This is a genomic window from Reinekea marinisedimentorum (assembly GCF_004341165.1).
In the GTDB taxonomy this organism is placed as follows: Bacteria; Pseudomonadota; Gammaproteobacteria; order Pseudomonadales; family Natronospirillaceae; genus Reinekea; species Reinekea marinisedimentorum.
Map to the genome: position 1 here is coordinate 173,014 of NZ_SLZR01000003.1, position 115,343 is coordinate 288,356.

The window sequence follows — 115,343 nt, forward strand, 5'->3', positions numbered from 1 at the left end:
GGCCGTTTATTTCCTTAAACAACAAAACATTTCGCGAATCGATGTTGTTAATTTCATGGCGCATGGCATTTCAAAAGCCCAGGACGAACATGAAGGCGATGACTTCGGGCCGGGAGCGCCTAATGAAGAAGCCAGCCCGGAAGCCAATGGCTCCAACCCATTGGAAAGCTTTGCAACCAATCTGAACGAATCTGCAAAAGAAGGCCGAATTGACCCGTTGGTGGGTCGTGACTTCGAAGTTGACCGAGTTGTCCAGATTCTTTCACGTCGCCGAAAAAACAACCCCTTACTGGTTGGTGAATCCGGTGTTGGTAAAACTGCAATTGCAGAAGGCTTAGCCAAGCGAATTGTAGATGGCGATGTGCCAGACATTATTCTCGATGCACAGGTTTATTCATTGGATTTGGGCGCGCTGTTGGCGGGCACCAAATACCGTGGTGACTTCGAGAAGCGCCTCAAGGCATTGCTCGCTGAATTGAAAAAGCGTGACAAATCCATTTTGTTTATTGACGAAATTCATACCATTATCGGTGCAGGTGCAGCTTCCGGCGGCGTCATGGATGCGTCTAACCTGTTAAAGCCGATGCTGAGTTCTGGTGAACTTCGTTGCATTGGTTCGACAACCTACCAGGAGTTCCGCGGCATCTTTGAAAAAGATTCGGCGTTGACGCGCCGCTTCCAGAAGATTGATGTAAACGAACCTTCGGTTGAAGAAACCTATAAAATTTTGCGTGGCCTGAAAACCAGGTTTGAAGATCACCATCACCTGAAATATACCGACAAGGCATTGCGCGCCGCTGCCGAATTGGCCGACCGCTACATCACTGACCGTCATCTGCCAGATAAGGCGATTGATGTCATCGATGAAGCCGGTGCTGCTGAGCGCCTTAAGACGGAAAGTAAGCGTAAGAAGTCTATTGGTGTGATTGATGTTGAGCGTGTGGTTGCCTCCATTGCGCGAGTACCAACCAAAACCGTCAACAAAGACGATAAAGAATTGCTCTCTAACCTGGAGCGAAATCTGAAGATGACCGTATTCGGGCAGAACGATGCTATCGAAAGTATTTCATCGGCTATCAAGCTGGCGCGAGCCGGTCTGAAATCCGCTGATAAGCCGATCGGCTCATTTCTGTTCACCGGCCCAACAGGTGTTGGTAAAACAGAGGTGACCAAGCAGCTGTCTGAGTCACTGGGCGTTGAGTTGCTTCGTTTCGATATGTCTGAGTATATGGAGCGTCACACGGCTTCCAGGCTGATCGGTGCGCCTCCTGGCTATGTTGGCTTTGATCAGGGTGGCCTGCTTACCGATGGTGTAAACCGTCATCCGCACTGTGTGTTGCTGCTCGATGAAATTGAAAAAGCGCACCCGGATGTTTTCAACCTGCTGTTGCAGGTGATGGATCACGGCACGCTGACAGACAACAACGGCCGTAAAACCGACTTCAGAAACGTCATACTGATTATGACCAGTAACGCCGGTGCTCAGGAAATGAGCCGTCGCTCGGTTGGCTTTACAACACAGGATAATTCAACCGATGGCATGGAGGCTATTAAGCGCGCCTTCACACCGGAATTCCGCAACCGTTTGGATGGCATCGTGCAGTTTGCTCCGCTTGAAAAAGAAGTGGTGCTCAATGTGGTTGATAAGTTCCTGGTTGAGCTGCAGGCTCAGCTTGATTCCAAGCGTGTGAATCTGGAAGTGAATACCAGTGCGCGTGAGTGGCTGGCCGAAGAAGGCTATGACCGCAACATGGGTGCTCGCCCAATGGCTCGCCTGATTCAGGAGAAAATTAAGCGTCCGTTGGCCGATATGATTCTGTTTGGCGAGTTAGCGCAGGGCGGAACCGTTACAGTTGAACTGAAAGACGGCGAGCTGGCTCTGACCGTAGCGGGGGAAATGGCAGAAGCCTGAAGCCGATAACAGGCAAGAACAAAAAAAGCACCTTAAGGGTGCTTTTTTAATGACTTTCAAATGTGATTAGCGAGCGCGGTAAACGATGCGGCCTTTAGTTAAATCGTACGGAGTCAATTCAACCTTCACCTTATCACCCGTCAAAATTCGAATGTAGTTTTTGCGCATTTTACCTGAAATATGGGCTGTAATTACGTGGCCATTTTCAAGCTTTACCCGGAACATTGTATTTGGAAGGGTATCAAGGATTTCTCCTTCCATTTCAATCACATCTTCTTTCGCCATAGAATCCTAAAAACCTTTGAATTTACAATCGGCGCGCATTCTGCCTGAAAAACCAGCAATTAGCAAAGTTATGCGGCGTTTTTTATGATTCTTCTGAAGTGGATCAGTTTATTGGCCCGATTGCCGGGAAATTGATGGTTATTCAATCTCTATCTGGTGCCAGCGCCCGTCGATAAGTAATTCAACCGGTTGGTAGGCGGTTTTGTAATTCATCTTTTTACAGCCGGGAATCCAATAACCTAAATAGAGGTAGGGGAGTTCAAGCTGTTGGCACAGCTCTATCTGTTTCAAAATTGAAAACACACCTAAAGAGCGCTGATCCTGTTCCGGCTCGAAGAAGGTATATATCGCAGAAAGCCCGGTTTTAAGATGGTCTGTAACGGCAATGCCGATCGTCCTGCCGGCGACGCTGTAGCGAACCTGAAAACTGAATTCGTTATCTACTGCCAGAAAGTCACCATAGCTGTCTTTGCTGGGTGGATACATGTCACCATCGGAGTGGCGCTGGGTTATGTATCGCTCGAACAGTTCGTAATCTGCATCTCTGTATGTGCAGCGTTGCAGTTCAATGCTCACATCCTTGTTCAGGTTAGTCACGCGGCGAAATCTGCGCTTCATTTGAAAATCAGCAACAGGAATGCGTGCGGGTATGCATGAGTGGCAGTTTTGACAGTCCGGCCGGTAGAGGTGCTTTCCGCTCCTGCGGAACCCCGAATGCGTGAGCTCTTCGTATAAATTTAATGAGTACTTAAGCTCAGGGTCTAAAAACAGCGTCCGGGATTGCTGGTCGGGTAAATAGCTGCAATCGTGCTCGCCGGTCCGAAAGAATTTTATGACTTGCTCACGAGAATTGTTCGATTTCATGTCACCGCTTAGCGCTCAACCTGTTCACCAGAAGCTGATTAATCTGATCAGTCTGCGATAAGTTTAGCCTGCTTTGCCGGGTGGGCAGAAGGCTTTTAAATTTCGGCCGGTCAATCAGGTATGCACCTAACGAATCCAGATAGTCGTTGTACAGCTGGCAATCAATCATTGCCAAGTTTTCAGTATAAGCCCATTCACTCAGGGCAATAAAAGCATACTTGGATGCGCCCGGTGCCAGCGAAAACATGCTCTCACCAAAAAAACACCTATCCATGCCGATACCGTACAAGCCACCCACAAGCGCACCTTCCTGCCAGACCTCAAACGAATGAGCCCAGCCCTGTTCATGCAACCGGCAATAGGCATCGACCATCTGCTGCGTTATCCAGGTGCCATCACGGCGAAGTGGGTTACGGGCGCAAAGCTCAATGACCGATGTAAATTCTGTATTTACCTTTATCTCAACCGGTGTCTTGCGGAACTGTTTTCGGAGCGACCTGGCAACATGCACCTGGCCCGGCTGAAGGATCATTCGTGGCGACGGAGACCACCACATAATGGGCTCTCCGTCGCTATACCAGGGGAAAATCCCGCGCTGATAGGCGGATAGCAGCCATTCTGTCGAAAGCCGCCCACCGATGGCTAACAGGCCCTCCGGGTCATTCAGGGCCTGCTCAATAGGTGGAAAAACAGGCTGTTGTTCAGCTTTCAGTAAGCTTAGCTGAGGCATAAAAAGTGACACTATTTCAATAAGTTGGCAGTTTGATTGTGGTATCTTATAGCGCCTTGAATATTGTTCCTACTCATATAGGTGGCCAATTGGCAGAACGTTTAAAATCCTATCAATCTGATGACAGGCTTACCGAAATCCGTAAGCGCTTTCGGCATGATGCCAAATGGATTGTCTCCATGGCTATCGGCCTGTTTCTGTCATTGGCATTACTGAGCTACAGCGCCCAAGACCCTGGCTTCGATTTTTCAGGCAGTACCGGCTCGGTTAAGAACATGGCTGGCTATGCCGGCGCATGGGTATCTTCCTTGTCGTTCTTCCTTATCGGTATATTCAGCTATTTGCTGCCGTTAATCTGTTTTTATCAGGCTTGGGTGGTCTTTCGCGAACGCTCAAACCCTCACCCCTGGAACCCGCTGATTGTTTTGCTGCGGCTGCTGGGCTGGGTGGTATTTCTAATTGCCGGTTGTACGCTGGCGACTGTTCATATCGCCAGCAAATCCTCAAGTACCTCGGGCGGTTACCTGGGGGTGTCTGTTTCTGAAGAGCTGTTCCCTCTGTTTGGCCTGACCGGCGGAACGCTGATTTTCACCTTCATCTGGTTATTGTCACTGACGCTGGCAGCCCATATTTCCTGGCTGGGTGTTGTCGATAAAATTGGCGAGCTGGCGTTCAATTTAATTGAGCGCTCAAAGCAAAAGGCTGAAAAGGCCCGTAAAAAGGCTCAGGAAGAAGCGCAAATCAAACAGGTTGTGGAAGACAGAAAACGCAATCTCGAAATTCAAATGGAAAAGCAATCCAAGCGTAAGCCTCCGCAGATTAAGCCACTGAAGCCGGTAGAAAAGCAGGAGAGCAAGCGGGTCGTGAAAGAAAAGCAGAAGTCACTGTTCGATGACCCTGAATTGCGAGGCAGCCTGCCGGAGATCAATCTGCTTACCTCATCGGTAGGGGACGACACCGGTGGTTTCAGCGAAGAAGCGCTGGAGGCCATGTCGCGTCTGCTGGAAATTAAACTCAAAGACTTTGGCGTGACGGCCGAAGTCACAGAAGTGGCACCAGGGCCGGTCATTACCCGCTTTGAGATTCAGCCGGCTGCCGGCATTAAGGTGTCCAAAATCACCAACCTTGCCAAAGACCTGGCGCGTTCCATGGCGCTGGTGAGTGTGCGGGTTGTAGAGATTATTCCCGGTAAAACCACCGTTGGTATTGAGATACCCAACGAAAAACGCGCCATTGTGCGCCTGCACGATGTGCTCGGGTCGCCCATTTATGATCAGTCCAAGAGCGTGCTTACCATGGGCTTGGGGCACGATATTGGTGGTACGCCTGTTGTTGCAGATCTGGCGAAAATGCCTCACCTGCTGGTTGCGGGTACTACAGGCTCCGGTAAATCGGTGGGTGTGAACTCGATGCTCTGCAGCCTGCTGTTCAAAGCAACGCCAGAGCAGGTGCGGCTGATTCTGGTAGACCCAAAAATGCTGGAGCTGAACGTTTATGAGGGTATTCCACACCTATTGACGCCGGTAATCACCGATATGAAGGAGGCGGCTGGCGGCCTGCGCTGGTGTGTGGCCGAAATGGAGCGCCGTTACAAACTGCTGGCTTCCGTGGGTGTTCGTAATATCGGCGGTTTCAACAAGAAAGTCACCGAAGCCGCCAAAAATGGCGAACCCATTCTGGACCCATTGTACGACCCATCTACCGCGCTTGACCCCAGCGAGCCGGCACCGGTTCTCGAACCGTTACCGTTCATTGTGGTGGTGATCGATGAATTTGCCGACATGATGATGATTGTCGGTAAAAAGGTGGAAGAGCTGATTGCTCGTATAGCGCAAAAAGCCCGGGCTGCCGGTATTCACCTGATTCTGGCAACACAGCGGCCTTCGGTTGATGTCATCACGGGCTTAATTAAGGCCAACATACCGACGCGCATTGCCTTTCAGGTTTCTTCGAGAATCGACTCCCGGACCATTCTGGATCAGGGTGGGGCAGAGCAGTTGCTTGGTCATGGTGACATGCTCTATATGCCACCGGGCACCAGCTTACCGATTCGTGTGCACGGAGCCTTTGTTGATGATGACGAAGTTCATGCCATTGTCGCCGATTGGAAAAAGCGCGGTGAACCCAATTATCTGGAAGAGATCGTGCAGGGTGGTGATACCGATGTACCTGGCGTGCCTTCGTTCGATGAAGACGGTGACGATCCGGAATCCGATGCATTATTTGATCAGGCAGTGGAGTTTGTTACCCAAACCCGCAAGGTGTCGATTTCTTCGGTTCAGCGAAAACTGCGCATTGGCTATAACCGTGCTGCAAGGCTGGTCGAAGCGATGGAAGCTGCCGGCGTGGTCAGTTCTGCTGGGCATAATGGCTCCCGGGAAGTTCTGGCACCACCGCCTCCGCCCATGTAATTCACTTATAACTATTCAGAGATATTTATGAAACAGCTATTGGTATCGCTCTTGTTTGTATGCACCGCATTGCCGGCATTCGCTGACGAGGCCGCAAAACAGCAGCTCATTGAAAGCCTTGAGAAGTTCACTACCGTCAAAGCACGGTTTGAGCAAAAAACATACAGTGAGTCGTCTGCCTCACCCGATGTGGTTGAAGGCACCCTGAAGATTGAAAAGCCTTTGAAGTTTGCCTGGGTAGTGACTGCGCCGTACGAGCAGCAGGTTATTTCCGATGGTGAAACCCTTTGGGTTTACGATCCGGATCTGGAGCAGGCGACCTACCAGCCGGTAAACGAACAGGTTCAGCATTCTCCGGCAATGATACTGTCGCAACCACGCCTGACCTTGGGGAGTGAGTATCAGGTGATCAGCGCCAGTGTTGAGAACTCTGAAGTCTATCGTCTGTTCCCGCTAAACGATCAGTCGGTATTTTCAGATATGGAAATGACGCTTTCAAATGGCACCATAGAAAACATCGTCGTCAATGATTCGCTGGGGCAGCGAACGGTCATTTCCTTCGAGGGCTTTATAGCCAACGAAAGCATCGATGCCAGTGTCTTCGAGTTTAATCCTCCACCGGGTACAGACCTGTTCGAGCAAATGTAACCGATGGCCGATCTTTTCCAGAAAAACGATGCTTATCAGCCTTTGGCCGATAAGCTGAGGCCCAATAGCCTTAGCGATTATGTCGGTCAGAGCCATATTCTTGGCAAAGATAAGCCGCTGCGCAAAGCGCTGGAACAAAAGAATATCCATTCCATGATTTTCTGGGGCCCGCCGGGCGTTGGCAAAACAACTCTGGCTCAGGTTATCTCGCACACTGTCGATGCCCGGTTTCAGACCATTTCAGCCGTACAGGCCGGGGTTAAAGACATTAAGCTGGCGGCCGAGCAGGCCAAACAAGCTAAGCATATTGGTGAGAAGACCATTCTGTTTGTCGACGAGGTTCATCGCTTTAACAAAGCTCAGCAGGATGCCTTCTTACCCTATGTAGAGAACGGCACCTTTATTTTTATTGGCGCCACGACTGAAAACCCCAGTTTTGAACTCAATTCGGCATTGCTGTCGCGTGCCCGTGTTTATGTGCTCAACAGCTTCACCGAGCAGGATTTCGAGGTTTTATGGCAGCGCGCGGTTCATCTGGAGCCCCGAATTGCGGCACTGAACCTTGATGAACCCTGCCGCACTATGCTGTTTCAGTATGCCGATGGCGATGCCCGGCGCTTTCTGAACATGCTGGAGATCGCCGCCGACTATTTTGAGCCCGGCCACCCAATTACAAAACAGGAAATCAGCGGATTACTGCAGGCGCAGCCGCGACGGTTCGATAAAGGCGGCGAAAATTTCTACGATCAGATCTCTGCATTTCATAAAAGCGTTCGCGGATCTTCACCCGATGGCGCCCTGTACTGGTTGTGCCGAATGCTGGATGGCGGCATAGACCCGTTATACCTTGCCCGCAGAATGGTGCGGATTGCCTCAGAAGATATCGGCAATGCCGACCCGCGCGCTTTAACACTGGCACTTAACGCCTGGGAAGCGCAGCAGCGACTGGGAAGCCCGGAAGGCGAGCTTTCATTGGCGCAGTCGGCGGTTTATCTGGCCAGTGCGCCTAAATCGAATGCGGTTTATAAGGCGTTCAATGAGGTGATGGCCCTGGTGCGAAATGAATCCAGTGCCGAAGTGCCGCTGCATTTGCGCAATGCACCGACGCAACTAATGAAAGACCTGGATTACGGCACTGAGTACCGTTATGCGCATGATGAGCCTAATGCCTATGCCGCGGGTGAGGTCTACTTGCCACCGGAGTATGCAGGCAAACAATTCTATAAGCCGGTTGAACGCGGCCTGGAAAAGAAGATTGCCGACAAACTTAATTATTTAAACGAACTGGATCGAGCATCCGAAAACAAAAGGGGAGGCTAATGGGCGCATTATCCATTTGGCATTGGGCCGTAATTGGCTTAGGGGGAAGTATAGGTGCAATGGGGCGATTCGCAGTCGTTACCTGGATTAATCGTCTACATGGTAGTCAATTCCCGTTTGGGACCTTTACGGTTAACGTTATTGGCAGCCTGATAATGGGCTTGGCGTTTGTGTTCTTCACCCTTAAATACCCGCAACTGCCTGGCGGTATGCGCAGCTTCGTTATGGTTGGTTTATTGGGCGCTTTTACCACCTTTTCCAGCTTTGCTTTAGAAACCCTATCGCTAATACATCAACATTATTTTACTATCGCTCTGCTGTACATGGTCGCCTCGGTAATGACCTGTGTGATTGCTGCCTCAGCCGGCTATGTACTCGGTAAATTCATTTTTTAACGTAAGGACTTAAGTAAGATGCTTGACATTAAGCAGCTCAGAAACGACATCGACTCATTAGCAGATAAACTGATTGTAAAAGGCTATTCGTTGCCTAAATCCGAATTTCAATCACTTGAGTCCAGTCGTAAGTCCTTGCAGGTCGAGACCGAAAACCTGTTGGCTGAGCGTAAAAAAGCGTCTAAGGCTATTGGTGAGTTTGTGCGCCAGGGCATGACGCCGGATGAAGCGAAAACCAAGGTGCAGGAAGTTCTGGATCGAATCGCTGAATCTCTGTCTGAAAAAGAAAGCGAACTGAAAGCCGTGCAGGCCAAGCTGGACGACATTCTCTTTTCTGTGCCGAATATTCCGCATGAATCGGTGCCTCCGGGCAAAGACGAAAACGACAACGTTGAAGTGGCCAAATGGGGCGAACTGCCCAGCTTTGACCATGAAGTTAAAGATCACGTTGATGTGGGTGCGCAGCTGGCAGGTTTGGATTTTGAAACCGCTGCTAAATTAACAGGCTCGCGTTTTGCGGTTATGACAGGCGCAGTTGCTAAGCTGCACCGTGCACTGGCGCAGTTCATGTTGAATGTTCAGACCAATGAGCACGGTTATGAAGAAATGATTGTGCCATTTATGGTCAATCAGGATTCATTATTCGGAACCGGTCAGCTGCCTAAGTTTGGTGAAGACCTGTTTAAGCTCGATTTCGAACAGGAATACTACCTGATCCCGACGGCAGAAGTGCCGCTGGCAAACGTTGTGCGTGGCGATATTCTCGATGCAGCCCAGCTACCGCTGAAGATGACCGCCCATACCCCTTGCTTCCGCTCAGAAGCAGGCTCTTATGGTCGTGATGTTCGTGGCATGATCCGTCAGCACCAGTTTGAGAAGGTTGAGCTGGTACAGATTGTTCACCCGGATGAGTCTTACGCTGCGTTGGAAGAAATTACCACGCACGCAGAAACCATTCTGCAGAAGTTGGGCTTGCCATACCGTAAAGTAGTGCTGTGTGGTGGCGATATGAGCATCGGCTCTGCCAAAACCTACGATCTGGAAGTGTGGTTGCCGGCGCAGAACACGTACCGTGAAATCTCTTCGTGCTCCAACATGACGGATTATCAGTCCCGCCGGATGCAGGCTCGCTTCCGCAACCCAGAAACCAATAAGCCTGAACTGGTTCATACGCTGAACGGCTCAGGCCTGGCGGTCGGCCGTACCCTGGTTGCTGTTCTGGAGAACTACCAGACAGCCGAAGGCCTGAAGATTCCGGAGGCATTGCAAAGCTATATGGGTGCAGATTTCCTGCCCTATAAGAAGTAAGCGACACGATCTAAAGAAAGCCCCGAAAGGGGCTTTTTTAAACTATGTATTAACCGTTTAACTTGCTTAGAAGGTGGTAGTTTGGATTATTTTCCGCTTTTTCATCGCTTCAATGGCCAAAAGGTTCTGGTAGTAGGTGGTGGCACAATAGCCTTAAGAAAAATCACCTTGCTGGAAAAGAGTGGCGCCAGTATTCATGTTGTTGCCAAAGAGGTTCACGCTGAAATTCAGGCAAAAGCCAGTTGCACTTGCGAACAGCGTGAATACAAACCAGAAGATTTGAACGACTGTGCGCTGGTTGTGGTTGCCACCGATAACAGTGCACTGAACAAAGAGGTTAGCGACCAGGCTAAGGCAAAAGGCCTGCTGGTGAATGTCGTTGACTCGCCAGACTTATGTAACTGCATCTTCCCCTCAATTGTTGACCGCAACCCGTTAATTGTTGCCATTACTTCCAGTGGCCAAGCGCCGGTATTGGCCCGAAGTATCCGTGCCAAGCTGGAAAGTACCATTCCTGCCAGCTATGGCCAGCTGGCACAGCTGGCATCTAAATTCCGCAGCCGGGTTAAAGCAAAATTCAGCCGGATGGATGATCGCCTGTCATTCTGGGAAAAGGTACTAAATGGCGTCATTGCGGAGCATGTTTATGCCGGCAGGCTGAAGCAGGCCGAGGCCTCGCTGGAAGCAGAGCTGAATAACCCAAAGCTTCGCAGTCGTGGCGAGGTTTATCTTGTTGGTGCCGGTCCGGGCGATCCGGATTTACTGACATTTAAAGCACTGAGGCTGATGCAGCAGGCTGATGTTGTGCTTTACGATGCGCTGGTATCACCGCAAATTATGGAGCTGGTGCGCCGCGACGCCGAACGAGTTTACGTCGGTAAGCGCCGTGCCAACCATGCACTGCCGCAGGAGCAGATCAATCAGCAGTTGCTCGATTTAGCATTGGAAGGTAAACGCGTACTGCGATTGAAGGGCGGTGATCCTTTCATTTTCGGCCGTGGAGGTGAAGAGATCGACCTGCTGGCCGAGCACAACGTGCCGTTTCAGGTGGTGCCGGGAATTACCGCAGCATCCGGCTGTGCATCCTATTCCGGCATTCCGCTGACTCACCGCGATTATGCCCAGTCGGTGCGCTTTGTGACCGGCCATTTAAAAGACGGCACCATGAATCTGCCCTGGAAAGAGCTGGTCGTACCCGCTCAGACTCTGGTGTTTTATATGGGCCTGGCAGGTATCAACACCATCTGCGAAGAAATGATTAAGCACGGTCGTCATGCTGATACGCCGATGGCGCTGATTCAGAAGGGTACGACACCGGAACAGCGGGTCATAATCGGCACGCTGGGAACCATGCCGGAAATCGTACTGCGTGAGAAACCCCAGGCACCCACATTGACCATTGTCGGTGAGGTGGTTTCGTTACACTCTCACCTCAACTGGTTTCAGGCTTAGGCCTGTAGTGGTTTACGGTTGGTCCACCACTGTAAAGCCAGTGTGTGGGCAGCTTCCGGTGAAGTGTGCTGGTGTACAGCCAGCACCAACGCAGCTGTTTGAATCACCGCCTGCTCACCATATTCATTGGCTGTTTTCCCGTTCCAAAGATCCATCAGTGGTTCCAGGCTGACGGTTTCCGGGCGGATGGCTCTTGCTGCAAGGACAGGGGGCACAACGCTCATTTCAGAAAGATTTTCGGCATTAATGGATACGGCCGTTTCACTGTCTGGACGTACCTCAAATTCGCCGCCATCACCCTTCAAAACAATGTTGTTGTTCTGGTTTAGCTGAACGGCGGTATCGTGATGCAGAGGCATATAGGCCGGGTGAAACATTCCCTGGAGTGTGGTTTTAGCCTTAAAGGGGTTTAAATGGCGCACCAGCGTATTCACTGGTGAACGCAGCCCAAGCTCCGCTTTCATGTCGATCAGGCCGGATAACACCGGTGAGAAGCTGTTTAACGGGATATAAGCGATAGAATGCTTGCCAATGGCCTCGGCAGCTTCGCTAAGTGTTGAAACCGAAGGGATGTTCAATGCCGAGCAGATATTTGCAGCATACTGGCGACCTTCTGTGTGTTCGCCTCCGCCGTGCATCAGAATTTTTATGCCGTTTTCCGCCAGCAGCTTGGCTGCCAGCATGTACCAGGACGGCTGTTTTTTCTTACCGGCATACGCCGGCCAGTTTACGTCTACGGAGCACTCCGGCGCCTGAATATGTTGCTCAGCCGCGCTCACCATGCCGCTGAGCTCTTCCGCAGTTTCTTCTTTAACCCGCATGAGCATTAAAAAGGCACCCAGCTGCGCAGGGGTTATGGAGCCATCCAGAATGGCGCTCATAACAAAGCCAGCTTCAGCTTCCGTCAGGTTTCTGGTGCCTTTTTTACCGCGGCCAAGGGCTCGGATGATCAGGGGCATAGAGAACGTATCTGTCATATCGTTAACCTTCATAAGCAATTTTTCGGTTTGGGCAAACCCGCAAGCTGAGCTAATACCCGGGCCGGGCTTTCGCCGTAACGTTTCATTAACCATATGCTGTTGCCAATATCTGCACCAAACGTCGTTTTGATGTGCTTAACCAGGGGCCGCATAGGTGGTGATAGATCGAATTCAAAATAGAAAGCGCGTAAGGATTCAACAATTTCCAGATCCAGAGGCTCCAGGTTCAGGGATAGGTTTTTTGCCACGGTTTCGGTCCAGCCCTTATCCCAGCTTTGCGCATTTAATAAAAAACCAAGGTGATCTGTTTCGTAAGACATCGGTTACCAACTCACTGTTTTATGGGTTTCCGTCAGCGTTAACCATTCGTCATCCGAGATTAACTGCCAGGAGCTGTGTATGGTGCCGCCGAGTTTATTGGCATCGGCTGCTCTGACCACACACTCAGCGTTGAAGGGCTTCTGCCGGAATATCAAGGGCAGTGCGCTGCCGGTCACCATACACACAGCGGGAGCGCCGGAAGTGAATACCCGGTTTAAAAACTCGAGCTCTGTGCCGGTTGGTAATCCAGTTAAATTTATCAACATCAGCCAAATACCTCTATATGGTCGGCGCCGTGCATCCAGCTGACAAGGGTATCTTCAGTAACGGCAGCGGTATTTTCATTGAGTTGTTGGCCCGGAAACAGTTGACCGGCATGTTCCTCAACAAAATACAGGTTTTCAGTGCCATACATTGGCAGGGCATTCAGTTGCTTCTCGATGGACTTTTCCTGCTCAGGCTGCTGACCGGTCAGCAGCCAGCTGATGCCGGACTCAAAGAAGACTACCCGGTGCTCAATCTCAAAAAGTCCCAGACTCATCAGGGCCTCAATCGATTCAAGGTGTGAACGTCCGAGATAACTGGGGCTCTTAACAATAATCAGGTTAAAACTCATCAGTCTCAGCTACTTGAAGGTTATGATTCTATCGGCATCGACAAAGCCAGATGCCCATTGGCCCAGCCCAGTCAGTTCAAAACAGCGATCGGCGGTCGCCATTGGCTGTTCATAGCGTTGGGCTTCGGTTTCATCCATTACACCGCGGTTGGTTGCCGCGGCAATGCATAAAAACAGCGGGATGTTATTTGCAGCCAGGCCTTGCCAGCCGGCGAGCAGATCCAATTCATCGCTGGAGGGGCTTTGCGCAGACAAGCCGGTATAGACCGCATCAAAATAAAAAAAACAGCGCACCACGATGTGGTTTCTGTTTAGGCAGAGCTGTGCAAATTGCAGTGCCTCTCTGGCGGCGTTGCTGCCCAGCGGTGAACCGTAGACATTGAGCTGATATTTCATAAGGCCTAAAAGGTTAAAGTGAATAGTGCAAGTAGATCATACAGTTGAAAAAAAAGCCGCATAAAGCGGCTTCTTCATAACCCGTTAGCTGATCAGTCGTTGCCGGTTAAAGCAGCAACCAGGCTCAACAGATGGATAAACAGGTTGTAGATATCCATATACAGGTTGGTTGTAGCGCGAATATAGTTGGTCTCGCCACCATTTACGATACGGCTGGTATCGAACAGAATCATCAGCGACATGATCAGTACGACGGCTGCTGAAATTGCAATGCTCAGAGCAGGAATGCTCAGGAAAATGTTTGCAATAATCGCCGCCACAATCACGACCATACCCACCATCAGGAAGCCCATCAGGAAACTGAAGTCTTTCTTAGTGGCCAGTGCGTAAAAAGACAGCGCAAAGGTCACAATGGCGGTACCACCCAGTGCCTGAGCAACAATAGCGGGGCCGGAAGGCATCGCCAGGTAGTAAGTAAGCATTGGGCCAAGGCTGGCACCCAGCAAGCCGGTGAACACGAATGTCCAGACAATCCCCATGCTGGATTCATAAGTGCGTGGTAACACGAACCAAATAATACCTATGGCAGAAAACATCATGATCATGGAGACCATAGGCGAAATGCCAACGGCCATAGCAACAAGAGCTGTTACGGCACTGAATACCAATGTCATGGATAGCAACATGTAAGTATTCTTAAGAACTTTATTCGTTGCTAATGTCGATTGACGACCGACACTCGCAATCTGATCGTACTGGGCCATTTAAGCCACCTCCGGTTGATGTGTACGTTGTAATGCCTTAATTATGTGGGTAATCACCGTCAAATCAAGGTTTAGCAACTTAGTTTTACGATAAGAACGTTTTATTACAAGCCCCCGCTCTCATTAAAAAGTAGTAACTCGGGGTTTGACTATTCATACGTTTGAAAATTCGGTACGGATCCATCCTGTGCAATCTAACTCTTTGATCTTGTTAATTAATTGCTGCAATTAGATTTAATTACAATTATCCTCAAATTTAAAACGATCGTTTGGATTATCAGGAGTCACCATGAGCCAGCCCGATACAGTGACAAGAATTCTTGACGCAGCGGAAGAGTTGTTTGCCGAAAAAGGCTTTTCGGAAACTTCGCTGCGCATGATCACGACTAAAGCAAAGGTGAATTTAGCCGCTGTTAATTACCACTTTGGCTCCAAGAAAGAGCTGGTTCAGGCGGTTTTTGGCCGCTTTTTAACGCCGTTCACACACAAACTGGATAAAGAACTGGATAAACTTTCGGAGCTGAAGGCCGAGCCGAATTTCAATGATGTGTTGGGTGTACTGGTTAAAACCATGCTGGTTGGCGTAGAACCCGGTGTTCGCGATAAAAAGCTTTCCGTCTTTATGCGCTTGCTGGGCCTGGCTTATACGCAGGCTCAGGCGCACCTGCGCCGGTTTCTGTTTGCAAACTATGCCGTCACTTACCGGCGTTTTATTAACTACCTGAAGCAGGCGCACCCGGATTTATCTTCCAGGGAAATTTTCTGGCGCATTCATTTCGCCATTGGCTCGGTTGTATTTACCATGTCGAGCTTCGAAGTACTCAGAAATATGGCCATTGAAGATACCGGAGTTGACTCCAGCATTGAGGACGTAATGGGTCTGCTTATGCCATTTTTGAGCGCCGCGCTGGAGCAGGAATCGCCGGCTTAGTATTAATTTCCATAAGAAATGTGACTTTCAGCGCTCTAATTTATAGCGGACAAACGTTTACACTAGCGTGCTGTTTCACTTAATAATCATTGGTATCTTAACGACATGATGAGGTTTAAAAACCTTACTTCTCAATTAATCCCTGTTTATCTGATGCTGGTACTCTCCAGCTGTAGTGTGCTCCCAATAAATGAGGAGCCGCTGAAGCTTGCTGCATCAGATCAGAAAACAGAGACAACATTAAGCCGTGCGCTTGCTGGTGTGGTCGAGGAAAACCAAGGCAACTCCGGCCATCATTTGCTGCTGAATGCGCCCAATTCACTTTCCGAACGACTGTGGCTGGCCGATTTGGCCGAGAATACCCTGGATGTTCAGTACTTCCTCTGGAACAGCGATACATCCGGCAAGCTTTTCCTGCAAAGCCTGCTGGCAGCGGCTGAGCGCGGGGTTAAAGTACGCATTCTGATCGATGGCTTCAGCATTGCCGACAGAAACGACGAGTTAGCCTTAATTCAGACGGTGCCTAACGTTGAGGTGCGCGTTTATAACCCCTTTGTTGCTAAGACTGGCTTCGGCAGATTGGTGAGCTTTGCCATTTACTTTGAGCGGCTCAATCAACGTATGCACAATAAATCACTGATTGCAGACGGCACCTTGGCTATTGTCGGTGGCAGAAATATTGGTGATCACTACTTCGGTTACAGCGATGAAATGAATTTTTACGATGCCGATATTCTCAGTGTTGGACCTGTTGTCGAGGAGGTAACCGCAAGCTTTGAAGACTACTGGAACAGCCCGTGGGCTATATCGGTCAGTCAGCTCAACCCGGGTAAACAGTTGGCGGAGAACTCGTTCCCGCTTAAAGAGTTTTTATCGGAGGGCTTCAGTACCGAGCTGAACCAGCCGTACCAGTTTACTCAGCTTGAAAAAGACGCCCATCTGCAAATGCTGAAAGACGCCTTTATCTGGGCACCTTCTGAGTTTATAGCAGATACGCCTGCCGGTTATCAGCGTTTCGGCAATAACGATGAGCTAAAGCAGGTCGCCCGAAAGCTGGGAAGCATGATTCGGGAGGCGGAAGAAGAAATTATTATTGAGTCAGCCTATTTCGTCATGGATGAGCAGGATCTACAAGACCTCAAAGAAATCATCAGTAATGGGGTTGAAGTCAGTGTCCTGACCAACTCACTGGCTTCAAACAACCTGATTATCAATCATGCAAGCTATGCGCTGTTCCGTGATCAGATGCTGGATACCGGGATGAATCTGTTTGAGATGCGGCCTGAATTCTCTGTTTGCACTGAGCTTGGCTGCACCACCAATGATAAAAACGCACTGCACGCTAAGACGGCCATTTTTGACAATGAAACGGTTTATGTCGGCTCCATGAACTTTAACCTGCGCTCGGCTTTCATTAATACCGAATCGGGAATGATCATTCACAGCCCTGAACTGGCTTTTCAGCTCAGGCAGGATGTTGGCCGCAAGATGAACCTGAACCACTGTTGGCAGGTAGCCAAGCTGGATGACGAAATCTTCTGGGTGGGTATGAAAGACGGGAATCTTGAAGTCACGAAAGAAGAGCCGCAGAGCAACTGGCTGAAACGTTTTGAAGTAGACCTGATTACCAAGCTTCCGGGTACGGCTTACTATTAAAACCTCCGGTTCTATAAGCGAACATCTGAGCTGGTAAGCAATCAGCCAGCTGAAACAATAACTGAGGGCAGGCGAGCAGAATGCTCAGCCTGTCTCCCGCAGCTTCATACCTTCCATTTGCGAAACCCTGATGTCGGTTGAGCAGTCGATCAGCGTATCTATCAGTGACTCGTCATAAGCCTCGGTGGCACTGAGGTTAATCATCGATTTAGTCTGTCGCAAAGACAGATTGCTGTGTCGCAGAATTCGCTGAATGTTCAGTTCAGTAACCAGCTCCAGCTCCTCTTTAGGCACCAGCTTATGAATTAAACCGAGCTGAAGCGCAGTATGACTGGTGATTTTTTCACCGCTCAGCGCATAGTACCGGGCTGCGCGCTCACCGATAGCCTTAACTAGATAAGGGCTTTGCAGCGCGGGTACCTGGCCGTACTCCATTTCCATAATGGTAAAGCTGCTGGATTCACATGCCAGCACAATGTCACAACAGCAGATAAGACCCACCGCGGCGGCATTGGCTTCACCGCGCACCGTCGCCAGAGTAGGGATAGGCATCTGATAAAGGGTATGAAACAGCCTTGAGAGCTGTTCGGAATCGTTCTGATGCTCAGCCCTGCCGGCATCAAGTCGTTGCTGGTGCCAGCTGGAATCCAGGCCGCGGCAAAAGTCGTCGCCTTCAGCGGTTATGCAGATGAGCTTTAAGTCTTCGTCCTGTTTGAATTCATCGAAAGCGGTTATCAGTGCACAAACCATTTCATCGTCGTATGCATTGCCGGTTTCAGGTCGATTCAGCGTGACACGCACCATACTGGCGTGGGGGTAATCTATAAGGATTGTTTCCTTCATATTATTTTTCTTCTAGTTTTTGTTTTATTTGAAGGTCGTTCTCAGTGCCTGACCCGCAATGGAAGCCCAATGCGGAATCATGCCTGAGAACAAGGTAAACCAGTTTTTAAGCCATTGCCAGTAAAAAACCGGTCCTGATTTTATAAAGACTCTGTTAGATAGAGCCTGGAGGCGCACAAAGGATTAAACGGGCGCTGCTGGTTGCAAACTCACATTGAGCCATGGCCTCCGCTTCATCTTTAATTTGATCGCTCAGCGCAGCGACGTCTTCTTCCGTTACCAGTTTGTTAACCGTGGCCAGGTACTTCATACGTTCCAGACGGGCAACATTGTGTGCTGTCAGGGCATCCGCTGCCTCGGCAGCAACAGCGCTGAAGCGATCTTTGGCAAACTGCTGGCTTAATTCATACAGCGGTGAAATACGATCTTTGGCCTGACGGATCATCTTGCGGGCAATCTTCACAGGCATAGATTTTACCTGCTGCTGCAGAGATTCTTCTTTCAGAATGTCGTTCAAATCCTTATTGCCGCCTTCGAGCACCAGTGTACGGAATACCGACTCAGTGATGTGTGGCTTAATAGCATGAACATACAGCTGAGGAATGGTGACCGACCACTGAACCTCCATCAGCAGGCTGCCGGCAGGTACCTGCTCGGTTTCCAGCACAGCAATACTGGCCTGGCCCAGGTCGGTGCCTTCCAAAATGTCCAGCAAACCCTGAATAAACGGATGCTCCCATGAAAGGAACAGCGTGTCTTCGCGCGAGCTGGCAATTTTCCGGTCAAAGGTAACCACAGCGCCACCATCCGGAATACCGGGCAGGGTAGGGATCATCATGTTGCTGGAAGGAATCAGCTCAAAAACGCCCTCTGAAATCGATTCAAAATGCAGGTTCAGCAGGTTAGCCGCCATTTCAACAACCGGTAGGGGGTGGTTTTCCTCCAGGCTTTCAATCGCGCTTTTAATTTCGTTTGCCTCAGGCTGACGACAGGAGTTGAGCTCCAGCAGCACGTCACGGCCACTTTCAAGCTGCACAGTCAATTCAGCCATTTCTGCTTTGATTTCGTCAGCCAGTTGCGTGCTGGCATCCTGGAACCACTGCTCGGCGTACTTTTCATGAATAGCGCCGGCGGCCGGTTGAATCTGGTTGATGCAATCCAGTGTATTGTTGTACCAGTTGAAGCGAGCCAGGTCGTCGGAGTTTTCGAGCAGGAACGCATGAATCTGAATGGTTTGAGTTTGGCCAATACGGTCCAAACGGCCGATGCGTTGCTCGAGCATATCCGGGTGACTCGGCAGGTCCCATAAGATCAGGTGATGGCAGAACTGGAAGTTACGACCTTCGCCGCCAATTTCCGAGCAGACCAGAATTTGAGCGCCGTCCTCATCATCAGCGAAGTGGGCAGCGGCGCGGTCTCGCTCAATCAGGTCGAGATCTTCATGGAAAATGCTGGCATCGATCGCATACTGGTGGCGAAGTTGAAAACCGAGGTCTTTAGCATCTTCTTTGGTGTGAGTAATCAGCAGAATCTTTTCACTGCTGTGTGCCTTCAACCAGCTGGCCAAAGCCTTGATACGGCTTTCGTCTTCGGCAAAAACTTCAACATCGGTTTTGCGCTCGTGGAAGCCATCAACGCCTTTACGCGTATTACGGTAAACCACACGACCGGTGCCATGGCGATCAAGCAGTGCGGCCAATGCGGCATTGTGTTCCTGCGGCCAGGAAATGCCCAGAGTTTCGAGCTGCTTAGCCTGTTCGGCACTGACCGTGTTGGCATTAAGCGCAGTAGCCAGCTCGGTCAGTTCCGAGAAGGATTCTTCATCTTTTTTGTATTGTTCAAAATCCGAGAAGCGTCCGGCATCCAGCAGCTGTAAGCGGCCAAAGTGAGCTTCCAGGCCTAATTGCTCGGGCGTTGCGGTGAGCAGCAACAGGTGGTCGGTGCGGGCAGCAATAGTAGACCAGTGAGGCACTCCAGGGTTGTTGGCCGTTGGAAGGTGGTGCGCTTCATCCACAACCAGCATGTCCCAGTCGTGAGAATCAATTTCAAGCAGGGTATCCAGGCTTCTCAGCTGTTTGTGCGTTACCAGGTGTACCTGGCCGATGGCGAAGTCGTGTTCGGCGTTTTGGTACATTTCACAGAACAGAGAGAAACGACGGATTAATTCAACCAGCCATTGAGCCTGCAAAGCCTCAGGTACGGCAATCAGAATGCGCTTAGCACGACCCTGCTGGGCCAGGCGGTTGATGATCAAACCGGCCTCAATGGTTTTACCGAGGCCAACCTCATCGGCAAGCAGGGCGCGAACATGGGTATGCTCGGTTGCTTTAATGGCAACGTAAAGCTGATGGGGCAGCAGCGTAGAGCGGGTACCCAGCAGGCCGTTCATCTGCGCGTTCCAGATAGCCTGTGTGCCTTTGTTCAGTGCAGAGCGGAAAGAGAACCAATTAGGGTGGTCGGTCTGGCCGGTCAGCAAGCGCATTACCGGGTTATTGCGCTTAACGGTATCTGAAAGCTCGGTTTCAGGCACCATCTGGTCATCGGTAGTCTGATAAATCAACAGCCCGTTGATTTCATGAACCTCCTGAACCTCCAGAGAACCCTGATCGCGATGCTCCAGCGTATCGCCCACTTCTAATACCAGGCGTGTCAGCGGCGCGTCACGCAGGGCGTACTGGCGCTCTGTATCGCATTCAGGGAAATACAGAGTAACCGCTCTGGCATCGGTGCTCTGAACCATGCCCAATCCCAGTTCCGGTTCACTATCGACCAACCAGCGTTGACCCTGAATAAACTCCGCCATAACAACCTCTAATTCATTTTTGGGGCGCGTATTCTACGTATTTCGAAACAGGATGAAAGCAATCAGGGTCAGTTAACAAAGCTTGCATTGACGCCCCCAGCCGACCTAAGCTTGAAGATTCCTGTTTCCGGGCGAATTTGGCGGCGACTAAAGTACCGCTGCCATCGCCCTTTAAAACGATTAAAACTGCCTCACTATAATAATGCAATTTTAGTCGGTAATTTAGGATTGACGCTTAATGAATTTGAATACTCCTTGCCCAGCGCCTCATAAAGCTTTCGCTCTGGTTGAATCCCGATACGTCGAATCACTCAATGTTCGCCTGGAGCATTACCGGCATACCAATACCGGCGCTGAACACTTTCATTTGGCCAGCGACAGTAAAGAAAATGTGTTCATGGTTTCGTTACGGACCATGCCTGAAGATTCAACCGGTGTTGCGCACATACTGGAACATACCGCCCTGTGCGGTTCTGAAAAGTACCCGGTTCGCGATCCATTCTTCATGATGACCCGGCGTTCGCTGAACACCTTCATGAACGCCATGACCAGCAGCGACTGGACGGCATACCCGTTTGCCAGCGAAAACGCCAAGGATTATGAAAACCTGCTCTCTGTTTACCTCGATGCGGTGTTTTTCTCCCGTCTCGATGAGCTGGACTTCCTGCAGGAAGGCCATCGTCTGGAATTTGAAAAACCCGATGATGCCAATACCAAGCTGCAGTTTAAGGGCGTTGTCTTTAATGAGATGAAGGGCGCAATGAGCTCTCCGGTATCGCAGCTGTATCAGTCGATGAAGAGCTATCTGTACCCGACCAACACCTACCACTACAACAGCGGTGGTGATCCCGAACACATTCCGGATTTGACCTACGCGCAGCTGAAGTCCTTTTATAAAACGCATTACCACCCGTCTAACGCCACTATTTTCACCTTTGGTGACAGACCTGCTGCCGACATCCAGGAAAGAGTGGAAGCCCAGTCTTTCAGCCGCTTCCAGCCGCTGGATCACAAGCTTTCAGTGCCCCTTGAAAAGCGCTTCAACCGTGTGCTTAGGGTTGAAGACGCCTATCCTCTGGAAGGCGACGTTGAAAACAAGAGCTACCTGACAATGGGATGGCTGTTGGGTGAAAGCGCTAATTTAGTCGAGCAGCTTGAAGCGCATCTGTTGAGCGACCTACTGTTGGATAACAGCGCATCACCGTTGCGTCATGTACTGGAAACCTGCGGTATCGGGACCAGCCCGTCACCACTGTGTGGTCTGGATGACTCCAATCGTGAAATGATTTTCATGTGTGGTGTTGAGGGCACATCGGCAGATAAGGCCGGTGAATTTGAACAACTGATTCTGGATTCTTTGGCTAAAATCGCCGAAGAAGGCTTTGATGAAGATGAAATTGAAGCCATGTTGCACCAGCTGGAGCTTTCCCAGCGTGAAGTAACGGGCGATAGCTACCCCTACGGTCTGCAACTGATTTTCTCCGTCACTGGCGCAGCAACCCATGGCGGCTCAGTCATTGATGCGTTGGATATAGACCAGGCACTGGATCAACTGCGTAAAAATGCCAAGCAGTCGGGCTACATCGGGCAGTTAATTCAGCGCCAGTTGCTGAACAACGCTCACCGCGTGCGCATGACGTTTAATCCGGACCCGGAATACAAAGAATGCCAACAGCAGCATGAGCTCGACCGGCTGGCCTATATTCAGAGCAGGCTGACTGAAGACGAAACGAAAACCATCATCGAAAACGCACAGAAGCTCAAGCTTCGCCAGGAGCAGCACGATGACGGCGAAGTTTTGCCCAAGGTGACACTGGCGGATGTAAACCCCGACGTTAAAACGCTTAAAGCAGACAAACAGTCGCCTATTATTCAGTACTCCGCCGGCACTAATGGTTTGGCTTACCTGCAATGGTACTGGGCTATTCCGCAATTAACGCCTGAAGAGCAACAAATAATGCCGCTGTATACGGCGATGCTGCCGGAGCTTGGCGCTGGTGAGTTTGATTACCTGGAAATGCAGCAACAGCAGGCGGCGAAAACCGGCGCTGTGAACATGTACAGCATTTACAAATCCAACATTGCCGACACCTCCAACCTAAATGGCTATCTGGTACTCAGCGGTAAGGCATTGCAGCGCAACGTGGCCGATTTAACCGCGATTATGCAGAAGCACTGGCAGGAAGCGCGCTTCGATGAAACCGACCGTATCTACGATTACCTAAACCTGATGAGCTCACGACGGGTTCAGGGTATTACTGGCAGCGGCCATACATTGGCGATGCAGGCGTGCTCTGCGGCCCATTCAGTTGGCAGCGCGCTAACCTACAACAAGGCAGGCTTGCCAGCGATTGCGCGGCTGAGAGGCTGGATTGACGGTTGGGCCGATAACCGCTCAGAAATGAATGACTGGCTGGAAAAACTGGTTGCACTGCATAATAAATTCAAAGCGATTACACCGCATGCGCTGGTAGTGGGTGAAAAGCATGATTTGGCCGGTTTCGAAAAAATTCAGCTGGACAGTGGTATGACCTTTGGGGCCGAGCAAAACTCTCCGGCACAAAACATTGCGCTCACCGAGAAGAAAAATGTGGCCTGGAGTGTCGATACACAGGTGAACTTCTGTGCGGCAGCCTATAAAACAGTCGCCCCAAGCCATGAAGATTCAGCTGCGCTCACGGTGCTGGCGGGAGTATTGCGCAACAACTACCTGCACCGGTCTATTCGTGAGCAGGGCGGTGCGTATGGCGGTGGCGCTGGCCATGACAACAGTAACGGCGTGTTCCGCTTCTATTCCTATCGCGACCCAAGGTTAGAAGAAACCTTAACTGATTTCTCTAACTCATTGAATTGGCTACAGGAAACGCCTATTGCTGAGGAGTTGGTTGAGCAGGCCGTGCTGGGTGTTATCGGCTCTCTGGATAAGCCCGGGTCACCTGCCGGTGAAGCCAAAGGTGCTTATCAGAATCAGCTGTTTAACCGCAGCGATGAGTTCCGCAAGCAGTACCGTGAGAAGATTCTGTCTGTTACCAGTCAGCAGCTGGTTGATGTTGCCGGTAAGTATCTGGTCGACAGCAACAAGACTGAGGCGGTCATTACCGATTCTGCCAATGCTGAGCGTCTGGCCGATAAGGGCTTTATCTGGAAGAAATTGAAGTAGCCTGAAACGGCGACCCCCCGGCACTGCGGGCGAGATATTCGTGTGCAGTGCCGGGGGCGGTTTACCACTTACATTAAGTCTAAATTCAAAGTCAGCCAGGCGGGCGCATGGTCGCTTGGTTTTTCCATTCCGCGCACTTCGTAGTCGATACCAACATCCTGTATTAAATCCACCAGTGGCTGACTGATCATAATGTGATCAATGCGCAGTCCGCGCTTAGGGTCATCCGCAAAGCCTTTGGAGCGGTAGTCAAACCAGCTGAACCGATCGTTAGTTTCAGGGTTAACGGCACGGAAGCTATCCACGAGGCCCCAATGACGAACCCGCTCAAACCATTCCCGTTCTTCCGGAAGAAAGGCAGATTTACCTTCACGCAGCCAGCGCTTGGCGTTTTTCTCGCCAATGCCGATATCTTCATCAACAGGGGCAATGTTGAAGTCGCCCAATACGATCACCAGATCATTCGGCGTCACTTCGCTGTTCAGCCAGGTGAGGAGATCTGCATAAAACTTGCGCTTGGCCGGCCATTTTGTTTCGTGCTTGTTGCTTTCACCCTGAGGGAAATAGCCATTGACCACCCAGAGCATACGGCCATCTTTGGTTGGGTGCCGGGTAACTATCAGTCGGCGCTGGTCGTCTTCGCTGTCATTTGGAAAACCACAAGTGGAATCGACCTTGGTTCTGGCGAGGGTAGCTACGCCGTGGTGTGATTTCTGCCCCCAAACATGCGAAACCAGCCCGCTGTGCTCAAGAACATCGTCATGCGGGTACATGTCGGAATGCACTTTAATTTCCTGCAGCGCTAAAATATCGGGGTTATGAATTTCCCGAATGGCTGAAAGTTGGTGAAAACGTGCGCGAATACCATTGATATTAAAAGAAATTATTTTCATTAACTGTTTTTCCGTTGAGCCTAGAGCAAGTAGCCCAGTATTATTGTCGACCTTAAAAATTAATGAAACTCGAGATACGCCCAACTTATGGCCCAGCTTTATTTCTATTACTCTGCAATGAATGCCGGTAAATCCACGGCATTGCTTCAGTCTGACTACAACTACCACGAACGCGGCATGAAAACCCGCCTGCTGACCGCGCGCCTGGATAATCGCTTTGGCGACGGTCGCATTGCTTCGCGCATTGGGCTGGAAAAGCCAGCAGACACCTTCGTTGAAAGCACAGACCTGATTGAGTGGTACCAGCAACTGCCCGAGGTTGATTGCATTTTGATCGATGAAGCTCAGTTTCTAACCCGTAAGCAGGTTGACGACCTGGCTATGATTGTCGACCGTTTCGATACGCCAGTGTTGTGCTATGGCATTCGCACCGATTTCCAGGGAGAGCTGTTCCCGGGCTCTGAGCGGCTGCTGGCCATTTCAGACAAACTGACGGAGCTAAAAACCATCTGTCACTGCGGCCGCAAGGCAATCATGGTTGTTCGCATGGACGAGCACGGTAATGCCCTGGCCGAAGGGGCTCAGGTTCAGATCGGTGGTAACGAGCGCTATGTTTCTATGTGCCGAAAGCACTACTACGAGGCGCTGGGGCTGATCACGCGCGAAAACTGATGACGAAAGTAATGGCTTAAATCCGTTTATTTTTGCGTTAGATCAGCCAAAACGCACTACAATATGGCAATCTAACGCACTTGTTGTAAATGAGCTTTGGTAATGGCAATAGATTATTTTTTGCATGGATCACCACTGGAAATTGTTCAAAAACTCGAAAGAGGTGTAGGAAACTGCACGTACCTGGTAAAAGACGACAACAATCATTACATCTGCAAGCACCTTATCGACCTTCCCGACGAGTCACCTACGGCTAAAGACGCCCGCTTCCAAACTGAAATAGACTCTTACGAGCGTTTGCGTGAAACCAAGATCAGCATCCCGGAGCTGCTCGAAGCCAACTCAGAAAATCATTATCTAATAAAGGAACATATTGAAGGCGAGTTGGTTTCAGACCTGGTTAGCTGTGGCGCCATGACGACTGAAATATTCATGAAGGCCTTTGAATTCTCTGAAGATTTAAAAGCCCACGACATCAACCTGGATTACTTTCCATCCAACTTTGTTGTGCGCAAGGGTGAAATCTATTACATCGACTATGAAATGAACGCCTACATCGACGAGTGGGATTTCACGCATTGGGGAATCTACTACTGGCTGAACCAGGAAGGCATGAAGCTGTTCAACGACACCAACAGATTGGATTTACTCCACCCAGATCAGGAAACGCCAAAACCGCGAACGCTGGGTTTTGAGCATACGGTGGCAGAACTTAAAGCGCTTTATCAGCATTCTGCCGCTCGTAAATAGTAGACGCCTTTAAGCAGACAGGTGTTTTCTGGTGCGGATCAGCCACTGCGTAACAATGCCATTGTTCAAACCAAACAGAACAGACACGAAATACGCAGCCCCCAGGCTTGTAATAATGGTTGGGCTGGTCGGCACACTGACATAGTACGAAAACAGCAAACCTGAAACGCAGGCTATAAATGCCAGTAGCACCGATAATAGTATCAGTGGCTCCAGCTGTTTAACCCAAAACCGCGCCACGGTTGCCGGTAAAATCATTAAACCTACCGACATCAAAGTGCCCATGGCATGAAAGCCACTGACCAGGTTCAGAACCACAAGAATCAAAAAGCCGTAGTGAGCAGCAGCGCCATAGCGACTGATCGATTTCAGGAAGTCTGCATCGATGCATTCCATAACCAATGGCCGGTAAAACACAGCAAGGGTAAGCAGGGTAATAGCGCAGATAATGAAAAGCAGAATAAGTGCGGTGTTATCCAGCGCCAGTGTGGAGCCGAACAGGACGTTCATTAAATCAACGTTGCTGCCAGACATGGAAATAATCATCACGCCAATAGCCAGCGACGTTAAGTAGAATGCTGCCAGGCTGCTGTCTTCGGCTGTGTCTGTCTGGCGTGCTGCAACACCTGAAAGCAGAACCACGAGACTGCCGGCAATTAAGCCGCCAATGGTCATGGCGGTAACCGACAGCCCGGCAAACAAAAAGCCAATGGCGGCCCCCGGCAGAATTGCGTGCGACATGGCATCACCGGTCAGGCTCATGCGCCGGAGCATCAAAAACACGCCAATAGGCGCCGTGCTGATGGATAGCATTAAGGTGCCCAGCAACGCCCGCTTCATAAACAGAAATTCTGCAAACGGCCCGGTCAGTATCTCAAGCATGATGCGATACCTCGCAGATATCGGCCTTCACATCGCCGAAGCCAATGCTGCTGGCACGGGCCAGATTTTCGGTGGTAATTACCTCAGCGGTTAGGCCAAAGCCGATCAGCTCGCGGGAAAGAATCATTGTTTTCGGGAAGTATTTGCGCACCAGTTCAAGGTTATGGACAACCGCGACAATGGTTGCGCCGCTGTTGTGGAGTTCGATCAGCACCTTCATTAAATCTTCAATGGTCTGCTCATCCACCGCGGCAAATGGCTCATCGAGCAATAGCAGCCGGGCGTTTTGGATCAGCTTTCTGGCGAATAAAACGCGCTGAAACTGCCCGCCAGAGAGCGCATTGATGGGCCGCTTTTCAAAACCATGCATTCCAACCCGGCGCAGCGCATGGTGGATCTTCTCGCGTTGCTCTTTAGTAATGCGTTGGAATGGCCCGCTTTCATGCCACAGCCCGGTGGCCACAAATTGCTCGGCAGAAATAGGGAATTTCCGGTCAACCGCGCTCGATTGAGGCAGGTAGCTGATTTCGGTTTTGGATATGTTATTGAAAAGCACTTTACCTTCCAGAGGCAAGACATGGCCCAGAATGGTTTTCAGCAAGGTGGATTTGCCAGCACCGTTTGGCCCGATCAGAGCAATGAAATCGCCTTCACTGATGGTAGCGTTAAGGTGGTGAACAGCAGGGTGCCGGTTGTAGCCGATGGTGAGGTTTTCAAACTTCAGCATTAGAGTACGCCCGCCAATAATAGGGCTACTAAAGCCAGAAAAACAACCACGGCAGAAATACGAACAGCTATATGTAAATAAAAGAAATACATTGAAACAGGGTACCGGGAAGAAAGTGAGCGGAATGATACCTTATATCATAAGCATTTAAAGGGTCTTTCGTGTCGTCATTACGCCTCTGAAAAGGCTGGGCATTAAAAAGGGAGCATAGCCCCCTTAATTTTCTTTCTGACAGCCGGCTATCTATTTAGCATCCGGAAATACCCTGATATTGCCGCCCAATTTTTCAAGCTCAATTCTGAGCCCTTCAATGCTCAGCGCTTCAGGCAATTCCAGTGTTAAATGGGCTTCAAATACGCCGGTATTCAGGCCGATTACCGGGTACCGGTTGCTGTCCAGATGATCAATGACGACATCCAGATCATAGAGCAGGTGAGTAATATCGCTGGTCAGGCCGCTGCGGTCTTCCGCTTCAAGGGTAAGGCGGACAAGTGTTTTCTTGACGGGTTCTGAATCAGACACCTCATGAAAGCCAACGCTGATCCCTTCATAACTGCTCATCATTTCTTTGAAGGCTGGCAGTTTATCTTCGTCAATCTTCAGTTTTAACAGACCGGCAATCTGGCCATCCAGGTGGGTTACCTTGTTTGCAATCCAGGTGCCTCCCATTTCAGCCGTCTTAACAGTGAGCTGTTTGATAAGGCCCATTTTTTCGGGGCCTACAACGGATACGATTAGCTGAACAGTCATAAGCGAACCTCTTTTTATTATGCCTATTATTAGTATAGGCACAGATAGACCATTACCTGATAACTGTGTAACTTTTTTTATGTAAGAGCGCCTTCGGTTTGATTTTTCTCAATTTTTTTAAGAAGTAAGCGCCACTAGTGGTGACTGCACCGCTAGCTAGCCCCGGAGCGAACCGGCCATACATAACGTTCCGTTACCGTCACAGAAGAGTGACCCATATGTTGCTTGGCTAACAGTAGGTCCATCTGTTGAATATTCACCGCATGGGTACACCAGGTATGGCGCAGCGTATGCGGGTGCAGTGCCAGCAACTGTCGGCTGTCGTGTGGTGTCCATTGGTTCAGGATTGTACCGGGAACGCCGATGCCTTCCGCGACCCACTGCTCGGTTTGCCTGCCAAGCGTGCGGAGCATCGCCCAAACAGAGCTGGCAGATACCGGTGCAGGCTGAGGCAGTGATTTAATACCGGCCCAAAGCAGCAGTGCCTGAGCCTTCGCATCAAAGCCATACGCCATGCAATAGGCCTCAAACGCCTGGTTCAGCTCTGCCGACCAGGGCTGATCGACCCGGCTGTTGTGCTTGGCGCGGAAACGCAAGCGTAGCTTTCCGGGTTGAGCTTCATCCGGGAACAGGTTGTCCGTTGTGAGTGTAACCAGCGTTTCTACACGGACGGCGGTTTGGCTGAATAACATCAGCAGCCATTGCTTGGCTGTACGGCTTTGCTCGCTACCGCGAAATTGATCCGATGCCAAATAGGCAAACAATGCATCCAGCGCCTGAGCACTGAGTGCTTTGGTATAGAGGTGTAAATCATCATCAACATCCGTGATTTTCCGCTTGGCTTGTTCAACCCCTTTGGCTACACGCCGGAACGGATTGCCCTGAACCGGGCAGTGTGGGTCATCCTGAAGAAAAGCCAAGCAGCCGGAAATTAATCGCAACGCCGTTTTTATAGCATTACCGGCCAGAGGAGCGGTTGAACGAAACGGCCGCCATTGCGCATTGAATTCACCGTTAACCAACCTTCGGACTGGCCTTACCGATACTTCAATCGGCTCTTTCGTGGCCGCCAGCCAATCTCGATAGCCGGCGGCATCATCGCTATTCAGCTCCGCCAGCGCCGGAATGTTGTGCTTGCGCATGTAATAGGCAAGGCGCAGTAATTCACCCTGAACTGCTTTACGGGTTGCAGGCGAACCACAGCCATTGCACAGGTAACGATATACCCAGGCCGCATCAGATTCAGACCAGGCCCCCGTCGGCCTGTTAAAGCTTGCCAGGGTTTCAATAGGGGCCAGCCAGGCGAGCGTTGGGCCGACCGGCAGCAGTGGGGCGGTTGCCATGAACACTCCAGCGACAGTTTAAAGGGCTATTTTCGCACACCATCGTTATTTCTATAAGATAATTTTAGTTATCTTAAAGAATCAACACTCATTGGAATATTAATTTTAAAATCTAGAATAAAAAGTATATTCTATTAAAAACGCAGCAACTGCAGCTTAAAATCTGCCCGGGAGCCTAAAAATGACCGTACAAAAACAACCTGTTACCGCCAGCACTGTTGGTGAAGCCATCTTCCAGTGCTGGCGGAATGGCCAAAACGCCACGGTAGAGGTCGTCATGAAAGCACTGGGCAGTACACACCGGCAAAAAGTGAATAATCTTATGGCTGAAGGGCGCTCGTGCGCCGCAGAAATGATCCAAACACGCGAAGCTGAAGCACAGCTGAAGGAAGACTTTCCTTCGGAAGCATTTGAAGCCATTCGTAGTTGGGCCAAACAGGTGGCTGAAATTCGCCTGACTGACTGGGAAAATGCGCTAAAAGCGCGTGAGTTGGCACTGCACGATGAACAGCAGGCCATGCAGACCCGGTTGCAAAGTACTCAGCAGCAGCTTGCCGGCCTGGAAGTTCAAAACGCCACCTTACAAAATCAGCTCACTGAAGCGGAGAAACAGGCAGACAAAAATCAGGCTGCCTTGCAGGCTAAATGCGATGGCTTGGAGCATGCCTTAGCTGATGCGCGGGAGCGCGCCGGGCAGGCAGAAGCCCGACTGGATGTGACCAGCCAAGCCCTGAAAACCACTCAGGCTGACCTTGCGGAACAGAAACAAACCACTCGCAAACTGGCGGAACAGTGCGATGAGCTGAATCAAACCAATAAACAGCAGAGCACTCAACTGATTCAGCTGACGCAACAACTGGAAAGCCACAAAGTACAAGCGGCAGAGCGTGACCGGAACTACCAAACACGCGAAGCCGCCTGGCTGACTGAGCGAGATGAACGAATTCGCAGTGAAACCGAAAGCACCCAATTACGGCAACAACTGCAAACCAGATTGGAAACTTTGCAAGCCGAATTCAGCGCATTACAGCAACAACAAAACAGCGCTGAGCAGGCTCAGGCCAGCCTAAAAGCAGATATCCGGAATCTGGAGCAGGCGCAAGCCATCACATTGGCTCAGTTGGAAAGTGAACGTAGCGGGCAAGAGAAAAAGGATCGGCGTTTAATTGAGCTAGAAAGGCAGAATGCAGCCTTGCAAGCCGAGTTGGCGCGGGCAGGCGAGGGGGCGGAGAAGGGGCTGCTGACCTCTGCAAATAAAACCGATTAAAACACTCACGATACCGTTTTGAGCCTAAGCCGCTATATGTAGACCGGGAGTGGGCTTTTTTCAATGACCTGCCTGACCGAGAGATGGGTTTGAATGTCTTTTAAACTGGTGATGTTGTGCAATTTGCGGGTGAAGGCTTCATAGCTTTCCAGATCTTGGCTGACCACCTCCAACAGATAGTCATAACCGCCAGAAACGACATGAGCGTTGACGACTTCCTCGAAGTGGGAGAGGGCGCTTTCAAACTTCGCAATCGATTCAGCCTGATGGTCATTAAGATTCACCTCAACGAAGAACGTCAGGGTAATGCCGGCCTTCTTCTTATTCAGGTTGACCTGAAAATTCTCAATCAGACCCTCATCTTCCATACGCTTCAGCCGGCGGGCGCAGGGTGACGGTGAAAGACCAACGCGCTCAGAAAGATCCGCGGTAGAAAGCCGGCCTTCCTTTTGCAAAATCATAAGCATGTGCCGGTCAATTCTGTCGAGATTTATCATTAGTGGAATCCATCAATAATTTAGTCTTTGGCGAGATTATTCCCTAATTTTAGTTGTAATTACCAGTTAATAGCTGAAAGAAAGCGCCCGGTGTGATGAATAATTTGCCAGTCTAATTCGTCAGGATAATGAATATGCAACAGGTATTAGCACCTGATTCCGATGTCGCGCGTCCGATTCGGCTATCGCCACAGCTAAAGGGATACGCTGCCATTGCGATGGTGGTGTTCATCTGGTCCGGGTTTGCCCTGACAATGCGGGCAATTTCCAGCTCAGGCCTGACAACCGCAGATGTCGCGCTGATCCGGTTTGCACTACCGGTGTTTGTGTTTGCGCCATTTTCCCGTAGGCAATGGCATGAAATTCGGCGTATTCGCTGGCTGGATGCGATGTTAATTCTGACGGCGGGAGTTCCGTTTTTCTATCTGGCGGCGCTTGGTGCGAAAACAGCGCCAGCGGCTTTTGTTGGAACCGTTCTGGCCGGAACTTCACCGCTTTTCGTTGCCATTCTGGCTGCCTGTTTCTCCCGGCAAAAAATTACGAAGAATCGGGGCTTTGCTCTGCTGCTGATTTTAGCCGGCGTTTTCAGCATGCTTTTTGGGCAATCCGGTCCGCTTACACAGCAGATGTTTAACGGGCTAATATTCCTGTTATTGGGCGGCTTGGTTTGGGCGGCCTTTACGATGAGTGTTAAACGTAGTCGGCTAAGCCCCATCAGCGTTGCCATCGTGATGTCTGGCGGTTCACTGGCAATTACCCTTTTATTGATTATGACGGGTATGGTTAAAAGCAATATTGGGGTCTTTTCACTGCACGATGCTATGCCATTTATCCTGGTTCAGGGGCTTTGTGTTGGAGTACTGGCGACGACGGGTTATTCCTACGCGGTCAGCCAACTGGGTTCGGCGAAATCATCAACATTTGGCTCGCTTTCTCCCGCACTGACGGCATTGCTTGCTGTGCCGGTATTTCATGAATCGCTAACCCTATTCGTGGTTATCGGTGTCAGCCTGGCTGTTTTGGGTGTCGTTTTGTCGAACCGAAGCTAAGCCCAGTTGCTTTGAATTTATAAAGTTATGCTCTGCTGTTAGGCAGTATGCTGTAAACGCTCGTCTTGCTCACCGAAGTCTTAATATTCTGTAAAATGCCTGAATACGAGCAAAAACACAGAGAGTCAATGAAGCTAACCACCGAACAACAAAGCGCAATATACCAAGCAGCCAAGTGCCGGACGATAATCGATGTAACGCCAATGCAGTCGCTGTGGGCCGGTCAGGGAGAGCTGGTCCGGATGTTACTTTCAACCGCAGAACGTGGTTCTGCAGCAGAAAAGACAAAGTCACTCGTTGTAAAGCAGATTATTGATAAGCCTTCAGGCGGCCACCCCAGAGGCTGGAATACCACACTATCGCAACAACGCAAGCGCCGTTCTTATCAGGTTGAACTGCATTGGTACCGTCAGTTTGCTTCTTCGTTAAATTCGGCAGCACGTATGCCAGGGCTCGTTTACTCTGAAGCATCCAACCACGGCTTGCTATTAGTGTTGGAAGACCTGGCCGTCGATTACCCGGTAAGATTTACTGCCGGTCAGGATGACCGGCCAACGGATAGCCAAATTCAAAGCTGCATTCATTGGCTGGCGCAGTTTCACGCCCGCACGCTCCAGCACAACTCTGAAGGCTTGTGGCCGGTTGGCGGTTATTGGCATTTAGATACCCGACCTGACGAGTGGCAAGCCATGCCAGAAGGCGAACTTAAACGTTTGGCCGGTGCCCTGGATGAGCAGCTCCGTGCCTGCCCGTATCAATCAATAATCCATGGCGATGCAAAACTGGCCAACTTCTGTTTTGACGCCAGTGGTAAGAAGGTGGCCGCTGTAGATTTCCAGTATGTAGGGAATGGGCCGGGTGTAAAAGACCTCATGCTTTTATTAAGCAGTGTGATGCCGGATGAACGGCTGGTCACCGAAGCACACGGCTGGGTGGAATATTATTTTGAGCAACTGTCACTGGGATTAAAGAAATGGCAAAAGGGCGTCGATGCAGACGAAGTTATTGCAGCATGGCGTCCACTTTACCCGGTGGCCTGGGCAGATTTTCATCGCTTTCTGAAGGGGTGGAGCCCGGGGCATTGGAAAATTGGTAGATATTGTTGGCAGGAAAGCAATAAATGCCTTTTGGAGCAACAAGGAATTGAAAGGCGACTAGTTTAATGAGTTAGCAGTCCCAATCATTTAAACCATGCAAAGTAGGCTTTTATCTAAAGTGTATTAATAGCTTAATCAAATCTATATTGATAAATCGAATTCAAAGGTGTAAGTGTCAAAATAGTACAGAAAAGGTATCGACTTTTTGAGTGAAATAAAAATATTGTAGGTGATCAATAAAATGGCTAAGTCTGTTCTTGGTAAGTGTAACCTTTGTAATAGAGAGAATGTTGAGCTTAAAAGTTCTCATTACCTTCCAAATTGGGGTTATAAGGCTATTCAGAAGAGCCCAGAAGGGGGGAGGCAAAAGCGATTAATTCGAGTAGATAGAAATAAAATTTACTACCCAAAACAACAAATCCGAAGTTACTTGTTGTGTGAGAAATGTGAAATAGCATTTTCGAGTAGAGAGAAATGGGCACGTCAATACTCTCACGCTGGTGACTTACCAATTATCGATAATCATGAAGAAGTTACAAGAATCTCTGGAGCTACGCTTTGTCTATTCCCACAAAATGTAGACATTGAGGCTTTAAAGTACTTCGCATTAAGCGTCTATTGGAGGTTTTCAGTAACAGGAGACAATAAAACCCTACAACTAGGACCTTATGAAGAGCGTCTAAGAAAATACTTACTCAATGGAAGGGGAGAGCTAAACAGTATTTATTTGTTTATGTATTTAATCGACGATACAGGATCAATTCCTTCTGACAAAATGATGCTTATTCCTAAGGCTATAAAAAGAAACAACCCATCTCATTGGGTGCATGTGTTTCAAATTATCGGTTTGAGGTTTCATATGCTGATTGGAAAAAAACTTCCTGAAAACTTAAAGAACACTATTCCTTCCTTCGATTTAATTAGAAATGGTAATAGTTTTTTAAAAGTCAGCTCTAGAGAGGATGCACTATTAGAAACTTTAGTAAATGAATCTATGAATGTTCCACTGACTAAAAACGTTCTAAGGGATTTCCCTGAGAATTAATAATACCTACTTGTGCGCATGCAGCAGGCACAAACGGATGATAGCCTGCTATTGATAAAACCCTATGTCCAATACCAAATCGTACTTGCTGCGGGTTTGAATGCTATTTATAGTAACCGTCAATTACCTTAGAACCCAGTAGCCATGCCGACTCCAAAGCCGTACCCGTTATTCCCTAAGCTCTCTGAATTCAAAGAGTTCCACAGCGCCGACTATAGCAGCTTGCCTGAAATACTGGATGAACCATGGAAAAAACAAGACTGGGAACAGGGTTTTGATTTCCTGACATTTATTGCGCGTAATAAGTCGGAAAACACCTTTATCCGGTTTCGCAGCGAGGTTGAAAAGCTGCTGTTGTGGCTGTTCCTGATTAAGCAGCAAAAGCTGGAGTCGTTACGCCGTAACGATATTCTGGAGTTTATCGACTTTTTCTGGTCGCCACCGAAACCCTGGATCACCTTTAATAACCATGAACGTTTTGAGCTGATCAACGGTGAATTCAAGCCTAACGCAAAATGGAAGCCATTTAAGGTGTCGGTGCCAAAAGGCTCCAATCAGAAACCGGATAAAGCCAAGTATCGGCCTTCACAGCAGAGCCTGGCATCGTTATTCACGGCGCTGAACGCCTTTTTTAAGCACATGACCGAAGAAGAATATTTACTCGGCAACCCTGTGCCATTGGCTAAAAAGAATTGCCGGTACTTTATAAAGGATGCTCAGGTTAAGAATATTAAGCGCCTTACTGAAGACCAGTGGGCCTATATGATTGAAACCTGCCATCAATTGGCTGAAACCGATGCTTACTACGAGCGTAATCTGTTTTTGATTGTCAGCCTGAAAAGCCTGTTTTTACGCATCTCTGAGTTTTCAGATCGTACGGAATGGCAGCCGACGATGAGTGATTTCTGGCAGGATCACGACGGCAACTGGTGGCTTAAGGTTTATGGCAAGGGCCGTAAATTGCGTGACGTTACGGTGCCGGATAGCTTCATTGAATACTTGAGGCGTTATCGTGTGCAGCAGAATTTACCGCCGTTGCCATCGCCAGGCGAAGCAAACCCGATTATCTATAAATTGCGTGGCGCCGGCAGCCCAACGGGCCGGCAGCTTAGCCGGCTGGTACAGGAAGCTTTCGATAAAGCCTATGAACGTATGGCTCGCGAACAAGGCCCGGAGCCAGCACAGCAGTTAAAAGAAGCCTCAACACATTGGCTGCGGCATACCGGCGCCAGTATGGAGGTTGAACGCGGGCGTGCCATGAAAGATTTATCGGAAGATTTAGGCCATGCCAGTATGGCAACGACCGATACGGTATATGTTCAGTCCGAAAACAAGAAACGCGCAGAAAGCGGTAAAAACAGGAAGATTTAACTAATAATTTAACTACAGCGGTTTTATGCCGCTTCTCGCCGCCTTATGTGCTATTGCAAGTACTGCCAAGTATTGGACATAAGAGCGTATAACCCGAACTCTTTTATACTGAAACTTAAGCACGGCCGTTTTATTGCTATTGCTGCAATCTATCCAGTCGTTCCCGCAGTTCTTCCAATTCATCCAGCAGATCGAGCGCCAGCGCTACCCCGGCGGCATTTACACCCAAATCTCTCTGCAAACGATGCGCACGGCGAACGCGCTTAATGCAAACGCTACTGAAGCGCCAACTGTCCGGTTCAGGGCCGTAAGGCTCAATGACACCCAGTTCGACCAGTTCAATGAGTTTTTCGGCGCTCAGCGCGCTAACCCGACTTAACTCCCCCAGGCTGAGTGAAGGTCGTTCATCCAGAATTTGCCCGGAGATTAAGGTCATTAAGGTTTTAGCCATAATTAAAGCCTCAGCCCTGCTCGTGGATTGAAGTTACAGGCCTGCCTGAAGTTTTCATAGGCCTTTTTGGCGGCTTCTGTATCTGCTTTGGGCAATGCAACCTTGATGACGACGTACAAATCGCCCGCTTCTTTTGCCGGAATACCGCGTCCTTTTAAGCGTAGCTTCTTACCGGTGCCGGAACCTGCAGGTATTTTAAGGTCAACGGTGCCGTCTGGCGTTGGTGTTTTAACTGTTGCACCCAGCGCGGCTTCCCACGGCGCAACCGGAAGATCAATAAAGACGTCTTTGCCTTCCACTTTATAGTAAGAGTGCGGTTTAAAGCTCACTTCCAGGTACAGATCTCCCGGCTTACCATCACCGACACCCGGCTCACCCTGCCCGGCAAGGCGAATGTGTTGCCCCTGGCGCACACCTTTAGGAATACGCACATTCAGCACGCGTTCTTTAATGTGTGGCCGGCCATCGTTACCGAGCACCGTATGCTTAAGCGTGAAGGCTTTTGGCCCGCCACGATAGGCATCCTCTAAATCGATAACCACTTTGGTATGGGTGTCGCCACCACGGGCATGAAAACCCCGTTGCGTATGTCCGCCAAAACCCTGTGAAAATCGTTGCCCAAACAGGCTTTCAAAAAAGTCACTGAACTCGGCCGAATCGGCGTTGGTGTAGCCGCCACCCTGAAATTCAAAACCCTGATCCCAATCCGGTGGTGGTCGGAAATCCTGCCCTGACTGCCAATTTTTACCCAGCTGATCATAAGCAGAACGTTTTTCAGGGTCTTTGAGCACTTCATAGGCTTCATTGACCTCTTTAAAACGTGCCTCGGCATCCGGTTCTTTACTGACATCCGGGTGATACTTTCGGGCTAACCGCCGGTAAGCACGCTTGATCTCGTCCTGACCGGCGTCGCGTTTTACCCCAATCACGTCGTAGTAATCTTTAAATTCCATACTCACACTTCTGTATATTGGCGAGTTAATAATGACCGTGGTGAAGATAGCCTCTGCCCTTCCAAAAGGAAGGGCAGTAAAGCACTAGTCCTCTTCAACGACTTCTGCATTGGCAACGACACTGAACACAATGTTTTTGTCATCGCGACTGGCGACCACTGTATCGCCCGGTTTAAATTTTCCACCGAGAATCTGTTTCGCCAGCTCTTTTTCGATTCGCGCTTTAATGACACGCTTGAGCGGACGCGCACCGAACAATGGGTCGAACCCAGCTTCGGCGATTAAGTCGATTACGGAGTCGTCAACCTCCAGTGCTAGTTCGTTTTCAGCCATTCGGGTTTGCAGATAAGCCAGTTGAATGCGCGAAATGTCGCGAATTTCATTCTGACGTAATGGGTGGAAGACCACCGTTTCATCCAGACGATTAATAAACTCCGGCCGGAAATGCTGACCCACCACTTCCATGACACTTTCTTTCATCTGTTCATAGTGCTCGTCACCGGCCAGCTCCTGAATCAGCTGACTTCCCAGGTTAGAGGTCATTACTATGACGGTATTTCGGAAATCAACCGTGCGGCCCTGGCCATCGGTCAGGCGACCATCATCCATAACCTGCAACAGAATGTTGAATACATCCGGGTGAGCCTTTTCAACTTCATCGAGCAGAATGACGGCGTACGGGCGTCTGCGTACCGCTTCCGTTAAGTAACCACCCTCTTCGTAGCCGACATAACCGGGAGGCGCACCAATTAAACGCGCAACCGAATGCTTTTCCATAAACTCGGACATATCAATCCGCACCATGGAATCTTCAGTATCGAACAGAAACTCTGCCAAGGCTTTGGTAAGTTCGGTTTTACCGACACCCGTTGGGCCAAGGAACAGGAAGCAACCGTTCGGGCGTTTAGGGTCGGAAAGACCGGCGCGCGAGCTGCGAATAGCATCGGAAACAGCTTCAATAGCTTCTTCCTGGCCAATCACCCGCTTACCTAACGCCTCTTCCATATGCAGTAGTTTTTCGCGTTCGCCTTCCAGCATTTTAGATACTGGGATGCCGGTCCAGCGGGAAACGACTTCGGCAATTTCCTCTTCGGTAACATTGTTACGCAGCAGTGTCATTTCATTTGATTCAGCGGCCTGTGCGCCTGCCAGCTGTTTTTCCAGCTCGGGAATACGGCCATACTGCAGCTCCGACATGCGGGCTAAATCGCCGGCACGGTGTGCCGCTTCCAAGTCTATTCGGGCACGATCCAGCTCTTCCTTAACATGGGTAGCTCCCTGCAAAGAGGCTTTCTCTGCCTTCCATATCTCTTCCAGATCTGAGAATTCTTTTTCTAAACCGCCGATATCGTCTTCCAGCAGTTCCAAACGTTTTTGTGAGGCCTGATCCTTCTCTTTTTTCAGCGCTTCACGCTCCATTTTCAACTGAATTAATCGGCGATCCAGTTTATCCATCTCTTCGGGCATGGAATCAATTTCCATGCGAATACGGGAACCGGCTTCATCGATCAGGTCAATTGCTTTATCTGGCAACTGACGATCGGTAATGTAGCGGGTTGAAAGTGTTACCGCAGAAACAATCGCCGAGTCGGTAATATCGACACCATGATGAAGTTCGTACTTTTCTTTTAAACCACGCAGAATAGCAATGGTGTCTTCCTGAGTGGGTTCATCAACCAACACCTTCTGGAAGCGTCGCTCAAGCGCAGCATCTTTTTCAATGTACTGGCGGTACTCATCCAGCGTGGTTGCGCCTACGCAATGCAGTTCGCCGCGCGCCAGTGCCGGTTTCAGCATGTTGCCGGCATCCATTGCGCCATCGGCCTTGCCCGCACCAACCATGGTATGAATTTCATCGATGAACAGAATTATGGCGCCTTCCTGTTTGGAGACATCATTCAATACCGCTTTCAGGCGCTCTTCAAATTCGCCACGGAATTTTGCACCGGCAATCAGCGCTGCCATATCGAGCGATAACAGGCGTCTATTCTTCAGGCCTTCAGGTACTTCGCCGTTAACTATGCGTTGCGCCAAGCCTTCAACGATGGCGGTTTTACCGACACCGGGTTCACCAATCAGCACCGGGTTGTTTTTTGTGCGGCGCTGCAAAACCTGAATGACACGGCGAATTTCATCATCGCGGCCAATCACCGGGTCTAGCTTGCCCTGCTCGGCTCGCTCGGTCAGGTCGATGGTGTACTTTTCCAGTGCCTGACGCTGTTCTTCGGCGTTGGGGTCATTCACAGTTTGGCCGCCACGCACTTCATCAATGGCTTTTTCCACGGCGGCTTTCGTCGCGCCGGCGGATTTAAGCAACTCACCCAGGGTGCCTTTTTCTTCAATGGCGGCAAGCAGGAAAAGTTCGCTGGAAATATATTGGTCGTTGCGCTTTTGCGCGAGCTTTTCCACCTGGTTAAACAGCCGGTTTAAATCATTGGAGATGTGAACATCACCGGCATCACCGGTAACGCTGGGTAATCGTTCAATGGCCTCGCTCAACTCTGAACGAAGCTGGTTTGTATTTGCGCCAACTTTTGCCAGTAAAGGACGAATTGAACCACCATCCTGGTTCAACAAAGCAGACATAACATGGACTGGCTCGATGTATTGGTTATCGTGCCCTAGTGCCAGGCTTTGGGCATCAGCCAGAGCCAATTGGAACTTGCTGGTTAATTTATCGATTCGCATATTGAGGGCTCCAAGAGCATATTTAACACTATAGAAGTTGCGTTAACTGTTCGCAATTCAACCCTCAGACCTGTTAGAAAACTATTTTTTACAAGCTCTTTTAATATTATTTTTGTACTTAATAAGACTGTGTTTTTTTATTTTGTAATAAGAAAACAGAGGCTGGAACCCAATGACCATTGTTTGATTTTTAGCAACTTCTGCTGTTCAAAAAATTATCATCTGTTGAGCCAGAGGGTCATGGTTGTGCTGCTATCGCTGCCGTATTCAAAGCGAAAAACCTTACCCTTCTGCAGAATTAGAACATTGGCCCGCTGCTTGGACGGGACCAGTTGCAACATACCGACTTCGTAGTCTGAAAGACGAAAAACCTTTGAACCTTTGACTGCCCAGATAGGTTTGTTAAGCAGGTAAGCCGTGTTACGTAAACCACTCTCCGTTTGATCGCCGCAATCCAGGCTTTCAGGTTCTACGTTAAAGCTCTGATAGGTCAGCCACTCCGGTGTGACCGGTTGTTCAAAAAGGTGCTGTGGCAAGGGTTCATAGCCTAACAATTCAGAGCGAACATCAGTAAAGGCTTCTGCTTCGTAGCTATAAGCCAACAGTGAGTTACCCTGATATTGCAGCTCTACCGTTTCTTCCAGATCATCCAGGGTAATAACCTCTTCACCCACATAGGGGATGGTGATTTCGCCGTCTTCAAGCTGAATAGAGGTGGTGCGGTTTAATGAAGAGCCCAAATCAATTAACGAGCCGCTGAAGCGCAACCCGTAATCGACAGGCATCAGTTGTTGTTGCCGGCTCAGCTCCCTTTTGAACTGAAGACAATCCGCTGAAAAATCCTCAGCCAGACAGGCAAAAGCGGTCGTTAAAACTGAAAGAAAAATTACTCGCTGCATCGCTAACACTCCGTTAAATCAGAAAGCTGTGCCAGCTAAAAGAGTTGCCTCTGCTGTAAAAGTAGCCGCTTAAAGCTAAAACGGCTATGTCATGTTTGCGGGTAAAAGGCACTCAGGATACCGAGCGCCAGATCAGCTTTTCAACTTCGACAATAAAGAGGATGGGCACGGCCGCCGTAAAAATCATCGCCCAGCTGCCAAGCCCGATTGGCGCTGTACCAAACACCGCCTGGAACAGGCCAAAGTATGTCAACAACAGCTGGAACACAGCAATAGCCAACAGCGCTATCACCGTTGGCAGTATGCCGTTCAGGAATGAGCGATGGAAAATATGCGAATGCAGGAAACGGCAATTCAGCAGATAAAAGGCTTCAATGGTTACCAGCGCATTAACGGCTATGGTTCGCGCCTGATCAATATCGACTCCGGCGTTTCTGGCATGCGAAAACAACCAGTACACGGTGAGTGCGCTGTAAACGCCGACCAATAACATTCTGCCAAGCAATGGCAAGGTAATCAGGCTTTGCATGCGTTTTCTGGGCTTTCGTTCCATCACGCCCTGTTCCGGAGGTTCAAAGGCCAGCGCCAATGCCAGAGTAATGGCGGTCACCATGTTCACCCATAGAATCTGCGCAGGTGTAATGGGCAACAGGCGGCCGGCAAAAATGGCGATGATAATCACCAGTGCCTGCGCCATGTTAGTCGGCAACACAAACACGATGGATTTCACAATGTTGTCATACACCGTTCTGCCTTCTGCCACGGCCAGCCGAATGGTGCTGAACAGATCATCGGTCAGCACTATATCGCTGGCTTCTTTAGCGGCTTCGGTTCCCTTCTTACCCATGGCGACGCCGATATCTGCCTGACGCAGAGCCGGCGCATCGTTCACACCATCGCCAGTCATTGAAACCACATGTTGCCGAGCACGCAGCGCCTGCACCAGCTGCAGCTTATTGGCCGGACTGGTGCGGGCGAAGATATCGACCTGCTCAGCGGTTTCGGCAAAGGTATCTGCATCCATTGCATCCAGCTCACTGCCGGTTACAACACGCTCCGCGCGCAAGCCTAACTCTCTGCCGATGGCACCGGCGGTAATTGGGCTGTCGCCGGTAATCATCTTCACCCGAATACCTGCAGACTGGCAATCAACGATGCTGGCAATAGCCTCCGGACGTGGCGGGTCACTGATGCCCACCAGGCCAATCAGGGTTACGTCGCGCTCGATCATTGCCTGGCTCAACTCGCCGCTGTCTTCAACAGACCGGTAAGCCAATGCCATGACCCTCATACCCCGTTCAGCCATGTGGGTAATGGCCGCGTGCCAGTAATCATGGTCCAGCGGTTCAGGCCCATTTTCCCCCTGCTGAAAATGACTGAATGACATCAGCCTGTCGGGAGCGCCCTTAATGGCGAGAAACTTCGAGCCCTCAGGGTTGTGATGCAGAGTTGCCATATACCGGCGGTCGGAATCGAATGGCAATTCATCTGTTTTACCCCAGTCATGCCGGACTGACGCCGGCACCAGGCCATGCTTCATTGCCAGAGCCAGTAACGCGCCTTCAGTCGGGTCACCATGCAACTCCCACTCACCTTCATGCTCGCGTATGTTGGCATCGTTGCAGAGCAATGCGACATGACAGGCCAGGTTAATAGAGTTTTGAGCTAATGGCGGAATATTGCTTTCGTTCGCTTCATCAACGATCGTGCCGGATGGGCTATAGCCTTCCCCGGTCACTTTAAAGGCATGACCGGCGACAATAAGTTCCCGCGCGGTCATGGCATTCATGGTCAGTGTTCCGGTTTTATCCGAACAGATAATATCGACAGCACCCAGCACTTCTACGCTGGCCAGCCTGCGTACCAGTGCATTTTGTTTGGCCATGCGCATCACACCAATAGCCAGTGCAATGGTGACGATGGCCGGTAACCCTTCCGGGATCGACGCCACCAGAATACCGATCGCCGCCTGAAACATATCCTGCAACGGGTAGCCTTTCACAAAGAATCCGAACAGCAGTACAAACACCGAAACGATGCCGATACCCATGCTGAGCTGCTTGGCAAACTGCTCCAGCTGTATCTGCAGGGGTGTTTTGGGTAGCTCGGTATGCTGTACCATTTCAGAAATTTGACCAATCTGTGTATCCACACCGGTCGCGCAAACCACGCCACGGGCCATACCGCTGGTAACCATCGTCCCCATAAAGGCCATGTTGGTGCGCTCTGCGAGCGGTGCAGCCTGTTCAATCGCGTCAGCTTGTTTGCTCACTGCGTGAGATTCGCCGGTTAAAGGCGATTCATCACAGCGGAAGTCTTTGCAGTAAAACAGCCGCACATCTGCCGGCACTCTGTCGCCAGCCTGAATGACAACAACGTCACCCGGAAAGATCATCGAGCTTTCCACGCTCAGCATAGAACCATCGCGCACAACCAGGGTATGCGTTTTCGACATGGATTTAATCGCCTGAAGCGCCTGTTCGGCTTTGCCTTCCTGAACAAAACCCACGATCGCATTAATGACCACAACCAGAGCAATAACACCGGCATCGATATAGTGCTGCAGCAACAGGCTGATAAACGCACTGCCCAGAAGAATGTAAATCAGTACATTTTTAATCTGTAACAGGAACCGTTTCCACGCCGGTGTGGGGCTGGGCAGCGGCAACGCGTTCAGCCCATAGGTTTGCTGCCTGTCGGCAAGCTCCTTCGAGCTTATGCCAGCATCGGTCGTGTTGTACGCTTTGAAAACATCCTCGATAGAAGACGCATGCGCCTGACTAACATAATTGGATGATTGATTCACACCGCTACTCCTTTCGCTGTTGTAGCTTATTTAGGTTCGTTGTTTAGTACGTCAGTTTGGCTTGGCGAGGCCGGTAATTCGTTCTTCTTTTCATTTTTTGGCATCATCTGGAAACTTGGAGCGCCAACCAGCATCCAGTAACCAACGCTTAAAGAAAGAATGACCAGAGCCAAGCCGATAATTTCAAGATCGGTGACTTTATCCAGATCCAGTATGATAATTTTTCGTGAAACGGCCATCAGTGCCGTCGCCAGAACGATCTTTACGTGAATAACTTCATCGCGAAGATAAATCGTGATGTTGACGAAAATCTCTATGGCAATCAGAACCGCCATAAAGGCGCCAAAGGTTGAGAGCAGGTCCTTCACGGTAATAATCATTATTGGCTTGGTGGTCAGCTTCTGAACGATAGTCCAGGCAACATCAATGACGCCCATCGCAATGACCAAAGTCATCAACACCGCGAGGATTTTGACCATAACTTTGATAAAAACCTGAAGCCTGTTTATCAGTTCACTTTCTTCTGTTTGCATGTTTCGCCCTTTGATCAGGAGTGATGGTTAAGTGCTTGAATTGCGAAGAGGGTTATCAGATGGCTTACGGAACCGGTCAGCCTTTCACTCAGTATTTTGAACGAAATTACGGCCTTGTCCAACAAATTCAGCACTTGCCTGACTGCTCTAAACTGAGCCCTGTAACAGTAAACATAGCACCTGAATCTACTTATGGTTTTTCTTGGTGATAACGCAACAACAATGCATTATATATGCCGCTTTAACAGTCCGACTGTTTGGCGCTCAGGAACTCAGCCGGAATATGGCTTGCGACCTACACGATAACGACGAACCAAACTATATTTCTTAGACCAACCAAGATTTCACAGATTAACCCTGCTAATGGTGAACCCACTATGACCACTCAATTTAAAAATATCCTTTGCTACATTGATCCTGTGCAAAGTGCAGATGCGACACTGGCAACCGCCGTAAAATTAGCAAGTGAAAACAATGCCCAGTTAACACTGGCCAGTGTCGTACGCCCTATTCCGCATGTCAGTTCTTTGCAGCCAGCCTATGCCGAAATCCAGAAAGACCAGCTAAATACACTGGCTGAAAAAATCTCCAGCAAAGCGCTATCGGTTAAGACCGAGCTTATTGTCAGCGACCTGGGCGCTATCGATGTCGTTAAACTTGTGCATGAGAAAGCCTACGATTTGGTCATTAAGCCGGCGGATCATGGCGTCATTGGTAAGGTAATGAAGTTTGGCAGTCAGGATTATCATCTGTTGCGCAAGTGCCCTTCACCGGTGTGGGTTAACAAGCAGGATCAGGATCCTAAGTCATTTAAGATTCTGGCCGCGGTAGATGTTGACCCGCTGCAGGAAGAAAACAAAGAACTGAATCAGGCAATCATTGCGCATGCAAAGTCTTTAGTCAGTGCCTTTGATGGTGAATTGCATATTGTGCACGCCTGGGGCTTGCCGACAGAAACCAAGAATGCCCTATTCCATTTCAATAAAACCAAAGCCGCCTATGAAGAAGCCTTGCAGACACTGAAAGGCAAACACAGCGAATGGTGGGACACATTCCTCAAAGAAAGTGGTCTGAGCGAAGGTTCATACCATGCCCACTTCCTCAATGGCAGCGCGGAAGAAGTTATTCCTGAGCTGGCGGATTCGATCTGTGCCGATGTTACCGTGATGGGGACCGTCGCCCGTACCGGTATTCCGGGCTTCTTTATTGGCAACACGGCTGAAAAGATTCTTTCCGATCTTAACAGCTCGGTACTGGCCATTAAGCCGGTTAATTTTGTTTCACCGATTCTGGAATAAACTGCCGGTTTTGCGGTTATGTATTTAAGGCTGACAGGGTAATGTTATGACCAAGCTTAAAAATTTTCTGATTACAGTCACTATCGGCGGCCTGGCGGTTATTTTGCCAATCGCCATTCTGCTGAAGATTTTTCTGTGGCTCTATAACTGGGCCATTAGCCTAATACAACCCATTACCAGTCTGCTTGTTGAAACCACTCAGGCCAGCCAAACGCTGGCCCAATGGCTCTCGTTTTTCAGTGTTATCAGTAGTTGCTTTCTGGTAGGTCTGTTGGTCAGAACGGGCTGGGGCAAGTGGCTTCACGATGGACTGGAGCGGCTGCTGCTTACGCGCATACCCGGCTATAAAATGCTGAAAGAACTGATGGCAAAGCTGCAGCCGGAACAGGGGCAAAAATTCACCCAGCCGGTGCTGGTTCGATTAGGTGAAAATACCGGTGAGTTTCTAGGTTTTATCACTGAAGAATACGGCGACGATCGCTTTGCGGTGTTCATACCGACAAGCCCCAGCCCAATGAATGGTTTTGTTATTCAAACAGACATCAGCCGCCTGCGCTATGTGAACGTTTCTGCTGAAACGATGATGAAATCGGTGATTGCCTGCGGGGTTGGCTCCACCGAAATCATTAACAATGCCGATGCTTCCTCGCAGTCGAAGGCCTAACCGTCAGTTAAGGTCGCGCTTCTGCTCTGCAGAAGCCTCAGGCGTTCGCGGTTCTACCATGGTCACTGGTATCGCATCCGTTTCTGACCCGGCGTAGAGGCTCAGGTGCGGGAACGGAATTTCAATACCATGCTCATCGAATGCCAGCTTAACTTCCTCAAAGATGCTGTTTTTAAGCTTTAAAAAGTTTTCCCGTTGCGCCCAAACCGAGAGCTGAATATCCATAGAAGAGTCACCGAAGCCCTGAAAGATAAAGAGTGGGTCTGGTTCTTTCAGGCACAGCGGGTTTCTATCGGCCACCTCTAACAACACTTCTTTCACTTTGCTGATGTTCTCCCGGTAAGCCACACCCAGCAGCAGATCGAAGCGACGAATCGGGAATTTAGTCAGGGTGGTTACTTCCGATTTAATCATGGTTTCATTGGGAATGCGTACAAACAGGTTATCGAAGGTTCTCAGCTTTACCGAGAGCAGATCAATAGAGATCACCTCCCCTGTCGTGCCACCGACACGAATAACATCCGCGATGGAAAAAGGCCGCTCGACCATTAGAAACAGTCCACTGATCAGGTTAGAAGCCGAAGTCTGGGAAGCAAAACCAACCGCCACCGTTAAGATACCGGCGGCCCCTAACAACAGGGAAAGATCAAAGCCCAATTGGCGCAATGCAGAAACGACGAACAGGCCCCAGATGACGTAAAAAACACTCCGTTTTAGCGCCAGTTGGCTGTGTGCTGTTAGCGCTTTCGGGAAAAACTTTATCGCCGCAGCACTGGCTAAGCGGGCAATAAAGAAACCACCGATAATCAATAGCAGCGATCTGCTGAAAACAAACAGCCGAGTCACTTCCAGAAATTCAATCAGGCTCTTTAACTCTTCCATAGATTACTACCTTTGGGCTCTCAAGTTATAAAAACAGGCTGCTGATGCGCCTGATAAAGGTGCGTTTTTCAGACAGGACCCGAGGTTCGCTCACCCGAATAGATTTACCGGCTTCAATGGGAGCCTCTTTGCTGATTTCCAGCTCGGCGTCATCGTCTTCACCCCGAATAATGTTCACGACCTCTGTCCACAAATGGTGGCTTTCATCACTGAACAGCCCCAACAACGGCACGGGTACATTGAAGCGGTCTATGACCAGAACTTCACTGTGTTGGTTGGATACGCAAATCGGGGTAATAGCACGGTACGGCGCTCGTTCCAGTGCATTCAGCTGTAAACGCGCGTCGGTATACTTGGCATAGCAGATTTCGCCGCTGATCGTGGAAGACCCGAACCAGGAGTCTGAGGGGCGCCAGAACGGCACATCGAGTATCAGGCTATCGTTCTTTAACGTGCGCGCCTGAAACCACAATGGCGTACTCACATACAGCCTCGCTCTTTCGCCAGGCAATATTTTCAGTGGCGTTGCCGGGCGCGTAACAAAGGAGCGGTCTGCCAGCGCGGGCAGCACGGAAAGGTGCTCTGTTGTGCCGTGTTGCAGGTTGCGGCTTTGCTTCCTGATATCCAGCAGTTCCGGATCATGCCAGTCACCCATCACAACAGGCGAGCGGTTTTCCTGCTCGGCTTCAAGGTTCCACGTTACCCACTCGCCTTCAAGGCGACTGATGACAATGGCCCGGGCACCAATTTGCCAGCTGAGCTTTTGTTCTAAAGATACTGAAACCTCACCCCACCAATGCACGTTAGCGCCTCCCGGTGTAATAGTTGTGCTGAATATACGGCGCTGCCGCCGGCTGCGAATGTTGTGGCTGCCAGGTGGCAATGCCGCGCCTCGTTACCCGCCAGTATAATCCAGGTTTGCTTGGTTAAGGCAAATGAACAACGTCTTTGCATGCAGCAATGCACGGAAATAAAGGAATGGGCAGGCTCGGCCCCACTGCAAAGGCCAACAGAAATGAGCAGTGCCTGAAGCAGGGTTATAGGTTTCGTATGCGGTTGGTTTTATCGAGCAGAAACATAGGGATAAAAGCGCCGGTTTCGGAATCGAGTTCATGGATAAATGCGTATTCCAGTTCGTCATACCGGAACATAAACTCCTGATAGCCCTGAACATCTATGCTGAACACAAAATACTTACCTACCTGATACCGAAAGTAACCCTCCCATAAGTGAGACATGGTTTCGATTCGGTACTTTTGCATTTCAGTAAAAGGGTTATTAATTCGCCCTCTGGAATTTTGCTTTACCAGAACATTCACATTCAATTGCCCTATTCGCTGTATAAGTAAGTTTGAGTCAGAAACTCAGAAAAAGCGAACTGGAACCCGGTCTTTTAATAATGTTTACGGATAAAAAAAACGGAGCGATGAATGCTCCGTCGGGTAGGTTTTAGCCAGTTTTACGGGTTTTCAGACTCTGCCTGGCGAGCCTTCTTATGCCGCCTCATTGTAGAGTAAACAGAGAACACTGCTAACAGAATAAAGGCCAGCGCGATTGGGCGCTCATACAGGAACGACCAGCTGCCTTCAAACATCAGTAAAGATTTACGTAGGTTCTGCTCGGCCATGGGGCCCAAAATAATAGCCAGAAGGATCGGCGAAGATGGTACATCCATTTTTGATAACAGGAAGCCCAGCACCCCGAAACCAATGGCAATGCCGACATCGAACATTGAGTTGTTTATGGCATACGCACCAACAATCGACAGGAAAATAATGATGGGAATCATCAGTATCTTCGGTACTTCGGTGATTTTGCAGAAGAAGCGAATACCCAGTAAGCCAACCAACAGCATGATGATGTTACCAACCAGCATAGAGCTGAAAATGCCGTAAACAATCTCTGGATTTTGCGAGAACAACAGCGGCCCCGGTGTTAGGCCCTGAATAATAAGCGCACCCAGCAGCACCGCTGCAACGGCATCACCCGGCACACCCAGGGTTAACAGGGGTACCAGCGAACCACCGGTTACACCATTATTACCCGCCTCAGCGGCAGCCAGACCCTGAACAGAACCCTGACCGAATTCGTCCGGGTTTTTCGCGACACGCTTGGCTTCGTTGTAGCAGACAAAGGCCGAAATATCGGCACCCGCGCCCGGTACAGAACCAATAGAGGTGCCCATGAGCGCACTCTTAAAGGCCGTTGGCAGCATGGTTTTTAAATCTTTGAGGCTGAGTAGCTTGTAATTGAATTCACTGTTCGCCTTGGCCTTCAGGAACAGATGCTCTAGCTGGGTCAGCGCTTCCGAAATAGCAAACAGGCCGATCAGTACCGGAATAACATTAATACCACTGTAGAGATCCATAATACCAAAGGTAAAACGCGGAACACTGGTCACCGGGTCTAAACCGACGGTAGAAACCAGCAGGCCGATGGTGCCGGCCAGCAGACCTTTAAGGATGTTTTTCGATGCAACACTGGCAATAATGGTTAAGCCAAAGAGGGCCAGTGCAAAATATTCCGGCGCATTAAAGCGCAGAGCAAACTTCGCCAGCATTGGCGCAATGGCAATTAAAACGATTGTACTGGTTAAGCCACCAATAAAGGAGGCAACTGCTGAAATGCTCAGCGCTCTTGCTGCCTGGCCCTTCAGGGTCATTGAATAGCCATCGAGCACCGACGCCGCAGAAGCGGGCGTACCTGGGGTTTTCAGCAGGATGGCAGCAATTGAACCGCCGTAAATTCCGCCAATATACACACCAATCAGCATAACCAGTGCCGCGGTAGGTTCCATACCAAAGGTAAACGGCAGCAGAATAGCCACACCCATGGTTGCGGTTAAGCCCGGCAAAGCACCAAGCACAACACCACCGACAACACCGAACAACAGAACCGGTAATACGGTTGGACTGAATGCGGTAGCAAGACCGCCAATTAAATACTCAAACATAGCGGCCTCTAGTAAAACATTCCTTCAGGTAATGAGATAAAAAATACTTTGGCGAACAGGTAGTAAATCGCAAATACGAACACCCAGGCGACAATGTAATACAGCGGCTTCTTTACTTTCAGGAAGACCAGATAGCCGGTAAAGCTGATTAGGCTTGCGATCAAATAACCAACGACAGAGATCAGTACCGCATACAACACCAGGAACACCAGGCCCAACAGAGACATTTTTGACACGATGGCCTTTGCTTCTGTCGTTTCAACCTTTTTCACGAAGTGCTGAACGATCAGGGCAATACAGATAGCGATTTGCCCCAGAATAATCACCGTTGGGAAAAATTTGGCACCTACACTGGCATCCTGCGAGTACAGCGGCATTTGAAACTGAGGGATCAATGCCAATACAACGGCACTGAATGCGATCAGAATGACAGGAAATATGACTTCTCTATTAAGCATGGGAAATACCTTGAAAACATTTCTCGTACCTAAGCCGGCAGCATTGCGCAGCCGGCTTTCAATTCAGTACGAATTACTTAACCAGTGCACCCAGTGCAGCGGTATCTTCTTTCACAAATGCAGTGAACTCTTCAGCGTTCATGTTGTGAATGGTCATAGCGCCTTTGGCCATGAAGTCTTTGAATTCCTGAGAAGCCATTGCTTCGTCGAAGGCTTTGCCCAGAATTTCAATGATTTCAGCCGGAGTGCCCTTAGGAGCACCAATACCACGCCAGGTACCGGAAGTTACGTTAACGCCCTGTTCAACCAGTGTTGGAACGTCTGGAATTAAGGCAGTGCGCTCTTTAGACATAACACCCAGAGCCTTCAGCTGACCGGAACGCAGCTGAGAAATAGCCTCACCCGGAGTCACCATAGTTACAGCCGTGTGACCACCCAGTACCGCAGGGATAGCTTCAGAAGCGCCGTTGTAAGGAATCGCATTCAGTTTGATGCCCTGATCTTTTTCCAGAGTCATCAGGTAGAAGTTAGGTGCCGCAGTTGAAGCGAACTTAACTTTGCCCGGATTCGCTTTTGCATCAGCGATCAGATCATTGATGTTTTTGTATGGGCTGTCAGCAGAAACCAAAACGACAGCAGGGTCGAGGTTAACCAGACGGATCAGCTCAAAGTCATCAGCATCGTGCTGCATTAAGCCCATTTGTGGCAGAGATGCAATCTCACGAGTCACAACAGTCAGGGTGTAGCCATCCGGACGGGACTGAGCGCCGAAGCTCATACCTACTGCACCGGAACCACCCGTACGGTTCATTACTGTGATGTTCTTACCCAGAATATCTTTCGCACTGTTAGCAATGGTACGGCCAACAGCATCTGTACCGCCGCCGGCACCAAATGGCACGATCAACTTAATGTTTTTAGCAGGATAGTCAGCAGCAAAGGCGGATGCAGTTGCCAGAATACCTGCAGCTGCGATAACGGTTTTAAGTAGTTTTTTCATTTATATAACCCTTTTTTTTACTTATTTAGGTTTCTAAGATTTGCAACTCTATTGTTTTCTGTATCGTTGAGTAGGATTGTCTATTTTTTGAGTTTGATAGCTGTGCATTGTCAGCTGCTCAAATGCCAGAGCAATCCAACTACTGATCAGCATATCGAACCATTGTTCTACGCCACTGCAGGCGACAACAACATTCCCATAGACGAAGGAACCGTAAAACAACACATCGTCATCCCGTAGCGAGGTTGGATGCAGTGTTTGATGATTAATGTTAGCTGAAGAATCACGCCATGCCTGAAAAGCTTTCTTTCTGGCCAGTTCATCAAAGGGCGCAGGCCACTCTTCATTTTTGATTGAGGTTTCATAGAGGATGGCATCTTCAAAGCTGGACTCCCAGGGCTTCAGGCGTGGGTCCATGATGACAATGTGCAGCTCTTTTCGATTGGTTTGTTCAAACAGTTTTTCGATTGCAGGTTTCACAACCTCCACTGCTTCCATTGCCAATTGTTTTGAATCTTTCATACGTATCCTCTGTTATTTTGATGCCTGCACCGGTGATGCATACAGCCCTCATCGACGGCAAATAGCACATTTCTGGAATTAACGACAAAGCGATAAATACGACCTGAAAACCATTTTTTGTTATTAAGCCGAACCGGCCTGTTTTAATTGGATAGTTTTCCTGTCTGTTTGGTTGACCAAACACCTGCCTTTCATTTGTGGAAAACTATAGCAGATGAAAATTGGTCGACCAATAGCTGAGAGGAAATAAATAGCGGCTTAACGTTTCTGCTGCCGCTTGTAAGGAGTCTGTAAGAGAGGCTTTAGCTTGCATGTTTCAGAGCATTGGCCTGGCGGCTACGGTACGCCAGCCGTGGCTTTAGAATATTCCTAAAGACTCTGCAGTGACCTGTAAATACAGCTCGTTCCAGACCAGGTCTTCGACCAATCGATCAACCAATAAATTTGCGCTGGATTGACATTGATCATCTAAAAACATCTGCAGAGCAACCTTGCAGTTGTCTGAAAGGCTCTTACGAGTTTCCGCTATTTTCAGGTAATTTCGTGCACAACCTTCCAGTTCAGGCCAGCTGAGGCTGGCCAACCGGTGATTCAACTGCTTCAACCGCTCCATTTCTTTTCTGGCTTTTAAGCCCTGAAGTGCAGCTTCCAGCCCTGTTTCTATGGCTTCACTGAGGGTTTCGATACTGGAAAGCTCTTTAAATTCAACCAGTGTGGCGTGTGCCTGAGGTGTTAGGGTTACATTGACCGGCTTGGTCAGCATACGTTTATCGCGACGCCGACGCTTTTTAGCCGACAGCGACTTTCTCATGCGGCTACGATCCTGTTCGGTCAGCGAGTGATCAAGTATAAGCTGCACCTTACGGAAGTCTTCTTTAGCGGGACGTTCAAGAGCGCGCCACTTGGCGATGCGCTCCTGCAAGCCATGAATACCGATTTCATGGACCGGATGATCCGGCATTGCTATCCATTCAGTCCGCTGAGACTGGTAGTCCAGCCAGTCGAGGCAATCGTGCCAGTCTTTCGCATTTATTTGGTATCGTGGGCGCGCCATATAGAGTCCTTGTTAGCATAAGGCCTAATATAACGCACAATATCGGCTACCGTGTAGTCGTTATGTCAAATTATGCCGTTTTCCAGAGCCTTTAAAACTGCACGGGTTCGGTCTCGGACACCCAGTTTGGAAAGGATATTAGAAACATGGTTTTTAATGGTGCCTTCAGATTTGAAGATCGCTCGGGATATCTCTTTGTTCGAATAACCGCCAGCCATTAAACGCAGAATTTCGACCTCTCTGGCGGACAGTGGCTCCTGAACCGGGTCCTGCTCTACCTTGCTGATGCCCTGCTTTTGCAGTTCGGTAAAGCCCTTGATCACCCGCTCTGTAACCGCCGGCTGTATCATGGTTTCACCGCTGAACACCTTGTCGATTGATTCAACCAGAACGTCGAGCGATACGTCTTTCAGCAGAAAGCCTCTCGCACCGGAGCGAATGCCCTTCAGCACCAGTTCATGATCGTCGAAGGTGGTCAGAATAATGACCGGAATTTGCAGACCCATGCGGGTCATCTGTTCAATTGCCGATATGCCGTCCATTTTCGGCATACGAATATCCATCAGAATTAAATCTGGCTTCAGCTCGGGAATCAGCTGCAGAGCCTCTTCACCATCGCCAGCCTCACCGATAATGCGAATGTGGTCGGTCAGGTTGAGAAGCGACTTAATGCCCTCTCTGACCAGATTTTGATCATCAACCAGCATAATATTGATGCTTTGCTTGCTTGTCATTAAGCGATAACCCCTGTTGCAGGTACAAATAGATTCATATTGAACCCGTTATTAATAAAGAACTCCACGCTTCCACCCAGGCTTTCTATCCGTTCGCGCATGCCTTTCAGGCCGTTACCTTCGGCTATTTCAGTTTTGATCCGGCCATTATCAAAGACCTCAACGGTTATGCCATCGGAATTCTGATAGACACGGATGTCCATCTTAGTTGCATTGCTGTGCTTCAGCGTATTGGTGATGGCTTCCTGAACGCAACGAAACAGCGTTTCTGCGGCCTTGCTGTTGCCAATCAACACATCATCACTGTATTGAAGTGAGATATTCAATGACGGCACCTGGGTGATCAATGCATCGAGAGCATCCTTCAGGTGCAGCGCAGCACTTTCACGCATTTGACTGACAGACTCGCGAACATCCTGCAGCAGGTGTTTGGCCAGCATATGGGCTTCAACGGCGCTTTCTTTGCAATCATCTTCTTTGCAGATGTAGGTTAAATACTGCAGCTTCAGAATAAGCGCCGTTAAATTGTGACCCAGGCCATCGTGTAAATCGCGGGAAATACGCAGCCGCTCACTCTGTTTGGTGGATTGTTCCAGCAGCTCCTGGGTTGCGACTAACTCCCTGTTAAGGGTCGAGATATGTTCCCGGGCGATAATCTCCTGAATGACCCGTTGCGCCATACGGAAGGCAACCAGCTGAAAAGCTCCGCTCACGGCGGCTATCAGCATTGCATCTTCATAACCGCTTAACAGGTTCAGGCAGGTATCGAGCAAAATAAGGCCGAGTACGATAAAAATTGACGTAAGCCGGCTGAAACAAATGGGCGTTTGCGCAGCGATCGCAATAGTCAGCAGCGTATTGGCCGCAACACCGGGGTCGTTCAGGGTGCGCAGGAACAGCATGGTGATCAACTGACCAAAGTAACCCAGCTTGCGAATACGGTTGTCATACTGGTTAAAAATATGAACCCTTGTTTTATTGTAGGGATTGTCCCGTGTGGTGAGGTAGAAGCAAACAATAAACAGCAGCAGGCCGACCACAATTGAGATCAGCCTCAGGATGCCTTCCTGAGTATCGGTTGGATGGGCGCTCAAGGTTAAATAACACACAACTGACCAGGCGATATAACCCAGCATGCCCTCCAGTTTTTGAGCGAGGGAATTTTGATACATCTCGATAGAGTTACATTTCACGAATAAACACCAATTTTATTTGTCATGCCTGCCCCTTTACAGTGGCTAAGGTCATGCCTGTATATGGAATGTCAGGGCAATGTTATGAAATTTCGGCGGGCTGGTCTTTGGTAAAGTGCAATTTATATCGATTTAGGCTGTTTGGATTGATAATGGCGGGCAGTGCTGGGTTTGCGGCATGCAACAGCAACAGCTTTATGGATCAACTAGAAGTGAACAGGCGGGCCCAATAGTAAGCTAGAGCCCGCCTTGATTCTTTAGGTTACGCCTTACGGCCAACAATACGGGAGACAGTACTCATGGTGACGAACTCTTCCGCAGCGGTTGGGTGAATGGCCACAGTATTGTCGAAATCTTCCTTAGTGGCGCCGGCCTGCATGGCTACGCCGATCCCCTGAATAATCTCACCGGCATCATTACCGGCCATATGGCAGCCAATAACCTTGCGTGTTTCGGCATCAACCAGCATCTTCATTAACACCTTATGCGGGCTGCCCGAGAGTGTGTTTTTCATTGGACGGAATTTAGCCTCATAAACCTCTACCGCATCGTATTGTGCGGCGGCCTGCTCTTCAGTTAAGCCGACGGTACCGATGTTGGGCTGACAAAATACGGCCGTTGGGATCATTGAGTAATTAACCGGTTTCGGGTTCTCACCAAACAGATTTTGAGCGACAAACATGCCTTCTTTAATGGCAACCGGCGTAAGCTGAGCACGGCCAATGACATCACCCACGGCATAGATATTCGGAATATTGGTCTGGTACTGGTCGTTAACATCGATGTTACCGTGATGGCTTAATTGCACACCTGCAGCGTCCAGGTTTAATGGGTCGACCAAGGCTTTGCGCCCTGTGGCACAAATGATCTCGCCCACCGTCAGCGTTTCACCGTTGTTCAGTGTCGCCAGCAGGGAGCCGTCGTCCTGTTTATCGACCTGTTCAATTGTTGAGTGGTAATGGATGCGTACGCCGCTGGTTTGCAGCTCATCGGATACAAACGCCCGAACGCCGTTATCAAAACCACGCAGAATGGTTTCGCCGCGATAAACAATGTGGGTTTCGACACCCAGCCCGTTAAGGATGCCGGCAAACTCGACAGCGATATAACCGCCACCAACAACAATCATGCGCTCCGGCAGCTTATCCATGTAGAAGAATTCATTGGAAGTCAGGATATGTTCGTTGCCCGGAATCGCCGGCTTGAACGGCCAGCTGCCGGTAGCAATAAGAATATTGCGCGCGCTGATGGTTTGATCACCCACCTGAACCTCATGCGCAGATTTAAAGCAGGCATGCCCGTTAATGATTCTTACATGGTTGTTTTCCAGAATATTCCGGTAAATACCGTTCAGGCGCTCAATTTCTGTGGTTTTATTATCGCGCAGAACAGCCCAGTCAAACCGAGGTTTTTCATCTACCGTGTAGCCATAACCTGCGGAATCTTTAAAACTTTGCGAGTATTCAGAGGCATAAACGAACAGCTTTTTAGGAACACAGCCAACATTAACACAGGTGCCCCCCAAGTAACGTGATTCGACAACCGCAACTTTCGCACCGAGTTGAGCGGAGACTCTGGCAGCACGCACACCGCCAGACCCGGCACCAATAACCAAAAGGTCGTAATCAAAGTTCATTTACTGTCCTTTTCAATTTAATTTTTTGAACTGTTAATAGTTAACAGTGAGTTAGACAGCGCAACGGCAGGATGGTTGCGCAAAAGATTATGGACATATTGGGGTCAGCTGGCTGAAGTATCAATATAATTTGGGTTTGGCCTGAACAGCACAAATTCCTGTAGCTGATCGAGTTGCAACTCAGTGAATACCCGGTAATCCAGGCTCTGATAAAATTCCAGATAACGGTTGTTACCTGTATCGATAAACAGACCGATGGAGTTTTGATCCTGATCGGCGACCTGATGGATGGCCTCAAGCAGCATCTTACCGATCCCCTGCTTTTGAAAATCCGGATGAACGCCAATTAAACTGACCATTCGGTGGTTCTTGGCAGGCAAGCTACGCTGAACCTCCGCAAAGTACCTTAAAAAGCGCTTGGTACCCTCCAGGCCGGCGGTCAGTATCATTTTCAGGCGCCACAGTAATTGGCCGGAGATATCGGTTTTAAGCTCAAGATCACTGCAAAATGCCACGCCGAGCAGCCGTTCTTCAGATTTGTGAATTGCGCCGAACATCAGCTCGCCGCGGTCCATATGAAGGCGGATAAGCTCTCGCAGGGTAGCCCGGATGCGTTGTTTATAGCCGGGCTGGTCAGCATCAAACAGGTAACGATAGGTGGGTTCCTCGATATAGGAGTGAAACAGCAACGACCGGGCCTGACGGCTGTATCGTTCATCGATGCGGACAATCTCTACTTCTTCTAATTTCAGTTGCGGCATCCTACTACCCTTTATATCGGTTTAGCCTATTATATCGGTTTAGCCTATTGAGTCGCCTTCTCAGGCGCACTCAAGCAGACGACAAGCACTACTGTTGTGCATACAGGGTGACCCGAACAGAAACAAAACCGGCATTTGCGCGATCTTCCATCGTCAGCTCTGAATGGAAGACGCCCGATTGCTGCAATGCCCCCAGCCAGAGCACGACTGAACGGTAACGTACATCTTCCAGCCAGACTTTCAGCGAATCGCCGGAAGGCTCAAACCGCTGAATCTCAAAACCATTGCGTGCAGCCTGACGGCGGACAATGGAGTTCAGGTCATTCACCGAAGCTGCCGGTGCTGAGCTGCTGTTGGCAAGCGCCAGAGGAGCCAGCTCCACCAGTTGCTGATAGGTTTCTTTCGCCGAAGCCAGTTCAGCAATTTTTTGCTGCTTCCCGTTCAGCGTAGGCACAATTAGGCCAAAAATAAAAAAAGCCAGTAGCAATGAAGTTATAAGAATCTTCAATGCCGCCTGATCACGGTGCGCCAGGCTGTTCCACTTTTCTGTTAAAGGAGACATTAGGGATTCAAACATTAGACTGTCTCCTCCAGTACGGCCTTAAAACGGGCTCTAAAACGATCGTTATCCTGGTTGGCTGAATATTCAACCTCATAACCCTTGCTCTTTAGCCGGGTATTCAACTGTTCAAACAGGCTGTAGGCATCTGCACTGCCCTGCGCACTGATCACCAGTGTGAACAGTGCCTCTTTGCGCTGCAGATTAAAGCGGAAATCTTCCATTTCAATCTCAGATGCGGCATCCGTTAAATCATTCAAAAACTGCAAAGAAGACAGAACAGCGCCATCCGCGCTGATGTTTCCGGCAGCCGCTGCCCGCATTTCACGAACCATCAGCGGCCGTTGAATGCGCTTGTTTTGACCAAACACCTGGAGAAAAACGGATTCATTCGCCTGCCAGGTTTGCTCTATTTGGGAATTTAACTGCATGTTGACGGCAACGTTATAACTTAACCAAACAACCGTAGCGGCCGCCGCTGCGATCGCCAGTGGCAACCAGGCTTTGCGTTCAGTTTTCCGCACAGTCGGGCTAAAGGCCCCTTGCAGGATATTGACCGGATGGTGTTGAAAGGCATCTGCATCGAGTGCTTCAGACTTTTCATCCTCAACCAGCCATTGCACCTGGTAGCCGGTAACCTGCAGCTCGTTGGCCAGCATCTTCGCCGGGCCTTCGGAATCGTCACTGGTAATCAGAACCGTAGCGTCTTCAGGCAGTGCCTGTTGCTCAGACCACAGATCAAACCACTGGGAAAACCCACTGACATGCACCTGCAGCTGCTTACCACCGTGCTTAACCGTCACTGTTTGCTGCTGAACTTCCAGGTGCACATCGGTAATCTGACTGCCTGCTTCGCCGGGAATACGAGAATAAGCCTGAAGCACCGCAATGCCCTGTGCTTTTAAGGTATTGAGAATCTCCCTGAGCTGTTCTGCATTGGTTGCCAGAACCGAGGCCTTGCCGTTGGCAGGCTTGCCTGTCAGCACAAGATGAACATTATCAATGTCATCCGCCAGGTAGTCTTCACAGGCGAACTTAAGCGTTTCGCCCGTTAAACGGCGAGCCTTTGCCGGGACATCGATATCGATGTGTGAAAACCAAACCTCAGGCAAAAGCAAACGGCAGGTTAGCGCGCTGAGGTTTTTCCGTTTCTGCTCAGATATCAGCTGTTCAAGTGGCCCCTTCCCGGTTTCACTGTCTGACGTCCAGAGCCACTCCAGCTCAGAAGCACTTTTCCAGCTGAGGATTAATTGAATACTCATTATTGCTCCAATTCTTCATCTGACTGCGCATCAGTTGAAGTATCTATTTTAACCGGATCCCCCGGAATATGGTTAGCCTCGGATACCGACCGGTTTCGTCCGTACAGCGTTACATCACTTCCGTTGCGGTACAAAAGGCTGGTAGTTCGGTGCACCCTGTTTTCAAAACTGACTTCGGTATAGAGCTCAAACCACTCTGAATTCACCGAAAGGCTGCTGATGTAACGATCTTCGTCTTCGTTACTCTCAAAAATTTCGTGATCAAGAAAATCGGAGGTGCTGTCGTAGCCCTCCTCTTCACGGTTGGCAACCAACTCTTCAGCTGAACTGTCATCAATATAGGAGGCGATCGACTGGATCACCGCCACCGGTGCAGTATTCACATTCAGGGCACTTCCGGCAGGTAATGCACTGAGATAAGGTGCAAGTTCACTGTATGCATCATAACTGACCGACTTCAACAACAGCAGCTCGCTCACGTCTGCCATTAAATGATACGACGGCGCATACGGCGGTTGCTGGTCGTTATAATCCTGATCAATGCTGCTTTCCGAGTCGAACCAGTTCAGCAGTTCATCGGCTATGTCTTCATCCTGCTCTAAAAGTGTTAAAAGCCGTTTAAAGCCCTTGGCGGCATTGGCGCGGTTACTTCCGTCAGTAGATAACCAGTTGAGGTTAAAACGCCCCTGCAGATCATTTAATTCGGCACCCAACAGCCAGCCATCAGCTGGCGGGTATACGCTGGTCGTGGTGCTCCAGGCTTCGTAGAAGTTATCGTTATCGGTGTATTCAGCATCCAGATACAAACCGACCGTGGCGACACCCTCTGCACTTTCGGTGTAGGCCTGAGCCTGACTGATAAACAGCATCTGGCGAGTGCGCTCAATCTGCAGCCGTTGTTCATACTGCATCTTTGCCGCCACGATAATTAAGATTGCAAAGACCAGCATGACCTGAATAAGCGCAAATCCGCGCTGATTTTTAATCATCAGGAGTCACCCTCATCCGAGCTGTAGGCCTCTGTTGGAATGGCAAACAAACGCAGATGCTGATTCTGAATTTCGCCGGCTGTTATGTTCAATTCTACGGCTCGAGCGATCGAGTCAAACTCTTCGGTTTCTATATTTCGGGCAGGAGGCTCAGTCTCATAGTCATTGCTTTTTGCGGTCTTGTTATAAACGTAGAAGCGCCACTCCAGTGCGGAGACCGGTCGCAGCAAAATTTGGCTGTGCCAGACAGAGTCACCGTTATCATCCAGGTGCGCACGGTAACTGCGTACTAAACAGTCATTTGGGTTTTCATCCCCATCGATTTCAAGCCAGGGGCAAAGATCACTGCCGTTCTCTTCCAGGCTGTACCGGACACGCTGCAAAGATGAGCGTTCATAACTCATGATCCGGCTTGTAGACCAGCCGTTTCGGGTTAGGTACAAACCGTCGAAATCCATGGCGAGGGCCTCCTGGTAATCACCATAGGCATCTTTTACTGGTCGGTTAGGTACAAACTGCGAAAAATCCTGCTCGATCACCTTAAATGCCCGGCTCAGCCGGGTGAGTTCTTCGGTCTGCAACGCCAGAGTATCGCGTGTAGTGACGCTGGTATGGAACAGACGGAAGGTACCAATGGCAATAATCGCGCCCAAAGCCAGCGCGACCAGCAGCTCAATCAGGGTTAAACCCAGCTGGCGGTTCATGAGCCATTCACCTTGCCAAGGGTGGCGCGCAGGGTGTCGACATAGTTTTCTTCATCTTTCAGGCGCGCATTTAACTGAACATGGCGTAAATACGAGCCCAGAATTTCAGAGTCTTCTACCTGAACTTCGATATCCACGACCCAGGTTTGGCCGTTGTATTCGTATTCCCGGTCGCTGCTGCCCGAGCGCGGAAAACTGCTGTCGAGCTGCATTTCAGTCAGCACGTTCTGGTTTATCCAGCGGCCCTGCAGTTGTTCATCCAGTTGACGGGCATTACGCAGAGACTGGATGTTGGTCAACGCAATGGCCGATGCCAACAGCGCAAAGACTGTCAGCGCAATCATCACCTCGATTAACGTAAAGCCACGCTCAGAGCGATACACGATTGGCCTCCAAACGGTTAAAGCCATCCGCCTTTATCTGAATCAGCTCATCGTGGTAACGGGTGCTTCCTATGCGGAAAAGAAACGAGGGTTCATACTCTTCAGAGCTGAACAGAATGACATGCGGGCTAAGGGTTTCGTGATCGGAAATACCGGATTCAAAGGCGACCCATTCATTAGATTCGATGTCGAGCAGTAGCTCGAACGTCAGGTTCTCAGAGTCGTTACTGTAGTTAACCTGGTCCAGAACCTCCCAGACAATATCGGCTTCTCCGGCGGCACGGTCGCCTTCTCTCCAGGTGAGCGTAGCGATACTCGATTCCATGAAATAGAGGCCAATATCCGTGTGGCTCATCAGCACATAATCCTGTTGCTGTGAATACCAGTAGATGAAGGTTTCAGCCGTAGATTGTGCCTGATCAAGCGGGTCGGAATTAGAAACCGCCAGGCGAACCGTAGCAGCGGCGACACCGATGATCAGTACGACCATCATGAGTTCTAGTAGGGAGAAACCCCGTTGTGCTGCCCGGATTGCCATAAACTAACGATTAAAGATTCGCTGAGGAAATATCGGCGTTTATGCCTTCGCCACCTTCGCTGCCGTCTGCTCCGTAAGAGATAACCTCAGGCGTGCCGCTTTCATTGATGTAGCCGTATTCTGATTGCCATGGGTCCATCGGAGCCTGGCTCAAATAAGGACCGCGCCAGTTTTTAGGTTCCGGATCACCGCTTGGTTTGGCAACCAATGCTTCCAGACCCTGATCAGTTGATGGGTAATGCGAGTTGTGTAACCGGTACATCTCAAGAGCCTGAGAAATGGTTTTAATGTCGGTTTGAGCCGCAGTAACCCGTGCTTCATCACCTCGCCCAACAACATTGGGAACAACGAGGCCCATGATGATTCCGAGAATCACCAGAACAACCATCAGCTCAATTAATGTAAAACCTTTATTTTTGTTCATCACTAACATCCGTTTGCCTTTAGTACTGTTACCCGGCCATTGTGTTCATTTGCATAATTGGCAACACAATCGCCAGGACGATTAATAATACAATACCGCCCATAATGAGAATCATGAGTGGTTCAAATAAACCCAATATGGTTGAAATCAAATCCTGAACGGAGCGGCTTTCTGCATCCGATGTTTTCTGCAGCATGGCATCCAGCTCGCCACTGGCTTCACCGCTGCCGATCATATGCAGCATCATCGGCCGGAAGTAACCCGCCTCATTTAATGCCCGGTGCAGCGAAGTACCCTCACTGACCAGTACGGCAGCCTGCTCAACCTTTTTCTGAATTTCCAGATTAGATACCACCTGAGCCGCAATCTTCATGGAATCAACCAATGGCACGCCACTGCTGGAAAGCATTGCGACCGTCCCGATAAACCGGGAGGTATTAAAGCCAAGGCTGATACGGCGGATGAGCGGTAATTTCAGGTAGACCCGGTGGGTTTTAATGCGTCTTTCGGGTTTATGGTTAAACCGGTTAAAGCCAAGCCAGAGCAGTACACAGCCAGCGAGAAAATAGGGCCAATAAGATTGGATAAGCTGACTGGCCGCCAGCAGGAATTTGGTGGGGCCGGGCAGGTTTTGGCCGGTCGCCACAAAAACACCCACAATGTCGGGCACCACGGAATTCAGCAGGAACGCCACAATACCCAGAGCGACGAGCGTGAGGATAACCGGGTAGATACTGGCCATTTGAATCTGCTTGCCAATACGTTGCTGCTCTTCCATGTAGTCTGCCAGGCGGTTCATGACCTGATCGAGGTGACCACTGTGCTCACCGGCATTAACGGTCGCCTGATACAGCACCGGGAATGCCCGTGGGAAGTCTTTCAAGGCCGTAGCCAGGCTGTGCCCTTCCAGAACCTTGCCCCGAACACTCAAAATTAACGACCGAATGCGTGGTTTTTCAGATTGCTCCGCTGCGGCTTTCAAGCACTCTTCCAGTGGCATGCCGGAACCGATCAGTGTCGCCAGTTGACGGGTCACCAGTGCCAGGTCGGCAACCGTTAATCGCGGTGTAAACAGATTGAAGGAGTCACCCTTTGCTCGCTTCTGGCTGGCATTAACAGACTGAACGAACATGCCTTTGTCGCGCAGCTGCTGGCGAACCTGGCGCGAGCTGTCGGCTTCAATGATGCCCTTTTTCTTTTTACCGGCACTGTCTAAGGCAATGTATTCAAAAGCAGCCATCAGTAACTCCGGTTCACCCGTAACACTTCTTCAATGGTGGTAATGCCCTGAAGCACCTTAACCTTGCCATCATCGAGAATAGAATGGGCATCTTTGCGGGCGTAGGTTTCCAGTTCAAGATCACCGGCTTCACTGTGAATAAGGCCACGCAGCTGTTCATCTACGCGAATCAGCTCGTAGACCCCCACACGACCGCGGAAACCGGTGCCTTTGCAGGCGGAGCAGCCATTGGCCTGATAGATCTCCTGGGTGCTGTCTTCGCTGAGCGATAAGAAAGCCCGTTCACTGGCATCGGGTGAATGCGCGGTTTTGCAATCCGGGCACAGCGTACGCACCAGGCGCTGAGAAACCAGGCCAATTAAGCTGGACGCTAACAAGAAGGGTTCAATGCCCATGTCCTGCAAACGGGTAACGGCACCCACCGCCGAGTTGGTATGCAGCGTACTTAAAACCAGGTGGCCCGTTAAACTCGCCTGCACGGCAATTTCTGCGGTTTCCAGGTCACGGATTTCCCCGATCATGACGACATCCGGATCCTGACGGAGGATGGCGCGTAAACCACGGGCAAAGGTCATATCCACCTTGGTGTTTACCTGCGTCTGACCAATCCCCTGCAGCCCGTATTCAATCGGGTCTTCAACGGTCATGATATTGCGGACCTGACTGTTTAGAGACTGCAGCGCTGCATACAGACTGGTGGTTTTACCGGAACCGGTTGGGCCGGTTACCAGAATAATGCCGTGAGGCCGGGAGATGAGGTCTTCAAATTTAGCCAGATCTGATTGAGACAGGCCGAGATGACCGAGGTCTAATCGCCCTGCTTTTTTATCCAGCAAACGCAAAACAACACGCTCGCCATGGTTGGCCGGTATAGTCGATACACGAAGGTCAACCTCCCGCCCGGCTACGCGCAGCGAGATGCGCCCGTCCTGCGGTAACCGCTTTTCGGCGATATCGAGCCGCGCCATAACCTTGATACGCGAAACCAGCAGTGGTGCCAGCGCCCGCTTGGGCTGTACCACCTCTCGCAGAACGCCATCGACCCTGAAACGGATAGACAGGCGTTTTTCGAAGGTTTCGATGTGGATATCGGACGCACCTTCGCGCACGGCTTCGGTGAGAATGGCATTGATCAGGCGGATAATGGGAGCGTCATCAACCTGATCCAGCAGGTCAGTCGTTTCCGGTACTGAATCCGCCAGGCTGCTCAGGTCCATCGCATCACCCAGGCCCTCGACCATTTGCATGGTCTCATCAGAATCTGTCTGGTAAGCGCGGTTCAAAGCTTCAGAAAAATCGGCTTCGTTAACAGCGGCCAGTGGTAACACAGCCTCGACGATGCGCTGTGCTTCCTGAATGGCCGTGAGATTGACATCTGGGCGATAGAGAATTCGAACACCATCCGAATAATGGTAGTCAACGATGACACCGTGACGCTTGGCGAACGAAAAAGGAAGCTGTCTTTCCATGAATTAGACCGGTTATTTAATGTTCAAATTAGGTTAGCACTATATTCTAAGTTGTTGATATTGGGTTAAATCTTGTAACACTTTACAACAACCTGAAGCATTAGTTTACCCTAGCCAGCGCTGCATAACCTGAACCAAATCCTCATATTGCAACGGCGTTATCAAAAAATCATCAACACCTGCGGTCAGACATTCTCTTTCGATCTCTGCCGATTGCTCGGACGTCATTACAACGATAGGTACATGCTGGTCGGCTTCTTTTTCCAGTAAACGAATGGCTTTAGTGGCTTCAAGGCCGCTCATGCGTGGCATCTGGTAATCCATCAGCACGAAGCTGTACTGCCCTTTCTCAAACAATTCGACGGCTTCTTCGCCATTTACACAGGTATCAACCTGAACGCCAACCTGCTCCAGCAGTTTGAGTACGACCTTTTGATTCAAAAGGTTGTCTTCGGCAACCAGTACCTTAGAGTTTTCACAGCGGTATTGGGCTATTTCCGGCACTTCAACAGGAACTTCGTCTACTTCACGCAGGGCCTCAAGAAGCTGATCACGCGCCACCGGTTTTTCAACGAATATAAAGTTGGTGGTCAGCTGATCCAGCAATTTGCGCTGCAATTCAGAGGCATACAGCACATAGTGCGATTTACCGCCGAAGCGGGCGACAAGAATATTGATACGCTCAATCTGTGAAATGGCTTTTTTATCATCGACCGGTACGTTGATGAAAACATAGTCAGTTTCAATATCGGTATCGATCTGCATTAACTCATCCAGCGTCCACACTGCGACTTCCATATTCCAGCTGGTAAATTCCGCCAGCAGAGAGCGCTCGTTCTGAGGGCTTAAATCGATCAGTAAGATAGATTTACCCGCCATGTATTTGGCTGGCTTAAAGGAGCTGGCCTGCTGGCTGGTTGAGGTAATCGGAAGCTCAACGGAGATTTTGTGCAGATCGTCTTTTGAGCTGGTGCTCAGCTGAGCGCCAAGGGCTTTGAACTGGGCCGTTGCCACCATCAAGGTCAGCTGGTCAGCTACATCTTCATCTTCAGGCAAAACGTCCAGTTGCCGTTCTATTGCCGCTAACAGGTCGTGCTGATCGAAATCGCTGTTTAAAAAGTAGAAGTTTAAAATCAGCAGCTCATTCTGGTGGCTGCTCTGGGCACCGATCTTAACGGTAATTTCGCCCTGATCCGCCATATCAATGGTGAAATCGAGCATTCGGCGGAACGCATTGGAAATCCACTGCGGGTCGGCTTCAATGCGCTCAGGCACATCCGGCTGATACAGATAAGACAGCTCGCGGCCCTTTTCATGGGCCTTTACACCCATTTCGGCAAGTGCATTTTCAAGCGTTTTACGCAGGTTAAATACCGTGGATTCAGGCACCGAGGACTGGTCGCGCTGCTCAATGAAGGCTTCCAGATCGGTAATCAGGTCGAGCATGGAATATCCGGAACGCTTGGCAATGTTGAGCATGCCCTGGTTTTCAACATCGTTGTCATCGACTGAGATCATACCGATAACACCGAGCAGACCATTCAATGGGTTCTTGACCCGGTGCAGTAACTGGCGGATAAAACGCCGGTTGGTTTTATTCTGAACCGTGCTGGCTTCTTGCGCCTGTTCGAAGGCTGAAAGCCTCAGCTTGTATTCGTGGTTGCTGGACAGGAACGACCACACCAGCTCGGCCATTCGCGCACCGGTGCCAACCAGATAAAAATAGGTAACGATTACACCGATACCGACCGCCAGATTCACCGGCCCGCTCTGGAAGGCCAAATAAAATATCGCCAATGGCCCGAGCAGCACAGCCAGGTATATACGCACCGTTTTATCGTACAGTGAATACACAAAGGTGCCGCCGGCCGCAATCGCAGAAGTATAGAGAATGCCCAGTAACATCATGGGCTCCTCTGGCATGGTGATAAGCCGGTAAACAATATAAACGGACCAGATTGCCGCATGCATCAGCCCGGAAAAAATAAAGATTTCCCGCCATCTGGCTGGGCCTCTGGCGTACCAGCTTTCAAACTGGGCGATCATAATGAATCGCCAGGCGGTCATCACAAAGAGTGCTAATCCAAACAGGTAGACAAGTTTTGGGGCATCATCACTCTGCAACAGGTGCCATTCAATAATGATAAACATTACAAAATGCAGTAGCGCGCTGGGGAGACCCTGACGACTCAGGGTTTGGTCGATTTTCTTAAGTATGGACCGGTCTTTTTGTGCTTTATATATCGGCTGAAAAAAGAAACTCATACTGCTGCCATTAAGAGCTTATTAAAAAGCTAACTATACGCACATCTATAGCCAGACCCAAGATTACAGCGTTAAAAAACAGGCTGGGCTTCCGCAATAAAATCACAACTCCGTCAGCAGACTGTCACAATCCCAAAATATACTCGCGCCGTTTTTTAATCTGGGAGATTCAAATTGAAAAAAGTTATGTTGTTGCTGTTAGCTTTGCTGCCGGCATTGTCTATTTCATCTGACTTACTGGACACCAACCTGACCACCAATGAACGCGACTATCTGTTTGAAATTCACGGCTCTAACACCATTGGAGCAGAGCTTGCCCCTGCCCTGCTTATGCGGTGGATGCAGAGCTACAACTTTACCGATGTTCGGGAAACGTTAACCGCGGTAGAAAATGAAAAAGAAATTTCCGGCACCAGTCCGGCTGGCCAGCGGGTTAAGGTGTTTGTTGCCGCTCATGGCTCCAGCACCGGTTTCAAGCAAGTTAATGCCGGTGTAGCGAGCCTGGCAGCGGCTTCCCGGCCGGCCAAAACGTCCGAAAACGAGCTGTTTCCGGGCATAGACATCACCGACTATCGACACGAAACGGTCGTCGCAATCGATGGCCTGGCGGTCGTCGTCAACCCCAACCTGCCTGTTGATGAGCTGACGGTTCCGCAGGTGGGTGAATTGTTTTCCGGTGAAATCAAAAACTGGAAGGAACTAGGTGGCCCGGACCTGCCGGTTTCTGTTCATGCCCGCGATGATCGCTCCGGTACCTACGACACCTTTGCAACTCTGGTACTCAAGCGCGGCTACAGGCTGACAGGCAGTGCAAAGCGCTATGAATCTAATGAGGTGCTTGCCAATACCGTTGCCATGCAACCCGGCGCCATCGGCTTTACGGCCTTTGCTACCGTCAACAATGCCAAGCCCGTTAAGATCAAAGACGGCAATGCAGACGCGACGCTGCCTACCGAATCAACCATTGCGACCGAAGACTACCCGCTTTCCCGTCGCCTGTATTTGTATCAGCCTGTTGAAAACAATGAGTACGCGGCTGAGTTTCTTAAGTTCGTGAAAGGTGAAGTTGGGCAAAATGTCGTTGCCGAAACCGGCTTTATCTCGCAAAACCTGAAAAAGCTTAATATGGAACCGATCGGCACACTGCCTACCGGCTATTCATTTGTCATGGAGCAATCTTTAAGGGTAACGACCAACTTCCGTTTTAAGCCGGATAGCAACGATCTGGACAACAAAGCTCTGGATGACATCAACCGCTTGGTTGAGTTTATGTCTCAGCCGGAGAATCAGGGTAAAAAGCTGATTCTGGTTGGCTTTTCCAATAAGCAGCGAGACGAATTCAAAGCCCGCGTACTTTCTGAAGCCAGAGTGATGAAGGTGAAGCACGAGCTTGGCGAAGTTGAAATTGAAGCTTCTGCCATGACCGGCTACGGCGAAATTAAACCCGTGGCCACCAATGAAGACATTCAATACGCACTGCGAAACCAGCGGGTAGAGGTTTGGCTTCGCTAAGTTCGGCGATGGCGTAGGTTTATTAGTGACGTAATAAAGCCCACAGCAAGTGGGCTTTATTCGTTAAGAGCTTACGTTCCCTGACTGTTTTACAGCGCTTCGGCCAGCTCCGGCAGTACATCAAACAAGTCTGCTACCAAGCCGTAATCAGCCACCTGAAAGATAGGCGCCTCTTCATCCTTGTTGATCGCAACAATGTATTTACTCTCTTTCATACCAGCCAAATGCTGTATTTGCCCGGAAATACCGACGGCGATGTACAGTTCCGGCGCTACAATTTTACCCGTCTGGCCAACCTGCATATCGTTGGGCACGAAGCCTTCGTCTACTGCGGCTCTTGATGCGCCAACGGCAGCGCCCAGTTTATCGGCTACCTTGTAAATCAGATCGAAGTTGTCACCGTTTTGCATGCCTCGACCACCCGATATTACAACGCCGGCGGCCGTCAATTCAGGCCGGTCTGATTTAGCCAGCTCTTCACCAACAAAGGCACTGATTGCTTCACCTGGTGCGGCCGCGATAGATTCAATGGCTGCTGACCCGCCGGATTCACAGGCGTCAAAAGCGGTACCGCGTACGGTAACAACCTTGACTGACTCACTGGACTGAACGGTAGCAATGGCGTTGCCCGCGTAGATTGGTCGCTTAAAGGTATCTGGAGACTCAACCGAAATGATGTCTGAAATCTGTTCTACATCCAGCATCGCAGCAACACGGGGCATAAAGTTTTTGCCGGAGGTGGTAGCCGCCGCCAGTATATGACTGAAACCTTCAGCATTGGCGATGACCAGACTGGCCAGTGGCTCTGCCAACGCATACTGGTATTGGTCGTCATCGCACAGCAGAACCTTGCTGACGGGTGCCAACCGGGCAGCCTGCTCAGCAACTTCGCCACAGTTTTTTCCGGCAACCAGTACCACTATTTCATCGGCGCAGAGTGCTGCAGCCTTAACAACGGAAGCCGTTACGGGTGCCAAATGCTCATTGTTGTGTTCAGCAATTATTAGACTTTTCATGACAACACCTTCGCTTCATTTTTCAGTTTATCCAACAGCTCTGTAACACTGGCCACCTTAATACCCGCTTTACGCGTAGCAGGGGCTTCAACCTTGAGCACTGAAACGCCGGATCGCTCTTCGACGCCAAAATCAGCCGGTACTTTTTTATCCAGCGGTTTACGCTTGGCTTTCATAATATCCGGCAGTTTTACATAGCGCGGCTCATTCAGGCGCAGATCGGTGGTAACGATAGCAGGCAGCTTTAAGCTGACGGTTTGCAGGCCGCCATCAACTTCACGGGTGACATTCACTTTGTCGTCAGCCATCTCAACCTTGCTGGCAAAGGTACCCTGAGCCAAACCCGTCAAAGCTGCCAGCATTTGCCCGGTTTGGTTGTTGTCTGTATCGATAGCCTGTTTACCCATCATCACCAGGCCCGGTTGCTCTTCATCGAAAATTGCTTTCAGTATTTTTGCAACAGTCAAAGAACTTGCAGGCTTTTCAACCTGAACCAGAATGCCCCGGTCGGCACCAATTGCCATGGCACGGCGAATTTGTTCCTCGGCTTTAGCGTCACCGATTGAAACAACCACGACTTCCGTAGCAACACCCTGCTCTTTCAGCCTTACAGCTTCCTCCACTGCAATGTCACAGAATGGATTGATATCCATCTTAACGTTTGCAAGATCGACATCGGTCTCATCCGCCTTAACACGGACTTTCACGTTGTAATCAATTACACGCTTTACCGGTACCAGAATTTTCATAGCTACCTCGGTTTTCTTATTTTATGACTACGATTTCCAGGTTCGCCTTCATGCCAGCCACTCTCTGAAACTGACCTCGACTAACCCCTGGCTGTAATGATATTTAAGTTGTTTCAAACAAAAATTTCAAACAGTTGTTTTAATTATCAGCGCATTGTGTATAAACTTTGGACTAAAGGTTGATGAAAAGGCCCTCAGCCGAATTGAATCAGCACTTTATTAATAACAATAATTCACAGGTAAGGCCGGTTTTGATCGGACTATTGCCTAAAGAGAGTTCTGGAGGTTCTTATGGAACGCGAATCCATGGAGTTTGATGTCGTAATCGTTGGTGCAGGCCCCGCAGGACTGTCTACCGCCATTAAACTGATGCAGGCTTCGGCCGAAACGGAAAGCCCTTTATCCGTCTGCGTTATTGAAAAGGGCTCTGAAGTTGGCGCTCATATCATTTCCGGCGCGGTATTTGAGCCCGAAGCATTAGCGGAGCTGTTTCCGAACTGGAAGGACCTGGACACGCCGGTTAAAACACCGGTCAAGCGAGACGAAATATACGTACTGCCTTCGGAAAGCAAGGCCCGCAAGGTGCCGCACTTCTTCGTACCGGAGACGATGAATAACGAGGGTAACTATATCATCAGCCTGGGCAATCTTTGCCGCTGGCTGGGTGAACAGGCAGAAGCACTGGGGGTTGAGATATTTCCCGGCTTTGCTGCAGCGGAGGTTTTATACGATGAACATGGCGCGGTAAAGGGTGTTATCACCGGAGATATGGGCATCGCTGCCGATGGGTCAGAAAAAGACAGCTACATGCCCGGCATGGAACTGCACGCCAAAATAACGGTGTTTGCGGAAGGCGCCCGTGGACACTTAGGCAAACAACTGATCGCCAAATACAGCCTGGATGCCAACAGCGATACCCAGCACTTTGGCTTGGGAATCAAAGAACTGTGGCAGGTTGACCCGAGTGTTCATGACCAGGGCCTGGTGATTCACTCAGCTGGCTGGCCGCTGGCAGAACACGACGCTGCCGGTGGTGCTTTTATGTATCACCTGGAAGATAACCAGGTTGTTGTTGGGTTAATTACCGATCTTTCTTACAGCAACCCCTATGTTTCACCCTACGATGAGTTTCAACGCATGAAGCTGCACCCGCTTTATGCCAAATACCTTAAAGGCGGCAAGCGGGTATCTTACGGTGCCAGAGCTATTAACAAGGGCGGCCCGCAATGCTTACCAAAAATGCATTTCCCCGGTGGTCTACTGATTGGCTGTGATGCCGGAACCATGAATGGCGCTAAAATAAAGGGCTCTCATGCCGCCATGAAGTCTGGCCTGCTGGCCGCTAAAACCATTCTCAAACAACTGAAAGATGGCCTGGAGTATGGCCAGGATCTCAGCGGGTTCGCGCAGGAGTTCGATCAAAGCAGTTTGAAATCTGAATTGCACTTCCAGCGTAACTTCAACCCTGCGCAACACCGCTGGGGTAACATTATCGGCTCTGCCTATTCGTTTGTAGATATGAACATTTGTCGTGGCAAGCTACCGTGGACGTTAAAAGACCCGATAGCCGATTACCAAACGCTCAAGCCCGCACAGGGTTTCGAACCCATTCATTACCCTAAGCCGGACGGCCAGCTGACCTTCGATAAGCTCAGCTCGGTCTTTTTATCGAATACTAACCATGAAGAGGATCAGCCGGTTCACCTTAAGCTGGCCGATGAAGCGATTCCGGTATCTACAAACCTGCCAATGTATGATGAACCAGCGCAGCGCTATTGCCCTGCCGGTGTTTACGAAATCGTAGCGTCAGACAACGGTAACAAACGCCTGCAGATCAATGCGCAAAACTGCCTGCACTGCAAAACCTGCGACATAAAAGACCCGAGTCAGAATATAACCTGGGTTACGCCCGAGGGCTCTGGTGGGCCAAACTACCCGAATATGTAGTTGCATAACCAATAAACAAAACCCCGGTTACCGGGGTTTTAAATACTTAGTTTCTTGCAGAAATCACAACCGACCAAGCAGAAAGCGAGACTTTCCGCTGGTAAGCCAAAGCTGATCACCCTCAAGGCCATTGTGCGACAGTGCAAAGGTTTGCAGGCGATACATAACATTGCTTGAAACGCGTGCCAGCAAGTTACTTCGCCAGGTAACAACGGGGCAATCGTCGTTTTCAATGCTGAGCGGGTGATGCGCATCCAACAGTTGTTTATCGCCCAGATTATTGGTCAGCACCCAGGCACCATCGACGAGCTCTTCATCGACTATAACAAAGGGCGTCGATTCCACAGCTATTTTCATTTTTTCGACTGGCGTAACGAGAAAGTATTCGCCACCCTCAAAAACCAGAATGTTAGAAAACATCCTCACCATAGCTTGTCGATTAATCGCCTGCCCTTCATGCAGCCAGCTGCCATCCCTGAGAATTTTTATATCAATGGTGCCGCAATGCGCGGGGTTCCACTGCTCGACAGGCGGCAGTTTCGCAGAAGAGATTGCCTTTACAATTTCATCGAGCGCTGTCATTTCAGTTTGCCTAATACATTGACAGATTCCAGCAGAAAGCGCGTAAAACCACGCCGGTCCAGGATCAGTTCGTGGAAAAAGTCTGATTCTGACAGTTGCGAAAACCCGGAAGCCAGCGCCCAAACCAGGCCGTAGTAGAAGCGTATATTTTCAGCATCTATCGGTTTCGATTTCGGCATTTTCGATTGCACGATGCCGGTAAACTCATCAACATGCTGACGCCGTAACACCTGCCACTGCAAGTAACGCTCGCTGTTGCAGTTTTTCTCCATCAGCGTTTGTTCCAGCCGCGTTAGTACTCGGTATTTATCGATCTGCTGAATACGGAAATTCAAATAGCTTTCCAGCAGCTCAGAAACCGTTCCGTATATTTTTAAATGACTGAATATCGGGGAAAGCTGCAGTTCGTCATTCAGCAGAATGGCGGCATAGAGGTCTTCTTTACTTTCGAAATATTTGTAAAAAACAGATTTGGCGACACCGGCTGATTTTATCAGCTGGGTCACGGTTATTTTCTTTTCATTGTGAATGATAAAAAGATTGAGAGAAGAGGTAATCAGCGCCTTTTCGGCTGCGCTTGGTTCCTGTATAGAAAAGTTTTGATTCAGCATATCCCTTACCGATTCAAAAGGTACAGTAACAGCCAATAACTCATACAATTACATTGTATGAGTTGGTTTGTCTGAATTTAACGCACCTGCGAGGTAGGTTTCGATTTTATCTTTTGCTGCTTCATTCTTTTTAGAAAACTGCACACCTATACCGGTCGCACGGTTGCCCTGTGCGCCGCGGGGTGTAATCCAGATCACCTTGCCTGCCACCGGAATTTTTTCCGGCTCATCCATCAGGGTCAGCAGCAGGAAGACATCATCACCGACATTAAAGCGCTTATTGGTCGCAATAAACAGTCCGCCATTTTTTACAAACGGCATATAAGCAGCATATAAAACCGCCTTGTCTTTCATTGTAATGGTTAGAATACCACTTCGTGCGCCACCGAATTTCGGGTTCATTGAATTCCTCTCAAAGACAACCACTTTGCAGCCAATTCTTCAGCCATCAACTGTGGGTTCAGATTAGCCTGCCTATTTATAGCGGATAGTTTACCTAGAATATAGTCTCGAAACTTAAAAAGTGAAGTTGTGTCGACAGGGTCAAATATTGACAGAACCGCTTCTGAAATAGCTTCCGCCTGCTGCCCTGCTCCCTGATGACGCCTAATGGCGGTATCGACCCATAGCATTATCTGCGTCAGGGTGTCTGATATATCCTGTTTATTAATGTAGCTACTCAGAGCGACAAAACCGCTGGCCGAACTGAATTCAGACTCGCGCTCACGCCAGTTTGCGATATCGGCCTCGGTCAACTGAGCGGCCCTAAGCGGACTGCCATTGGCCATGGCCAGCGCGGTAGCCACATCAAACTGGAAGCCATTGGCCTGAAGAAACAGCACAGACTGCTGGTAGTCTGGCTTGGTCAGATTTTGAATGCGGCAACGTGAACGCAATGTAGGCAACAAACGGCTCAGCTCACCGGTTTCCAGCAGGATAAAGGTGTTGTTGGTGGGCTCTTCGAGAACTTTCAACAAAGCATTGGCAGCGTTCAGGTTCATTTTTTCCGCAGCTTCGATATGCACCACCTTATTGCCACCCTGCTGTGCCGTGGCGGTCACCTTTTGCACAATATTTCGGATCGCATCGACTTTAATCGTCAGGCTTTTGCCTTCCGGTTCTATTTTCAGATAGTCCGGGTGATGGCCGGCTTTCAGCATCAGGCAGGATTTACATTGTCCGCAGGCTTCCGTTTCATCTACCCGACTGCATAACAGCTTAGTCGCCAACTGCGAAGCAAAAGCACTGCAGCCATCGCCACTTTTGCCGACAATCATCAAACCATGCGGCAAAACCTTTTTCTGATACTGAGATACGGTTTTCTGAAAATCCGAGTGAAGCCAGTCAGGTATTCTACGCAAAGTAAGCCTCCAAGGCAGTTAACAGCTCTTCAGTTACTTTCTCTACCGGATTATTCGCGTTAATGCGAATGAACCGCTGCGGGTGCGCCTGCGCACGTCGTTCATAGGCGCTGCGGCAACGGTTAAAGAACGCCATACTTTCCTGTTCAATTCTGTCCAATTCACCGCGAGCTGAAGCACGGGCCAGGCCGACTTCTGCATCGCAATCAAACCAAATGGTGAGATCCGGCTGAAAATCATCAAGTACCGTTAGCTCCATCTCGCGTATCAGGGCTTCATCCAGGCAGCGCCCACCGCCCTGATAGGCATAGGTTGCATCGGTGAAACGATCGCTGACAACCCAGTCGCCGGCAGCGATTCCGGGCCTGATCAGGCGCTCGACATGCTGCTTGCGCGAGGCAAACACCAGTAGCAACTCAGCCACGGGGTCTATTTCTTCCTCGTGGTGATCCAGAATCAGGTTTCTGATTTTTTCAGCGACTGGTGTGCCACCCGGTTCACGGGTACGAACAATCTTATGGCCACGGGACGCCAGCCATTCTACAAGTACCTGAGCCTGTGTGGTTTTACCGGCGCCTTCAAGGCCCTCGATAGTGATAAATTTACCGGTCACTGGCTCTCCTCCGCCGCAGGTGAAGACTGATAGTCTTTGCGTCGCCCAAAGCGCTGATACTTAATGACAGCATTATTGTGCTCTTTCAGCGTTGATGAAAAGTAATGAGTTCCATCGCCCTTAGCGACGAAATAGAGTGTGTTTCCTGCTGCCGGGTTCAATGCCGCGAATATGGCATCTTCACCTGGGTTAGCAATAGGCGTAGGAGGCAATCCATAACGTGTATAGGTGTTATATGGCGTATCGGTACGCAAGTCTTTGCGGGTGATGTTGCCATCGAAATCCGGCCCCAGGCCATAAATCACGGTCGGGTCTGTTTGCAGCCGCATACCGATGTTAAGCCTTCGGGTAAAAACACCAGCGATTTCAGCGCGCTCAAAAGCTGCGCCGGTTTCTTTTTCCACAATGGATGCCAGTATCAGTGCTTCATAGGCAGAGTTCACCGCAGCATCTTCAGATTTATTAAGCCACTGACGCTCAAGCACCTGCTGCATTTTCTTATACGCCAGGCTGAGAATTTCCAGATCGCTGGTGCCGGATTCAAACAGATAGGTATCCGGATACAACCAGCCTTCCAGGTTTTTTAATTCAGGGTCTATCTTTGCTGTTATTTCCGCGACCGACATGTTGGCCAGAGTCTGATCTAAATGCTCATGAGCCTGCAGTGCAGTTAAATAATCACGAACCGTTTTTCCTTCAATGAACTGGACTGAGCGCAATATTTTATCGCCACGGATAAACTGATCGATAATCTGCTCAACACTCTGGTTCGATGCAATCTCGTATTCACCGGATTGAATGTTGGTCTTCTGGTGATAGCGCAACCAGAGTTCATGAATTCTGGGGTATTCAATCCAGCCTTCCGATTTAAAATCGAGCAGAACACGCTTTACTGAGGAACCCTTCTTAACAATATAGGTCTGCGCGTCATTCTCGAAGGCAACGGTTCTATTCAGTTCATTATATGAAAAGCTCAGGATCGCCAGTCCAATAGCCACCACTAACAGAAAGACCAAACCCAATAATTTCTTGGCTAAAATGCTCATAAGTTCCAGTTGTAATTAAGATCTACTTTTTCCGACAGAATGCGGTTATCGATGCTGACAACCGGTACCATTCCGATCAGACTATTTGTCAGCGCCGCAGCTTCAACATTGGCCAGCTCATCGCGGTGAATTTCTCTCACCTGCACTGCATTCTGCTCAATAACCTGTTGCCTGAGGATACCTGCAACGCCGGCAACTTTCAGTGAAGGCGTTAGCCATTCAGAGCCAACCTTGAAAAACACATTGCACATCGAGCCTTCAATAATATTTTTTTGCGCATCGCTTAGCAGCGCTTCGTGTGCGTTATTCTTGCGGGCAAACTGACGGGCGATGACAGAGTCCAATCGGTTTAAATGCTTCAATCCCGCAAGCGTCTGATTTTCATTGATATAGGTTTCTGCAACAACAACCTTTGCCCCTTTTTCAGCCCAAGCGGGCTTTACATAATCGGCCAGTTGCAGAACAACATCGGTGGTCTGCTGTTGGGGATCAAAATCATAGCCTCGTCCCGGGTAGTTTCGCAGCAGCATGATTTTCAGCGCATGCGGAACTGTAATGTCCCGAACCAGCCGGGAAATCTCATTCAGAAGCTTATCCGTGCAGCTCTCAGACCAGGCAAGATTGAGTATTTCAACGCCTGAAAGCAATCGGTTCAAGTGATCAGTTAAGAATTGAGGCCCGTTGTGATCAACATAAATCGTTTCAAACAGGCCATCGCCATAGGCAAGTGCTCGGTGAGAAGCCGGAATTGCTCCGGCCTCACCGTTTATTAGAGTAATTTTCATCTTTGTATTTTGGCACAGACCGCCGTTAATTCAGAAGTTTAAATCTTACTGAAAATTAACGAGCCGTTAGTTCCGCCAAAGCCAAACGAATTGCTTAAAACATGCTGCAGCGCCATCTGCCGTGACTGATTAGGAACGTAGTCCAGATCACAGGCCGGATCGACGTTATCCAGGTTAATTGTGCCCGGAACAACCTGATCACGCAGTGCCAGAACGCAGAACAGCGCTTCAATGGCGCCTGCTGCACCCAGCAGGTGACCCGTCATCGACTTGGTGGAGCTGATAACAATTTTATCGGCATCTGCACCATAAATTGATTTACAGGCCTGAGACTCAGCAACATCGCCGGCCAGCGTTGAAGTACCGTGAGCGTTGATGTAATTAACATCAGCAGCATTCATACCGGCATCATTCAGTGCATTCTGCATAGAAGCAGCAGCACCTGCGCCATTTTCTGAAGGAGATGTCATGTGGTATGCATCGCCACTCATACCAAAGCCGGTCACTTCAGCATAAATAGTCGCGCCACGAGCCTTGGCATGTTCGTACTCTTCCAGCACCAGCACAGCAGCACCATCGCCAAGTACAAAGCCATCACGGTCTTTATCCCAGGGGCGTGATGCAGCCTGAGGGTCGTCATTTCGGGTAGACAGTGCCCGCGCAGCACCAAAGCCACCCATACCCAGCATACCGGAAGCCATTTCAGCACCACCGGAAATCATGACATCCGCATCACCATAAGCGATGGTACGAGCGGAGTACCCAATGTTATGGGTGCCGGTCGTACAGGCGGTCGTAATCGCAATATTCGGGCCTTTAAAGCCGTATTCGATAGAAACATTACCGGAAATCATATTGATAATGGCAGCCGGTACGAAGAATGGCGAAATACGACGAGGACCAGAACGCGTCATAGCCGCGTAGTTTTTCTCGATGGTATCCAAACCACCAATACCGGAACCAATGGCTACACCGATACGACCCGCGTTTTTTTCTGTCGCCACAATACCCGAATCTTTGATCGCTTCTACAGCGGCGGCGTAGCCATACTGAATGAAGCCATCCATTTTCTTGGTATCTTTTGGATTCATATAGTCAGCAGCATTGAAGTCTTTAACCTGAGCCGCAAATTTCGTTGAAAATTTCTCTGTATCGAAGTTTTCAATGAGATTCACACCACTTTTGCCGCCCAAAATGCCTTCCCAGGTGGTTGAAACATTGTTACCCAATGGACTGATGCAACCTAAACCGGTTACAACCACGCGTCTTTTAGACATATATATTCTCCGTACCAAATTCCATATAACACTTAAAACGAAAAAAGCCGTATTAACTCTTAAAAGCAATACGGCTTTTGATAACGATAGTGTGCTCGATTAAGCCAAGTGAGTATTGATGTAATCGATAGCGTTTTGAACAGTTTGAAGCTTCTCAGACTCTTCATCTGGGATCTCAGTTTCGAACTCTTCTTCAAGAGCCATAACCAAGTTAACGGTGTCTAAAGAATCGGCACCCAGATCATCAATGAAAGATGCTTGTGCTGTTACGTCTTCTTCTTTAGCGCCTAACTGTTCACAAACAATTTTCTTAACGCGATCTTCAATGCTGCTCATAATGAGAACTCCTTAAAAGTGTTTAGCACTGTCTTAAATGTGCTGGCTAGTTTATATAAACGTTAATCTATTGGGCAAGTGAAAAGACTATTTACCTTTCGGAATTAGCCCATATACATGCCACCGTTGACGTGGATGGTTTCTCCGGTTATGTAAGAGGCGCCATCACTGGCTAAAAACAGCGCAGCATGAGCAATCTCTTCCGGTGAACCCAGGCGGTTTAACGGCACCTGTTTCATCAGGTTTTCTTTTACATCTTCAGGTAATTCGTGTGTCATATCGGTCTGAATGAAACCCGGTGCGATCGAATTGACGGTAATGTTACGACTGCCAATTTCACGCGCCAGAGACCGTGTAAAGCCCTCTACACCTGCCTTAGCAGCGCAATAGTTAGCCTGACCGGCATTGCCCATTGAGCCAACAACTGACGAGATGTTGATAATACGGCCTGTACGGGCACGCATCATCGCCTTAATTACTGCCTTACTCATGGCAAATACAGATGTCAGGTTGGTATCCATCACCGATTGCCATTCATCTTCTTTCATTCGCATGAACAGGTTATCTTTTGTAATGCCGGCATTATTTACCAATATAGCCACATCACCAAAATCTGCCTTTATTTCTGCCAGAACCTGTTTGATAGACTCAGCATCCGTCACATTCAGGCAGTAACCCTTACCGGTATAGCCTTTTTCGGTGAAGCGGGCGGTAATAGCACCTGCACCGTTTTCACTGGTTGCCGTACCAGCAACTGTATAACCCTGCGCACCGAAGGCGTCGGAAATAGCAGCACCAATACCCCGGCTTGCACCTGTTACTAATACGATTTTTGAATCAGACATGCTCTATGCCCCTACTCTTTTTTCAAATGAAGCCAAATCACCCAAAGCCGTATGGGTCAACTCTTTAGCAATTCGTCGGTTTAATCCGGAAAGCACCTTGCCCGGACCACATTCAATAATCTCAGTAATGCCCTGTGCCGCCATAAACTCAACAGACTTCGTCCACTGAACTGGCTGGTACAGCTGCTCAAGCAGGTTTTTTCTGATTTGGGCAACATCGGTAACCGCTTGAGCCACGCGGTTCTGCACAATCGGCGCACTCGGTGCATTAAAGGTGATTTCCTCAAATGCCACTGCCAGTTTCTCAGCAGCCGGCTCCATCAGTGCACAGTGAGAAGGAACACTCACCGCCAACGGCATAGCACGCTTGGCGCCCATGGCCTTAAGTATTTCGATAGCACGCTCAACAGCGGCTTTTTGGCCGGCAATAACCACCTGACCCGGAGTGTTAAAATTAACAGCGGAAACCACCTCGCCTTCAGCGGCCTTAGCGCAGCCTTCAACGACCTGCTCGTCTGTTAAACCAAGAATAGCCGCCATCAGGCCTTGACCAGCAGGTACCGCCTGCTGCATCAGCTGACCACGCAATTCTACAATCTTAACGGTATCGGCAAACGACATTACACCGCTGGCAACCAGGGCACTGTATTCACCCAGGCTATGGCCGGCGAACAACGATGGTTCGGCATCCTGTTTGGAAGACCATGCACGATATAAAGCGGTACTGGCGGTTACCAGCGCAGGCTGAGTTTTCTCAGTCTTGCTCAATTCTTCAACCGGCCCATCCAAAACCAGAGCCTTCATGTCATAACCCAGAACATCTGAGGCTTCAGCAAAGGTTTCATCAACTTGCGGATACTGACCAAAAAAGTCAGCGAGCATCCCGACCTGCTGGGAGCCCTGACCAGGGAACACAAATGCTAGCTTTGTCATTACAGGTTCTCTTTATAGTTTCAATTTTTAATTGCGGCGGATTATGAAGACAACATCCAAAAGGTGAAAGTCTGAGGATGTTGAAACATTTATGAATTATAGGAACTTAAAACAGCTCATATCAGCTTAAAACTTCATCAGTAGACGAAAGCCACTCTAATTGTCCCAATACTCTTTCCGCTGCACCTTCAGCATAAAACTTAGCCGCTCGCTCCAGAGCATTGCGGAAGGCACGCTCTTTGGCACATCCATGACTTTTAACAACCGTCAGCTCACTGCCGGCGACAATGGCACCGTTACACTCTTCAGGATTAAGCGATTTCATCGCAGAATGCAGCTCACCGCGCATCCAAAGCCCTAAAACCCGATTTACCAGGCCGTTACTCAAACGGGCTTTGAGGGTTCGATAAGCAAAACCCATTGCGCCTTCAGCCGATTTGATGACCGAATTGCCAGTAAAACCATCGCAGACAATCACATCCTGCTCGCCTGAGTAGATATCACTCGCCTCAATATAGCCGCGATAATCAATATTGCACCACTCAAGTAGCGCTTTGTGGGCCGCTTGTATATCCAGTGGCCCCTTGAAGCTTTCGATACCTACATTTAATAGCGCAACCGAGGGTTTAGAGCCCCCTATCAGGCCAACACCAACCGCTGAAAATGCAAGCAGCTGTTCCTTTTTGGCCGAATAGGACGCACCCAGATCCAGCATTACTGTCGGCTTTGACATCGTAGGTATATAAGACGCAAGTACTGGCCGCTTGAGATAGGGATGCACAGCACCGTATTTGGTGGTTAATACCAGCAGTACACCGGTGTGCTCAGCAGACACCACAACATCGGCCTTACCACTCTTCACGAGCTGGAAGCAGGCCTCAATGGAGCTGTCGCTATCAGAACGCAACAGTCGGGAAGGCTTAGAAGCAAAACCCTGTAAGGGCGGCTTGTCATACCAATCTATATTTACCGGACAATACTGAACAAGAGAGCGGAAGGTTTTCAGATCCCCAACCAGAATGCCCTGGTCTTTTGGGTGATCACGAAAGAATTGAAAACAGGCAGGAATTAAAACGGAGGGGCCGAAATCCCCTCCGTGAAGATCAATGGCAAAGGTTGCCATCTTACAAAATCAGTCGTCTTTACCAGCTACAACTTTCTGGCCTTTGTAGAAGCCATCTGCAGAAACGTGGTGACGACGATGAGTTTCGCCGCTGGTTGCATCTACTGAAGTTGTTGGAGCGGTTAAAGCATCATGAGAACGACGCATACCGCGACGTGAACGTGTTACTTTACTTTTTTGAACTGCCATGGCTAAAAGCCTCCTACTGTTAATCTTAAAGAAGCGACTTCCAATACAAACAGAAGTTACTTCAAATCTTTTAAAATATCGAATGGACTCGGCGCTCGCTCAGGCGCTTGCTCAACCTCATCCATCCCGAATTGGGTTTCTATCTGACAACTGCCTTCTGGGTGCATCGCATGCATTGGAAGACTTAACAACAACTCATCTTCAACAATACCGGCAACTTCAAGCTGCTCATCCGGCATTAATAGCAACGGATCCAGCTCAGCCGGCAAAGCTTTGGCCATTTCATCGTTATAAACCAAAGCCAATGCAAATTCACCGCTTAACTCATTGCTAAAAGAGGTTAAACAGCGTTGGCATTGCAGACTAACTGCACACGAAACCGTCCCAGAGATAACTCTGCGACCAGAATCATCCCGCTTGAAAGCAAGTTGAACTCTGGCTGGTTCGTCAATAGCCGTTGCTGCCTGCATTAACCGAGGTAGCCTCGAGGCGGTGACAACACCTTCCAGTTCACCCTGCTTATCAGCAAGTTGATATGGATTGATGCGTTCAGGCAATTCGAAATTTGACATAGGCGCGGTATGATACGTATGCAACGCACTAAGTCAAAGGCTTTTTGGGCCAAAACAACCGTTAATTCAAAGATTTAAGCTATTTTCACCTTGGACCCTATTTTTATGAAAAAACCGGCGCTGATTCTGGCGAGCACTTCCACCTTTAAACAAAAGCAGCTCACTCAACTATGCCTGAATTTCGATGTTTTCGACCCGGAAATTGAAGAAGAGCACCCAGAAAGCACTCCTCCGGAAACCCTGGCGATAGAATTAGCCGCCAGCAAAGCCATAGCCGCCTCAGCAACCTTTGCTGAAAGCTGGGTTATTGGCTCAGACCAAACTGCCGTTACTGAAAGCGGCCTATTGCTCACAAAACCGATAACCGAAGGTAAAGCGTTTGATCAGCTCTCTGCCTGCCAGGGGCAGAAGGCTCGTTTCTATAGTGCAGTGTGCTTAATCAACAAATCTAAAAACATCAGCAGAAAGTGGTCTGTTACCACAGAGGTCGAGTTTCGCCAATTAAGCAGCGAAGAAATACGGCGCTATATAAAGAAGGACGAACCTCTCTATTGCGCCGGAAGCTTTAAGATTGAATCGTTGGGTATTTCATTATTTAACGCCGTGCGCTCAGAAGACCCTTCGGCACTTATTGGCCTGCCGTTGATTAGCCTGAGCCAGGAACTGAGGAGCATTGGGCTCCTCGTCCCCTAACACGCTGCTATTTTAGAGTCAGGTCACCCGACTGACTTAGCTTAACCAGGGTGCTGGCCATACTGGCCCCCAGGCTGTTCGCGAATTGCTCCAGTGGCGAGGGCCGATAGGTGAAATCAACAATATCCGGATACCCGAGCTCTCTTGCCAGTTGCGATGTTGACTTCAGACCATCAACCAAGCCAAGTTCCAGCGCCTGCGTTCCAGTCCAAAACAAACCCGAGAACAGCTTGTCGTTATCGGCAAGGCGGTCTCCCCGGCCTTTTTTAACATCATCAATAAACTGCTGGTGAACCTCACCAAGAAGCTCTTCAAACAGCGCCTGTTCCTCCGGGTCTACCTCAGAAAACGGATCAAGGAAGGCCTTATGGTCGCCAGAGGTAAACTGCCGGCGCTCAACACCAATCTTCTCGATTAATTCCTGAAAGCCAAAGCCGGCCGCGGTAACACCGATTGAACCAACAACACTGGCGCCATTCGCATAGATTTCCTGGGTTGCAGCAGCAATATAGTAAGCACCGCTGGCGCCGGTATCGACAATGACCGAATAAATCGGGATGTCGGAGTAAAGCTCGCGTAGCCTCATTATCTCATCATAGATATAGGCAGACTGCACCGGGCTGCCGCCTGGACTGTTAATTCGCAATACGACCGCCTTGGTTCCTTCGTTCTTTAATGCTCTTTTTAAGGCACTGATCACGGCATCGGCATTGGCCCTGTCTGAGGCTGAAATAACACCCTCAACCTCAACCACAGCGGTATGTGGCCCGGACGCCCGGCTTTCACCAAGGTCGCCGCTATTAACCATGAAAATACCAATGAGCAAAAACAGATAGACAAACGTCAGCGCCTTAAAAAATATGCCCCAGCGCCGGGTGCGTTTTAATTCGAGCGAATTGGCCATGACGACCCGCTCTATTAGCTTCCACTCCTTTTCAGAAGTACTCCCATGACCCATCAGGTCTTTGTCTTTAGGTGTTTTACGACCAAACATGATTTATCCCTTACTGTTAAGACTTGCCAATAATGCCTTCAGACTGGCATCTAACTCTGCGTTGAAGGTCATTTGCTCCCCCGTCACAGGGTGAGGAAGCGTTAATTGCGCAGCATGCAGGAATAACCGGCCAAGGCCAATCTGCTTGCTGATTTGTTCTGCCTTCTTATCCTGGTATTTATCATCCCCAAGTATGCAATGGCCAGCATACTGACAATGTACACGGATCTGGTGCGTTCGTCCGGTGATCGGCTGAGCTTCAACCCAGGCACACCTGTCAAACTGTTTGAGCAACCTGTATTTTGTTTTAGATGGCTTGCCATCTCCATGAACAGACACCCTGCGCTCACCGGAAGTACTTTCTTCATGCCGTAACAGGGGCGCATCAACCATACGCTTATCCGCCGGCCACTGGCCACTGACTAAACACCAATAGGTTTTCTGAACATCCTTCTTTAAGCGGAAGTAGTCCTGCATCCGGGTTAAGCTGCTGCGCTTTTTGGCGATCAACACGACACCAGAGGTGTCGCGATCAAGTCGGTGCACCAGCTCAAGAAAACGCTCATCGGGGCGATCTGCCCGCACAGCTTCAATCAGACCTAGCTTCAGGCCAGAGCCGCCATGAACGGCCAGACCAGAAGGCTTATTGATAGCGATCATCACATCATCTTCGAAGATGATCGCGTTTTTCAGTGTATTTCTTAAGCCCTGGCTGGGCTGATGTGTATTTATTTCTTTTTGCGCCTCAGAAACTGGCGGAATACGAACAGTATCACCCGCACATAAACGCGTATCTGCCTTGGCTCGCTTACCGTTAACCCGCACCTCACCCTTGCGGATAATTCTGTATATCCGGCTTTTTGGAACGTTGTTCATATGATAACGCAGAAAGTTATCGAGCCTCTGGTCTGCTCGGTCGCTCTCAACATCAACAAATCTAACTTTAGACACATGCCATCCTTAAAGATTTTAAGGGCGAATAATAACAGCAAGCCCGAGATTGAAGCAGCTATAGTTTGCTGCTATATTCCCATGCGCTTGGTATTCTTAGCTTGGCACCCAGCGATCACACAGGTGTACAGGCGAAGATGCCCAACAACAGAAATTAAACGGTTGGGCAGCAAGAACGGATTAAAACAGAATCAGCAGCCGTTAGATCAGGTTGAAAGTATTCCAAGAAAGACAAGTGAATATTTCTAAATAGAGCAGGAATGCCCGTAAGACTCTTTCCATATCTGACATCAGCTCGCATAGACATTGCTAGTTATTGCCTGCGTATAAAAAAACGCAATTTGTATCGTGTAAATCGATTTCTATCGGTGTTTGCTTCTGTACACCTGCCTTGCTGCTCTGAAACATAACAAATCAGAGTATTAACCCTTAATGAAGAGAATGTTAATTAACGCAACTCAGGCAGAAGAGCTTCGAGTTGCACTCGTGGATGGCCAAAGAATATACGACCTTGATATCGAGGCCGGATTCAGAGAACAAAAAAAGGCCAATATTTATAAAGGCCGCATTACACGAATTGAACCCTCCCTTGAAGCTGCCTTTGTAGACTTCGGCGCTGAACGCCACGGCTTCCTCCCTTTAAAAGAAATTGCCAAAGAATATTTTGTCGACCCCAACATGTCTTCGCGCTCAAGCATTAAAGAGCTGGTTAAAGAAGGCACTGAAGTCATTGTTCAGGTCGATAAAGAAGAGCGCGGAAACAAAGGCGCTGCTCTGACGACCATGATCAGCCTGGCCGGCCGATACCTGGTATTAATGCCAAATAATGCCCGGGCCGGTGGTATTTCCCGCCGCATCGAGGGTGATGAGCGTGCTCAAATCCGCGAAGCATTACAGGGTGTCAACATCCCTGACGGCATGGGCTGTATTGTGCGCACCGCTGGCATTGGCCGATCCACTGAAGAACTGCAGTGGGATCTGGACTACCTGATGCAGCTTTGGAACACCATTAAAGAAGCATCTAATGCCCGCCCTGCTCCATTCCTGATCCTGCAGGAAAGCAACGTCATTCTGCGTGCCATCCGTGACTATTTGCGTCAGGATATCGATGCCGTTCTGATCGACAATAAAGATGCCTATAACTACGCACTGGACTTCGTTCAGAAGGTCATGCCGAGTTATCAGAACAAAATCAAACTCTACGAAGACAATGTTCCGCTGTTTAACCGCTACCAGATCGAATCTCAGATCGAAACGGCGTTTCAGCGTGAAGTTAAATTGCCGAGTGGCGGCTCTATTGTTATTGACCCGACAGAAGCTCTGGTTTCTATCGACATTAACTCCAGCCGAGCTACGAAAGGCGGCGATATTGAAGAAACTGCGTTCAATACCAACATGGAAGCCGCTGAAGAAATCGCCCGTCAATTGCGTCTGCGCGACATGGGTGGCCTGATCGTTATCGACTTTATCGATATGAACCAGGCTAAGCACCAGCGCGAAATTGAAGCGAAAATCAAAGAATCGACCAACACAGACCGTGCCCGCGTTCAAATTGGTCGCCTTTCCCGCTTTGGTCTGCTGGAAATGTCACGTCAGCGTCTGCGTCCTTCTCTGGGTGAAACCAGTGGCATTGTGTGCCCTCGCTGTAACGGCCACGGCACCATCCGTGACGTGAAATCGCTGTCTCTGGCAATTCTTCGCCTGATTGAAGAAGAAGCCCTGAAAGAACGCACTGCACAGATCCGCACCATTGTGCCGATGGCAGTCGCTACCTTCCTGCTGAACGAAAAGCGTGATCAGATCTCTGATATTGAAAAGCGCCTGAAAGTGCATGTTCTGGTGGTACCAAACCCACAAATGGAAACACCGCACTACGAAGTCATTCGCCTGCGTGATGACGATGAAAGCCTTGCTGACAGCGAACCAAGCTACGCAATGAAGTTTGAAGAGCAGCCTCTTGAAACCGAAACCGTACTGGAGCATGCAGCTAAGCCTCAGGAAGCCGCCATTTCAATGGTTCAGGCCCCGCGTGCGCCTGCACCGGTACCTGCAGCGCCAAGTGCAGCAGAAAAGCCAGCTGAACCTGCGGCAGCACCCGTTGCCAAAGCGAAGGCCAGCACGCCTAAAGCAGAACCGGGCTTGCTCACGAAAATTTCCTCCTGGTTTGGCGGCCTCTTTAAAGAAGAAGTCGTAGAAGAAAAACCGGTACAGCCGAAACCGGAACAGCCTAAAAAGCAGCCTGCTAAAAAACCTGCACGCAAGCGTAACGACAGCAAGTCACGCGATTCACGTGATAACGACAACCGCAATAACCGCGGAAATCGTTCGCAGCCTCAGGAAAACAAGCAGAATAACCGCAAGAGCAACCAGCCGGATGCAAGCAAGAACACGGAAGCCAAAGCAGATAGTGCTGCGAGCTCTGAAAAACCTGCAAGCAACCGTAATAAGTCAACAGCTAAACGCCGCCCAAGCCGCAACGCTCAAACGGGTCGCGTAACGGTTGACGAGATTGGTCAAAACCGCAAACAGCGCGGCGAAAGTAAAAATGCTGCCAAGCGTGTTAAGCCAAAGAAACCTACCGAAACGGTATCAGAGATTGACTTTGATCTGCTTGGAAAGAAACCTGAAGTCGCCGAAAAGCCGGCCACTGAAGATAAGCAGGTCACAGAGACGCCAATTCAGGAAGCCGCTAATCCGGTTAACAACACGCCTGAAGTTCAAGTCTCATCTGAGCCTTTGACAACGGATAAAGCGACAACGAAAGCGAAAGTGGAAGTAGCGGCTGAAGCTGTTGCCGAGCCTGCAAAGGCGGCAGAAGAGAAAACTCCGGAAACAGCGAAAAGCTCTACTCTGGAAACCTCCCCTGCTCCGGAAGTGGCTCAGGAAGCTCTCGAAGTTAAAGCTGAACCTGCCGCTGAAGCCAAGAAAAAACCTGAACCAACACCTGCTGTGGAAGCACCTGCTCAGGCAGAAACTCCCGCTCAGGAAGACACTGGCGAACAGGGCAAGCGCCCTACAAGGGCTGCAAATGACCCTCGCGAAGTCCGCCGCCGCCAACGCGAAGCAGAGCAGGCGACTAAAGCACAATCGGAAGAAAATTAATCCTTATTAATTAAACTTCCACAAAAAAGCCCGGGTAGTGAAAGCTGCCCGGGCTTTTTAGTTTCCATACGAAACGTTTAAAACATCACCATCGGCGCGGCTCAATCTCCAGCCTCACACCAAAAAGTTCAAAAACCTTACGGCATACCTGATCAGCCCAGCCAAGCACGCTATCGGCCCCTGCCTTTTCAGGGTTCACGATTACTAACGCCTGATTCTTAAAGCTGCCAACACCACCAGGGCCCGAAGCCCCCCTTAGCCCGGCTTTGTCAATTAACCAGCCGGCTGCCAGTTTCCGCCCGCCATCAGCCGCATAACTGACAACATCCGGGAAGCTTTCAGCGATTCGTCTGAACTCATCAAGAGTGACCACCGGGTTCTTAAAGAAGCTGCCCGCATTCGGGATCTCTACCGGGTCTGGCAGTTTTTGTTGCCGGACCTCGACAATGTGCTGCAAAACCTTCTTCGGGCTCAGATTCTTGTCGCTGGCCAGTTCCTGCAGGGTTCCGTAACCCAATACCGGTACAAACTGCTTGTTCAGCCTGAACGTCACACTGGTAATAACAAGCTCATTTTCACGGGTCTTGAACAGGCTACTGCGATAAGCAAACTGACAGTCACGCTTCGGTACGACGACAAACTCATTCGTTGTCAGATCATAAGCCTGAACAGAAACGATAAAGTCGCCGGCTTCAACGCCATATGCGCCAATATTCTGAACCGGCGCAGCACCTACGGTTCCGGGAATTAACGCGAGGTTTTCCAGGCCGGAATAGCCCTGCTCAACCACCCAGCAGACAAACTCGTGCCAGTTTTCCCCTGCCCCGACTTTTACATCGATGCTGGCATTGGTTTCATCAAGAACATCAATACCGGGAATTTTATTGTGCAGAACCAACGCCTCAACTTTATCGGGCAGAACCAGATTGCTGCCCTCACCCAGGGTGCGAACAGGCAGAGATTTACTGGCCGCCAATGTCGAAAGTTCTGGCAAAGCCTGCGGACATGAAAGCGGGTAAAAGAAGCTGGCGACCGAGGGTATTGCCATGGTATTCAAAGTTTGCAGGTTTACATCTGTTTCAAGGCGAATCATTAGCAGTCGCCCTTACAGTGGTAGGCGATAATACCCTGAGCGATGCTTTCGCACATATCGAGAACCTCTTCAAAGCCGCTCGCGCCACCATAGTAAGGATCAGGAACGCTGCGAAAGTTTCTTTCGGAAAATTCGGCGGCCAGCAGAACTTTAGCAATGCTATTGGCAGGTTTAATCTTATTTATATTCGAAAGGTTGTCTTCATCCATGGCCAGAATAAAGTCAAAGGCCGTGAAATCTTCAGCCATCAACTGACGGGCTTTTAGCCCTGTGAAGTCGTATCCCCGGCGCCGTCCCGCCTGCATTGCACGCGAATCTGGCGGGTTACCGACATGGTATGCCGCGGTTCCGGCAGAATCGACGGCTAAATCCTTGATACCGGCATCCGCCAATTGCTGCCTTAGCACAGCCTCGGCTGTTGGCGAGCGGCAAATATTGCCTAAACAAACAAAAAGCACCTTCATGCGCTTTCCTCGAACAGTTTCCTGACTGCTTCCAGATCTTCGGCAGTATCAACCCCGACTGGGATCGGTAGAACTGATTTTTCAGCAACAATTGAATGGCCATTTTCCATAAATCTGAGCTGCTCAAGCTTCTCAAGGCTTTCCAGCTCACCTTCCGGATAGGTAACAAACTCATCCAATGCACTTTTACGATAAGCATATACGCCAACGTGGCGCTTTAGTACATCCGCACCGGTGCGCACGTTATCGCGATCAAACGGGATGCCGGCGCGGCTGAAATACAGCACGCGGTGGTTCTTACCCTCTACCAGCTTGACGATATTCGGGTTACCGGCTTCTTTCACCGCAACCGTTTCGTAAAGCGTAGCCACGGAGGCACCTGCTGAATTTTCTAACAATCGGGCGACCTGGCTGAGATTGTCAACTGGCATCAGGGGCTCATCACCCTGCAGGTTGATAATAATATCTTCCGCAGCCAAGCCAAGCTTAGATGCGGCCTCCTGCAGGCGGTCCGTTCCGCTGACGTGATCTTCTTTAGTCATGACCACCTCATAGCCCGCCCGTTTCACACAGTCTTCAATTCGCTTGTCATCGGTCGCGACAACAACATCTGAAAACAGCGAAGCATCTACGGCCTCGCACACCCGGATAATCATCGGCTTGCCGGCTATATCCTGCAATGGTTTGCCCGGAAGGCGTGATGAGCTATAGCGGGCTGGAATGATGACGACTTTTTTCATGAATAAGAGCCTCTATTCTGTCTATCAACTTATGTTCAAAAGATTCAGGCAATGAATAGTCCAGTTTGACAACATAAGTCTTGGGGAAATCGTTAAGCTTGAGCTTTACTGCATCTTTTTCGGTAATAATGACCGGAAGTTGGGCGCTGGCAAGCACCTTCCGGTCAATTTTCTGGTGATCATTGAACTGCACCTGCTCTGCCACCCGAAAGCCGAGCGAGGTCAGGCTGGACACAAACGAATCGAAATTGCCAATACCGGAAACAGCGCAAACATCACAATGAGGGAGGATGGCACCCGCGTAATTTTCAGGCTGTGAGAAGCTTAGCTCAGCCGCGACTGAACCAGGTAATGGCTTATCGGGCTGACCTTTGGTGACGATGAAATCAACACTGCCAAGACGGCTTTTGGCTTCTCTGAGCGGCCCTGCCGGCAGCAGTAATTCATTGCCAAACAGGCGATGGCCATCAACCATCAAAATTTCAAGATCGCGATGCATAGCGTAGTGCTGCATGCCATCATCACTGATAACGAGATCCACAGTATGACTCTCAAGCAGATGGGTCACGGCTCTGTGCCGCTTTGGGTCTACAACGATAGCGCAGCCTGTTCTGTTCTGGATCAGTTTGGGCTCATCACCACACACTGACACATCCGTTTGTGCGCTGACACTGAGCGGGTAGTCGGGTTTTTCAGCCGCACCGTAACCGCGACTGACCACGCCTACCCTAAAGCCCTGCTGCTGCAGCTTGTGTACCAGCCAGATAATCATCGGCGTTTTACCGGTGCCACCAACGGTAAGATTACCAACGACGATAACCGGGGCTTTATAGGGCGTTTTATTGCGGCCGGCGCGGCGCTTTCCAGAGATAGCACTGACCAGAAGGCTCAGTGGAGATAGTAATGTTGCCTGCCATTTGATCTTAGATGAATACCAGAAGTTCATGGCATTGATACCTTAAAAGAGCCGAGGTTTCGGCTCTATTCAGAACTCTCGGCTTGAGTGGTAATGCTGACCTTAACAAAGCCCAGTTGGGCGACGGCATCGAGTGCAATAACGAACGCCTGATGCGGTGCCTCAGCATCACCGGTCAGCACAATGGGCTTAGTCAGATTACCGGTAGAAACCTCAGCAAGGGCTTGCTTGAGTGATTCAATATCCGACTTGATCAAGACCTGGCCGTTCAGAGCATAGGTACCGGTGCGGTCGATCAGAATTTCGATTGGCTTCTGATCTTCAGCAGCGACCTGACTTTGACTTTCAGGTAAGTCTATCTGCAGTTGCGTTTCACGGGTAAAGGTTGTTGTCACCATAAAGAAGATAAGCAGCAGAAACACAACATCGATCAATGGAGTGATATTAACGTTTACATCATCATGGCGACTGCGACGAAATCTCATTTTTTCTTAGCGGCCCCTTCAGAATGAATAGCTTCAACGAGCTTGGCGCTATCCTGCTCCATCAGTACAGTCAGCTCATCAACCCGGCGGACCAGCGCGCGATGGAAGATAACCGCGGGGATGGCCACAGTCAGACCAGCAGCCGTTGTGATAAGCGCTTTGGAAATACCGCCAGCCAGGATTCCGGTATTACCGGTACCCTGAATCATGATGTCGGTGAAGACATCGACCATACCCAATACCGTACCCAGCAAACCCAGTAGCGGAGAAATGGCAGCAATGGTACCCAGAGTACTGAGGAATTTTTCCATTTCATGGGCCGCGTGATCGCCGGCTTCCTGAATTGAATCTTTCATGGCTTCACGACCGTGACGGGAAGACTGCAGGCCCGCAGCCAAAACATAGCCAAACAGGCTGCTTTGGCGTAATTCTTTAATTTTGTCTGAGTCGAGCTCGTGGTTTTTAATCCACATCCATACCTGCGGCAACTGATCTTTTGGCCGCACCTTGGATACACGCAGCGTCCAGTAGCGCTCAACAATAATCGCCAAAGCTATAACAGAACAAAGAATAATTGGCAGCATCAGCAAGCCGCCGGATTTGATAATCTCGAACACAGGGACCCTCCTTCTAAGCCCGTTACTCTAACATAGGCTCATGGATAAAATGTATAAAAATCAATTAATAAGCCGATTTCTGTAGGCTGTTTCCCAACTCTTTACGGCAATGCCTTCTGGCCTGAATTGCAGGCGCACGGTGCCTGATTGAGCCGTGCTTAACAAAACCTGCTGAGACTGCCGGAACCATTCTTTGATCCTCGGGGCTGGCCAGGCCGGCCTGGACCTGTCACCGGTGCTGACAACATAGGTTGCGCCCGAGTTCGCAGCCAGCCAATCAGCGGCTGAGCTGGAGTCAGAACCATGATGCCCCAACAAAACAACATTAAAAGGAAACAGCTCAGGAAACTGCTGCAACAGGAAATACTCAATCGTCTTGTCGGCATCGCCGGTCAATATCATACGGCCATTGCCGGTTTCATACAGCACAATACAGGAGTGATTGTTATCACTGCTTTGAAACTGTACAGGCACCGGAATAAACCGCAGGTAAGGAGAAGGTGCCGATGCCTGATGGCAACTTCTAAAGGTGCTCTGGCCGGCTATACGCCGGAAGGCATCCGGCTGGCCGGACCACGCCCTAAGCTGCGGCTCGTTTTGCTGAATATAATTAACGGCCATCGAGTGGTCTGAATCTGCATGGGTAACGATCAGGTAGTCTAGTTTAGCTATCTGCCTATCGAGATCGCGCTCAAAAAAACTGTTCTCACTGCCATAGCCTCCCCCGGTATCAACCAGCCATCGCCCATTACCATCTTCTATCAATACAGCTGAGCCATGACCAACATCATAAAAAGTAACCGTTGGGTATCGCCCGGCAAGGGGCTGTTGAAAAAGCATTAAGATCGCCACAACTGACGCAAACATGATCAGCATGAGCTTTTCTCTGTTATCAACCCACCATACCAGCAGAACAAACAGCGCAACCACCAGGGCAATTGTTGAAAAGCTAACCCAACTTGTTTTAAAGGAATAGTCAGAGGTGAATTCCAGAAACCGAAACAGCATCTTTACAACCCACTCGAAAAGACCGATACATTCATCAAGCGGCAACAAGCACAGCAGGAAGGCCAAAGGTAACAGCACAAAGCCGATCACCGGAGTAATCAGCAGGTTCAATACGGCAGAGAACGGGTTAATTGGAAACCCGGAAATAAAGGCCCAGGGAACAACGGTCAGCGACATTGCACACTGAAAGAAAATGAGCTTTATCAGCTTGTGCCTGAAGTTTAGGAGGTTCCAGCGCAGCAACAGCAAAATCACCGCAACGGAACTAAAACTAAGCCAGGCACCCAATGATAACCAGGCTTCCGGCTGCAGCACTGAAATAATGACGCTTGCGCTGATTAACGCAGCCAGCCAACTGACTCTCACGGCAAGAAAATACATCAGCAGCGGAACTGCAAACATAAGCAGCGCCCTTGTTGCCGGCACCGGCCAGCCCAGCAAACTGACGTATAGCGCCACAAAGCCAAGGGTGAGGCCATACAAACCACCTCGTGGTAATACGAAGTATTGGGAAAATGGCGTCAGTAGCAGCTTAGTCAGAGTAAGAATAAAAAGCGCAATAAAACCAATATGCATACCACTGATAACAAACAGGTGCATCAGCTGATTACTGCTGAACAAATCTTTAACTTCAACCTGCAAAGAACCGGACCAGCCTAACACCAGCGCTGCCCATACATCTGCTGCAACGGGGCTGGAGAATTCGGCAACCCGTTTTACGTAAAGCTTCTGCACCAGAGATGGAGCCTGGTAAATTTCCTCGGGCTTTAACAGGGTTGCCTTGGCATCGATATGCTTTGAGAAGAAATAACGATCGGAATCAAAGCCGCCCGGGGTTAAGAAACCCAGCGGCTGCCGAAGCCGGAAGTCACCCTTTATACAACGGCCTGGTTTTAGCGGTTGATCAATCTTTGAGGCTGGAATAGTCAGCCGAACGTGCCGCAAGCTAATGTTATCGGGCTGCGAAACAACACGGGCATTCACCGAAAAGAAATCCGGATATTCGGTCATTTTTTGTGCGGTACAAACGGTTAATACAGCTGACTCATGCTGCATGCTTCGAGGTAAAACGTGTTTAACGTCGAGCTCCAAACCAATCAGCATAATGCCTGCAAGTACAGCCAATGCACATGCCGTTCTTCTGGCAACAACAAAAAACAATAGGATGGCTGTAGCAAAGCCAGCCACGCATGCCACTGAAAAGCCGAAGTAATACCAGCACCACGGCAAGCTTGTCACCAACAATACAATTGGCACGAGATGCCCTTCCCTGACAAAAAAAACGCATTACATCCTGTAATGCGCTATGGTGATTTTAAGCCTTGACCAGGTGACCTTTTGTTAACTTGTAACGAACCGGAAATTGCTGCGCCCAATCCTGGTTGTGGGTAACAACGACGAAACAGGTGCCGGTTTGCTCATTTAATTTCTGAATCATTTTCTGGATTTGTTCAGAAGTTTCTTCGTCCAGATTTCCTGTTGGCTCATCCATCAGCACAATACCGGGTTTGTTAATCAGCGCCCGGGCAATAGCAACGCGCTGCCGCTCACCGCCGGAAAGTTCTGCCGGGCGATGGTCAATGCGCTGGTCCAAGCCCACACCAGCCAGCAATTCCCTGGCATATTGATAAGACGCATCAGAAACCTTGCCTTGAATACGGCAGGGAATCAACACGTTATCAATGGCCGAGAACTCTGGCAGCAGGTGATGAAACTGAAAAACAAAGCCCATAAATTTATTCCTGAGCGACGCTCTCTGCACATCCCCCAACTTCGCCAATGGTTTGTTACTCATTTGAACAGTACCATCAGTCGGGTCATCCAGACCGGCCATAAGGTTCAGCAAGGTGGTTTTCCCAGATCCACTGGCGCCCACGATGCTGACCATTTCACCTTCATGAATCTCAAAATCGATGTCTTTTAAAACATGCACAACATCGTCAGCCATCTTGAAATTACGGGAAACATTATGACAAGCTAAAACAGACTTAAGACTCATAGCGCAGCGCCTCCGCAGGAGAAATTCTGGAAGCTTTCCAGGCAGGATAAATCGTCGACAGCACAGAGATCAAAAAGCTGGCAGAAGCAATAATGGTGACATCACTCCACTTTAACTCAGATGGGATGTAGCTGATAAAATACACATTGGCATTCAGAAATTGAATGTTAAAGGTGTTTTCAATCCAGGAGAGAATATCTGCGATGGTTAACGCACCAATCACACCCAACACCACACCTACAGTGATACCAATGAGCCCGATCGCTGTACCCTGAACCATAAAAATGGAGAGAATCTGACGCTTGGTTGCACCCAGTGTTCGCAGTACGGCAATCTCTGCCTGCTTATCGGTAACCAGCATGACCAGACTGGAAACCGTATTAAAACCGGCAACAGCAATGATCATAAAGAGCAACAAGCCGACCAGTCTTTTTTCCAGCTGAATAGCCTGAAACAGATTACCCTGTGTACGCGTCCAGTCACCAACGTAATAGATATCAGTAAGCTTTCGACCAACCTCCAGCGCTATTTGACGGGCTTTGAACAAGTCGGTTGTTTTTAACTGTACGCCATCGACCGCTCCGCCATAGAGCATCAGCTTGCCTAAGTCATCAATGTGCGTTACCACAAGGTTGGCGTCGAGTTCTGCTCCTACCTCAAACAGACCGACAACCTCAAAGCGTTTAAATCTGGGTTGAATACTGGCGATGTTCACCGACATTTCAGGCACGATAAGGGTAATTTTATCGCCGACACCAACGCCTAAAATCCGCGCCAGTGTGCTGCCAACAATGGCACTGAATGGCGTATCACTTAAATCGGAGATATCACCGGCAATCATGTTCTCCGGCAGAATTGAAACGGTTCCGACCGTATCCGGGTTTACCCCGCTTAACAGAGCGCCTCGGGTATTGTCGTTGGCCACAACCATACCCTGCGTTTCAATGTATTCCGAAGCACCGACAACAAGCGGGTGCTCCAGGGCTTTATCAATAATCTCCTGCTGAGTTCTCATTTCTCCGGGCAGCGATATGGTGGCGTGAGGCACCATACCTAAAATTCTGTTGCGCATTTCCTGATCAAAACCATTCATCACAGAGAGCACAATAATCAGCACCATAACGCCTAACGTAAGGCCAGCCATTGAAAGTGCGGAAATAAAGGAAATAAAGTGATTGCGCCGCTTGGCCCGCAAATACCTTAAACCTATATAAAAAGGTAAGCTATGAAACATAAAAGTCGATAATCCAGTAAACTCGGCGTGGGCGAACTATATTGACTACAATTCTTGAGTCAGACCCATTTTACACAACTATGACACCGGATAACGCATGAATTCAACTTTAAACGAGGAGCGACGAGACTCCTTTCGTGTCGATATGACAGCTTTTGTAGCCACGGCTGCTGTTACTGATGATGCCGCGGATGCCGGAAGCTGCTTCCCGGAATTACACTCGATGGCGCTGCTTTCTGAATCCGGAAATATCGATTCAGAAATCGTCGCATTAACGGAACGTGTAAAAGATGTCGCCATTAAGAAAACCCTGGAGCTGATGCATAAGAAGCTTTCAATCGTCACTAAGCTGATCGATATTCATGCAACTACACAGAACCAGCTCGACAGCCAAACCATTAACATCAGCGAAGGGGGTTGCTGCATAACCTCTGAACAGCAGTTCAGCGCAAACCAGCGGCTTGCCCTGGCGCTGATTTTTACCCCCAGCTACTTTGCCCATTTTTCATTCGCCAGCATTGCTGCCGTTGAAAACGATGGGAATAAAAACACTTATCACCTAGTATTTGAGCCATTAACTGAAATACAGAAACAGCAACTGCTTAAACATATGTTTAAAGCACAAACATCCATTCCAACACCCTGATACTAAAATGACCAAGCAAACAAATTTCCCGGCAGAATGGGCCAAACAGGCTGCCATTCTGATTACCTGGCCGCATATTGAAAGCGCATGGCACTACATGCTGGATAAGGTAGAAGCGACCTATTTAGCATTGGCGAAAGCTGTTGCAGAAACCCAACCCTTAGTGATTCAACTGCACGCTTCGATTAAGCCGGAGCAGTTTCTGACATTGCTAAAAGACAACGACATCAACATCGAAAACTGTTTTTTTGCAAAAGTAGATAGCAACGATACCTGGGCACGGGACCATGGGCCAGTATCTGTAACCAACGCAGGGAAACCAGCCTTACTTAACTTTCACTTTAATGGCTGGGGTGGCAAGTTCGCTTTTGACAAAGACAACCTGTTAAACGCCTCAATGGCAGAAGCCGGCCTATTGCCGTCTCTTTCCGATATAGACTTCATTCTTGAAGGCGGCAGCCTTGAAACAGATGGCCTGGGTACCTTACTGACCACCGAGCAATGTCTGTTGAATGAGAACCGGAACCCTGAATTCGATAAAGCAGCCATTGAAAAACTGCTGTCTGAATCACTGGGTGTTGATCATTTTCTGTGGTTACAAAACGGTCACCTGGAAGGCGACGATACCGATGCCCATATTGATACTCTGGTCCGGTTCTGCGACGAAAACACCCTGCTGTTTCAGGGGTGTCAGGATGAAGCCGACAGCCACTTTCAGCCACTGAGTGCAATGAAAGCCGAGCTGGAACAGTTACGAAAGCCAAGCGGCGAGCCATATAAAATAGTTGAGCTGCCATTACCTAAAGGCATTTATGCAGAAGACGGACACCGCCTGCCTGCAACCTACGCCAACTTCCTGATTACGAACAAGCTGGTTGTTGTTCCCACCTATGCTGATGAGAGTGACAGTGCCGCCCTCGCCATCATTGCGGAACTGTTCCCAGAGCGAAAGGTTGTTGGCGTAGATGCGCGACCACTGATCGAAGAGCACGGTTCTATCCATTGCATCACCATGCAACTGCTGGATGGAACCATAGACCTGGCAGAGCGTTTTAAACTGGCAAGCGCCTAGTGGGCCATGCGCAAAGTTAGGTAACTTCCCAGCGATACGCAGGCAGTGAATCGATAATGGTTTTACCGTATCGTTTTTCAACAATACGGCGATCCATAAACCATATGGTGCCACTGTCCTGCTCTTGGCGGACCAGCCGCCCACAAGCCTGCACCATTCGAATAGTCGCTGCAGGTAAAGTAATTATTTGAAACGGATTCATCCCACGGGATTCCAGCCAGCGTGACAGAGTTGATGCAATCGGATCATCCGGCACACCAAATGGAATCTTGGCAATAACCAGATGCTTCAGATAATTACCGGGTAGATCGACACCTTCCGCCAGACTTGCCAGGCCAAACAACGTAGAGCCACCGCCCTCTTCCAGCCGCTCTTTGTGATGCTCGATGAGTGCCGTTTTTGGTAGATCGTCTTGCAAAGTGATTAATGCTTTCCAGTCATCTTCGAGTAACTCGTAGACATCCTGCATCTGCGCCCGGGAAGAAAACAGCACCAAGTTTCCGGATTCTTTAGGTAAATGCCGCCTGATCAGCTCGGCAATCGATTCCGTATGAGAGTCCCGCTTGCTGCCATCCACAGCAATATCCGGAATCTTGGCTACAACCAGATTCGGGTAATCAAAGGGGCTTTCAACCTTCAGCAAATCGGCACCCTCAGATATTCCCGTCTGTGTTAATAATCGGTCAAATTTACCGGCCACGGTCAGCGTTGCCGAGGTAACAACTGCGCCACAGCATCGGTTCCACAAATACCCCCTTAATACCGGGCTGGCGGAAACCGGGCTGGTGTTCAGCACTAAATCCTGAACCTCTGCGCTGTCGATTCGATCCATCCAGCGGGCAGCGGGAGGTGCATTGTCCTTATCAGGCTGTAACCAGCTGCTGACTAAATCTTTTGCCGGCTCAATACGGGAAAGCCAACGGCCGATAACCGGCAAGGCGTTCTGCAAACGATCTTTTTCCTGAGGGTCTTCCGACGATGACAAATGCTTTCTTGTATTCTCATCCAATGCGGAAACACTGGTGAACAAAACATTAAACGGCTGCTCAAGCGGACTCAGTAATTCGTCAATAGGCAATCGTTGTTCAGGTTGCAGGAAGGTTAAGGTTTTTTCATCCGCACTAAGACGATTAAACCATGGTTGCAATGAAGACCAGGTTAATGCCAGCTGTTGGTGGCAGGCATTCAGGCTCTCAATAATATTGTCCATTAACCGCTCAGCAGTATCGCCGTATTCAAGCTCCAGCCGAACCTTCGGGATTTGCTTACGAATAGAATCTAACTGATTCAGCGTGTATTTAACCGTTAGCTGCTGAGCAAAATGTGACAGTGCTTTATCGGGCAGGTGATGCCCTTCATCGAATACATAGATGGTATCTTCAGGCGCAGGCAAAATGGCGCCACCACCTAAGGAAAGATCTGCCATAACCAAATCATGATTGGCAATTATGACGTCTGCATTTTCCAGTTCGCCACGGGCTTCAAAAAAGGGGCAATTCTGATAATGCGGGCAACGGCGGTTGAGGCACTCACGATGAGAGGAAGTCAGCGAGAACCAAACCTTATCGTCAATTTTATCCGGCCAGTGATCGCGATCACCGGACCAGGCACCACTGCCGAATTGCGCCATAAAGTCATTAAATTGCGCCAGTGTCGCCTCATCCGCTTCCATGGTTTCCTCAAACAGAGACATGGCAACCACAGTTCCGCTGTAAAACTGGATGAGTTGTTCAAGCTTATGGGTACACAGGTAACGACCGCGCCCTTTTGCTAATACCGCCTTAAATTTCAACCCAGTATTATCCAGGATATCCGGCAGATCTTTGTTCACAACCTGTTCCTGCAAGGCAATGGTTGCGGTTGATATAACCAGTTTTTTTCCGAGCGCCATTGCAACCGCAATAGCACTGAGCGCATAACCAACGGTTTTACCGGTACCCGTACCGGCCTCAATAACGGCAATCGAATACTGGTCGGGGCGTTTTTTCCCCTCGGCATCTAATTCAATACTACCAAGCGTGCGGGCAACCTGAGCCAGCATGTGCTTTTGACCATGCCGAGGGTTTAAATCACGGTTTGAAAGATATTCACTGTAAGCGGATTGAATCGTTAATTTTACGGTATCAGATAACATTAGAATTTGGTTTACGCGGCAAGAAAGCTACAATAGCCTAATTATTTATAAAGAGGAAATCATGATGCAACAACGTGTTGTTTCTGTTGGAAAAGTTCAGTGCAGCAATGACCTGCCCTTCACTCTGTTTGGCGGCATTAATGTTCTAGAAAGCCGTGATCTGGCACTAAAAGCGGCAGAAACCTACGCCAAAGTCACCGAAGAACTGAACATTCCATATATCTTCAAAGCCAGCTTTGACAAAGCTAACCGCAGCTCAATAAACAGTTTTCGTGGCCCGGGTCTTGAAGAAGGCCTGAAGATTCTACAGGAAGTAAAAGATACCTTTGGTGTTCCGGTTATTACCGACATTCATGAGCCTTACCAGGCCGCTCCTGCTGCTGAAGTGGCGGATGTTATTCAATTGCCTGCTTTTTTATCGCGCCAAACCGATCTGGTTAAAGCAATGGCTGAAACCGGTGCAGTCATCAACATCAAGAAGGCACAATTCCTTGCACCTCATGAAATGGCTCATATTCTCAACAAGTTTCAGGAAGCCGGTAACGACAAGCTGATCCTTTGTGAGCGCGGTACGTCATTCGGTTACAACAACCTTGTAGTAGATATGCTCGGGTTCGGCATCATGAAACAAACTGGCTTCCCGGTTATTTTTGATGTGACACACGCATTGCAAAAACCCGGTGGCCGACTGGATTCAGCCGATGGCCGACGTGCTCAGGTAACAGAGCTGGCACGCGCTGGTATAGCACAAAAAATAGCAGGATTATTCCTGGAAGCGCACCCGGACCCAGACTCTGCAATGTGCGACGGGCCTTCAGCACTGCCGCTTGATATGCTGAAGCCGTTCTTAACTCAGCTGAAGGCTGTGGATGAAGTGGTTAAATCTTTCGATGACATCGTAACCGGTTAACACCGGTTACAGATCAAACATTACGGCACAGCACCTCTAATTACGTTCGCGTTCAAAATGAGGTGTTGCTGCCAGTTTATAGGCACTTTTCATTAAGCCCTTAGCATTCAATATTAAATCGCAAACCAACCGAGCTATACCCTGCCCCCCGGAAACCGGCAAGACAATATCCGTGCTTTTCTGGACTAAAGCGTAGGCATCCGCCGGGCAAACAGAAAGACCCACCTTATCCATGACTTTCAAATCAACCATATCATCGCCGACATAGCAGACTTGCTCCAAGTTAATACTAAGGCGTTCACACAGCTCCAAAACCACTGAAAGCTTATCTTTGACACCTTTAAAATAATTTTCTACGCCAAGATCTTCCATTCTTCGACTCACCATCTCGGAGCTCTTAGCCGTAACAACTGCGACCTGAATATTGTTATCTGGCAGCAGCTTCAACCCGACGCCATCCTTGACGTTAAATACCTTTAACTCTTCACCCTTAGAACCGTAATACAGCCGACCATCCGTTAAAACACCATCGACATCAAACACAACAAGAGCGATCTCTGAAAGCTTACCCTTTAGCGGTGATGTTTCAGTTATTAAACTATCCAAATAGGTCATAGCTTCCTCCTGATGTATCGTTATCACTTTCCAACCAGAATTTCGGCTTACAGAAAGTCTGCTCTATTTGCCGTGCCAGACTTTTGGATAGCTTTTTTGTGCCAGTAAATAAGTCACTTGCCAGTTGCTCATCAATAGCCAGGCAAGCACAAAAAGCACCTATGTCTATCGCATTTTCATCCAGCAATTCTTTCAATTTATTCTGTTGACTCATAGTCAGTTTCTCAAAGTAAAAAAGGCTGCAAATGCAGCCTTTTAATAATCTGAATTCGTTTTAGCGAATTTTTATTTTCGCATTGTTGCGCTCAATATTAAACATCATCTGATACTGTTCGCTGGCTGCCATTTGCGCACTGAATGCTTCCGCATTAGCAATCTGATCTTCAGGCGGTTCTACATTTTCTACCTCAAGAACAGCGACAATATAAGCAACATCACCATCAACAACCTGCGCTTTGGTTACCTGGCCTTCAGCCGGTGCCGCCATTTCAAATGCTTTTATCAATACATTTGCCGGCAATGTATCGCTATCGATTCGGGCAACGCTAACGGCTTCAGCCCAGCTATCGTCTACACTCTCAGATGATAGCTGCTCAGCAATGAACTGCTCCATCAATTCCCGTGCATTCTCTGCCTGTACGATAGCAGCCACCTCTGCGCTTACTTCTTCCAAGTCTTTAATAGCTTCGGCCTGGTAATCGATCATTTTTACGACAACCAGATCATCGTTGCTTAAACGTACGACATCACTCATCAAGCCATCGAATAATACCTGGTCTGAGAAGATGGTTTCAGCAAGGTCTGAATCGGATAGCAGGCCTTCGCCGGAGTTACGTTCCAGCCAATCAGATTCCTCAACAACGACACCAAAGTTCTCAGCTACAGCGGTGAGGCTATCTGATGAGAACGAGAGATCCGCCAACTCTTCCTGAACAAAGAGCAATTCTTCCGCAGCGGTGGTTGCCTTAATTTGAGCAATCAGTTGATCACGCTTCTGATCAATTGAATCAATGGTCGGCTTATTGATTGTATCCAATCGAATCAGGTGATAACCAAATTCTGTTTTAACCGGCTCAGATACATCACCTTCTTCTGCCAGTGCGATTGCCGCATCGTAAAACTCGCCGACATAAACACCTTCGATAAGCTCACCTAATGAACCACCAAATTCGGCGCTGCCCGGATCGTCAGACAGCTCAGCAGCTAAATCACCAAAAGCTTCACCTGCGTTCAATCGCTGCAACGTTGCCTGAGCTTCTGCTTCGGCATCATCACCATCAGCAAAAAGGATGTGAGAAACCTCTCTGGTTTCCTGACCTTTCAGTTCCGCAACGTAGGCCTCGTAAGCGCTCTGTACTTGGGCATCAGTCACTTCAACCTGGCTCGCCAGGAAGCTTTGAGTCAGACGTACAAACTCAACCTTAACCTGCTCAGGAGAGATAAACTCCTGCTGGTTTTCCTGGTAATAATTTTCAATTTGCTGTTCTGTTGCCTGTGCCTCTTCTAAAAAGTCAGAAGAAGTGAATTCTTTATAACTAACCAGTCTTTTCTGAGACATTAAGCTGGCATATCGCTTTGCCGTTTTTTCAACAGAAAATGCACTGTTAGCAACACCCGCCTGCATTTGAGTTAATGCAGTTTGTGCTTTTTGCTCTGCAACAAAGGTTGCATGGTTGTAACCGTTAGCCGCCAGGAGGCTTTCATAGATATCTTTATCGAACTTACCGTCTACCTGAAATGCGGTAATTTCAGCCAAAGACTCCAGAACCTGCTCTTCAGAAACCTGGAATTCCAACTTTGACGTCAGCTGCTGCTGAAGTATCTGGTTAATTAAACTGTTCAGAACCTGTTCTTTTAATACTGATGAATTGGCCAACTGTGCAGCAAACTCCGCACCGTACTGGCTTGCCAATTCCTGTTGTCTTGAGCTGAGCAAACGCTGGTATTCAATTTCAGATACCTTGTCACCGTTTACGGTTGCAGGTGCCGAGTTACCGGCGATTGAGACTATTGATTCTGCGCCGAATAAAACGAAAGTAACTACAATCAATCCGACAATAATTTTACCAACGTTACCTTTGGCTGAGTTACGAAAGACCTGGAGCATCGAGATTCCTACCGGCTTTATATGCCTTTTATAAAAAAAAAGCGCATCAAATGACACGCTACAGTTTTCAAAAGAAAACGGGCTATGCCCGCATTAAATTAATTTACAGCGTCTTTTAATGCTTTACCTGCTTTGAAGCTAGGTACTTTAGCAGCTGCAATTTCAATTGGCTGACCAGTCTGTGGGTTACGACCAGTACGTGCTGCACGATCTTTAACGGAGAATGTTCCGAATCCAACCAATACTACCTGATCACCTTCTTTCAAAGCGTCAGTTACAGAATCAACCATCGCATCCAATGCACGGCCAGCAGCAGCCTTAGAAATGTCCGCAGCAGCGGCTACTGCATCAATCAATTCAGATTTATTCACACTATTCCCCTTAACTATGTTTTATATATGAAAACAAGGATGACTTAATAAGTTTTAAAGCGCCATCCATTGTTTTGTGAATTCTATTTCAAATTGTGTTGTGTCATACCAGCGGTAATTTATACCAGTCTCAAAAAACAGCTGTCAAGCGGCTTAATGCGTACTAACGCTGCTTTCCGGGTTGTTTTTAGACTTTTGTTTTGAAATTTCAGAAGCGACCTCTTCATCGGTTAACCCTTTGGGTTTCGACTCCAACGCAATGTCTAAAACTTCATCAATCCATGACACCGAACGAATATCGAGTGCTTCCTTTATATTATCAGGAATTTCCTTTAAATCCCTGACATTTTCTTCAGGAATGATCACAGTTTTAATACCACCCCTGTGTGCGGCCAATAATTTTTCTTTCAACCCGCCTATAGGAAGCACTTGTCCACGCAGAGCAATCTCACCTGTCATGGCCACATCTGATCTTACCGGTATCTTGGCAAGGACTGAAACTAATGCAGTACACATACCAATACCGGCAGACGGACCATCTTTAGGTGTTGCACCCTCAGGAACGTGAATGTGGATATCACGGTTCTCATGGAAGTTAGGCAGAATGCCCAGGCTCTGTGCCCTGCTGCGAACAACAGTCATAGCGGCCTGGATAGATTCCTTCATAACATCACCCAGAGAGCCGGTGCGCAGTATCGCACCCTTACCTTCCACACTGCTGGCTTCGATATTCAGCAGCTCTCCACCGACAGACGTCCATGCAAGGCCGGTAACCATACCGATCTGGTTTTCTTTGTCAGCAACACCGTATTGGAACTTTTGAACACCTGAGAATCGCTCAATATCTTTATCGGTGATTGTCGTGGTGCCTGCTTTACCTTCTAAAACATTCTCCATGACAACTTTACGACAAACCTTAGCGATCTCACGCTCCAGGCCACGCACACCCGCCTCTCGCGTGTAGTGTCGGATCAGATAAAGGATGGCACTGTCCTCAATAGTCAGCTCATTCTCTTTCAATCCGTTAGACGCGATCTGCTTCGGTGTCAGGTAACGCTGCGCAATGTTCAGCTTCTCATCCTCGGTATAACCGGGGATACGAATCACTTCCATCCTGTCCAGCAATGGACCAGGAATATTCATGCTGTTGGATGTACAAACAAACATGACATCAGAAAGATCGAAATCGACCTCCAGATAGTGATCGTTGAAGGTGTGGTTTTGTTCTGGGTCTAAAACCTCTAATAGAGCCGAAGCCGGATCACCGCGATGATCCATGCCCATCTTATCGATTTCATCCAATAAGAACAGCGGATTTTTTACCGCAGCCTTACTTAATTTCTGAACAACCTTACCTGGCATAGAACCGATGTAGGTTCGACGGTGGCCTCTGATTTCGGATTCATCGCGAACACCACCTAACGCCATGCGTACAAACTTGCGGTTCGTAGCCTTAGCAATCGATTGCCCTAAAGATGTTTTACCAACACCGGGAGGACCAACCAGGCAGAGCACAGGCCCTTTAACCTTCTTAACACGCTTTTGTACGGCCAGGTATTCCAGGATGCGTTCTTTAACCTCATCAAGGCCGTAGTGGTCTGCTTCCAGAACCTCTTTCGCCTTGGCTAAGTCATGTCGCACCCGTGAACGTTTTGACCAGGGCACACCAAGCATCCAGTCTAAGTAGTTTCTGACAACAGAAGCTTCTGCCGACATTGGCGACATCATTTTAAGCTTATTAAGCTCAGACATTGCCTTGTCACTGGCTTCTTGCGGCATTCCAGACTGCTTAATCTTGTTTTCCAGCTCTTCTACTTCAGACGCGTTATTTTCATCAAGATCACCCAGCTCTTTTTGAATGGCTTTCATTTGCTCATTCAGATAGTACTCACGCTGAGATTTTTCCATCTGCTTTTTCACGCGGCTGCGAATGCGCTTTTCAACTTCAAGCAGGTCTATCTCTGCTTCCAATACCGAAAGCAGGTGTTCAATTCGTTCACGCTCTGCAGCAACTTCCAGAACCTTTTGCTTTTCTTCAACCTTCAAGGACAGATGTGAAGCAATGGTGTCTGCCAGACGACCCGGATCTTCAATACTGTTTAAAGACGTAGAGACCTCTGAAGGAACCTTCTTACTGAGCTGAATATACTTTTCAAACTGAGTCATCAACAAACGAACCAGTGATTCCTGCTCACGCTCTGTTAAAGGATTGGTATCCAATAATGAAGCCTGGCCGGTCAGATACTCTTCACCGTCGACAATGTCTGAAATAGCAACCCGATCGACACCCTCAACCAGAACCTTAACTGTACCATCCGGCAAGCGAAGAAGCTGCAGAACACTTGCCAGTGTTCCAACGTTATAGAGGTCGTCCTGAACCGGCTCATCGTCTTTGGCATTTTTCTGAGCGACAAGAAGAATTTTTTTGTCGTTATCCATTGCAAACTGCAGGGCGGCAATAGATTTTTGGCGACCCACAAACAATGGAATAACCATATGAGGGTAAACAACCACATCGCGAAGTGGCAGTAGCGGTAAGTCCATGGACAAACCGTCAGAAGCGTCTAGGTGCGCCATAATTACCTCGAATTAATTTCTTACGATCTTACTATGGCGATAAATTCAGAGATATCAATGCCTTAGCAAAAAAAACGGGCTGAAAGCCCGTTTTTAATCAGCCTGCCCGCTGGCAGTTTTAGGAGGTTCAGAGTTTTCATAAATAAGTAATGGCTCAGACTCACCTGTTATTACAGATTCGTCTATTACCACCTTACTGATGCTTTCTTCTGACGGCACCTGATACATCGTATCCAACAGCACGCTTTCAAGAATGGAACGCAGACCACGGGCACCGGTATTACGCTCCATAGCTTTATTAGCTACGGCTTTGAGCGCACTTTCCCGAATATCGAGCTCTACACCTTCCATTTCAAACAGCTTTTGATACTGCTTGACCAGTGAGTTTTTCGGCTGAGTCAAAATTTGAACCAGTGCATCCTCATCGAGTTCACGAAGGGTAGCAACCACTGGCAGTCGGCCAATAAACTCAGGAATCAGACCATATTTAACCAGATCTTCCGGTTCCACGTCGGCGATAATCGCACCGGCCTTGCGGTCTTCTTTATTCTTGACCTGAGCTGTGAAGCCAATACCGCCCTTTTCAGTGCGGTTTTGAATAACCTTTTCCAGCCCGGCGAATGCACCGCCACAAACAAACAGAATATTGCTTGTATCTACCTGTAAAAACTCTTGCTGCGGGTGCTTTCTGCCACCTTGCGGCGGAACAGAGGCGACCGTGCCTTCAATCAACTTCAGCAATGCCTGCTGCACACCCTCACCGGAAACATCACGGGTGATTGAGGGGTTGTCTGACTTTCGTGAAATCTTGTCAATCTCATCGATGTAAACGATGCCACGTTGAGCTTTTTCAACATCGTAATCGCACTTCTGCAGCAACTTCTGAATGATGTTTTCAACATCTTCACCAACATAGCCGGCTTCGGTCAGCGTTGTCGCATCAGCCATGGTGAAAGGAACATTCAGTAATCTGGCCATAGTTTCAGCCAGCAGGGTTTTACCACTACCAGTTGGACCAATCAGAAGGATGTTCGACTTGCTCAGTTCAACATCCTGACTGCTTTCACCGTACTGCAAACGCTTGTAGTGATTGTAAACAGCGACTGAAAGAACCACCTTTGCTCTTTCCTGCCCAATCACGTATTCATCCAGCGTCGCCCGGATTTCTGAAGGTACTGGCAATTTCGTACTTTCAGCTTTAGGTGCCGCCTCCTGCAGCTCCTCACGAATGATATCGTTGCACAAATCAACACATTCGTCGCAAATGAAAACAGAAGGCCCTGCGATCAGCTTTCTTACTTCATGCTGACTTTTGCCACAAAAAGAGCAGTAAAGTAGCTTACCATCATCGCCCTTTCTGGTTTTATCATCGGCCATTTAAAGACTCCAAATACCTGTGTATCTAATAAAGATGTAACCAGCTCACCATAATTGCAAGTATTTAAGCGAGCTTCAGTGTGGTTTTTTCGTAAACCACACGGGTAACAGCATATTCTAAATTCTGTGATCCACAACCCTGTCAACAAGGCCATATTCAACGGCTTGTTCGGCTGTAAGGAAGTTATCCCGGTCGGTATCTTTCTCGACTTCGCTGATAGGACGACCTGTGTGATGCGCCATAATCTCGTTCAAACGGCGTTTCATATCGAGAATTTCCTTAGCATGAATCTCAATATCCGTTGCCTGGCCCTGATAACCACCTAAAGGCTGGTGAATCATCATGCGGGAATTCGGCAGACACAAACGTTTACCTTTAGCGCCGCCGGCCAACAACAGAGCACCCATGCTCGCCGCCTGACCAATACACATAGTGCTTACGTCTGGCTTAATAAACTGCATCGTGTCGTAGATGGCCATACCCGCAGTCACTGAACCACCCGGTGAGTTGATGTAAAGATGAATATCTTTATCCGGGTTTTCGCTTTCCAGAAACAGCAGCTGGGCTACCACCAGGTTAGCCATGTAGTCTTCAACCTGGCCAACCAGAAAAATCACATTCTCTTTTAATAATCTTGAATATATGTCGAACGAGCGCTCACCCCGAGATGTCTGCTCAACGACCATCGGCACAAGGCCGCCTGCATTATAGATCTCGCTGGTTAAACCTGAACGGCGATCTGATGACATATATCGACTCCTTGAATTCAATAGGACAAAAAAAAGTTGGCTTTCTTTTGGAAGAGCCAACTTTGATTGTAGTCATAAAAATGTACTTTGTAACAAAGAGTTACTTAATTAACCCTGTGCTGCATTCTTAGACTTAATGGCTTCTTCGTAGCTAACAACTGTTTCAGCTACCTTAGATGCTTTTAAGATATGGTCGATTGCAGCGTTTTCAACCACTGCCGCCTTAACTTGATTTAACATTTCGTCATTGCTCTTATAATAGTCAATGACCTGCTGAGGATCCTGGTATACAGAAGCCTGATCGTTGATGTATGCATCAACAGTTTCGTCGTCCGCTTTAATCTCAGCCTTAGAGATCACTTCGTTCATAATCAGGCCAACTTTAACGCGACGCTCAGCCTGATCTTTGAAGATTTCGTCCGGCAGAGTGTTCACATCGAATTGAGCCTGCTGACCAAACTGCTGAAGCGCTTGCTGCTTAAGCCTTTGAATCTCGTCTGCAACCAGTGCAGAAGGAACATCAAATTCATTAGAAGCAACCAACTGGTCAATAACAGAATTTTTCAGAGCACCTTCCAGCGCAGTACGGGCTTCACGCTCCATGTTCTTGCGCACTTCAGCCTTGAACGTTTCCAGGTCTTTGCCTTCAGCACCAAAAGCGGTGAAGAACTCTTCGTTCAGCTCTGGCAACTCGGCTTCAGCAACTTCATGCAGAGTGATATCGAAAACCGCAGCTTTACCTGCCAGCTCTTCATTACCGTAGTCTTCCGGGAAGGTTACTTCAACAGCCTTAGTTTGGCCAACACTCATACCTTCGATACCGGATTCAAATCCAGGAATCATCTGACCTGAGCCCAGTGTTACGGACTGACCTTCAGCACTGCCGCCTTCGAAAGCTTCGCCGTCAACCTTACCAACGAAGTCAATCTTAACGCGATCGCCATTGACTGCCGGGCGTTCTACGCTTACGTAGTTAGCACGCTGCTTCTGCAGGTTTTCCAGCATAGTGTCGATATCGGCATCGGTTACTTCGGCAGAAGATTTTTCGAACTCGTAGCCGTCAAACGGAGCCAGCTCAACTTCCGGGAATACTTCAAAAGTCGCAGTGAACTCAACATCTTCACCCGCAGCATCTTTTGTAAATTCGATGCTAGGCGAACCTGCTGGAACAACTTTCTCTTCAGTCAGTGCTTTTACATAGTAGTTACGAACCACTTCTTCCAGAACTTCAGCACGGATACCAGCACCAAAGCGCTGCTTTACGACAGAAACTGGAACCTTACCTGGACGAAAGCCATCAATTCGTACACGACGAGCGGTTTCTTTTAATTTTTGACTAACAGCGTTATCTACTTCGCCTGCTGGCACGCCAACAGTCATGCGGCGCTCAAGACCAGTGGTCGTCTCGACAGAAACTTGCATGAGGCTTCCTCTTTAAACTTGTATCTTAAAACTGATGAATGAAATTTTTTGGGGCTGTTACTCTAAGTACGCAACAACCCATAATCAAGCCCTAAAACGCGAAACGCGAGGCAATCAGCACATTTTGGGCAAAAAAAAAGCCGTTTTAAAAACGGCCTTTTTCAAAACTGGGGTGGACGATGGGGATCGAACCCACGACCACCGGAATCACAATCCGGGGCTCTACCAACTGAGCTACGCCCACCACAATATACGTTGAAACTGGCACGCCCGGCAGGACTCGAACCTGCAACCACTCGCTTAGAAGGCGAGTGCTCTATCCGGTTGAGCTACGAGCGCTTGATGCCCGTCCCTACTGGTCACCTGTCACTACCCTCTTCAGTTGCCTGAAGATTGGTCGGAGCAGAGGGATTCGAACCCCCGACCCTCTGGTCCCAAACCAGATGCGCTACCAAACTGCGCTATGCTCCGACTGACTGTGTCCGTCAACGTGGCGCGCATATTAATGATCCCCTCTTACTTCGTCAAACGTTTTTTTAAAAAAATGTTAAAAAACAACACGATAGGGCCATTTTGATGGTTTTGAACAAAATTCATCCAGCAAACACAACCTTATTGCTGAATGAACGAGCGCGTGAGAAAATCGCCCGCCATTATGTATTTCTATATGGAAAGACTGTGACGGCAAAACTAATAGATGGAAAGGCAATCTCAATACGCCTGAAAGAACAGATCAAACTTGATGTAACAAGCTTAACCAGCCAGGGGCATCGCCCACCCGGTTTAGCCGTTATTATGGTCGGCAGCGACTTCGCTTCCGGGCGCTATGTAGCCAGCAAGATAAAATCTTGTGAAGAAGTGGGCTTCAAGTCTAAAAACTATGACCTACCTGAAACCACTAAGGAGTCTGAGCTGGTTGAACTCATTGATCAGCTGAATGAAGACGCTTCTATAGACGGTATTCTTGTACAGATGCCACTGCCTGAACATATTAATGCCGATACTATAGTAGAGCGCATTAAGGCAGATAAAGACGTTGATGGCTTTCACCCCTATAACATTGGCCGCTTGGCACAAAGACGACCGCTTCTTGAAAGCTGCACACCCAAGGGCATTATGACTCTGTTGCGAAGCACGGGTGAAGAGTTACGCGGCCTAAACGCCGTTGTCGTCGGTGCCTCCAACCACGTTGGCCGCCCGATGTCGTTAGAACTCTTACTCGCCGGCTGCACGGTAACCACAACTCACCGCTTTACCCGTAACCTGGAACAACACATCCGCGAGGCTGACGTTATTGTTGTTGCCGCCGGCAAACCCGGCCTGGTTAAAGGCGAGTGGATCAAAGACGGCGCTATTGTCATCGACGTTGGCATTAACCGTGATGAAAACAACCATATTGTTGGCGACGTTGAATTCGACGTTGCTAAAGAAAAGGCGTCCTGGATTACTCCGGTACCGGGAGGCGTAGGCCCTATGACAGTTGCCACCCTGATGGAAAACACACTGATTGCAGCAAAGCAGCTGCACCTGGGCATCACTAATTAACCAAAAGGAAACGACATGAACGTTTTAATGACGACCTCTATGGGTGACATCAAAATCGCCCTGAATACTGAAGCAGCCCCTAAATCATCCGCTAATTTTGAGCAGTACGTTAAGGATGGCTTTTACGACGGCCTGATCTTCCACCGCGTTATTAATGGCTTTATGGTTCAGGGTGGCGGTTTTGAACCTGGTATGAAGCAACGCACTACTCGCGCTCCTATTGAAAACGAAGCCAACAACGGCCTGAAAAACACCAAATACAGCATTGCCATGGCCCGCACTATGGACCCTCACTCTGCAACTGCGCAGTTCTTTATCAACGTAGCAGACAACTCTTTTCTGGATTTTAAATCTGAAACAATGGATGGCTGGGGCTATGCAGTGTTCGGTGAAGTCATTGAAGGCCAGGAAGTGGTAGACCAGATGAAGGCTGTTGCCACTACCTTCAAGGGTGGCCACCAGGATGTACCGGCTGACGATGTCATCATTGAAAAAGCAGTAATTGTCGAATAATGACACTTAGCTTTAGGAATGCGCTGTTTATTTCAGACATTCATCTAACAGCAGATCGCCCGGATTGTGTCCGGGCTTTTTTTGCGTTTCTGGATTGGATTCCCAGCTCAACGGATGCCCTCTTTATTTTGGGTGACTTCTTTGAATACTGGCTGGGTGATGATATCTCCACGCCACTGACCGAACAGGTTGCTCAAGCGCTGCGCAGGCTGTCTGAAAGCCACGATATTAACGTGTTTTATATTCCCGGAAACCGCGATTTTGCACTTGGCAAAGACTACTGCAACGCTGCCGGCATGACGCTACTGGGCGACGAAACCACGCTCACGATAGCTGACAAACGAGTCTCTTTAAGCCACGGCGACATCTACTGTACCGATGACAAACAGTATCAGCGATTCCGCAAAGTCATACGCAACCCCTTTATTCTGGGCACTCTGAAGAAGCTGCCAAAAAGCTACCGAAAAAAGCTGGCTGAAAAACTCAGAGCCAACTCCAAGCAGCGATTCAGTGAAAATCCGGTCTATATCGACGTAACCGAGAGCGCCATCACAGAGGCCTTAGGGTCACTAAGATGCGATGTACTGGTGCATGGTCATACCCACATGGCAGACATTCACAGCTACGAACATAACCAGTTAAGAATGGTACTTGGTGACTGGGACAAGCTTGGCTGGTACGGGAAAATTGATGAAAACACCCCTACCCTGCACCAATTCTCGATCAGCGACCCTAGCTTCTAATTACTGATAAACAATAGAGCGAAACAGCCCGATAAATGGATTCCGACAGTTAGATAACGGTATAAAGTAGAAATAATAATCTACATCCATAAAATCGGCGCACCCTTTAATTACGAGCCCCAAAATGCCTTTTCCTTACGATCCTGAGAACTACCAAAACCAACTTGAGAACAAAGCACTTAAGCTGAAAGGCTTATTTCAGGATTGGGAAACGCCCGAGTTAGAAGTCTTCGACTCCCCGAAAAGCCACTATCGCATGCGCGCGGAATTTAGAGTGTGGCATGAAGATGAGCGGTCCTTTCTTGCCATGTTTAAAAAAGAAGACCCTCGTACTCCGGTGTGCGTTAAAGACTTTCCTATTGCATCTGAGCTTATCAACGAGCTAATGGATAAAGTACTGAAAGCCATTCACGAAGATCCGGAGCTGCGCTTTAAACTGTTTCAGGTTGAGTTTTTAACCACCAAGGCGGGTGATGCTCTTATTACGCTTATTTACCACCGCCAGCTGAATGAAACCTGGGAAGAACGCGGCCGGCACTGGCAAGCAACCTGGGGCGTACCCGTTATCGGCCGGGCAAGGAAGCAGCGTCTGGTTCTGGATCGCGATTACGTGAATGAGCAGCTTGAGATTAACGGCAAAAGCTATCAGTTCCGTCAGTATGAAAATGGCTTCACGCAACCCAATGCGCGGGTCTGTGAAAAAATGGTTTCCTGGGCTGTGAATCACACCCGCAATTCACAGCAGGCAGACCTGATGGAAATGTACTGCGGCAATGGCAACTTTTCGATCCCTATGGCCGAGAACTTCCGTAGAGCCCTGGGAACCGAGATTTCACGCACATCCGTGAAATGCGCCAATGAAAATATTGAGCTGAACAAGCGCGAGAACCTGAAGATTGCCCGCATGGCCAGTGAAGATCTATCTAAGGCCTGGCTGCACAACGAACCCAACCGAAGGTTCAATGAGTTCGGCATTTCAGAATACGACTTTGACACCGTACTGGTAGACCCGCCTCGCGCCGGCCTGGACGGCGACAGTGTAGAGCTGCTGAAACATTTCCGAAAGATCGTCTATGTTTCATGCAACCCAAACACCCTTATCGAAAACCTGGAAAGCCTGAAAAACGAATACCGCATAACCGCATTTGCGTTTTTTGACCAGTTTCCTTACACCGATCATATGGAAGCCGGTGTCGTACTGGAACGCCTTTAAACGAGCCTCACTATTCACCGTTCAGCGTCGCCAGAATGCGGCGCCTACCGGCATCGTTTCTGTGCTCACCCAGTACAATCCCCTGCCAGGTGCCCAGTG

112 protein-coding genes and 3 tRNA genes (2 of these 115 only partly in view) are annotated in these 115,343 nt (G+C 49.2%); 30 read left to right on the forward strand and 85 right to left on the reverse strand.

The features are described 5' to 3' along the window. Nucleotides 1-1,912: the 3' portion of an ATP-dependent Clp protease ATP-binding subunit ClpA gene (clpA, locus tag BCF53_RS04915; RefSeq protein ID WP_132700397.1), read on the forward strand. 356 nt of this gene lie to the left of the window's left edge; 1,912 of the gene's 2,268 nt are visible here — the last part of the coding sequence; its start codon lies off the left edge, out of view; its stop codon occupies nt 1,910-1,912. A 66-nt stretch (nt 1,913-1,978) separates the two neighbouring features. On the opposite strand, the gene infA is transcribed toward clpA, so the two are convergent. From infA to aat, 3 genes are all read right to left on the reverse strand, one after another. Further along, nucleotides 1,979-2,197, reverse strand: a complete 219-nt coding sequence (gene infA / locus BCF53_RS04920; RefSeq protein ID WP_008043370.1) for a translation initiation factor IF-1 — start codon at nt 2,195-2,197, stop codon at nt 1,979-1,981. A gap of 138 nt (nt 2,198-2,335) precedes the next feature. After that, entirely contained in the window at nt 2,336-3,061 is a 726-nt protein-coding gene (locus tag BCF53_RS04925; protein ID WP_132700398.1) for an arginyltransferase, read from the reverse strand. Between the two features lies 1 nt (nt 3,062). Then, the gene (gene aat, locus BCF53_RS04930; protein ID WP_132700399.1) at nt 3,063-3,791 is read right to left on the reverse strand and encodes a leucyl/phenylalanyl-tRNA--protein transferase; all 729 of its coding nucleotides are present in this window, start codon (nt 3,789-3,791) and stop codon (nt 3,063-3,065) included. Nucleotides 3,792-3,970: 179 nt separating this feature from the next. On the opposite strand from aat, the gene BCF53_RS04935 reads away from it, so the two are divergent. The 6 genes from BCF53_RS04935 (at nt 3,971) to cysG (ending at nt 11,325) form a co-directional block, all read left to right on the forward strand. Beyond that, nucleotides 3,971-6,202: a DNA translocase FtsK gene (locus tag BCF53_RS04935; protein WP_243645783.1), complete on the forward strand. Its 2,232-nt coding sequence runs from the start codon at nt 3,971-3,973 to the stop codon at nt 6,200-6,202. A 27-nt stretch (nt 6,203-6,229) separates the two neighbouring features. Next, nucleotides 6,230-6,850 (forward strand): outer membrane lipoprotein periplasmic chaperone LolA, encoded by a 621-nt coding sequence (gene lolA, locus BCF53_RS04940; protein WP_132700401.1) that lies wholly within the window; start codon nt 6,230-6,232, stop codon nt 6,848-6,850. Nucleotides 6,851-6,853: 3 nt separating this feature from the next. Then, on the forward strand, nt 6,854-8,170 hold the full coding sequence (locus BCF53_RS04945) for a replication-associated recombination protein A (protein WP_132700402.1): 1,317 nt from the start codon (nt 6,854-6,856) through the stop codon (nt 8,168-8,170). After that, nucleotides 8,170-8,565 (forward strand): fluoride efflux transporter CrcB, encoded by a 396-nt coding sequence (crcB, locus tag BCF53_RS04950; protein WP_132700403.1) that lies wholly within the window; start codon nt 8,170-8,172, stop codon nt 8,563-8,565. Before BCF53_RS04945 ends, crcB begins: the two co-directional genes overlap by 1 nt. A gap of 18 nt (nt 8,566-8,583) precedes the next feature. Further along, nucleotides 8,584-9,873, forward strand: a complete 1,290-nt coding sequence (gene serS, locus BCF53_RS04955; RefSeq protein WP_132700404.1) for a serine--tRNA ligase — start codon at nt 8,584-8,586, stop codon at nt 9,871-9,873. A gap of 81 nt (nt 9,874-9,954) precedes the next feature. Then, nucleotides 9,955-11,325 carry a siroheme synthase CysG gene (gene cysG, locus BCF53_RS04960; protein ID WP_132700405.1) on the forward strand — a complete coding sequence of 457 codons (1,371 nt, stop codon included), beginning with the start codon at nt 9,955-9,957 and terminating at the stop codon, nt 11,323-11,325. Here the strand turns inward: cysG and BCF53_RS04965 are convergent. The 6 genes from BCF53_RS04965 to BCF53_RS04990 form a co-directional block, all read right to left on the reverse strand. Then, complete coding sequence (locus tag BCF53_RS04965; protein WP_165901812.1) at nt 11,322-12,302, reverse strand: glycosyl transferase family protein; 981 nt, start codon at nt 12,300-12,302, stop codon at nt 11,322-11,324. The two genes, cysG and BCF53_RS04965, sit on opposite strands and share 4 nt — an antisense overlap. Before the next feature lie 11 nt (nt 12,303-12,313). Then, nucleotides 12,314-12,625, reverse strand: coding sequence for a TusE/DsrC/DsvC family sulfur relay protein (locus tag BCF53_RS04970; protein ID WP_132700407.1), 312 nt, complete (start codon nt 12,623-12,625; stop codon nt 12,314-12,316). A 3-nt stretch (nt 12,626-12,628) separates the two neighbouring features. Further along, entirely contained in the window at nt 12,629-12,892 is a 264-nt protein-coding gene (locus tag BCF53_RS04975) for a hypothetical protein (RefSeq protein WP_132700408.1), read from the reverse strand. Then, the gene (locus BCF53_RS04980; RefSeq protein ID WP_243645771.1) at nt 12,892-13,167 is read right to left on the reverse strand and encodes a hypothetical protein; all 276 of its coding nucleotides are present in this window, start codon (nt 13,165-13,167) and stop codon (nt 12,892-12,894) included. The genes BCF53_RS04975 and BCF53_RS04980 overlap by 1 nt, the downstream gene beginning before the upstream one ends. A gap of 84 nt (nt 13,168-13,251) precedes the next feature. After that, nucleotides 13,252-13,638 carry a sulfurtransferase complex subunit TusD gene (tusD, locus tag BCF53_RS04985; protein WP_132700410.1) on the reverse strand — a complete coding sequence of 129 codons (387 nt, stop codon included), beginning with the start codon at nt 13,636-13,638 and terminating at the stop codon, nt 13,252-13,254. Between the two features lie 92 nt (nt 13,639-13,730). Next, complete coding sequence (locus tag BCF53_RS04990) at nt 13,731-14,402, reverse strand: Bax inhibitor-1/YccA family protein (RefSeq protein ID WP_132700411.1); 672 nt, start codon at nt 14,400-14,402, stop codon at nt 13,731-13,733. Between the two features lie 289 nt (nt 14,403-14,691). On the opposite strand from BCF53_RS04990, the gene BCF53_RS04995 reads away from it, so the two are divergent. Then, a complete protein-coding gene (locus BCF53_RS04995; protein WP_132700412.1) occupies nt 14,692-15,333 on the forward strand; it encodes a TetR/AcrR family transcriptional regulator in 642 nt (213 codons plus the stop codon). 105 nt (nt 15,334-15,438) lie between these two features. After that, nucleotides 15,439-16,989: a phospholipase D family protein gene (locus BCF53_RS05000; RefSeq protein WP_132700413.1), complete on the forward strand. Its 1,551-nt coding sequence runs from the start codon at nt 15,439-15,441 to the stop codon at nt 16,987-16,989. Nucleotides 16,990-17,073: 84 nt separating this feature from the next. Here the strand turns inward: BCF53_RS05000 and BCF53_RS05005 are convergent, their stop codons facing one another. Both BCF53_RS05005 and BCF53_RS05010 read right to left on the reverse strand, forming a co-directional pair. Next, entirely contained in the window at nt 17,074-17,832 is a 759-nt protein-coding gene (locus BCF53_RS05005; protein WP_132700414.1) for an enoyl-CoA hydratase-related protein, read from the reverse strand. Nucleotides 17,833-17,986: 154 nt separating this feature from the next. Continuing rightward, entirely contained in the window at nt 17,987-20,635 is a 2,649-nt protein-coding gene (locus tag BCF53_RS05010; protein ID WP_132700415.1) for a helicase-related protein, read from the reverse strand. Nucleotides 20,636-20,873: 238 nt separating this feature from the next. On the opposite strand from BCF53_RS05010, the gene BCF53_RS05015 reads away from it, so the two are divergent. Further along, nucleotides 20,874-23,795 (forward strand): insulinase family protein, encoded by a 2,922-nt coding sequence (locus tag BCF53_RS05015; protein WP_132700416.1) that lies wholly within the window; start codon nt 20,874-20,876, stop codon nt 23,793-23,795. A 68-nt stretch (nt 23,796-23,863) separates the two neighbouring features. Here BCF53_RS05015 and xthA read toward each other — a convergent pair whose 3' ends face one another. Then, nucleotides 23,864-24,688, reverse strand: coding sequence for an exodeoxyribonuclease III (xthA, locus tag BCF53_RS05020; protein WP_132700417.1), 825 nt, complete (start codon nt 24,686-24,688; stop codon nt 23,864-23,866). Between the two features lie 87 nt (nt 24,689-24,775). Here xthA and BCF53_RS05025 point away from each other — a divergent pair, with 87 nt between their 5' ends. Further along, nucleotides 24,776-25,360, forward strand: coding sequence for a thymidine kinase (locus BCF53_RS05025; protein ID WP_132700418.1), 585 nt, complete (start codon nt 24,776-24,778; stop codon nt 25,358-25,360). Nucleotides 25,361-25,462: 102 nt separating this feature from the next. Next, nucleotides 25,463-26,110 (forward strand): BUD32 family EKC/KEOPS complex subunit, encoded by a 648-nt coding sequence (locus tag BCF53_RS05030; protein ID WP_132700419.1) that lies wholly within the window; start codon nt 25,463-25,465, stop codon nt 26,108-26,110. Nucleotides 26,111-26,119: 9 nt separating this feature from the next. Here the strand turns inward: BCF53_RS05030 and BCF53_RS05035 are convergent, their stop codons facing one another. The 4 genes from BCF53_RS05035 to BCF53_RS05050 form a co-directional block, all read right to left on the reverse strand. Then, complete coding sequence (locus BCF53_RS05035) at nt 26,120-26,992, reverse strand: metal ABC transporter permease (RefSeq protein ID WP_132700420.1); 873 nt, start codon at nt 26,990-26,992, stop codon at nt 26,120-26,122. Further along, complete coding sequence (locus BCF53_RS05040; RefSeq protein ID WP_132700421.1) at nt 26,985-27,719, reverse strand: metal ABC transporter ATP-binding protein; 735 nt, start codon at nt 27,717-27,719, stop codon at nt 26,985-26,987. The genes BCF53_RS05035 and BCF53_RS05040 overlap by 8 nt, the downstream gene beginning before the upstream one ends. A 243-nt stretch (nt 27,720-27,962) precedes the next feature. After that, entirely contained in the window at nt 27,963-28,469 is a 507-nt protein-coding gene (locus tag BCF53_RS05045) for a glycine cleavage system transcriptional repressor (RefSeq protein WP_132700422.1), read from the reverse strand. A 152-nt stretch (nt 28,470-28,621) separates the two neighbouring features. Continuing rightward, nucleotides 28,622-29,812 (reverse strand): tyrosine-type recombinase/integrase, encoded by a 1,191-nt coding sequence (locus BCF53_RS05050; RefSeq protein ID WP_132700423.1) that lies wholly within the window; start codon nt 29,810-29,812, stop codon nt 28,622-28,624. Between the two features lie 181 nt (nt 29,813-29,993). Here BCF53_RS05050 and BCF53_RS05055 point away from each other — a divergent pair, with 181 nt between their 5' ends. Next, nucleotides 29,994-31,079: a coiled-coil domain-containing protein gene (locus BCF53_RS05055; protein WP_132700424.1), complete on the forward strand. Its 1,086-nt coding sequence runs from the start codon at nt 29,994-29,996 to the stop codon at nt 31,077-31,079. 32 nt (nt 31,080-31,111) lie between these two features. Here BCF53_RS05055 and BCF53_RS05060 read toward each other — a convergent pair whose 3' ends face one another. Next, the gene (locus tag BCF53_RS05060; RefSeq protein WP_132700425.1) at nt 31,112-31,576 is read right to left on the reverse strand and encodes an Lrp/AsnC family transcriptional regulator; all 465 of its coding nucleotides are present in this window, start codon (nt 31,574-31,576) and stop codon (nt 31,112-31,114) included. A gap of 134 nt (nt 31,577-31,710) precedes the next feature. Here BCF53_RS05060 and BCF53_RS05065 point away from each other — a divergent pair, with 134 nt between their 5' ends. The 4 genes from BCF53_RS05065 to BCF53_RS05080 all read left to right on the forward strand — a co-directional run bounded on the left by BCF53_RS05065 (nt 31,711) and on the right by BCF53_RS05080 (nt 36,138). Continuing rightward, complete coding sequence (locus BCF53_RS05065) at nt 31,711-32,625, forward strand: DMT family transporter (protein WP_132700426.1); 915 nt, start codon at nt 31,711-31,713, stop codon at nt 32,623-32,625. 128 nt (nt 32,626-32,753) lie between these two features. Further along, nucleotides 32,754-33,788, forward strand: coding sequence for an aminoglycoside phosphotransferase family protein (locus BCF53_RS05070; protein ID WP_132700427.1), 1,035 nt, complete (start codon nt 32,754-32,756; stop codon nt 33,786-33,788). Between the two features lie 175 nt (nt 33,789-33,963). Beyond that, entirely contained in the window at nt 33,964-34,767 is an 804-nt protein-coding gene (locus tag BCF53_RS05075; protein ID WP_132700428.1) for a hypothetical protein, read from the forward strand. Nucleotides 34,768-34,911: 144 nt separating this feature from the next. Continuing rightward, nucleotides 34,912-36,138, forward strand: a complete 1,227-nt coding sequence (locus BCF53_RS05080) for a tyrosine-type recombinase/integrase (protein ID WP_132700429.1) — start codon at nt 34,912-34,914, stop codon at nt 36,136-36,138. A gap of 136 nt (nt 36,139-36,274) precedes the next feature. Here BCF53_RS05080 and BCF53_RS05085 read toward each other — a convergent pair whose 3' ends face one another. The 6 genes from BCF53_RS05085 to BCF53_RS05110 all read right to left on the reverse strand — a co-directional run bounded on the left by BCF53_RS05085 (nt 36,275) and on the right by BCF53_RS05110 (nt 44,468). Further along, nucleotides 36,275-36,589 carry a chaperone modulator CbpM gene (locus tag BCF53_RS05085; RefSeq protein ID WP_132700430.1) on the reverse strand — a complete coding sequence of 105 codons (315 nt, stop codon included), beginning with the start codon at nt 36,587-36,589 and terminating at the stop codon, nt 36,275-36,277. 2 nt (nt 36,590-36,591) lie between these two features. Continuing rightward, a complete protein-coding gene (locus tag BCF53_RS05090; protein ID WP_132700431.1) occupies nt 36,592-37,542 on the reverse strand; it encodes a DnaJ C-terminal domain-containing protein in 951 nt (316 codons plus the stop codon). An 84-nt stretch (nt 37,543-37,626) separates the two neighbouring features. Further along, nucleotides 37,627-40,230, reverse strand: a complete 2,604-nt coding sequence (gene clpB, locus BCF53_RS05095) for an ATP-dependent chaperone ClpB (RefSeq protein ID WP_132700432.1) — start codon at nt 40,228-40,230, stop codon at nt 37,627-37,629. A gap of 218 nt (nt 40,231-40,448) precedes the next feature. Then, on the reverse strand, nt 40,449-41,129 hold the full coding sequence (locus tag BCF53_RS05100; RefSeq protein ID WP_132700433.1) for a hypothetical protein: 681 nt from the start codon (nt 41,127-41,129) through the stop codon (nt 40,449-40,451). A gap of 112 nt (nt 41,130-41,241) precedes the next feature. Then, nucleotides 41,242-43,935 (reverse strand): cation-translocating P-type ATPase, encoded by a 2,694-nt coding sequence (locus BCF53_RS05105; protein WP_132700434.1) that lies wholly within the window; start codon nt 43,933-43,935, stop codon nt 41,242-41,244. Between the two features lie 26 nt (nt 43,936-43,961). Further along, nucleotides 43,962-44,468: a phosphate-starvation-inducible PsiE family protein gene (locus BCF53_RS05110; RefSeq protein ID WP_132700435.1), complete on the reverse strand. Its 507-nt coding sequence runs from the start codon at nt 44,466-44,468 to the stop codon at nt 43,962-43,964. 377 nt (nt 44,469-44,845) lie between these two features. On the opposite strand from BCF53_RS05110, the gene BCF53_RS05115 reads away from it, so the two are divergent. Then, nucleotides 44,846-45,766, forward strand: coding sequence for a universal stress protein (locus BCF53_RS05115; protein WP_132700436.1), 921 nt, complete (start codon nt 44,846-44,848; stop codon nt 45,764-45,766). A 46-nt stretch (nt 45,767-45,812) separates the two neighbouring features. After that, nucleotides 45,813-46,430 carry a DUF502 domain-containing protein gene (locus BCF53_RS05120; protein ID WP_132700437.1) on the forward strand — a complete coding sequence of 206 codons (618 nt, stop codon included), beginning with the start codon at nt 45,813-45,815 and terminating at the stop codon, nt 46,428-46,430. A 3-nt stretch (nt 46,431-46,433) separates the two neighbouring features. Here BCF53_RS05120 and BCF53_RS05125 read toward each other — a convergent pair whose 3' ends face one another. The 22 genes from BCF53_RS05125 to BCF53_RS05230 form a co-directional block, all read right to left on the reverse strand. Continuing rightward, complete coding sequence (locus BCF53_RS05125; protein WP_132700438.1) at nt 46,434-47,312, reverse strand: mechanosensitive ion channel family protein; 879 nt, start codon at nt 47,310-47,312, stop codon at nt 46,434-46,436. Nucleotides 47,313-47,337: 25 nt separating this feature from the next. Next, complete coding sequence (locus BCF53_RS05130; protein WP_132700439.1) at nt 47,338-48,195, reverse strand: hypothetical protein; 858 nt, start codon at nt 48,193-48,195, stop codon at nt 47,338-47,340. A gap of 154 nt (nt 48,196-48,349) precedes the next feature. Further along, nucleotides 48,350-48,631, reverse strand: a complete 282-nt coding sequence (locus tag BCF53_RS05135; RefSeq protein WP_165901813.1) for a hypothetical protein — start codon at nt 48,629-48,631, stop codon at nt 48,350-48,352. 140 nt (nt 48,632-48,771) lie between these two features. Then, nucleotides 48,772-50,265, reverse strand: coding sequence for a tripartite tricarboxylate transporter permease (locus tag BCF53_RS05140; protein WP_132700441.1), 1,494 nt, complete (start codon nt 50,263-50,265; stop codon nt 48,772-48,774). A gap of 8 nt (nt 50,266-50,273) precedes the next feature. Then, entirely contained in the window at nt 50,274-50,723 is a 450-nt protein-coding gene (locus BCF53_RS05145) for a tripartite tricarboxylate transporter TctB family protein (RefSeq protein ID WP_132700442.1), read from the reverse strand. A gap of 73 nt (nt 50,724-50,796) precedes the next feature. After that, a complete protein-coding gene (locus BCF53_RS05150; RefSeq protein WP_132700443.1) occupies nt 50,797-51,723 on the reverse strand; it encodes a Bug family tripartite tricarboxylate transporter substrate binding protein in 927 nt (308 codons plus the stop codon). A gap of 48 nt (nt 51,724-51,771) precedes the next feature. Continuing rightward, complete coding sequence (locus BCF53_RS05155) at nt 51,772-52,245, reverse strand: hypothetical protein (RefSeq protein ID WP_132700444.1); 474 nt, start codon at nt 52,243-52,245, stop codon at nt 51,772-51,774. Nucleotides 52,246-52,603: 358 nt separating this feature from the next. Then, nucleotides 52,604-53,299: a hypothetical protein gene (locus BCF53_RS05160; RefSeq protein ID WP_132700445.1), complete on the reverse strand. Its 696-nt coding sequence runs from the start codon at nt 53,297-53,299 to the stop codon at nt 52,604-52,606. A gap of 65 nt (nt 53,300-53,364) precedes the next feature. After that, on the reverse strand, nt 53,365-54,033 hold the full coding sequence (locus tag BCF53_RS05165; RefSeq protein WP_132700446.1) for a response regulator: 669 nt from the start codon (nt 54,031-54,033) through the stop codon (nt 53,365-53,367). Continuing rightward, nucleotides 54,033-55,226 (reverse strand): sensor histidine kinase, encoded by a 1,194-nt coding sequence (locus tag BCF53_RS05170; RefSeq protein WP_132700447.1) that lies wholly within the window; start codon nt 55,224-55,226, stop codon nt 54,033-54,035. Before BCF53_RS05170 ends, BCF53_RS05165 begins: the two co-directional genes overlap by 1 nt. 262 nt (nt 55,227-55,488) lie before the next feature. Then, entirely contained in the window at nt 55,489-56,862 is a 1,374-nt protein-coding gene (gorA, locus tag BCF53_RS05175) for a glutathione-disulfide reductase (protein WP_132700448.1), read from the reverse strand. A 104-nt stretch (nt 56,863-56,966) separates the two neighbouring features. Continuing rightward, on the reverse strand, nt 56,967-57,623 hold the full coding sequence (locus BCF53_RS05180) for a GNAT family N-acetyltransferase (protein ID WP_132700449.1): 657 nt from the start codon (nt 57,621-57,623) through the stop codon (nt 56,967-56,969). Nucleotides 57,624-57,711: 88 nt separating this feature from the next. Continuing rightward, a complete protein-coding gene (gspM, locus tag BCF53_RS05185; RefSeq protein ID WP_132700450.1) occupies nt 57,712-58,200 on the reverse strand; it encodes a type II secretion system protein GspM in 489 nt (162 codons plus the stop codon). Beyond that, on the reverse strand, nt 58,200-59,444 hold the full coding sequence (gene gspL, locus BCF53_RS05190; protein ID WP_132700451.1) for a type II secretion system protein GspL: 1,245 nt from the start codon (nt 59,442-59,444) through the stop codon (nt 58,200-58,202). The genes gspM and gspL overlap by 1 nt, the downstream gene beginning before the upstream one ends. Next, nucleotides 59,444-60,433, reverse strand: a complete 990-nt coding sequence (gene gspK, locus BCF53_RS05195; RefSeq protein ID WP_132700452.1) for a type II secretion system minor pseudopilin GspK — start codon at nt 60,431-60,433, stop codon at nt 59,444-59,446. The genes gspL and gspK overlap by 1 nt, the downstream gene beginning before the upstream one ends. Further along, the gene (gspJ, locus tag BCF53_RS05200) at nt 60,433-61,137 is read right to left on the reverse strand and encodes a type II secretion system minor pseudopilin GspJ (RefSeq protein ID WP_132700453.1); all 705 of its coding nucleotides are present in this window, start codon (nt 61,135-61,137) and stop codon (nt 60,433-60,435) included. Before gspJ ends, gspK begins: the two co-directional genes overlap by 1 nt. Continuing rightward, nucleotides 61,134-61,520, reverse strand: a complete 387-nt coding sequence (gene gspI / locus BCF53_RS05205) for a type II secretion system minor pseudopilin GspI (protein ID WP_165901814.1) — start codon at nt 61,518-61,520, stop codon at nt 61,134-61,136. Before gspI ends, gspJ begins: the two co-directional genes overlap by 4 nt. Continuing rightward, nucleotides 61,507-62,058, reverse strand: a complete 552-nt coding sequence (locus tag BCF53_RS05210; RefSeq protein ID WP_132700455.1) for a type II secretion system protein — start codon at nt 62,056-62,058, stop codon at nt 61,507-61,509. Before BCF53_RS05210 ends, gspI begins: the two co-directional genes overlap by 14 nt. A 10-nt stretch (nt 62,059-62,068) precedes the next feature. Then, nucleotides 62,069-62,482: a type II secretion system major pseudopilin GspG gene (gene gspG / locus BCF53_RS05215; protein ID WP_132700456.1), complete on the reverse strand. Its 414-nt coding sequence runs from the start codon at nt 62,480-62,482 to the stop codon at nt 62,069-62,071. A gap of 28 nt (nt 62,483-62,510) precedes the next feature. Further along, nucleotides 62,511-63,722, reverse strand: coding sequence for a type II secretion system inner membrane protein GspF (gene gspF, locus BCF53_RS05220; RefSeq protein WP_132700457.1), 1,212 nt, complete (start codon nt 63,720-63,722; stop codon nt 62,511-62,513). Further along, nucleotides 63,722-65,191: a type II secretion system ATPase GspE gene (gene gspE / locus BCF53_RS05225; RefSeq protein ID WP_132700458.1), complete on the reverse strand. Its 1,470-nt coding sequence runs from the start codon at nt 65,189-65,191 to the stop codon at nt 63,722-63,724. The genes gspF and gspE overlap by 1 nt, the downstream gene beginning before the upstream one ends. A gap of 105 nt (nt 65,192-65,296) precedes the next feature. Further along, nucleotides 65,297-67,342, reverse strand: a complete 2,046-nt coding sequence (locus tag BCF53_RS05230; RefSeq protein ID WP_165901816.1) for an ATP-binding response regulator — start codon at nt 67,340-67,342, stop codon at nt 65,297-65,299. 288 nt (nt 67,343-67,630) lie between these two features. On the opposite strand from BCF53_RS05230, the gene BCF53_RS05235 reads away from it, so the two are divergent. Beyond that, the gene (locus BCF53_RS05235) at nt 67,631-68,968 is read left to right on the forward strand and encodes a substrate-binding domain-containing protein (RefSeq protein WP_132700460.1); all 1,338 of its coding nucleotides are present in this window, start codon (nt 67,631-67,633) and stop codon (nt 68,966-68,968) included. A gap of 89 nt (nt 68,969-69,057) precedes the next feature. On the opposite strand, the gene BCF53_RS05240 is transcribed toward BCF53_RS05235, so the two are convergent. Next, a complete protein-coding gene (locus BCF53_RS05240; RefSeq protein WP_132700461.1) occupies nt 69,058-69,984 on the reverse strand; it encodes an electron transfer flavoprotein subunit alpha/FixB family protein in 927 nt (308 codons plus the stop codon). Next, nucleotides 69,981-70,733, reverse strand: coding sequence for an electron transfer flavoprotein subunit beta/FixA family protein (locus BCF53_RS05245; protein WP_132700462.1), 753 nt, complete (start codon nt 70,731-70,733; stop codon nt 69,981-69,983). Before BCF53_RS05245 ends, BCF53_RS05240 begins: the two co-directional genes overlap by 4 nt. A 291-nt stretch (nt 70,734-71,024) precedes the next feature. Between BCF53_RS05245 and BCF53_RS05250 the strand changes: the two genes are divergently transcribed. Beyond that, nucleotides 71,025-72,680, forward strand: a complete 1,656-nt coding sequence (locus BCF53_RS05250; RefSeq protein ID WP_132700463.1) for an electron transfer flavoprotein-ubiquinone oxidoreductase — start codon at nt 71,025-71,027, stop codon at nt 72,678-72,680. A gap of 63 nt (nt 72,681-72,743) precedes the next feature. On the opposite strand, the gene BCF53_RS05255 is transcribed toward BCF53_RS05250, so the two are convergent. The 14 genes from BCF53_RS05255 to BCF53_RS05320 all read right to left on the reverse strand — a co-directional run bounded on the left by BCF53_RS05255 (nt 72,744) and on the right by BCF53_RS05320 (nt 82,953). After that, nucleotides 72,744-73,262 carry a DUF1285 domain-containing protein gene (locus BCF53_RS05255; protein WP_132700464.1) on the reverse strand — a complete coding sequence of 173 codons (519 nt, stop codon included), beginning with the start codon at nt 73,260-73,262 and terminating at the stop codon, nt 72,744-72,746. Then, nucleotides 73,259-73,873, reverse strand: coding sequence for a TetR/AcrR family transcriptional regulator (locus tag BCF53_RS05260; protein WP_132700465.1), 615 nt, complete (start codon nt 73,871-73,873; stop codon nt 73,259-73,261). The genes BCF53_RS05255 and BCF53_RS05260 overlap by 4 nt, the downstream gene beginning before the upstream one ends. 48 nt (nt 73,874-73,921) lie before the next feature. Further along, nucleotides 73,922-74,275, reverse strand: coding sequence for a PilZ domain-containing protein (locus tag BCF53_RS05265; protein ID WP_132700466.1), 354 nt, complete (start codon nt 74,273-74,275; stop codon nt 73,922-73,924). Then, nucleotides 74,272-75,234 carry a DNA polymerase III subunit delta' gene (gene holB, locus BCF53_RS05270; protein WP_132700467.1) on the reverse strand — a complete coding sequence of 321 codons (963 nt, stop codon included), beginning with the start codon at nt 75,232-75,234 and terminating at the stop codon, nt 74,272-74,274. Before holB ends, BCF53_RS05265 begins: the two co-directional genes overlap by 4 nt. After that, nucleotides 75,227-75,847 (reverse strand): dTMP kinase, encoded by a 621-nt coding sequence (tmk, locus tag BCF53_RS05275; protein ID WP_132700468.1) that lies wholly within the window; start codon nt 75,845-75,847, stop codon nt 75,227-75,229. The genes holB and tmk overlap by 8 nt, the downstream gene beginning before the upstream one ends. Then, nucleotides 75,844-76,893, reverse strand: a complete 1,050-nt coding sequence (mltG, locus tag BCF53_RS05280) for an endolytic transglycosylase MltG (protein WP_132700469.1) — start codon at nt 76,891-76,893, stop codon at nt 75,844-75,846. The genes tmk and mltG overlap by 4 nt, the downstream gene beginning before the upstream one ends. Continuing rightward, nucleotides 76,890-77,678, reverse strand: coding sequence for an aminodeoxychorismate lyase (gene pabC, locus BCF53_RS05285; protein WP_132700470.1), 789 nt, complete (start codon nt 77,676-77,678; stop codon nt 76,890-76,892). Before pabC ends, mltG begins: the two co-directional genes overlap by 4 nt. 38 nt (nt 77,679-77,716) lie before the next feature. Further along, nucleotides 77,717-78,955, reverse strand: coding sequence for a beta-ketoacyl-ACP synthase II (gene fabF, locus BCF53_RS05290; RefSeq protein ID WP_132700471.1), 1,239 nt, complete (start codon nt 78,953-78,955; stop codon nt 77,717-77,719). 99 nt (nt 78,956-79,054) lie between these two features. Continuing rightward, complete coding sequence (acpP, locus tag BCF53_RS05295) at nt 79,055-79,291, reverse strand: acyl carrier protein (RefSeq protein ID WP_132700472.1); 237 nt, start codon at nt 79,289-79,291, stop codon at nt 79,055-79,057. Nucleotides 79,292-79,395: 104 nt separating this feature from the next. Continuing rightward, the gene (gene fabG, locus BCF53_RS05300; protein WP_132700473.1) at nt 79,396-80,136 is read right to left on the reverse strand and encodes a 3-oxoacyl-ACP reductase FabG; all 741 of its coding nucleotides are present in this window, start codon (nt 80,134-80,136) and stop codon (nt 79,396-79,398) included. 3 nt (nt 80,137-80,139) lie between these two features. Beyond that, nucleotides 80,140-81,069, reverse strand: a complete 930-nt coding sequence (gene fabD / locus BCF53_RS05305; RefSeq protein WP_132700474.1) for an ACP S-malonyltransferase — start codon at nt 81,067-81,069, stop codon at nt 80,140-80,142. 121 nt (nt 81,070-81,190) lie between these two features. Further along, the gene (locus tag BCF53_RS05310) at nt 81,191-82,192 is read right to left on the reverse strand and encodes a phosphate acyltransferase (protein ID WP_132700475.1); all 1,002 of its coding nucleotides are present in this window, start codon (nt 82,190-82,192) and stop codon (nt 81,191-81,193) included. A 9-nt stretch (nt 82,193-82,201) separates the two neighbouring features. Next, complete coding sequence (gene rpmF / locus BCF53_RS05315; RefSeq protein ID WP_132700476.1) at nt 82,202-82,381, reverse strand: 50S ribosomal protein L32; 180 nt, start codon at nt 82,379-82,381, stop codon at nt 82,202-82,204. A gap of 56 nt (nt 82,382-82,437) precedes the next feature. Beyond that, nucleotides 82,438-82,953, reverse strand: a complete 516-nt coding sequence (locus BCF53_RS05320; RefSeq protein ID WP_132700477.1) for a YceD family protein — start codon at nt 82,951-82,953, stop codon at nt 82,438-82,440. Between the two features lie 105 nt (nt 82,954-83,058). Between BCF53_RS05320 and BCF53_RS05325 the strand changes: the two genes are divergently transcribed. Continuing rightward, on the forward strand, nt 83,059-83,646 hold the full coding sequence (locus BCF53_RS05325) for a Maf family protein (RefSeq protein WP_132700478.1): 588 nt from the start codon (nt 83,059-83,061) through the stop codon (nt 83,644-83,646). Nucleotides 83,647-83,653: 7 nt separating this feature from the next. Here the strand turns inward: BCF53_RS05325 and sppA are convergent, their stop codons facing one another. Beyond that, nucleotides 83,654-84,640, reverse strand: coding sequence for a signal peptide peptidase SppA (gene sppA / locus BCF53_RS05330; RefSeq protein WP_207902658.1), 987 nt, complete (start codon nt 84,638-84,640; stop codon nt 83,654-83,656). 3 nt (nt 84,641-84,643) lie between these two features. After that, nucleotides 84,644-85,591: a 23S rRNA pseudouridine(955/2504/2580) synthase RluC gene (gene rluC, locus BCF53_RS05335; RefSeq protein ID WP_132700479.1), complete on the reverse strand. Its 948-nt coding sequence runs from the start codon at nt 85,589-85,591 to the stop codon at nt 84,644-84,646. Nucleotides 85,592-86,032: 441 nt separating this feature from the next. Here rluC and rne point away from each other — a divergent pair, with 441 nt between their 5' ends. Continuing rightward, nucleotides 86,033-88,693 carry a ribonuclease E gene (gene rne, locus BCF53_RS05340; RefSeq protein WP_132700628.1) on the forward strand — a complete coding sequence of 887 codons (2,661 nt, stop codon included), beginning with the start codon at nt 86,033-86,035 and terminating at the stop codon, nt 88,691-88,693. An 85-nt stretch (nt 88,694-88,778) separates the two neighbouring features. Here rne and murB read toward each other — a convergent pair whose 3' ends face one another. The 9 genes from murB to BCF53_RS05385 are packed head-to-tail and all read right to left on the reverse strand — an operon-like array spanning nt 88,779 to nt 97,249. Next, the gene (gene murB, locus BCF53_RS05345; protein WP_132700480.1) at nt 88,779-89,786 is read right to left on the reverse strand and encodes a UDP-N-acetylmuramate dehydrogenase; all 1,008 of its coding nucleotides are present in this window, start codon (nt 89,784-89,786) and stop codon (nt 88,779-88,781) included. After that, the gene (locus tag BCF53_RS05350) at nt 89,786-90,250 is read right to left on the reverse strand and encodes a low molecular weight protein-tyrosine-phosphatase (RefSeq protein WP_132700481.1); all 465 of its coding nucleotides are present in this window, start codon (nt 90,248-90,250) and stop codon (nt 89,786-89,788) included. The genes murB and BCF53_RS05350 overlap by 1 nt, the downstream gene beginning before the upstream one ends. Continuing rightward, complete coding sequence (gene kdsB / locus BCF53_RS05355) at nt 90,247-90,990, reverse strand: 3-deoxy-manno-octulosonate cytidylyltransferase (protein ID WP_132700482.1); 744 nt, start codon at nt 90,988-90,990, stop codon at nt 90,247-90,249. The genes BCF53_RS05350 and kdsB overlap by 4 nt, the downstream gene beginning before the upstream one ends. Further along, nucleotides 90,956-91,936 (reverse strand): tetraacyldisaccharide 4'-kinase, encoded by a 981-nt coding sequence (lpxK, locus tag BCF53_RS05360; RefSeq protein WP_132700483.1) that lies wholly within the window; start codon nt 91,934-91,936, stop codon nt 90,956-90,958. The genes kdsB and lpxK overlap by 35 nt, the downstream gene beginning before the upstream one ends. Before the next feature lie 35 nt (nt 91,937-91,971). Next, the gene (locus tag BCF53_RS05365) at nt 91,972-92,391 is read right to left on the reverse strand and encodes an ExbD/TolR family protein (RefSeq protein ID WP_132700484.1); all 420 of its coding nucleotides are present in this window, start codon (nt 92,389-92,391) and stop codon (nt 91,972-91,974) included. Further along, the gene (locus tag BCF53_RS05370) at nt 92,388-93,008 is read right to left on the reverse strand and encodes a MotA/TolQ/ExbB proton channel family protein (RefSeq protein ID WP_132700485.1); all 621 of its coding nucleotides are present in this window, start codon (nt 93,006-93,008) and stop codon (nt 92,388-92,390) included. Before BCF53_RS05370 ends, BCF53_RS05365 begins: the two co-directional genes overlap by 4 nt. Before the next feature lie 60 nt (nt 93,009-93,068). Next, on the reverse strand, nt 93,069-95,273 hold the full coding sequence (locus BCF53_RS05375; RefSeq protein WP_132700486.1) for a DNA internalization-related competence protein ComEC/Rec2: 2,205 nt from the start codon (nt 95,271-95,273) through the stop codon (nt 93,069-93,071). A 58-nt stretch (nt 95,274-95,331) separates the two neighbouring features. After that, the gene (locus tag BCF53_RS05380; protein ID WP_132700487.1) at nt 95,332-96,015 is read right to left on the reverse strand and encodes an ABC transporter ATP-binding protein; all 684 of its coding nucleotides are present in this window, start codon (nt 96,013-96,015) and stop codon (nt 95,332-95,334) included. Then, nucleotides 96,005-97,249 carry a lipoprotein-releasing ABC transporter permease subunit gene (locus tag BCF53_RS05385; protein ID WP_132700488.1) on the reverse strand — a complete coding sequence of 415 codons (1,245 nt, stop codon included), beginning with the start codon at nt 97,247-97,249 and terminating at the stop codon, nt 96,005-96,007. The genes BCF53_RS05380 and BCF53_RS05385 overlap by 11 nt, the downstream gene beginning before the upstream one ends. Before the next feature lie 97 nt (nt 97,250-97,346). Here BCF53_RS05385 and BCF53_RS05390 point away from each other — a divergent pair, with 97 nt between their 5' ends. Beyond that, entirely contained in the window at nt 97,347-97,895 is a 549-nt protein-coding gene (locus BCF53_RS05390; RefSeq protein WP_132700489.1) for a PilZ domain-containing protein, read from the forward strand. Between the two features lie 7 nt (nt 97,896-97,902). After that, entirely contained in the window at nt 97,903-98,967 is a 1,065-nt protein-coding gene (locus BCF53_RS05395) for an agmatine deiminase family protein (protein ID WP_132700490.1), read from the forward strand. A gap of 16 nt (nt 98,968-98,983) precedes the next feature. Here BCF53_RS05395 and dinG read toward each other — a convergent pair whose 3' ends face one another. Continuing rightward, nucleotides 98,984-101,101: an ATP-dependent DNA helicase DinG gene (gene dinG, locus BCF53_RS05400; protein WP_132700491.1), complete on the reverse strand. Its 2,118-nt coding sequence runs from the start codon at nt 101,099-101,101 to the stop codon at nt 98,984-98,986. Nucleotides 101,102-101,165: 64 nt separating this feature from the next. On the opposite strand from dinG, the gene kdsA reads away from it, so the two are divergent. Continuing rightward, nucleotides 101,166-102,011 carry a 3-deoxy-8-phosphooctulonate synthase gene (kdsA, locus tag BCF53_RS05405; protein WP_132700629.1) on the forward strand — a complete coding sequence of 282 codons (846 nt, stop codon included), beginning with the start codon at nt 101,166-101,168 and terminating at the stop codon, nt 102,009-102,011. Between the two features lie 36 nt (nt 102,012-102,047). Here the strand turns inward: kdsA and BCF53_RS05410 are convergent, their stop codons facing one another. The 11 genes from BCF53_RS05410 to BCF53_RS05460 all read right to left on the reverse strand — a co-directional run bounded on the left by BCF53_RS05410 (nt 102,048) and on the right by BCF53_RS05460 (nt 111,701). Further along, entirely contained in the window at nt 102,048-102,626 is a 579-nt protein-coding gene (locus BCF53_RS05410) for a KdsC family phosphatase (RefSeq protein WP_132700492.1), read from the reverse strand. After that, entirely contained in the window at nt 102,610-102,840 is a 231-nt protein-coding gene (locus tag BCF53_RS05415; protein ID WP_132700493.1) for a hypothetical protein, read from the reverse strand. Before BCF53_RS05415 ends, BCF53_RS05410 begins: the two co-directional genes overlap by 17 nt. A gap of 60 nt (nt 102,841-102,900) precedes the next feature. Then, nucleotides 102,901-104,733: a SurA N-terminal domain-containing protein gene (locus BCF53_RS05420; protein ID WP_132700494.1), complete on the reverse strand. Its 1,833-nt coding sequence runs from the start codon at nt 104,731-104,733 to the stop codon at nt 102,901-102,903. 98 nt (nt 104,734-104,831) lie between these two features. Further along, a complete protein-coding gene (gene hupB, locus BCF53_RS05425) occupies nt 104,832-105,122 on the reverse strand; it encodes a nucleoid-associated protein HU-beta (RefSeq protein WP_279389126.1) in 291 nt (96 codons plus the stop codon). A 135-nt stretch (nt 105,123-105,257) separates the two neighbouring features. After that, nucleotides 105,258-107,681, reverse strand: a complete 2,424-nt coding sequence (gene lon, locus BCF53_RS05430; RefSeq protein WP_132700496.1) for an endopeptidase La — start codon at nt 107,679-107,681, stop codon at nt 105,258-105,260. 93 nt (nt 107,682-107,774) lie between these two features. Next, the gene (gene clpX, locus BCF53_RS05435) at nt 107,775-109,058 is read right to left on the reverse strand and encodes an ATP-dependent Clp protease ATP-binding subunit ClpX (RefSeq protein WP_132700497.1); all 1,284 of its coding nucleotides are present in this window, start codon (nt 109,056-109,058) and stop codon (nt 107,775-107,777) included. Nucleotides 109,059-109,175: 117 nt separating this feature from the next. After that, complete coding sequence (gene clpP, locus BCF53_RS05440; protein WP_132700498.1) at nt 109,176-109,808, reverse strand: ATP-dependent Clp endopeptidase proteolytic subunit ClpP; 633 nt, start codon at nt 109,806-109,808, stop codon at nt 109,176-109,178. Nucleotides 109,809-109,916: 108 nt separating this feature from the next. Then, nucleotides 109,917-111,230 carry a trigger factor gene (tig, locus tag BCF53_RS05445; protein ID WP_132700499.1) on the reverse strand — a complete coding sequence of 438 codons (1,314 nt, stop codon included), beginning with the start codon at nt 111,228-111,230 and terminating at the stop codon, nt 109,917-109,919. A 168-nt stretch (nt 111,231-111,398) separates the two neighbouring features. Next, a tRNA-His gene (locus BCF53_RS05450) sits at nt 111,399-111,474 on the reverse strand. 18 nt (nt 111,475-111,492) lie between these two features. Continuing rightward, nucleotides 111,493-111,569: transfer RNA gene (locus BCF53_RS05455), tRNA-Arg, on the reverse strand. A gap of 55 nt (nt 111,570-111,624) precedes the next feature. Beyond that, a tRNA-Pro gene (locus BCF53_RS05460) sits at nt 111,625-111,701 on the reverse strand. A 207-nt stretch (nt 111,702-111,908) separates the two neighbouring features. Here BCF53_RS05460 and folD point away from each other — a divergent pair. The 4 genes from folD (at nt 111,909) to trmA (ending at nt 115,244) form a co-directional block, all read left to right on the forward strand. Next, nucleotides 111,909-112,775 (forward strand): bifunctional methylenetetrahydrofolate dehydrogenase/methenyltetrahydrofolate cyclohydrolase FolD, encoded by an 867-nt coding sequence (folD, locus tag BCF53_RS05465; protein WP_132700500.1) that lies wholly within the window; start codon nt 111,909-111,911, stop codon nt 112,773-112,775. Between the two features lie 15 nt (nt 112,776-112,790). Continuing rightward, a complete protein-coding gene (locus BCF53_RS05470; RefSeq protein WP_132700501.1) occupies nt 112,791-113,288 on the forward strand; it encodes a peptidylprolyl isomerase in 498 nt (165 codons plus the stop codon). Further along, nucleotides 113,288-114,031, forward strand: a complete 744-nt coding sequence (locus BCF53_RS05475) for a UDP-2,3-diacylglucosamine diphosphatase (RefSeq protein WP_132700502.1) — start codon at nt 113,288-113,290, stop codon at nt 114,029-114,031. The genes BCF53_RS05470 and BCF53_RS05475 overlap by 1 nt, the downstream gene beginning before the upstream one ends. Nucleotides 114,032-114,155: 124 nt before the next feature. Then, the gene (gene trmA / locus BCF53_RS05480; protein ID WP_132700503.1) at nt 114,156-115,244 is read left to right on the forward strand and encodes a tRNA (uridine(54)-C5)-methyltransferase TrmA; all 1,089 of its coding nucleotides are present in this window, start codon (nt 114,156-114,158) and stop codon (nt 115,242-115,244) included. 10 nt (nt 115,245-115,254) lie between these two features. Here the strand turns inward: trmA and BCF53_RS05485 are convergent, their stop codons facing one another. Beyond that, nucleotides 115,255-115,343: the end of a secondary thiamine-phosphate synthase enzyme YjbQ gene (locus BCF53_RS05485; RefSeq protein ID WP_132700504.1), read on the reverse strand. The gene runs 331 nt beyond the window's last position; only the last 89 of its 420 coding nucleotides appear in the window; the start codon falls outside the window, past its right edge; its stop codon occupies nt 115,255-115,257.

What these genes read in the sequence shown, in the direction of transcription:
- kdsB (WP_132700482.1), bottom strand. Translation starts at nt 90,990, where the DNA reads ATGAAAAAAGTCGTCATCATTCCAGCCCGCTATAGCTCATCACGCCTT.
- dinG (WP_132700491.1), bottom strand. Translation starts at nt 101,101, where the DNA reads ATGTTATCTGATACCGTAAAATTAACGATTCAATCCGCTTACAGTGAA.
- tusD (WP_132700410.1), bottom strand. Translation starts at nt 13,638, where the DNA reads ATGAAATATCAGCTCAATGTCTACGGTTCACCGCTGGGCAGCAACGCC.
- BCF53_RS05025 (WP_132700418.1), top strand. Translation starts at nt 24,776, where the DNA reads ATGGCCCAGCTTTATTTCTATTACTCTGCAATGAATGCCGGTAAATCC.
- BCF53_RS05415 (WP_132700493.1), bottom strand. Translation starts at nt 102,840, where the DNA reads ATGAGTCAACAGAATAAATTGAAAGAATTGCTGGATGAAAATGCGATA.
- BCF53_RS05110 (WP_132700435.1), bottom strand. Translation starts at nt 44,468, where the DNA reads ATGCAAACAGAAGAAAGTGAACTGATAAACAGGCTTCAGGTTTTTATC.
- kdsA (WP_132700629.1), top strand. Translation starts at nt 101,166, where the DNA reads ATGCAACAACGTGTTGTTTCTGTTGGAAAAGTTCAGTGCAGCAATGAC.
- BCF53_RS05385 (WP_132700488.1), bottom strand. Translation starts at nt 97,249, where the DNA reads ATGTTTCATAGCTTACCTTTTTATATAGGTTTAAGGTATTTGCGGGCC.
- BCF53_RS05350 (WP_132700481.1), bottom strand. Translation starts at nt 90,250, where the DNA reads ATGAAGGTGCTTTTTGTTTGTTTAGGCAATATTTGCCGCTCGCCAACA.
- BCF53_RS05380 (WP_132700487.1), bottom strand. Translation starts at nt 96,015, where the DNA reads ATGAGTCTTAAGTCTGTTTTAGCTTGTCATAATGTTTCCCGTAATTTC.
- crcB (WP_132700403.1), top strand. Translation starts at nt 8,170, where the DNA reads ATGGGCGCATTATCCATTTGGCATTGGGCCGTAATTGGCTTAGGGGGA.
- BCF53_RS05035 (WP_132700420.1), bottom strand. Translation starts at nt 26,992, where the DNA reads ATGCTTGAGATACTGACCGGGCCGTTTGCAGAATTTCTGTTTATGAAG.
- fabF (WP_132700471.1), bottom strand. Translation starts at nt 78,955, where the DNA reads ATGTCTAAAAGACGCGTGGTTGTAACCGGTTTAGGTTGCATCAGTCCA.
- BCF53_RS05410 (WP_132700492.1), bottom strand. Translation starts at nt 102,626, where the DNA reads ATGACCTATTTGGATAGTTTAATAACTGAAACATCACCGCTAAAGGGT.
- BCF53_RS05065 (WP_132700426.1), top strand. Translation starts at nt 31,711, where the DNA reads ATGCAACAGGTATTAGCACCTGATTCCGATGTCGCGCGTCCGATTCGG.
- BCF53_RS05015 (WP_132700416.1), top strand. Translation starts at nt 20,874, where the DNA reads ATGAATTTGAATACTCCTTGCCCAGCGCCTCATAAAGCTTTCGCTCTG.
- BCF53_RS05030 (WP_132700419.1), top strand. Translation starts at nt 25,463, where the DNA reads ATGGCAATAGATTATTTTTTGCATGGATCACCACTGGAAATTGTTCAA.
- BCF53_RS05395 (WP_132700490.1), top strand. Translation starts at nt 97,903, where the DNA reads ATGACCAAGCAAACAAATTTCCCGGCAGAATGGGCCAAACAGGCTGCC.
- sppA (WP_207902658.1), bottom strand. Translation starts at nt 84,640, where the DNA reads ATGTTTGGTCGTAAAACACCTAAAGACAAAGACCTGATGGGTCATGGG.
- gspK (WP_132700452.1), bottom strand. Translation starts at nt 60,433, where the DNA reads ATGATTAAAAATCAGCGCGGATTTGCGCTTATTCAGGTCATGCTGGTC.
- BCF53_RS05125 (WP_132700438.1), bottom strand. Translation starts at nt 47,312, where the DNA reads ATGGAAGAGTTAAAGAGCCTGATTGAATTTCTGGAAGTGACTCGGCTG.
- BCF53_RS05145 (WP_132700442.1), bottom strand. Translation starts at nt 50,723, where the DNA reads ATGCTTAATAGAGAAGTCATATTTCCTGTCATTCTGATCGCATTCAGT.
- BCF53_RS05180 (WP_132700449.1), bottom strand. Translation starts at nt 57,623, where the DNA reads ATGCCGCAACTGAAATTAGAAGAAGTAGAGATTGTCCGCATCGATGAA.
- BCF53_RS04945 (WP_132700402.1), top strand. Translation starts at nt 6,854, where the DNA reads ATGGCCGATCTTTTCCAGAAAAACGATGCTTATCAGCCTTTGGCCGAT.
- BCF53_RS05210 (WP_132700455.1), bottom strand. Translation starts at nt 62,058, where the DNA reads ATGGCAATCCGGGCAGCACAACGGGGTTTCTCCCTACTAGAACTCATG.
- BCF53_RS05265 (WP_132700466.1), bottom strand. Translation starts at nt 74,275, where the DNA reads ATGAACCCGAAATTCGGTGGCGCACGAAGTGGTATTCTAACCATTACA.
- BCF53_RS04995 (WP_132700412.1), top strand. Translation starts at nt 14,692, where the DNA reads ATGAGCCAGCCCGATACAGTGACAAGAATTCTTGACGCAGCGGAAGAG.
- gspL (WP_132700451.1), bottom strand. Translation starts at nt 59,444, where the DNA reads ATGAGTATTCAATTAATCCTCAGCTGGAAAAGTGCTTCTGAGCTGGAG.
- BCF53_RS05000 (WP_132700413.1), top strand. Translation starts at nt 15,439, where the DNA reads ATGATGAGGTTTAAAAACCTTACTTCTCAATTAATCCCTGTTTATCTG.
- BCF53_RS05390 (WP_132700489.1), top strand. Translation starts at nt 97,347, where the DNA reads ATGAATTCAACTTTAAACGAGGAGCGACGAGACTCCTTTCGTGTCGAT.
- fabD (WP_132700474.1), bottom strand. Translation starts at nt 81,069, where the DNA reads ATGACAAAGCTAGCATTTGTGTTCCCTGGTCAGGGCTCCCAGCAGGTC.
- BCF53_RS05120 (WP_132700437.1), top strand. Translation starts at nt 45,813, where the DNA reads ATGACCAAGCTTAAAAATTTTCTGATTACAGTCACTATCGGCGGCCTG.
- BCF53_RS05060 (WP_132700425.1), bottom strand. Translation starts at nt 31,576, where the DNA reads ATGATAAATCTCGACAGAATTGACCGGCACATGCTTATGATTTTGCAA.
- BCF53_RS05045 (WP_132700422.1), bottom strand. Translation starts at nt 28,469, where the DNA reads ATGACTGTTCAGCTAATCGTATCCGTTGTAGGCCCCGAAAAAATGGGC.
- BCF53_RS05245 (WP_132700462.1), bottom strand. Translation starts at nt 70,733, where the DNA reads ATGAAAATTCTGGTACCGGTAAAGCGTGTAATTGATTACAACGTGAAA.
- BCF53_RS05165 (WP_132700446.1), bottom strand. Translation starts at nt 54,033, where the DNA reads ATGACAAGCAAGCAAAGCATCAATATTATGCTGGTTGATGATCAAAAT.
- BCF53_RS04975 (WP_132700408.1), bottom strand. Translation starts at nt 12,892, where the DNA reads ATGTTGATAAATTTAACTGGATTACCAACCGGCACAGAGCTCGAGTTT.
- pabC (WP_132700470.1), bottom strand. Translation starts at nt 77,678, where the DNA reads ATGAAAATTACTCTAATAAACGGTGAGGCCGGAGCAATTCCGGCTTCT.
- BCF53_RS05040 (WP_132700421.1), bottom strand. Translation starts at nt 27,719, where the DNA reads ATGCTGAAGTTTGAAAACCTCACCATCGGCTACAACCGGCACCCTGCT.
- BCF53_RS05075 (WP_132700428.1), top strand. Translation starts at nt 33,964, where the DNA reads ATGGCTAAGTCTGTTCTTGGTAAGTGTAACCTTTGTAATAGAGAGAAT.
- lpxK (WP_132700483.1), bottom strand. Translation starts at nt 91,936, where the DNA reads ATGAACTTCTGGTATTCATCTAAGATCAAATGGCAGGCAACATTACTA.
- BCF53_RS05080 (WP_132700429.1), top strand. Translation starts at nt 34,912, where the DNA reads ATGCCGACTCCAAAGCCGTACCCGTTATTCCCTAAGCTCTCTGAATTC.
- gorA (WP_132700448.1), bottom strand. Translation starts at nt 56,862, where the DNA reads ATGAACTTTGATTACGACCTTTTGGTTATTGGTGCCGGGTCTGGCGGT.
- BCF53_RS05155 (WP_132700444.1), bottom strand. Translation starts at nt 52,245, where the DNA reads ATGAAAGATTCAAAACAATTGGCAATGGAAGCAGTGGAGGTTGTGAAA.
- BCF53_RS04980 (WP_243645771.1), bottom strand. Translation starts at nt 13,167, where the DNA reads ATGAGTCTGGGACTTTTTGAGATTGAGCACCGGGTAGTCTTCTTTGAG.
- gspM (WP_132700450.1), bottom strand. Translation starts at nt 58,200, where the DNA reads ATGTTTGAATCCCTAATGTCTCCTTTAACAGAAAAGTGGAACAGCCTG.
- BCF53_RS05260 (WP_132700465.1), bottom strand. Translation starts at nt 73,873, where the DNA reads ATGCTGAATCAAAACTTTTCTATACAGGAACCAAGCGCAGCCGAAAAG.
- gspF (WP_132700457.1), bottom strand. Translation starts at nt 63,722, where the DNA reads ATGGCTGCTTTTGAATACATTGCCTTAGACAGTGCCGGTAAAAAGAAA.
- lon (WP_132700496.1), bottom strand. Translation starts at nt 107,681, where the DNA reads ATGGCGCACCTAGACGCTTCTGACGGTTTGTCCATGGACTTACCGCTA.
- fabG (WP_132700473.1), bottom strand. Translation starts at nt 80,136, where the DNA reads ATGTCTGATTCAAAAATCGTATTAGTAACAGGTGCAAGCCGGGGTATT.
- BCF53_RS04935 (WP_243645783.1), top strand. Translation starts at nt 3,971, where the DNA reads ATGGCTATCGGCCTGTTTCTGTCATTGGCATTACTGAGCTACAGCGCC.
- clpX (WP_132700497.1), bottom strand. Translation starts at nt 109,058, where the DNA reads ATGGCCGATGATAAAACCAGAAAGGGCGATGATGGTAAGCTACTTTAC.
- BCF53_RS05070 (WP_132700427.1), top strand. Translation starts at nt 32,754, where the DNA reads ATGAAGCTAACCACCGAACAACAAAGCGCAATATACCAAGCAGCCAAG.
- mltG (WP_132700469.1), bottom strand. Translation starts at nt 76,893, where the DNA reads ATGAGCATTTTAGCCAAGAAATTATTGGGTTTGGTCTTTCTGTTAGTG.
- BCF53_RS05140 (WP_132700441.1), bottom strand. Translation starts at nt 50,265, where the DNA reads ATGTTTGAGTATTTAATTGGCGGTCTTGCTACCGCATTCAGTCCAACC.
- BCF53_RS05090 (WP_132700431.1), bottom strand. Translation starts at nt 37,542, where the DNA reads ATGGAATTTAAAGATTACTACGACGTGATTGGGGTAAAACGCGACGCC.
- BCF53_RS05010 (WP_132700415.1), bottom strand. Translation starts at nt 20,635, where the DNA reads ATGGCGGAGTTTATTCAGGGTCAACGCTGGTTGGTCGATAGTGAACCG.
- gspJ (WP_132700453.1), bottom strand. Translation starts at nt 61,137, where the DNA reads ATGAACCGCCAGCTGGGTTTAACCCTGATTGAGCTGCTGGTCGCGCTG.
- BCF53_RS04925 (WP_132700398.1), bottom strand. Translation starts at nt 3,061, where the DNA reads ATGAAATCGAACAATTCTCGTGAGCAAGTCATAAAATTCTTTCGGACC.
- BCF53_RS05085 (WP_132700430.1), bottom strand. Translation starts at nt 36,589, where the DNA reads ATGGCTAAAACCTTAATGACCTTAATCTCCGGGCAAATTCTGGATGAA.
- BCF53_RS05310 (WP_132700475.1), bottom strand. Translation starts at nt 82,192, where the DNA reads ATGGCAACCTTTGCCATTGATCTTCACGGAGGGGATTTCGGCCCCTCC.
- murB (WP_132700480.1), bottom strand. Translation starts at nt 89,786, where the DNA reads ATGATTCGCCTTGAAACAGATGTAAACCTGCAAACTTTGAATACCATG.
- BCF53_RS05230 (WP_165901816.1), bottom strand. Translation starts at nt 67,342, where the DNA reads ATGTTTATCATTATTGAATGGCACCTGTTGCAGAGTGATGATGCCCCA.
- aat (WP_132700399.1), bottom strand. Translation starts at nt 3,791, where the DNA reads ATGCCTCAGCTAAGCTTACTGAAAGCTGAACAACAGCCTGTTTTTCCA.
- xthA (WP_132700417.1), bottom strand. Translation starts at nt 24,688, where the DNA reads ATGAAAATAATTTCTTTTAATATCAATGGTATTCGCGCACGTTTTCAC.
- BCF53_RS05255 (WP_132700464.1), bottom strand. Translation starts at nt 73,262, where the DNA reads ATGACAGCGCTCGATGAAATTGTAAAGGCAATCTCTTCTGCGAAACTG.
- BCF53_RS05365 (WP_132700484.1), bottom strand. Translation starts at nt 92,391, where the DNA reads ATGAGATTTCGTCGCAGTCGCCATGATGATGTAAACGTTAATATCACT.
- BCF53_RS05100 (WP_132700433.1), bottom strand. Translation starts at nt 41,129, where the DNA reads ATGCAGCGAGTAATTTTTCTTTCAGTTTTAACGACCGCTTTTGCCTGT.
- tig (WP_132700499.1), bottom strand. Translation starts at nt 111,230, where the DNA reads ATGCAAGTTTCTGTCGAGACGACCACTGGTCTTGAGCGCCGCATGACT.
- trmA (WP_132700503.1), top strand. Translation starts at nt 114,156, where the DNA reads ATGCCTTTTCCTTACGATCCTGAGAACTACCAAAACCAACTTGAGAAC.
- BCF53_RS05050 (WP_132700423.1), bottom strand. Translation starts at nt 29,812, where the DNA reads ATGGCAACCGCCCCACTGCTGCCGGTCGGCCCAACGCTCGCCTGGCTG.
- BCF53_RS05005 (WP_132700414.1), bottom strand. Translation starts at nt 17,832, where the DNA reads ATGAAGGAAACAATCCTTATAGATTACCCCCACGCCAGTATGGTGCGT.
- BCF53_RS05420 (WP_132700494.1), bottom strand. Translation starts at nt 104,733, where the DNA reads ATGCTCCAGGTCTTTCGTAACTCAGCCAAAGGTAACGTTGGTAAAATT.
- BCF53_RS05470 (WP_132700501.1), top strand. Translation starts at nt 112,791, where the DNA reads ATGAACGTTTTAATGACGACCTCTATGGGTGACATCAAAATCGCCCTG.
- BCF53_RS05250 (WP_132700463.1), top strand. Translation starts at nt 71,025, where the DNA reads ATGGAACGCGAATCCATGGAGTTTGATGTCGTAATCGTTGGTGCAGGC.
- BCF53_RS05240 (WP_132700461.1), bottom strand. Translation starts at nt 69,984, where the DNA reads ATGAAAAGTCTAATAATTGCTGAACACAACAATGAGCATTTGGCACCC.
- BCF53_RS05320 (WP_132700477.1), bottom strand. Translation starts at nt 82,953, where the DNA reads ATGTCAAATTTCGAATTGCCTGAACGCATCAATCCATATCAACTTGCT.
- clpP (WP_132700498.1), bottom strand. Translation starts at nt 109,808, where the DNA reads ATGTCATCAGATCGCCGTTCAGGTTTAACCAGCGAGATCTATAATGCA.
- BCF53_RS05055 (WP_132700424.1), top strand. Translation starts at nt 29,994, where the DNA reads ATGACCGTACAAAAACAACCTGTTACCGCCAGCACTGTTGGTGAAGCC.
- rne (WP_132700628.1), top strand. Translation starts at nt 86,033, where the DNA reads ATGTTAATTAACGCAACTCAGGCAGAAGAGCTTCGAGTTGCACTCGTG.
- acpP (WP_132700472.1), bottom strand. Translation starts at nt 79,291, where the DNA reads ATGAGCAGCATTGAAGATCGCGTTAAGAAAATTGTTTGTGAACAGTTA.
- BCF53_RS04965 (WP_165901812.1), bottom strand. Translation starts at nt 12,302, where the DNA reads ATGACAGATACGTTCTCTATGCCCCTGATCATCCGAGCCCTTGGCCGC.
- lolA (WP_132700401.1), top strand. Translation starts at nt 6,230, where the DNA reads ATGAAACAGCTATTGGTATCGCTCTTGTTTGTATGCACCGCATTGCCG.
- gspE (WP_132700458.1), bottom strand. Translation starts at nt 65,191, where the DNA reads ATGGAAAGACAGCTTCCTTTTTCGTTCGCCAAGCGTCACGGTGTCATC.
- BCF53_RS05160 (WP_132700445.1), bottom strand. Translation starts at nt 53,299, where the DNA reads ATGGCGCGCCCACGATACCAAATAAATGCGAAAGACTGGCACGATTGC.
- BCF53_RS04970 (WP_132700407.1), bottom strand. Translation starts at nt 12,625, where the DNA reads ATGTCTTACGAAACAGATCACCTTGGTTTTTTATTAAATGCGCAAAGC.
- clpB (WP_132700432.1), bottom strand. Translation starts at nt 40,230, where the DNA reads ATGCGAATCGATAAATTAACCAGCAAGTTCCAATTGGCTCTGGCTGAT.
- BCF53_RS05325 (WP_132700478.1), top strand. Translation starts at nt 83,059, where the DNA reads ATGAAAAAACCGGCGCTGATTCTGGCGAGCACTTCCACCTTTAAACAA.
- BCF53_RS05475 (WP_132700502.1), top strand. Translation starts at nt 113,288, where the DNA reads ATGACACTTAGCTTTAGGAATGCGCTGTTTATTTCAGACATTCATCTA.
- rpmF (WP_132700476.1), bottom strand. Translation starts at nt 82,381, where the DNA reads ATGGCAGTTCAAAAAAGTAAAGTAACACGTTCACGTCGCGGTATGCGT.
- gspG (WP_132700456.1), bottom strand. Translation starts at nt 62,482, where the DNA reads ATGAACAAAAATAAAGGTTTTACATTAATTGAGCTGATGGTTGTTCTG.
- serS (WP_132700404.1), top strand. Translation starts at nt 8,584, where the DNA reads ATGCTTGACATTAAGCAGCTCAGAAACGACATCGACTCATTAGCAGAT.
- BCF53_RS04990 (WP_132700411.1), bottom strand. Translation starts at nt 14,402, where the DNA reads ATGGCCCAGTACGATCAGATTGCGAGTGTCGGTCGTCAATCGACATTA.
- infA (WP_008043370.1), bottom strand. Translation starts at nt 2,197, where the DNA reads ATGGCGAAAGAAGATGTGATTGAAATGGAAGGAGAAATCCTTGATACC.
- BCF53_RS05115 (WP_132700436.1), top strand. Translation starts at nt 44,846, where the DNA reads ATGACCACTCAATTTAAAAATATCCTTTGCTACATTGATCCTGTGCAA.
- BCF53_RS05150 (WP_132700443.1), bottom strand. Translation starts at nt 51,723, where the DNA reads ATGAAAAAACTACTTAAAACCGTTATCGCAGCTGCAGGTATTCTGGCA.